Origin of the sequence: Mycetohabitans rhizoxinica HKI 454 (assembly GCF_000198775.1) — a bacterium.
Taxonomy (GTDB): Bacteria; Pseudomonadota; Gammaproteobacteria; order Burkholderiales; family Burkholderiaceae; genus Mycetohabitans; species Mycetohabitans rhizoxinica.
The window spans coordinates 1775668-1891010 of sequence record NC_014722.1; the positions used below are offsets into that span (position 1 = coordinate 1775668).

At 62.1% G+C, this 115343-nt stretch carries 76 protein-coding genes, 1 tRNA gene and 8 pseudogenes (2 of these 85 only partly in view); 47 read left to right on the forward strand and 38 right to left on the reverse strand.

Annotation, left to right across the window (positions count from 1 at the left end; translation table 11 throughout):
• On the forward strand, positions 1-1487 hold the 3' portion of the coding sequence (locus tag RBRH_RS07845) for a cryptochrome/photolyase family protein (RefSeq protein WP_041753655.1). The gene continues 52 nt to the left of window position 1, outside the view; the window shows 1487 of its 1539 coding nt (coding positions 53-1539); its start codon lies off the left edge, out of view; the stop codon is at positions 1485-1487.
• A gap of 429 nt (positions 1488-1916) precedes the next feature.
• Positions 1917-2930 carry an F-box protein gene (locus RBRH_RS07850; protein ID WP_157864396.1) on the forward strand — a complete coding sequence of 338 codons (1014 nt, stop codon included), beginning with the start codon at positions 1917-1919 and terminating at the stop codon, positions 2928-2930.
• Here the strand turns inward: RBRH_RS07850 and RBRH_RS20215 are convergent.
• Positions 2902-3193, reverse strand: a pseudogene (locus tag RBRH_RS20215) (hypothetical protein); the annotation flags it as partial. The gene RBRH_RS07850 and the pseudogene RBRH_RS20215 sit on opposite strands and share 29 nt — an antisense overlap.
• A gap of 490 nt (positions 3194-3683) precedes the next feature.
• Here RBRH_RS20215 and RBRH_RS07855 point away from each other — a divergent pair.
• Positions 3684-4328: an SOS response-associated peptidase gene (locus tag RBRH_RS07855; RefSeq protein ID WP_041753657.1), complete on the forward strand. Its 645-nt coding sequence runs from the start codon at positions 3684-3686 to the stop codon at positions 4326-4328.
• Positions 4329-4453: 125 nt separating this feature from the next.
• Here RBRH_RS07855 and acs read toward each other — a convergent pair whose 3' ends face one another.
• The gene (gene acs, locus RBRH_RS07860) at positions 4454-6436 is read right to left on the reverse strand and encodes an acetate--CoA ligase (RefSeq protein ID WP_041753658.1); all 1983 of its coding nucleotides are present in this window, start codon (positions 6434-6436) and stop codon (positions 4454-4456) included.
• 315 nt (positions 6437-6751) lie between these two features.
• Here acs and RBRH_RS18895 point away from each other — a divergent pair.
• The 9 genes and pseudogenes from RBRH_RS18895 (at position 6752) to RBRH_RS07905 (ending at position 13740) form a co-directional block, all read left to right on the forward strand.
• Positions 6752-7382: pseudogene (locus RBRH_RS18895) on the forward strand (hypothetical protein).
• Between the two features lie 82 nt (positions 7383-7464).
• Positions 7465-8037 carry a TIGR00645 family protein gene (locus tag RBRH_RS07870; protein ID WP_041753659.1) on the forward strand — a complete coding sequence of 191 codons (573 nt, stop codon included), beginning with the start codon at positions 7465-7467 and terminating at the stop codon, positions 8035-8037.
• Positions 8038-8085: 48 nt separating this feature from the next.
• Positions 8086-9609, forward strand: coding sequence for a fumarate hydratase (locus RBRH_RS07875; RefSeq protein ID WP_013435627.1), 1524 nt, complete (start codon positions 8086-8088; stop codon positions 9607-9609).
• Positions 9610-9721: 112 nt separating this feature from the next.
• Entirely contained in the window at positions 9722-10201 is a 480-nt protein-coding gene (gene bfr / locus RBRH_RS07880; RefSeq protein WP_041754326.1) for a bacterioferritin, read from the forward strand.
• Between the two features lie 27 nt (positions 10202-10228).
• Positions 10229-11093, forward strand: a pseudogene (murI, locus tag RBRH_RS07885) (glutamate racemase).
• A gap of 105 nt (positions 11094-11198) precedes the next feature.
• Positions 11199-11447 (forward strand): (2Fe-2S)-binding protein, encoded by a 249-nt coding sequence (locus RBRH_RS07890; protein WP_041753660.1) that lies wholly within the window; start codon positions 11199-11201, stop codon positions 11445-11447.
• A 332-nt stretch (positions 11448-11779) separates the two neighbouring features.
• Positions 11780-12484: an energy transducer TonB gene (locus tag RBRH_RS07895; protein ID WP_049786398.1), complete on the forward strand. Its 705-nt coding sequence runs from the start codon at positions 11780-11782 to the stop codon at positions 12482-12484.
• 91 nt (positions 12485-12575) lie between these two features.
• Entirely contained in the window at positions 12576-13310 is a 735-nt protein-coding gene (locus tag RBRH_RS07900) for a MotA/TolQ/ExbB proton channel family protein (protein WP_013435632.1), read from the forward strand.
• Positions 13311-13323: 13 nt separating this feature from the next.
• Positions 13324-13740, forward strand: coding sequence for an ExbD/TolR family protein (locus RBRH_RS07905; RefSeq protein ID WP_013435633.1), 417 nt, complete (start codon positions 13324-13326; stop codon positions 13738-13740).
• A gap of 156 nt (positions 13741-13896) precedes the next feature.
• On the opposite strand, the gene RBRH_RS07910 is transcribed toward RBRH_RS07905, so the two are convergent.
• A complete protein-coding gene (locus RBRH_RS07910) occupies positions 13897-16071 on the reverse strand; it encodes a M1 family metallopeptidase (RefSeq protein WP_083813455.1) in 2175 nt (724 codons plus the stop codon).
• Between the two features lie 1158 nt (positions 16072-17229).
• Here RBRH_RS07910 and RBRH_RS07915 point away from each other — a divergent pair.
• The 5 genes from RBRH_RS07915 (at position 17230) to RBRH_RS07935 (ending at position 22904) form a co-directional block, all read left to right on the forward strand.
• Positions 17230-18021 (forward strand): DUF3348 domain-containing protein, encoded by a 792-nt coding sequence (locus RBRH_RS07915; RefSeq protein WP_041753662.1) that lies wholly within the window; start codon positions 17230-17232, stop codon positions 18019-18021.
• A gap of 10 nt (positions 18022-18031) precedes the next feature.
• The gene (locus tag RBRH_RS07920; RefSeq protein ID WP_041753663.1) at positions 18032-20128 is read left to right on the forward strand and encodes a DUF802 domain-containing protein; all 2097 of its coding nucleotides are present in this window, start codon (positions 18032-18034) and stop codon (positions 20126-20128) included.
• Positions 20125-20775: an OmpA family protein gene (locus RBRH_RS07925; RefSeq protein ID WP_013435638.1), complete on the forward strand. Its 651-nt coding sequence runs from the start codon at positions 20125-20127 to the stop codon at positions 20773-20775. Before RBRH_RS07920 ends, RBRH_RS07925 begins: the two co-directional genes overlap by 4 nt.
• A complete protein-coding gene (locus tag RBRH_RS07930; protein WP_013435639.1) occupies positions 20756-21415 on the forward strand; it encodes a DUF2894 domain-containing protein in 660 nt (219 codons plus the stop codon). The genes RBRH_RS07925 and RBRH_RS07930 overlap by 20 nt, the downstream gene beginning before the upstream one ends.
• A gap of 286 nt (positions 21416-21701) precedes the next feature.
• The gene (locus RBRH_RS07935) at positions 21702-22904 is read left to right on the forward strand and encodes an SIR2 family protein (protein WP_013435640.1); all 1203 of its coding nucleotides are present in this window, start codon (positions 21702-21704) and stop codon (positions 22902-22904) included.
• A 169-nt stretch (positions 22905-23073) separates the two neighbouring features.
• On the opposite strand, the gene RBRH_RS07940 is transcribed toward RBRH_RS07935, so the two are convergent.
• Complete coding sequence (locus RBRH_RS07940) at positions 23074-23568, reverse strand: YciE/YciF ferroxidase family protein (RefSeq protein WP_013435641.1); 495 nt, start codon at positions 23566-23568, stop codon at positions 23074-23076.
• 236 nt (positions 23569-23804) lie between these two features.
• On the opposite strand from RBRH_RS07940, the gene RBRH_RS07945 reads away from it, so the two are divergent.
• From RBRH_RS07945 to RBRH_RS07960, 4 genes are all read left to right on the forward strand, one after another.
• On the forward strand, positions 23805-24386 hold the full coding sequence (locus tag RBRH_RS07945) for a hemerythrin domain-containing protein (RefSeq protein ID WP_013435643.1): 582 nt from the start codon (positions 23805-23807) through the stop codon (positions 24384-24386).
• An 11-nt stretch (positions 24387-24397) separates the two neighbouring features.
• Positions 24398-26749, forward strand: a complete 2352-nt coding sequence (locus RBRH_RS07950) for an FdhF/YdeP family oxidoreductase (RefSeq protein WP_049786399.1) — start codon at positions 24398-24400, stop codon at positions 26747-26749.
• A 58-nt stretch (positions 26750-26807) separates the two neighbouring features.
• Positions 26808-27074: a hypothetical protein gene (locus RBRH_RS18900; RefSeq protein ID WP_157864397.1), complete on the forward strand. Its 267-nt coding sequence runs from the start codon at positions 26808-26810 to the stop codon at positions 27072-27074.
• Between the two features lie 63 nt (positions 27075-27137).
• Entirely contained in the window at positions 27138-27359 is a 222-nt protein-coding gene (locus RBRH_RS07960; RefSeq protein ID WP_013435646.1) for a DUF3079 domain-containing protein, read from the forward strand.
• A gap of 290 nt (positions 27360-27649) precedes the next feature.
• Here RBRH_RS07960 and RBRH_RS18905 read toward each other — a convergent pair whose 3' ends face one another.
• Together RBRH_RS18905 and RBRH_RS18910 are read right to left on the reverse strand one after the other, a co-directional pair.
• The gene (locus tag RBRH_RS18905) at positions 27650-28882 is read right to left on the reverse strand and encodes an RICIN domain-containing protein (protein WP_013435648.1); all 1233 of its coding nucleotides are present in this window, start codon (positions 28880-28882) and stop codon (positions 27650-27652) included.
• 779 nt (positions 28883-29661) lie between these two features.
• A pseudogene (locus RBRH_RS18910) lies at positions 29662-29793 on the reverse strand (IS3 family transposase); the annotation flags it as partial.
• Between the two features lie 282 nt (positions 29794-30075).
• On the opposite strand from RBRH_RS18910, the gene RBRH_RS07965 reads away from it, so the two are divergent.
• On the forward strand, positions 30076-33477 hold the full coding sequence (locus RBRH_RS07965) for a DEAD/DEAH box helicase (RefSeq protein ID WP_041753664.1): 3402 nt from the start codon (positions 30076-30078) through the stop codon (positions 33475-33477).
• Positions 33478-33643: 166 nt separating this feature from the next.
• On the opposite strand, the gene RBRH_RS07970 is transcribed toward RBRH_RS07965, so the two are convergent.
• The 6 genes from RBRH_RS07970 to cysS form a co-directional block, all read right to left on the reverse strand.
• Positions 33644-33737: transfer RNA gene (locus RBRH_RS07970), tRNA-Ser, on the reverse strand.
• Positions 33738-33872: 135 nt separating this feature from the next.
• Complete coding sequence (locus RBRH_RS07975; RefSeq protein WP_013435652.1) at positions 33873-35123, reverse strand: aspartate kinase; 1251 nt, start codon at positions 35121-35123, stop codon at positions 33873-33875.
• 216 nt (positions 35124-35339) lie between these two features.
• Entirely contained in the window at positions 35340-36770 is a 1431-nt protein-coding gene (tilS, locus tag RBRH_RS07980; protein ID WP_013435653.1) for a tRNA lysidine(34) synthetase TilS, read from the reverse strand.
• Between the two features lie 46 nt (positions 36771-36816).
• Positions 36817-37788 (reverse strand): acetyl-CoA carboxylase carboxyltransferase subunit alpha, encoded by a 972-nt coding sequence (locus RBRH_RS07985; protein WP_013435654.1) that lies wholly within the window; start codon positions 37786-37788, stop codon positions 36817-36819.
• 159 nt (positions 37789-37947) lie between these two features.
• On the reverse strand, positions 37948-38928 hold the full coding sequence (locus RBRH_RS07990; protein WP_041754334.1) for a DNA-3-methyladenine glycosylase family protein: 981 nt from the start codon (positions 38926-38928) through the stop codon (positions 37948-37950).
• A 41-nt stretch (positions 38929-38969) separates the two neighbouring features.
• Positions 38970-40370, reverse strand: a complete 1401-nt coding sequence (cysS, locus tag RBRH_RS07995) for a cysteine--tRNA ligase (RefSeq protein WP_041753665.1) — start codon at positions 40368-40370, stop codon at positions 38970-38972.
• A gap of 244 nt (positions 40371-40614) precedes the next feature.
• On the opposite strand from cysS, the gene RBRH_RS08000 reads away from it, so the two are divergent.
• The 4 genes from RBRH_RS08000 to RBRH_RS08015 all read left to right on the forward strand — a co-directional run bounded on the left by RBRH_RS08000 (position 40615) and on the right by RBRH_RS08015 (position 43389).
• A complete protein-coding gene (locus RBRH_RS08000; RefSeq protein ID WP_013435658.1) occupies positions 40615-41337 on the forward strand; it encodes a tetratricopeptide repeat protein in 723 nt (240 codons plus the stop codon).
• Positions 41338-41434: 97 nt separating this feature from the next.
• The gene (locus tag RBRH_RS08005) at positions 41435-42031 is read left to right on the forward strand and encodes a peptidylprolyl isomerase (protein WP_041753666.1); all 597 of its coding nucleotides are present in this window, start codon (positions 41435-41437) and stop codon (positions 42029-42031) included.
• 61 nt (positions 42032-42092) lie between these two features.
• On the forward strand, positions 42093-42584 hold the full coding sequence (locus RBRH_RS08010) for a peptidylprolyl isomerase (RefSeq protein WP_041753667.1): 492 nt from the start codon (positions 42093-42095) through the stop codon (positions 42582-42584).
• 16 nt (positions 42585-42600) lie between these two features.
• Positions 42601-43389, forward strand: a complete 789-nt coding sequence (locus RBRH_RS08015) for a UDP-2,3-diacylglucosamine diphosphatase (protein ID WP_232509281.1) — start codon at positions 42601-42603, stop codon at positions 43387-43389.
• Here RBRH_RS08015 and cysE read toward each other — a convergent pair.
• Positions 43373-44170 (reverse strand): serine O-acetyltransferase, encoded by a 798-nt coding sequence (gene cysE / locus RBRH_RS08020; protein ID WP_013435662.1) that lies wholly within the window; start codon positions 44168-44170, stop codon positions 43373-43375. The genes RBRH_RS08015 and cysE overlap by 17 nt on opposite strands.
• 76 nt (positions 44171-44246) lie before the next feature.
• The gene (locus tag RBRH_RS08025; protein ID WP_370645082.1) at positions 44247-45086 is read right to left on the reverse strand and encodes an RNA methyltransferase; all 840 of its coding nucleotides are present in this window, start codon (positions 45084-45086) and stop codon (positions 44247-44249) included.
• A 331-nt stretch (positions 45087-45417) separates the two neighbouring features.
• Between RBRH_RS08025 and RBRH_RS08030 the strand changes: the two genes are divergently transcribed.
• The 5 genes from RBRH_RS08030 to RBRH_RS08055 all read left to right on the forward strand — a co-directional run bounded on the left by RBRH_RS08030 (position 45418) and on the right by RBRH_RS08055 (position 53893).
• Complete coding sequence (locus RBRH_RS08030) at positions 45418-46218, forward strand: inositol monophosphatase family protein (RefSeq protein WP_041753668.1); 801 nt, start codon at positions 45418-45420, stop codon at positions 46216-46218.
• A gap of 553 nt (positions 46219-46771) precedes the next feature.
• Positions 46772-48352 (forward strand): hypothetical protein, encoded by a 1581-nt coding sequence (locus RBRH_RS08035; RefSeq protein WP_157864398.1) that lies wholly within the window; start codon positions 46772-46774, stop codon positions 48350-48352.
• 94 nt (positions 48353-48446) lie between these two features.
• Positions 48447-49244 carry a hypothetical protein gene (locus tag RBRH_RS08045; protein ID WP_013435666.1) on the forward strand — a complete coding sequence of 266 codons (798 nt, stop codon included), beginning with the start codon at positions 48447-48449 and terminating at the stop codon, positions 49242-49244.
• A 448-nt stretch (positions 49245-49692) separates the two neighbouring features.
• Entirely contained in the window at positions 49693-52413 is a 2721-nt protein-coding gene (mutS, locus tag RBRH_RS08050) for a DNA mismatch repair protein MutS (RefSeq protein ID WP_083813456.1), read from the forward strand.
• Between the two features lie 13 nt (positions 52414-52426).
• On the forward strand, positions 52427-53893 hold the full coding sequence (locus RBRH_RS08055) for a hypothetical protein (protein ID WP_013435669.1): 1467 nt from the start codon (positions 52427-52429) through the stop codon (positions 53891-53893).
• Between the two features lie 55 nt (positions 53894-53948).
• On the opposite strand, the gene RBRH_RS08060 is transcribed toward RBRH_RS08055, so the two are convergent.
• The gene (locus RBRH_RS08060) at positions 53949-54512 is read right to left on the reverse strand and encodes an FKBP-type peptidyl-prolyl cis-trans isomerase (RefSeq protein WP_013435670.1); all 564 of its coding nucleotides are present in this window, start codon (positions 54510-54512) and stop codon (positions 53949-53951) included.
• 32 nt (positions 54513-54544) lie between these two features.
• On the opposite strand from RBRH_RS08060, the gene RBRH_RS08065 reads away from it, so the two are divergent.
• The 8 genes and pseudogenes from RBRH_RS08065 to RBRH_RS18915 form a co-directional block, all read left to right on the forward strand.
• A complete protein-coding gene (locus RBRH_RS08065) occupies positions 54545-55807 on the forward strand; it encodes a cupin domain-containing protein (protein WP_013435671.1) in 1263 nt (420 codons plus the stop codon).
• A gap of 231 nt (positions 55808-56038) precedes the next feature.
• The gene (locus RBRH_RS17275) at positions 56039-56299 is read left to right on the forward strand and encodes a hypothetical protein (protein ID WP_041754340.1); all 261 of its coding nucleotides are present in this window, start codon (positions 56039-56041) and stop codon (positions 56297-56299) included.
• A 400-nt stretch (positions 56300-56699) separates the two neighbouring features.
• Positions 56700-56942 (forward strand): annotated as a pseudogene (locus RBRH_RS21560) (IS481 family transposase); the annotation flags it as partial.
• Between the two features lie 62 nt (positions 56943-57004).
• Positions 57005-57391 (forward strand): transposase, encoded by a 387-nt coding sequence (locus RBRH_RS08080; RefSeq protein WP_041753673.1) that lies wholly within the window; start codon positions 57005-57007, stop codon positions 57389-57391.
• The gene (tnpB, locus tag RBRH_RS17285) at positions 57388-57555 is read left to right on the forward strand and encodes an IS66 family insertion sequence element accessory protein TnpB (protein ID WP_198409225.1); all 168 of its coding nucleotides are present in this window, start codon (positions 57388-57390) and stop codon (positions 57553-57555) included. The genes RBRH_RS08080 and tnpB overlap by 4 nt, the downstream gene beginning before the upstream one ends.
• Positions 57556-57604: 49 nt before the next feature.
• Entirely contained in the window at positions 57605-57724 is a 120-nt protein-coding gene (locus RBRH_RS21315; RefSeq protein WP_415878038.1) for a hypothetical protein, read from the forward strand.
• 138 nt (positions 57725-57862) lie between these two features.
• Positions 57863-59323 (forward strand): annotated as a pseudogene (tnpC, locus tag RBRH_RS08090) (IS66 family transposase).
• 93 nt (positions 59324-59416) lie between these two features.
• Positions 59417-59786: pseudogene (locus RBRH_RS18915) on the forward strand (transposase domain-containing protein); the annotation flags it as partial.
• 218 nt (positions 59787-60004) lie between these two features.
• Here RBRH_RS18915 and RBRH_RS21320 read toward each other — a convergent pair.
• From RBRH_RS21320 to RBRH_RS18930, 4 genes and pseudogenes are all read right to left on the reverse strand, one after another.
• Positions 60005-70621, reverse strand: a complete 10617-nt coding sequence (locus tag RBRH_RS21320) for a non-ribosomal peptide synthetase (RefSeq protein ID WP_013435680.1) — start codon at positions 70619-70621, stop codon at positions 60005-60007.
• A pseudogene (locus RBRH_RS21325) lies at positions 70579-77658 on the reverse strand (amino acid adenylation domain-containing protein); the annotation flags it as partial. The gene RBRH_RS21320 and the pseudogene RBRH_RS21325, both read right to left, overlap by 43 nt.
• On the reverse strand, positions 77582-86179 hold the full coding sequence (locus RBRH_RS21330) for a non-ribosomal peptide synthetase (protein WP_013435682.1): 8598 nt from the start codon (positions 86177-86179) through the stop codon (positions 77582-77584). The pseudogene RBRH_RS21325 and the gene RBRH_RS21330, both read right to left, overlap by 77 nt.
• A 753-nt stretch (positions 86180-86932) precedes the next feature.
• A complete protein-coding gene (locus tag RBRH_RS18930; RefSeq protein WP_157864400.1) occupies positions 86933-87337 on the reverse strand; it encodes a hypothetical protein in 405 nt (134 codons plus the stop codon).
• Positions 87338-87364: 27 nt separating this feature from the next.
• Between RBRH_RS18930 and RBRH_RS08110 the strand changes: the two genes are divergently transcribed.
• The 3 genes from RBRH_RS08110 to RBRH_RS08120 are packed head-to-tail and all read left to right on the forward strand — an operon-like array spanning position 87365 to position 90349.
• Entirely contained in the window at positions 87365-87619 is a 255-nt protein-coding gene (locus tag RBRH_RS08110; protein ID WP_157864401.1) for an acyl carrier protein, read from the forward strand.
• Entirely contained in the window at positions 87616-89220 is a 1605-nt protein-coding gene (locus tag RBRH_RS08115; protein WP_013435684.1) for an amino acid adenylation domain-containing protein, read from the forward strand. Before RBRH_RS08110 ends, RBRH_RS08115 begins: the two co-directional genes overlap by 4 nt.
• A complete protein-coding gene (locus RBRH_RS08120) occupies positions 89204-90349 on the forward strand; it encodes an acyl-CoA dehydrogenase family protein (protein WP_013435685.1) in 1146 nt (381 codons plus the stop codon). The genes RBRH_RS08115 and RBRH_RS08120 overlap by 17 nt, the downstream gene beginning before the upstream one ends.
• Positions 90350-90500: 151 nt before the next feature.
• On the opposite strand, the gene RBRH_RS08125 is transcribed toward RBRH_RS08120, so the two are convergent.
• The 10 genes from RBRH_RS08125 to RBRH_RS08170 all read right to left on the reverse strand — a co-directional run bounded on the left by RBRH_RS08125 (position 90501) and on the right by RBRH_RS08170 (position 99611).
• A complete protein-coding gene (locus RBRH_RS08125) occupies positions 90501-91277 on the reverse strand; it encodes an MBL fold metallo-hydrolase (protein ID WP_013435686.1) in 777 nt (258 codons plus the stop codon).
• A 37-nt stretch (positions 91278-91314) separates the two neighbouring features.
• Complete coding sequence (gene bamC, locus RBRH_RS08130; RefSeq protein WP_041754342.1) at positions 91315-92457, reverse strand: outer membrane protein assembly factor BamC; 1143 nt, start codon at positions 92455-92457, stop codon at positions 91315-91317.
• Between the two features lie 65 nt (positions 92458-92522).
• Positions 92523-93425, reverse strand: coding sequence for a 4-hydroxy-tetrahydrodipicolinate synthase (gene dapA / locus RBRH_RS08135; protein ID WP_013435688.1), 903 nt, complete (start codon positions 93423-93425; stop codon positions 92523-92525).
• Between the two features lie 23 nt (positions 93426-93448).
• Positions 93449-94069: a class I SAM-dependent methyltransferase gene (locus RBRH_RS08140; protein WP_013435689.1), complete on the reverse strand. Its 621-nt coding sequence runs from the start codon at positions 94067-94069 to the stop codon at positions 93449-93451.
• On the reverse strand, positions 94069-95271 hold the full coding sequence (locus tag RBRH_RS08145) for a tryptophan--tRNA ligase (protein WP_041753675.1): 1203 nt from the start codon (positions 95269-95271) through the stop codon (positions 94069-94071). Before RBRH_RS08145 ends, RBRH_RS08140 begins: the two co-directional genes overlap by 1 nt.
• 52 nt (positions 95272-95323) lie before the next feature.
• On the reverse strand, positions 95324-95992 hold the full coding sequence (locus RBRH_RS08150) for a site-2 protease family protein (protein WP_041754343.1): 669 nt from the start codon (positions 95990-95992) through the stop codon (positions 95324-95326).
• A gap of 72 nt (positions 95993-96064) precedes the next feature.
• Positions 96065-96694 carry an L-threonylcarbamoyladenylate synthase gene (locus RBRH_RS08155; RefSeq protein WP_013435692.1) on the reverse strand — a complete coding sequence of 210 codons (630 nt, stop codon included), beginning with the start codon at positions 96692-96694 and terminating at the stop codon, positions 96065-96067.
• A gap of 7 nt (positions 96695-96701) precedes the next feature.
• Entirely contained in the window at positions 96702-97532 is an 831-nt protein-coding gene (locus tag RBRH_RS08160) for a 3',5'-nucleoside bisphosphate phosphatase (protein WP_013435693.1), read from the reverse strand.
• An 88-nt stretch (positions 97533-97620) separates the two neighbouring features.
• Positions 97621-98505, reverse strand: coding sequence for an alpha/beta fold hydrolase (locus tag RBRH_RS08165; protein ID WP_013435694.1), 885 nt, complete (start codon positions 98503-98505; stop codon positions 97621-97623).
• A 278-nt stretch (positions 98506-98783) separates the two neighbouring features.
• Entirely contained in the window at positions 98784-99611 is an 828-nt protein-coding gene (locus RBRH_RS08170; protein ID WP_013435695.1) for a ferritin-like domain-containing protein, read from the reverse strand.
• Between the two features lie 206 nt (positions 99612-99817).
• Here RBRH_RS08170 and RBRH_RS08175 point away from each other — a divergent pair, with 206 nt between their 5' ends.
• The 3 genes from RBRH_RS08175 (at position 99818) to RBRH_RS08185 (ending at position 101816) form a co-directional block, all read left to right on the forward strand.
• Positions 99818-100342: a gamma carbonic anhydrase family protein gene (locus RBRH_RS08175; protein WP_013435696.1), complete on the forward strand. Its 525-nt coding sequence runs from the start codon at positions 99818-99820 to the stop codon at positions 100340-100342.
• A 65-nt stretch (positions 100343-100407) separates the two neighbouring features.
• Positions 100408-101361, forward strand: coding sequence for an Hsp33 family molecular chaperone HslO (hslO, locus tag RBRH_RS08180; RefSeq protein WP_013435697.1), 954 nt, complete (start codon positions 100408-100410; stop codon positions 101359-101361).
• Positions 101362-101444: 83 nt separating this feature from the next.
• Positions 101445-101816 carry a hypothetical protein gene (locus tag RBRH_RS08185; protein WP_041754344.1) on the forward strand — a complete coding sequence of 124 codons (372 nt, stop codon included), beginning with the start codon at positions 101445-101447 and terminating at the stop codon, positions 101814-101816.
• Positions 101817-102009: 193 nt separating this feature from the next.
• Here RBRH_RS08185 and ftsB read toward each other — a convergent pair whose 3' ends face one another.
• From ftsB to RBRH_RS08210, 5 genes are all read right to left on the reverse strand, one after another.
• On the reverse strand, positions 102010-102468 hold the full coding sequence (gene ftsB / locus RBRH_RS08190) for a cell division protein FtsB (protein WP_013435699.1): 459 nt from the start codon (positions 102466-102468) through the stop codon (positions 102010-102012).
• 129 nt (positions 102469-102597) lie between these two features.
• Complete coding sequence (gene eno / locus RBRH_RS08195) at positions 102598-103881, reverse strand: phosphopyruvate hydratase (RefSeq protein ID WP_013435700.1); 1284 nt, start codon at positions 103879-103881, stop codon at positions 102598-102600.
• A 203-nt stretch (positions 103882-104084) separates the two neighbouring features.
• Positions 104085-104939, reverse strand: coding sequence for a 3-deoxy-8-phosphooctulonate synthase (kdsA, locus tag RBRH_RS08200; RefSeq protein ID WP_013435702.1), 855 nt, complete (start codon positions 104937-104939; stop codon positions 104085-104087).
• Positions 104940-104957: 18 nt separating this feature from the next.
• Positions 104958-106643: a CTP synthase gene (locus tag RBRH_RS08205; protein WP_013435703.1), complete on the reverse strand. Its 1686-nt coding sequence runs from the start codon at positions 106641-106643 to the stop codon at positions 104958-104960.
• A 102-nt stretch (positions 106644-106745) separates the two neighbouring features.
• Positions 106746-107081, reverse strand: coding sequence for a hypothetical protein (locus tag RBRH_RS08210; protein WP_049786402.1), 336 nt, complete (start codon positions 107079-107081; stop codon positions 106746-106748).
• On the opposite strand from RBRH_RS08210, the gene RBRH_RS08215 reads away from it, so the two are divergent.
• Positions 107080-107652 (forward strand): thiamine phosphate synthase, encoded by a 573-nt coding sequence (locus RBRH_RS08215; protein WP_013435705.1) that lies wholly within the window; start codon positions 107080-107082, stop codon positions 107650-107652. The genes RBRH_RS08210 and RBRH_RS08215 overlap by 2 nt on opposite strands.
• A 94-nt stretch (positions 107653-107746) precedes the next feature.
• On the opposite strand, the gene RBRH_RS08220 is transcribed toward RBRH_RS08215, so the two are convergent.
• The 4 genes from RBRH_RS08220 to RBRH_RS08235 all read right to left on the reverse strand — a co-directional run bounded on the left by RBRH_RS08220 (position 107747) and on the right by RBRH_RS08235 (position 113467).
• The gene (locus RBRH_RS08220; protein ID WP_232509282.1) at positions 107747-110428 is read right to left on the reverse strand and encodes a DNA internalization-related competence protein ComEC/Rec2; all 2682 of its coding nucleotides are present in this window, start codon (positions 110426-110428) and stop codon (positions 107747-107749) included.
• Between the two features lie 170 nt (positions 110429-110598).
• Complete coding sequence (locus RBRH_RS08225) at positions 110599-111381, reverse strand: TatD family hydrolase (protein ID WP_041753676.1); 783 nt, start codon at positions 111379-111381, stop codon at positions 110599-110601.
• Between the two features lie 102 nt (positions 111382-111483).
• Positions 111484-112209 carry an ABC transporter ATP-binding protein gene (locus RBRH_RS08230; protein ID WP_232509283.1) on the reverse strand — a complete coding sequence of 242 codons (726 nt, stop codon included), beginning with the start codon at positions 112207-112209 and terminating at the stop codon, positions 111484-111486.
• A gap of 4 nt (positions 112210-112213) precedes the next feature.
• Positions 112214-113467: a lipoprotein-releasing ABC transporter permease subunit gene (locus tag RBRH_RS08235; RefSeq protein WP_041753678.1), complete on the reverse strand. Its 1254-nt coding sequence runs from the start codon at positions 113465-113467 to the stop codon at positions 112214-112216.
• Positions 113468-113732: 265 nt separating this feature from the next.
• Between RBRH_RS08235 and RBRH_RS08240 the strand changes: the two genes are divergently transcribed.
• Positions 113733-115343 carry the 5' portion of a YadA family autotransporter adhesin gene (locus RBRH_RS08240; protein WP_013435710.1) on the forward strand. Its footprint extends 582 nt past the window's final position, so 1611 of the gene's 2193 nt are visible here — the first part of the coding sequence; the start codon lies at positions 113733-113735; its stop codon lies beyond the right edge, outside the window.

Sequence of the window (115343 nt, forward strand, 5' to 3'; positions counted from 1 at the left end):
GCGACGATCAACGCCTAGCCGACAATCCCGCGCTCGAATACGCCACTGCCACGGGTCACCCTGTCGTGTGCGTGTATGTTCACGACCCGGCGCCACGCAATACGCGCCCGCCGGGCGCAGCTGGGCGCTGGTGGCTCCATGAATCCTTACGCGCACTCAATGCTGCGCTCGTAGCGCTGGGCGGTGAATTGACCGTCCTTCACGGCTCCGAGTCGCAGGCCATCGAAGCGTTCGCCGTGGCAATCGGCGCGATCAAGGTGTGCTGGAATCGCCGGTATTCGGCACCGCAACGCGAAACCGACACCGCGATCAAGACGGCGCTCAAAGAACGTGGCATTGCGGTTTTCACTTTTAATGGCCACTTGCTGCGAGAGCCGTGGGCCGTGGCCACGCGAGATGGCCGTCCGTTTCAGGTCTTCAGCGCGTACTGGCGCGCCGCGCGCCACCAGTATTCCCCTGAAGCACCGCAGCCCGCACCTCAGCGGATCAACTTCTTTCCCGTGCCGGACAACATCGGCGTGGCGGCGCGCGTGGAAAATCTGTCTGCACTGGCGCTCCAGCCTCGCACCCCCGACTGGGCCAGCGGGCTGCGCGAAACGTGGCAATGCGGCGAACAAGCGGGACAGACGCAACTGGACGCTTTCCTCGCGAATGCGCTGACCCGTTACGCGAGTGGACGCGACGTTCCCGCGATGCAGGCAACCAGTCGGCTCTCTCCGTATCTTCGCTTCGGCAATCTCTCGGCACGGCAAGTATGGCATGCAGCACTGTCTGCTGCGCGCGTCGGGCGCCACTGCGGCGACGCGCGCCGCACGTGCACCGCGAGCAGCGGCGTCGATAAGTTTCTCGATGAGCTGGGCTGGCGCGAGTTCTCATACTATCTGCTCTATCATTGTGCACCGCTGCATCAAGTCAACTTCAAACGGCAATTCGACACGATGCCGTGGCGTGCCGATACCGCGGATCTGCGCGCGTGGCAGCATGGCCGCACCGGCTATCCGCTCGTTGACGCCGGCATGCGCGAGCTATGGCACACAGGTTGGATGCACAATCGCGTGCGTATGGTAACGGCGTCGTTTCTCGTCAAGCATCTGCTCATCAACTGGCGCGAAGGAGAGGCTTGGTTCTGGGACACGCTCGTCGATGCCGACGAAGCCAGCAATCCTGCGAACTGGCAATGGGTGGCCGGCAGTGGCGCGGACGCGGCGCCGTACTTTCGCATTTTCAATCCAGTGCTACAGGGTCAGAAATTTGACCCGCAGGGCGCCTATGTGCGGCGCTGGGTGCCCGAACTCGCGCGCGTGCCGAGTGGATGCGTCCATGCGCCATGGCTCGCGCAACCCGCACAACTGGCGTCTGCGTCGGTTCGGCTGGGTCAGGACTATCCGCTGCCGGTGGTGCCTCACCAGCAAGCACGCGAGCGGGCGCTGAAGGCGATGGAGCACATGCGTGGGCGCGAATCGGGCAGCGCCGACCCGTTGGCATGATCAAGCGGGTTTGCGCGACGCGGCTGATCGCGATCCGCAGCCGCCGAATCGATCAAGCTGCTGCCCGGCCACCCGAAGCACCGTGGGTGCTACCGCGTCACCGCGCTCAACGAGACGCATCTGGTGCTCCAGCCATGGGAACGGTGCAAACATCGCGGATCGTGTCAGCGGCAGACCACGCACAGCTTGCCCGATGTCGACGTATCGCGCCGATTCGGTTCTTCCATTGTCGTTTCGGCACCGGCGCGACGTATCGCCGCGCTTGCTCCGACAATTGCGGATTTTAGGGCCTACCGAATGCCGCATCCGCTATCCTTGAGCATCGCACCGCGTGCCAGCCAGGGCACGCAAACATTTGATCCAATCCCCCCGGCGGCTTGCACGCCCGAGGCAGTCGGGAAGCAATCCACCGCGCAACGACGGAATGGGGTGCATCGACTCGACGGGCTGGGTGCCAAGCAATTGTCCAAGAGCCCGCAAGCCGCTATTGGCCTGAACGAGATGCCAACGGAGCTTCTCGCCAACATATTCAGCCGTGTTCCGCTCAGCGATGCGGCGCGGTTGTCCGAGGTCAACAGCAAGTTCCGGCAGATGCTGCTGCCGCGACGGCATTGCTTTCTTGTAAACAAGAAGCTGCAGGCCGTTCGCCAACTGCCCCCCGGCCCCCAGCAGCACGATCAAGCACAGAGGCTATGGACGACGTCGTTGGAACTGCTCGAGCATAGCCGCGCCGAACTGGATGGGATCATCCAGTCCTTTGAACTCGAATGGCTGGCCCCACAGGATAGAAAGGACGTGCTGGACCAGATGATCGAGCATCTGAAACGCTCGCATGACAGCGCGTCGTGCGCGACGCAATCCGATGAGCCCAGTAGCGGGTTGCCATCGCGCGATAACGCGTCAGCAAGCGCACGGCAACGTCGAGCACTGCTAAACCACCTAAAGTCGCAAATCGAAACCCTGCCGAAAGGCGAACGCGCGTCGGCGCTGACACGGATCATCGAATTGCAAGGTCAGGAAGCGGCGACGGTCGAACGCTTGTTTCCGCGAATCCATGGCGGAAATGTCTGGATATCGAACCGTGACTATGCCATTCATTTGCTGAACTACGGTTTTTTCGAGGGCGAGGCTGCCGCGCTCGCCGGCGAGCGTGACCCGCATGCATTGGAGGATCCCGACATTGAGATTTGCACTGCTGTCATCGCGTGGCGGCCCAAAAACCTGCCACTACACAAGTTTATCGACTTGCTCGAGCAAGCGATAGGCGATGCCCGCCGTCACGGGGACAAACACCGCGTGGGTGCCGACGACGAGACGGCGGACGATGAACGGGCTCGGCTTGTGCAGCGATTGAGAAACCTGACCCGCAATGCGACGCCTGACGCGCGCACCCTATCACGGTTGACACCCGACTCTATCGAACGCGTTCGCACGCGAGTCTGAGCCAGCGTTCATCGTGCGGCTTCCTATCCAGCAAGCTGACGGCAATCGCAACAACGAAGCCAGCGGGCGCGCCAAACACGCCTGAGCTGATCGGCTCAATGCCGGACCGAGCAGCCCGCTGTGAAGCCAGAGCGGCCCGCTGAAACCGATCAGCCGCATCACAAGCGGGGAGCCCGACACAATGTCGTACACGCACACGGCCAGTCCGGCCAGCATCCCGCAACCGCGCCGGCCTGGGTGGTGCGTTTCCAGAATCTGTTCAATTGTCCCCAAAAAGTTACCGTGACGTTGAGCGGCGCGATCCGGTCTTCGAAATCGGATTGCTAACGGAACTCGCGCTGCTTGAGCGCGGCCTGTTATTAGCGCCTTCATTTATCGTCGAGTAGCACATCAACGATGGCAAGCTGATACAGGCCCTAGTGGATAGTGGACGACGCGCCGACTTCCGTTTCACGCTGTGATGCCGCACCGTTCGGCAATGCCGGTGACAGTACGCAGCTTCGTTAACTTCATGGCGGAGTGGTTCGCCGCATGACTGCCCGGCGTCCATGGCCGAGGCTGCGGCACGTAGCACCGCTTCGCGATGTACTCGGCGTCGATAGACATCGGGTCATTATCGTGGACTGTACTGACGGCAACGAATAGAAAGCGTACCCTTAAGACTATTGCAACCCCTCATTCTTGCAACATCACCGTATATTTGCACAGCGCTGTTGCATCAATCAATCTAATCTGGCGCTTCAAGGGGGCGGTGTGTGCACCAACTACGAATCCGCGACGCTCGACGATTTGAGCACATTCACCGAGTTTCCTCGGCCGACATTCGATTACCCTCGCAGCGTCTATAAAGACTACGCGGCGCCAATTTTCCGTATGGGAGAAGGTACGAGAAGCACCGATCGGGCAACGTTTGGCCTCGTGCCCCGCAAGCACATCCCGCCCGGCGTCAAGGTGTTCGATACGATGAACGCTCGAGCCGAGACCGTGGGCGAAAAACGCAGTTTTTCGACATGCTGGCGCAATGGGCAGCTGTGCCTTATCCCTGCATCAAGCTTCTATGAGCCGAACTATGAAACCGGCAAGGCGGTGCGCTGGCGGATCAAGCTAGCGAGTGGTGAGCCGTTCTCGATTGCAGGGTTATGGCGTGCGTGGAACGATAGTCTGTCGTTCACGATGTTGACGCTCAATGCCGACTCTCATCCGCTCCTGCGCCGTTTTCACGAGCCTGGATCTGAGAAGCGCGGCATCGTAATCCTGCGGCGCGAATACTATGACGACTGGCTGACGTGCCGTGAGCCGGAGGTGGCCAGGACGTTTCTGAGCTTGCTGCCAGCCGATGAACTTGTCGCAGGCCCTGCCCCACTGCCTACGCGCAAAAATGTGGGCGATGCAAAATGAGTACGCCCACCCATGGCTGCGTCAGTGCGCATCGCCACCGGCCGAAGGGCATCGAGTCTCTCCAGAGCCTTCGTCGCTGATGCGAATCGACATGCGCAGCGACGAAGGCCATGCACCTCATCGCGTCAGCGCGCCTCGTTCAACTGATCGAGGATAGCCGGGTTTTCCAGTGTCGACACATCTTGCGTGATCGCCTCGCCGTTGGCCAGCGAGCGCAGCAGCCGCCGCATGATCTTGCCGGAGCGCGTCTTCGGCAAGTTGTCGCCGAATCGAATATCCTTCGGCTTAGCAATCGGACCGATTTCCTTCGCGACCCACGCCCGCAACTCATTTGCCACCTTCACGGCCTCGTCGCCCTGCACACGTGCGCGCTTGAGTACGACAAACGCGACCACCGCTTCGCCGGTTGTGTCATCGGGCCGGCCGACGACCGCCGCTTCGGCGACGATCGGATTAGCCACCAGCGCCGACTCGATCTCCATCGTGCCGAGCCGGTGACCGGACACATTCAGCACATCGTCGATGCGTCCCATGATCGTGAAATACGCGGTTTCCTCGTCCCGTACGCTGCCGTCTCCGGCAAGATACAACTTGCCACCGAGTTCCTCGGGAAAATAGCTTTTCTTGAAACGCTCCGGATCGCCCCAGATCGTGCGGATCATCGAAGGCCACGGGCGCTTGATCACGAGGATCCCGCCCTGTCCGTTCGGTACGTCCTGGCCGGTCTCGTCGACGATTGCCGCCATGATGCCCGGCAACGGCAGCGTGCATGAGCCCGGCACGAGCGGCGTGGCGCCGGGCAGCGGCGTGATCATATGGCCGCCGGTCTCGGTCTGCCACCACGTGTCGATGACCGGGCAACGCTTGGCGCCGACCTGCTCGTAATACCAGACCCACGCTTCGGGGTTGATCGGCTCGCCGACAGTGCCGATGATACGCAGCGACGACAGGTCGTACGCGCGCGGATGGCATGCCGGATCGGCATCCGATGCCTTGATCAGCGAGCGGATCGCGGTCGGCGCCGTATAGAACACGGTGACCTTGTGCCGCGCGATCATCTCCCAGAAGCGGCCCGCGTTCGGATACGTCGGCACGCCTTCGAACACAACTTGCGTTGCACCACACGCCAGCGGCCCGTACGCGATATACGTATGGCCGGTGATCCAGCCGATGTCGGCGGTACACCAGAACACATCGTCCGGCTTGATATCGAACGCCCATTTCATTGTCAACATGGCCCACAGCAGATAGCCGCCGGTGCTGTGCTGCACGCCCTTCGGTTTGCCGGTGGAACCCGACGTGTACAGAATAAACAGCGGATGTTCAGCACTGACCCATTCCGGCTCGCATTGCTCGGGCTGTTGGACCACCAGTTCATGCAGCCAATGGTCGCGCCCTTCGTGCCAGGCGACCTTGCCGCCGGTGCGCCGATAGACGATGACATCCTTCACCGCGTCGCATCCGCCCATCGCCAGGGCTTCGTCGGCAATACGCTTAAGCGGCAGCGCCTTGCCGCCGCGCATCTGCTCGTCGGCAGTGACCAGCGCCACAGCGCCGACATCGATCAGCCGCTCATTGAGCGATTTCGACGAAAACCCGCCAAACACGACCGAATGCGTTGCGCCGATCCGGGCACAGGCCTGCATCGCGACGACGCCTTCGACCGACATCGGCATGTAAATCACCACGCGATCGCCCTTGCGCACGCCGCGCGACTTCAGCGCATTGGCAAACTGGCACACGCGCCGGTGCAACTCGCCGTAGGAGACAGGCGTGAGCGTGCCATCGTCAGCCTCAAACACGATTGCGTTCTTCTGCGCGTGGCCCGCGGCGATCTGCCGGTCCAGGCAATTGTACGAAGCGTTGAGCTGGCCGTCCTCGAACCACGTATAGAACGGTGCATTGGATTCGTCCAGCACTTTCGTGAACGGCTTGTGCCACGCCAGGTGCTCGCGCGCCAGGCGAGCCCAGAATCCGTCGTAGTCGCGCTCGGCCTCGGCGACCAGCGCCCGATAGGCATCCATGCCGGCGATGGCGGCCGCGGCCGTGGTCTGCGCGGACGGAAAAAACACGCGCCGCTCTTGCAGGACCGATTCAATGGCAGACATCAAACTACCCCCTGATAATGGAATAAACAAAATCGTTGTCGTGTGCCGCCGTATCGCATCGCTGTCGCAACGCGCTGGATAACCCGCCGCGCGCCGCCGCGTTGCCACACATTGGCGTGAGTGTCTCCGCTCCCGCCGTGGCCGGGCGGCGCAACGAAGTCGATCGCCGCACCGCATCGACCCGCGTGCTTACCGGCACCTACCCAGAACTTTACAATGAACTCTACAATGCTTGCTCAATTAAGAAAAAGCTGAGCGGCCTCGGATTCGCTGTGACCCCGCAGCAAACCGCTACGCACGCTTGCCCCTTGCGCGATGCGACTCGTCAACACTTATGTGGGCATCGGCAAGAGCATCGTCGCACTCATTTCGGTATCGATCTTCGCGCTATTACGGTTCGTGACCGAGATCGGCGTGCTCTGGCCGCTGTACCGGCCCGCGAAGATACGCGCGGTGAATGGCTGAGTCTGTTCCTGCAATCGCTGTTCGGCACGTTTCTGTTCACGCTATGGATGCTCAACGGGCCGCGGCACACGAGCGCCGTCGCCGCCGGCGTAATTACCCGCACGATTGCGGCGCTCGGTGCGGTGTGCTGCGAATCGATTTGCTTGGTCCTGTCGTAAACATTGGCGGCCATCGACGTAGGCCGTACACGCACGGCATCGTACCTGCTGCCGAGGTTGCTATTCGGCGCGGGCTCGCTTGCCGCGTTCGACTATGGGGCGGTGCTGCCGGTGGCCGCCGCATACAGGATCACTTTTCTGGCGATCGTCCGAGCGCAGCGCATGGGTCCGTGCGAGTAGGCGGGATCACCGGCATCGCGTTGGCCAGCATGCGGCCGGCCGCGTCCCGCCACTCGCGTCATGGCCCGCCGCCGCGTGCCCGAGCCGAGCGTGCCGCAGCCATTCTGCTGCGACGCGGTACAATAACCGCATTGGTACAATAACTGTATTTTTGACCCCACCCTGGCGTTCGCCCCTGCCCGCGCGCGTGCACGGGCAGTGCGACACCGTTTGCTCAGTTGCACGATGCCTTCCAGTCACCCGCCATTTTCGCCGTCCGGGCCGCGCCGTATGCGCGCACTGCCGTCGCTGATCTTTTTTAGTCGCTGGCTGCAACTACCACTGTACCTGGGCTTGATCCTCGCCCAGGCTATCTACGTCTTCCTATTCCTGAAGGAACTGTGGCACCTAGTGTCGCACGCGGCGTCGCTGACCGAGACCAATGTGATGCTGGTGGTGCTCGGACTGATCGACGTCGTGATGATTTCGAACCTGCTGATCATGGTGATCATCGGCGGCTACGAGACGTTCGTGTCGCGGCTGGGCTTGGAGGGCCACCCGGACGAACCGGAGTGGCTCGATCACGTCAATGCCGGCGTGCTGAAGGTCAAACTGTCGATGGCGCTGATCAGCATTTCGTCGATCCACTTGCTCAAGACCTTCATCGACCCCGACCAGCATTCGTCGCAGGCGGTGGTGTGGCAGGTACTCATCCACCTTGCATTCCTGCTGTCGGCGCTCGTCATGGCCTGGGTGGACAAGCTTACATCGCACGCGCCGCATGTTCCTGTTTCACTAGCCGATTCGACACACGATTGAGCGTTACTCCCGCCGCCAGCCGATGCGGCGCCCCAAGAGAAAAGCACCATGACAGTCATCAAGCAGGAAGACCTGATTCAAAGCATCGCCGATGCGCTGCAATACATCAGCTACTACCATCCGCTAGACTATATCCAGGCGCTGGGCCGCGCGTACGAGCGCGAGCAAAGCCCGGCAGCGAAGGACGCGATCGCGCAGATCCTCACCAATAGCCGGATGTGCGCCGAAGGACGCCGCCCGATCTGCCAGGACACGGGCATCGTCACGGTGTTCGTCAAGGTCGGCATGGACGTGCGCTGGGATGGCGCGACGATGAGCGTGACGGAGATGATCAACGAAGGCGTGCGGCGCGGCTACACGCACCCGGACAACGTGCTGCGCGCATCGATCGTCAACCCGCCCGAAGGGGCGCGCCAGAACACTCGGGACAACACGCCGGCAGTCATCCACTATGAGATCGTTCCGGGCGACAAGCTCGACGTGCAGGTGGCGGCAAAGGGCGGCGGCTCGGAGAATAAGTCGAAGTTCGCGATGTTGAATCCGTCCGATTCGATCGTCGATTGGGTGCTCAAGACCGTGCCGACGATGGGTGCCGGCTGGTGTCCGCCGGGCATGCTTGGCATCGGCATCGGCGGCACTGCCGAGAAGGCGGTTTTGATGGCGAAGGAATCGCTGATGGATCCGATCGACATTCAAGACGTAATCGCCCGTGGACCGCGCGATTGGATTGAGGCGCTGCGCGTCGAACTGCACGAGAAGGTCAACGCGCTGGGCATCGGCGCCCAAGGGTTGGGGGGTCTGTCAACCGTGCTGGACGTGAAGATCATGGCGGCGCCCACGCACGCGGCCAGCAAGCCGATCGCAATCATCCCGAACTGCGCGGCGACCCGCCATGCACACTTCACGCTCGACGGCTCTGGCGTTGCGCGGCTGGATCCGCCGCCGCTGGAGGCCTGGCCCAATGTGCATTGGCAGCCGAACACCGAGACCAGTCAGCGCGTGAACCTCGATACGCTGACGCGCGAGCAGGTCGCCGGCTGGAAGCCGGGCCAGACGCTGTTGCTCTCGGGCAAGATGCTGACCGGACGCGATGCCGCACACAAGCGCATCGCGGACATGCTAGCCAACGGCCAGCCACTACCGGTCGACTTCACGAACCGCGTGATTTATTATGTCGGCCCGGTCGATCCGGTGCGCGACGAAGTCGTCGGCCCCGCTGGCCCGACAACCGCGACACGGATGGACAAGTTCACCGAGATGATGCTCGCGCAAACCGGCCTTATTTCGATGATTGGCAAAGCCGAGCGCGGCCCAGTCGCGATCGATGCGATCAAGAAGCACCAAGCGGCCTACCTGATGGCGGTCGGCGGCGCCGCTTACCTCGTGTCCAAGGCAATCCGCGGCTCGCGCGTGGTCGCGTTCGAAGATCTCGGGATGGAAGCCATCTACGAATTCGAGGTCAAGGACATGCCGGTCACGGTGGCGGTCGATTCCAACGGCACATCGGTCCATCAGACCGGCCCGAAGGAATGGCAAGCCAGGATCGGCAAGGTTTCGATTGCCACCGCGTAGCGGATCGGCGGACCGCGCAGCCGCGCGGCTTCACATTTAGCGAGCAACGGACGACTCGGTTCAATCCATAACTTGCACACCGTCCGTGCCTGCCCACCACAAGGAACCGATCATGCAAGGCGACAAGAGAGTCATCGAATATCTGAACGCTCAGTTGAAGAACGAACTGACGGCGATCAACCAGTACTTTCTGCATGCGCGGATGTACCAGCACTGGGGGCTGGACAAGCTGGGCAAGCACGAATACGACGAGTCAATCGGTGAAATGAAGCACGCCGACTGGTTGATCGAGCGCGTATTCATGCTCGATGGCTTGCCGAATCTGCAGGATTTGCACAAGCTACTGGTCGGTGAGACCACGCAAGAAATCCTTGAATGCGATCTGAAGCTCGAACTGGCGTCGCAAACGACCTGCAAGGAGGCGATCGCGTATTGCGAGTCCGTGCAGGACTATGTGTCGCGCGAGCTCTTCCGCCGCATCCTGGACGACACCGAAGAGCACATCGATTGGCTCGAGACACAACTCGAATTGATCAACAGGATAGGCATCCAGAATTACCAGCAGTGCGCGATGACAGCTGTCCAATCGTAAGCCGCGGCAGCCACCAGCACGGTGAGGATGACAATGCGCAACGCGGCGCCGATCGGCGTGTTCGACTCCGGGGTCGGCGGCCTGTCGGTGCTGCGCGCGATCCGTGCGACGTTACCCGATGAGGCACTGCTGTATTGCGCCGATTCCCGCTACGCGCCGTATGGCGAGCGCGACGACGCGTTCATCGCGGCGCGCACGCTGGGCATCGGCCGGTGGCTCGCGGCGCAACAGGTGAAGGCGATCGTGGTGGCCTGCAACACCGCCACCGCGGCATACCGTATCGATGTTGCGCGAGCGCCTGCCGATGCCGATCATCGGCGTCGAGCCGGGCATCAAGCCCGCCGCGTTGCAGTCGCGCACCCGCGTGGCCGGCGTACTGGCGACCGCCAGCACGCTCAAGAGCGCGCGCTTCAACGCGCTGCTCGCCCAGTACGGCGGCGATTGCCGATTCGTCTGCCAGGCAGGTCATGGCCTGGTCGATGCAATCGAGGCGGGCGACATCGGTTCGCCGGTCGTCATGCAACGTCTGGCCGCATGCCTGCAGCCGATTCTGGACGCTAGTGCCGATATACTGGTGCTGGGCTGCACCCACTATCCGTTTCTACTCGATGCGGTGCGTACAATCACTGCCGACCGGCTCCACGTCATCGACACCGGCGAGGCGATCGCGCGTCAACTGGTGCGGCGGCTGACCGACCAGCAGTTACGGGTTGACACTGGCCCGGCCGCCGCGCACGCCGAGCCGACATCCGCGCCAGCGCCGTTGCGGCTCGTCACCACGGGCGACGCCCCGCAATTGGCCCGCATCGCTCGGCAACTGCTCAGCGTCAACGTGGCCGCCGAACACGTCGAAATAGCGTCGGAACCGATTTATCGCGATGCACTGGCCTGACGCAAGGCCAGCGACCCCGATGTTACAAAAAATCATCGATCGCGCTTGCACACGTCACCACAAAGAATGATAATAATTCGCATTAACGTTAGCTGTCAGCGCATCATGATCGTCTGCGTGTGCAAGTCTGTTTCCGACCGTACTATCCGTGCATCGCTGGAGTTCGGTGCCTCGACGTTCGACGAATTGCAATTCGAGTTGGGCGTAGCAACGTGCTGCGGCAAGTGCGAGCAAACCGTGCGCGACCTGGTTGCCGCCTGCGGCGCATGCACGAGCCTGTGCGGTCCCGGCGCCCACCCGGCGCGTCATGTGACGCCGGCGCCGGTCGCGTTCTACGAGCGCAAGGCGGCCTGACGCCAGTGGATATCGGGCGGGCCGCGGCCCGATGCCGCGTCGGTTCTGCTCTGGCCCGTCTTTCTCCGTGCAAGCCAGCGCGACGCGCGAGCCAGCCACGTTACCGCACTGCGCTCTCGGAGGGCTTCATGGAACTGCTGCTTGGATTCGCGACAACGCTATGCATCTCCTTTCTGATTTTTCGACGCTGAACCCGGCACACTCCGGGTCGTGTCGAAGCAAAGCCGGCCATTGTCCGCGTCGCGGCCCCCGTGCATCTGCCATCGGCCAACGCTAATATGCAGGTTTCTCCCAGTTCGGCTGGCGCGCTACGCTCCAGTGCAGTCTCGCCGATGAAATCGCGCCCCGTCGCGCACTACACGACCACACTCGCCGCAGTGGCACTGCTGCATGCCGGCGTGATCGCGTGGCTGGTTTATGCGCGTGCCGACACCGTCCCAACCGTGACGGTCGAGTCCCGGCCGATCATGGCCGAACTACTCGCCCCGCCGGCACCGGTCGCGGTGCAGTCCGCGCCGGCGCCCACGCCTGCGCCGAAACCCAAACCCAAGTCCGTGATGATGCCGCGGCCCAATCCCAAGCCCGTCGTCAAGCATCCCGCGCCAGCGCCTACGCCACCAATGCCGGTACGTGATACCCCATCGCAATCGGTGCCCACGCCGTCAGCGCCCCCGGCCGCGCCGGCGCCCACGCCCGTACCGGTCGCCGAGCCCGCATCACCCGCGCCGGGCCCTCGCTCGGTGGTCGCGCAGGGCGCACCCAAGGGCGTCGCCAAGCTCGACTGCCAGATCGTGCGGCCCGATTATCCCGCGCTGTCCAGACGACGCGAGGAAACGGGCACGGTGGTCGTCAACCTGGTCGTCGGTTTGGAGGGCAAGGTGGAACGGGCCACGATCAAGAAAAGTAGCGGTTATGATCGATTGGACGAGGCCGCGCGCAATGCCGCGCTAGCCAGCACGTGCCGGCCTTACATCGAAAATGGGCAACCGATCCGGGTCACGGCTGACCAGCCGTATGTGTTCAATCTAGACGACTGAGCCGTGCCGGCTGATACCGTGCCGCTGGCGTCCATTGCCGAGTCCGCCTGCTCAACAGCGTCACCGATAACGAGGATACGAAGGAAACACCATGCAGAACTACGGTATGGCCCACGTATGGGCACAAGGGGATTTCGTCACGCGCGGCATCGCGATCACACTATTGATCATGTCAGTGCTATCGTGGAGCGTAATCCTAATTAAAGGATGGAACGTGCTGCGGTTGCGGCGCCTGACGCGTAACACCGAGCAGCAGTTCTGGCATTCCGACGATTTCACTGAAGGTCTCGTAAAGCTCGGCTCGACCGGCTCCGGCGCCGCCGATAACCCGTTCGTCGCACTCGCGCTATCCGGCAAGGAAGCCGCCGACCATCACCACAAGAGTCAGCCTCACCTGCATGACCGGATGGACATTTCGGACTGGATAACGCGCTGCCTGAAGGACACCATGGATGACTGCGTCGCCCAGATGCAAAGTGGGCTGGCGGTCCTCGCATCGATCGGCAGCACCGCACCGTTCGTCGGCCTGTTCGGCACCGTGTGGGGCATCTATCATGCGTTGCTGACGATCGGGGCGACCGGCGACACGTCAATCGACAAGGTTGCGGGACCGGTGGGCGAATCGCTGATCATGACGGCATTCGGCCTGTTCGTCGCGATTCCCGCGGTGCTCGGCTACAACGCGCTAACCCGCTCGAACAAGGCCGTGGTGACCAAGCTGAATCGCTTCGCGCACGGGCTGCACGCGTACTTCGTGACAGGTGAACGATTGTCCTCGACGCTCCAGCGCGGCGAAGGCCCGCGGCTAGCGACAGCCGGCAAATGAGCGAGGTACGGCAATGGCAATGACCCCCTTTGTGGACGACGACGACGGGCTGATGAACGAGATCAACATGACGCCGCTGGTCGACGTCATGCTCGTGCTGCTGATCATCTTCATCGTGACGATTCCGGCGATCCAACACGCAGTCAAGCTCGACCTGCCGCACGCGAGCAGCCAGCGGCAGGATGTGCGGCCCGCGCACGTCACAGTGTCGGTCAATGCCGATGGCACCGTGTTCTGGGATGACGTCAAGGTGTCCGACGTCGAGTTGCAGCGCAAGATCGCCGCCGCCGCGCAGGCCCACCCACAGCCGGAACTGCATTTGCGAGCCGATCGCAAGGTCGCGTACGAGCACGTAGCCGACGTGATGTCCTATGCGCAATCGAGCGGGTTGGCCAAGATCGGATTCGTGACCGAGCCCAAAGCGCACTGATTCGCGGCCATCACGTCACCTTCGAAGCCTCGTAATGGGTTACACAACACCACGTCGCGTATCGCCCCCTGCGCGAGCGCCGGCGAGCGCGGCCTTGACTGCCGTGCCCGGGCCAACCCTAGCCGCCGGCTAACGGCTAGGGGCTACTTTTTCCGCCTACCGCACACTGGGCCGCGGTTTAGTTGGACCCTGCAAGCGCGGCAGGCGACGCTCAACGCCCAACGGCGCAAGGCCCGCCGTGTCACGGCGCAGCATACGCAACTGTGCCGCCGGCGCTGGCCCAATCGAGTCGATGCTGGTCTGGCGCGAAGCATCAGCCAGTCCTGCCCCCACGAGCAACTTGGCTTCCAGCTTCAAGTTGGTCAGGCGCGCCGGATCCTGCAAGGCGGTGCGCTGCGCCAGCAGCTGGCTCCAGGCGTTGTCGCCGTAATTGACCACGTAGTAATCTTGCCCACTCGGGTCGGCCAACACCGCGCCACAGCCATCGAGCCGCACTTGCATGTCGGTGGCCTTCATCGCGAACGTCTTGCGGCTGGTCAAGCCATCGCCATACGCCAACGTCAGCGGAATAGTCCACTGTGTGCCCGGATACCGATTCTGGTTCGGAAACGGCTGCTGTTTCAGCGTCACGACCGTCTGGTTGGCGCTCAGATCACAGCGCGTGTCGAGCGAAACCAGCGGAATGCCAGTCTGCCGCACGAAGCTGTCGCCGATCGCCGCCATCGGCTCGCCGCTGGCTTTGGCCAGTTCGTCCCACAACCGCTTGGGCGTGGCGTTGCCCAGCGCATAATCAGCCAAGTAGGACTGCAACGCGCTGCGCAGCACTGGCTCGCCCAAATAGCCCTCGATCATCTTGAGCACCTGGCCGCCCTTGTTATAGACGAACGTGCCCGCACCCAGCACGAAATCATTGGACGCGTACGCGCTGAAGTTGGGTTGAACCGGAAATGCCGATGACTTCAAGTCCGCCGCAATCACACGGTATTTATTCTTGACCTCGTCGGCCCAACTGAAACGGTCCGGAAAAAAGCGGATCTTGGTCTTGTTCTCAAAGAACGTCGCAAACGACTCATTCAGCCACACGTCGTCCCACCAGTCCAGCGTAACCAGATCGCCGAACCATTGATGCGCAGCCTCATGCGTGAGCACGGTCAGGCCGTAGTCCGACATCGGCGTACCAGGAGGCGGCAGGATGTCGTCCGCGAACTCCAGGATCGCGCCCCAGTTTTCCATTCCGCCGAAGTTCAGGTCTTTTTGCTCTTTGAACGCGTCGTTTGCGGCGACCGTGTCGAACTTGGTGAGCGGCAGCGGGATACCCGTATAGCGGTAATAGAAATCCAGGGCCTGCTTGGTCTGGTTCATCGCAGGACGCGCCCACTCCTTCATGCCAGGCGGCGTGAAGATGCGCAGGTGCAGCCCCTTGCCATCCGGCAGCGGGCTCGAAAAGTCGTCCTCGAGCACATCGAACTGCCCGCCGCCGAAGAACAGCAGATAGGACGGCATCGGCGGCGTCTTCTCGAACGATACACGCTTGTAGCCACCATCGATGTCCACCGGCGGCAGCTCCGCCGCATTGGACACAACCCGCCAATGGCTCGGCACGTCGGCGCTCACCTCATAGGTTGGTCGGAACGCCGGTTCATCCCAGCCCGGAAACCACTGGCGCGCGAGGTCCGATTCGCCCTGGGTGAGAATCGCGCCGCTGGTGGTGCCATCCGTTGCCTTCAAGTCGACGCGGAACACGCCTTCGGCGGCCGAGCAGCCGGGATAGGGATCATCACCGCAACTTCCGCCGGTGTGAGTGGCCGGATCGTCATAGGTCTTGAAGTTGATGATGCCCTGCCACTCCATATGCAGCGAATAGGTGCCCGCCGCAATTTGCCCGCTCACGGGACGAAGCTGATAATAATCCCCCTTGTCCTGCGGCACCGCCGTCAGCGGAACATTGCCCGGCTGCAGCGTGATTGAGCCGTTGATGAAGTTGATCCGGTGCCCCGCGACGACAATCGCGTTGACCGGCTCGCGTACCTTGATCTGAACGTCAGCGCGGCCCTGGAACGCTGATAACGCCGGATTCGGCCGGAACCACAGCTTGTAGTTCAGCGGCACCACGGTGTCGGGCATTTCGACCGGAGACACCGTCTTGACCACTGCCGGGTTGGCGGCGATCGGCGCGGTGGGGACCGTGAGCGGCGCATCGGATGACGGCGGCAGCACAGCTACGGTACGGCTGGCCGTACTCTGGGGCCCGTCTCCACCCCCGCATCCGCTCAACGCAAGCAACGCGGCCACCGTCACGCACGGAAGCCATACTCCAAAACGAGTGAGCATAAAAAAACCTCGAGTGAGAAAGCAATGGGTTGATATGTCATTTCTGCTGCTTACTTCCTCACTCGCGCGTTGCGCCATATCGTCGGCGCACGGTCGCCCCGTATGCATGGATCGCGGACGTCATGCGTCCACCCGCATTGCCATGCAGCAATGCTATTTATATGAAATACTAAAAATTAGGTATCCAAAATCTACTACACAGACGGGCAGACCGTGCCACTGAATCAGCAACCGTGGTTTCGCCAACTGGAATGCGCCACATCCAGCTCGGGGTTTTCCCTGCTGTCGCGAACTGACTCGCCTGGAGACAGTACAAAGATTAAGAGCACGCGCATTCGCGTGTCAACTTTCTTTCAAAATTTTTCTTTCGTAATGGGCAAAGAATACTACCCATATACTATCCATCGTTATCGGAAATTATTGTCGCGTTTCGCACTACATTACGATTTTGAAAGGTAAATAGGTAACGCGGCGCGGTCGCTTCGATTAGCCGATCAAAACCGGGGGCGCAGGTCTACCATTACGCTGCACTTGCCCTCTAAGGCGATTTCGCGCACGACGGAAGTTGGGGCTCCACGCGTGTTGCAACTCAGCTCGCGCACTCCACCTGCTATCGCCGTAGTCGATGGCAAGGCTCGCTCGCAACGGCGCGATCCGTGGCAAAGGGTGATCGGTACCCCGGTTGCGGGCATGCGAGTTATCGGCAGCCAGTTCAACGTCGCCCCGAAGTGCGGCCGTGTCTAGCACGCGGCACTTGCCACCGAGTTCGATATCATAGAATTGCGCTTTACGCCGCGATACACGGCTTGCTTCAGTGCCAGGTTTTATTGCCAATCCGCCCACCGGCACCCTGGATGATGCCAGCGCAATGACGGCCCATCCAAAGCTCGACTCGCAAACAGGCGAGATCATCACCTTTATATGGACTGGCAAAACATGGGCTCTGCTACGATGTCGCCGACTCGGACAGCATACAACGCGTGGACACCATAGTGCGAGGCCCGAACAAGCTTTGCGAACACGCGTTAGCTAAACGCGGAGCATTATTTCCCGCGCGCCTGGCCTCGCACGATGCAAGCCGTTGCGACGAGCCGCTCCCGCATGCTCGGCCGCGTGTCCCACAGACGTGTAAACTGCTGTCTTTTTGACTCTGGTGGTATGGTACAAGTCCCTCGGCACGCGGCGTCCGGCGCCCCGACGCTTGTTCGTCTGCTTGCGCGGCTCGCGCATCTCGATGTAGCCGAATCCGGACAACCGTTGCCGGACCAACTGAGCCAATGGCTTGCTTGGACCGACGCCATCGCGTTATCGACGGCGCTCAACACCAACGCGCACGGCGCCGCATCGGAGGCGGTCGGGGTGGTGCACGGGGGCGAGAACGACGCGTCGGCGCATAGTGTCGCCGTGCGCACGTCGCTGATCCGCCGCATCGATGCCGCTTGCGGCTTCGCTGCCGGGGCACGGCACGCGACCACGCCCGCGGCGTTGCGCGGGACGAGCGGCGACACCGTGCTCGACTACGCTGATTTTCGCCACCGCTACGTCGGCGTGCAACATGCGATGGCAACGGATATCGGTGTGCTGCGAAGGCGGCTGCGCGTAATGCTGTCAGTGCGCTCGCCCAATATGGCGCGGCTGTGCGCCGTCGATACCGTCATGGAGCAAGCACTGGCGGCACGCGAGCATCAACTGCTGGCCAACGTGCCCGCGTTGCTCGGCGCACATTTTGCCCGCTTGCGCGACGCCGCGCCTCCGCCCGCGCCGCCGGCACAGACAAACATGCCACAGCAGACGTGCACGCAAGTTCCGCTAACCGGCGCGCCGCCCGTGGGCACGCCCCGCACATGGCTGGACGTATTCCGCAACGACATGCGCAGCGTGCTGATCGCCGAACTCGATGTCCGATTTCAACCGGTGCAGGGACTGCTCTCGGCCTACCGTACCTGCTAACCCACCTGCTATGACCCGCTTTCGCTTTAATATTGTTGTCTTCCTGGCCGGCCTGGCCGTCGTAGGCTGGATCGGCGCCGGCTACCTCGGCTCTAACCCGCTAGCCTCGGCCGTCACGCTGCTGATCGGTGGCGGTTATCTCGCGGGCGCCCTGGAATTGCGCCGCTACCAACAGGCCACTGTCACGTTGACGCGTGCCGTAGCCGGCCTGTCCGCCCCCCCGCCGGCGCTGGAGCCCTGGCTGGCACAATTGCATCCCGGTTTGCGCGGCGCGGTGCGCCTGCGGCTGGACGGTCAGCGAGTCGCGTTGCCGGGTCCGGTGTTGACGCCCTATCTGGTGGGATTGCTGGTGCTGCTCGGCATGCTGGGCACCCTGCTCGGCATGGTGACGACGCTGCGCGGCACCGGCGCCGCGCTGCAAAGCGCGACCGATCTGGACGCCGTCCGGGCCTCGCTTGCCGCGCCGGTCAGCGCACTGGGCTTCGCGTTCGGCACGTCGATTGCAGGCGTGGCAGCATCCGCCATGCTGGGGCTGCTTTCCGCGCTGTGCCGACGCGAGCGCACCGAGGCCGCGCAGCAACTCGATACGGCCATCGCGACGACATTGCGGGCCCATTCGAGCGCCCACCAGCGCGAGACGAGTTTTCAGCTCTTGCAGCGGCAAGCCGATGCGATGCCTGCACTGGTCGATCGGCTGCAAACGATGATCACGCACATCGAGCAACAAACACGGACATTGAACGAGCAACAGCTCGCCGGGCAGCAAGCCTTCCTCGAAAAGGTCGAGGACGCGCACGCGCACCTCACCTCGTGCGTGGCGCAATCGTTGAAAGAATGCGTGGCCGACAGCGCCCGCGCCGCGGGTACGGCGCTGCAGCCGGTCGTCCAGGCGACGATGGCCGGCCTGGCGCGCGATACGGCATCGCTGCACGATACCATCGCCGGCGCCGTGCAGCAGCAGTTGCATGCGCTGTCCACGAGCCTGGACGCGACCACGCGCAACGTGGCGGCGGTCTGGAATGAGGCATTGGCCGACCATCGACAATCCAATGACGCGCTGCTCGAGCACCTTCGCGTCTCGGCTGACCGATTCGCAGAGGCGGCTGAACAACGCGCCGCGACCCTGTTGCAGACGCTGTCGGCACGTTTGGAAGCCAACGTGGCGACGCTTGCCCAGACTTGTCAGCATACGCTAACGCGGCAGGAGCAGGCCGCAGAGCAACGCGCCGCGGACCATCAGCACGCGCTCGAAGCGGCCGTTGCGGCGCTCGCACAGCGCTCGATGGCATCGTTGGATGCAATGGAGCAATCGCAAGCGCAGCTGCGCACCGAACTGCAATCGCAGGACGAACACCGGTTGGCCACCTGGACCACGGCGCTGACTTCCATGGCCACCACGTTGCGCCAACAATGGGATGAAACCAGCATGCGCGCAGCCGCGCAGCAGCAACAGATCTGCGATACGCTGGCGCATACGGCGCAACAAATCTCGGCGCAGGCCACCGAGCAAGCCACCGAGACGATGGCGCAGATCGGCAAGCTCGTGCAGGTCGCGTCGCAGGCGCCGCTGGCCGCAGCACAAGTGATCGCCGAGTTGCGCCAGCAACTATCCGAGAGCCTCGAGCGCGACACAGCGGTTCTGCAGGAACGCGGCCGCGTGCTCGAAACGCTGGCGACGCTACTCGACGCGGTCAACCATGCGTCCAACGAGCAGCGCTCAGCCATCAACGCACTGGTCGCGACATCGGCAAGCTTGCTGGAGCGCGTCGGCAACCGGTTCACTGACGAGGTCCAGGCCGGCACGCGGCAACTGGAGGCCGCCGCGACGCAACTCACCAGCGGCGCGGTCGAAGTAGCCAGCTTGGGCGAGGCGTTCGGCGTGGCGGTCCAGTCCTTTGGCGCGTCCAACGATACGCTGGTCGCGCATTTGCAGCGCATCGAAGCGGCGCTGGACAAATCGCTGGCACGCAGTGACGAGCAACTCGCTTACTACGTCGCGCAAGCGCGGGAAGTCATCGATCTAAGCATGATGTCGCAGAAGCAGATTATCGAGGAGTTGCAACAGCTCGCTACGCAGCAAGGGCGTGCGGGAGCCGAAGCGCCATGAACGACGACATTGACGGCGGCGTGGAAGCGGCCGCGCCCATCTGGGCCGCGTTTGCCGACTTGATGTCAGTATTGCTGGGCGCGTTCGTGCTGATCCTGGTCGGCGTCATCGGTATGCAACTGCAACTATCGGCCAAACTCGAGAACGAAGTTCGGCAACGGCAAATGGAAACACAGCGCCGCAAGACGCTCGAACAGGTATTGGCCGGGCCGCTAGCCGCCGGACGCGTGACGCTGGTGAACGGCCGTATCGGCATCAGCGGCAGCGTGCTGTTCGCGCTGAATTCGGACCAGTTGCAGCCCGAAGGTCGTGAGCTATTGAAAAGTCTCGCCAAGCCGCTTCGCTCATACCTGAGCGCCCGTGACGAGATCCTGATGGTGAGCGGTTTTGCCGATGACCAGCAGGTCCGCGCGGGCAATCGTCGCTTCGCCGATAACTGGGAATTGTCGGCACAGCGCGCGTTGACGGTGACGCGCGCGTTCATCTCGGAAGGTGTGCCAGCCTCGTCAGTATTCGCCGCCGCGTTCGGCTCCGAGCAGCCGGTAAGCTCGAATGCCGACGACGCTGGACGGGCTCGCAACCGGCGCGTGGAGATCGCCGCGGTGCCTAGGCCATCCGCCATGAACGGTGAACGCCGTGAGCCATAGCGAAACGCATGCGCGGGCTCGGCTCGACGCATGGCGGGCATCCGGCGCCGATCGGTTGGACCCGGTGCGCTTTTGCTTCATCGACGCGCTAGAGCGACGCACGGCCGGTCACGTCGGCGCGGTGCGACGCCGCTTGGAGCGCCGGCTTGGCGAGCTGCTAAATGCATATGCCGCTGATCTCGAGCGGGCGGATCCCCGCGTCGGCAACGCAGATGCCGCAACGACATCACGCGAACCCGCAGACCCTACACTCGCGACGGTGCTCGACTACATCGCCGCGCGCAAACGCGCGCATGGCGATGCCAGCGCCCCTGCCGCCGCATCGCACCCCGGGTCCGATCCAGGGCCGGCGACGCTGGATTATTTCAGAAAGACCTGGGCCAAGGTCCGCATCGAAAAGCAGCTTCGGCAATCGCTCAACCAAGTGCCGAGGAATGCCGGTCCGCTCAATTCCAGCAGTCTCGTGCATCGCTCGCTTTCGTTGATGCGCGAATTGTCGCCCGGGTATCTACAGCAGTTCCTCGCGTACGCGGACACGTTATCGTGGATGGAGCAATTAAATAGCGGGGACCCGGCCTCGGCCAAGGACACCGTGCGTGCCGCCGTTGCCCGTAAGAGCGCCCGAGGCAAATCGCGCTGAAGCGGTGCGCCATTCGGCACCCTCCGTGCGAGGCGCCCGCCGACATTATTCTCGCGCGGAACACGACTGCGCTCTTGCGCACGTCAGCCTTGTCCCCGTTCGGCAACACTGCCGTCACGGTGGGATCATCACAGGACCGAAAGGAATGAACACTTGCACGAAAACGGCGTGCCCCGCCCAGTGGGCATGGGTATTGCATTCGGCCAAGCACGCAACGAAAACGGCGGCGGGCGCGGCCTGGTAGCGCGCCGCTCAACCTCGGACATCGTCCCCGACTCAACCGCTCATGACGAAACCCATCGACAAGCCACGCAACCCGCGCCGACGCAGCGGCCCAACCTCCCCGTCACGAGCCCGGCAGGCACCGATCAAGTTTGCGCAGAGCGTGCATGCGCTAGCGCGGCACGGCGATCCCGCGGCGGGCAACGTGACATTCGTGCTCGGCGCCGGTTTCTCCCGTGCCTGGGATAACTGCTATCCGACTGGCACCGATTTATTTGACTTTACCGATGACGATTGGGCAAGCGAATCTTCGTTCCTGGAGGATTTCCTGCGTATGACGCAGATCGATCGCACCGTTGGGTTGGACCGATCCGCATTTCTCGACATCGTCTATCAGGTGGGCATGTTGAAAAAGTATCCGCTGCTTCGCAACCGATACGTCGACGAGTTCTATCTGGAACTGGTCGAGCGTGAATTGCGCTATGTGGTGCTTCGCAAGTTCCACCAGCGCGCAAAGCCTCCTACGCTGGTTGGCGACACGTTATCGTTTGACCAGCCGCTTAGCGACGCACAGACGGCAATCAGTGCGCTGTTTGCCGCGCTGCAGGAGCATGCGAGCGCAACGTCGGCTAGCGAGCGGCCTGCCCCCCGCATCGGCGTGAATTTCCTGACGACAAACTACGACTTTGTCATTGAAGCGATGGTGGACACAGCGTTGCGACGCGCCCGTTCGCGCGAGTTGTATCGAGGCTTCACGCCGTTTGCCTGGTGTGGTGACATGGACAGGCGTGCGGTGGCGGTGCCCTTTGCGGGCGGTCATTTGCTAAAACTCAATGGGGGGTTTGAAATCTATCGGCGTGAGGGTCATTTCGAAGTCGACTACCGTCACCGCGACACGCAGACACTGCGCAGCAACCCGCCAGAGATCATGCTGCCTTCACGCGCCCAAGACTACGATCAACCTTACTTTCAGGCGCTGTTCCCGAAGGCCGTGCGGCTGCTGCGCGAGTCCCGGATCGTCGTGTTGGTTGGCTACAGTTTCCCGGACGAAGACGCGCTGGTGCGACTGCTGCTGCGTCAATTTGCCGAAGCGCCCGCCGACGGACGCCAGCGTGCGCTGTACTACATCGATCTGAATGACGTTCAGACGCAGCTGGCTCATGCAAGAAGCGTCTTTCCCCATGCCAGCGTGTCCGGAGGCCTCGCGGTATTACCGTGGCGGGGCGGTTTCAGCGAATGGTGCAGTATTGCCGTTCGCGCACTGTGATAGGTTTAAGGCGCGCTGCCCCGACGCGCGAGTCCCGCTACCATCCGACGATACCGCTCCGCCTGCAGGGCAAAGCAGGTCCTCGAACCAGCATAGGGGCCTAGTCGGCATAGTCTGAACCTTGCCGCGCGTCAACAGCCGCACGGTACCGGCCCGTGGCACGGCTCCATTAGGCTTGGCTAGCCTGCGGATTGCCAACCTTCTCGGCAAACTGCGTCAGCTTCTGATCGGTCGCCTTTTCCTCGTCGAGCGTCGCCTTGAGCAACGGCACTGCGTCGTCCTGGCCGAGCTGTTTCGCGAACGCGCACAGCGTGCCGTAAGACGCGATCTCATAGTGCTCCACTTTCTGGGCTGCACCGATCAGCCCCGCATCGAGCACGGGTCCCTTCTCGATTTCGTCCAGCAGTTCCGCGGCTTCCTCAACCAGCCCCTCCATTGCTACGCATTTGATCCGTTTTAGCTTGATGCCGCATTTCTCGACCACTTGATCGATGCGTGCAACCTGCTCATGCGTTTCCTGCAAATGCGTCTCGAAGGCCTGCGCGAGTTCGGGATTCGTGCTGGCGCGCGCTAGCTTGCCGAGCGCACGCGTCAATTGCTTCTCCGCACTGTAGATGTCAGATAGCGAATGGATAAACAGGTCTTCCAAAGTCTTGCGTGCCATATTGAGCCTCCTTCATCGAATGCTTAATCAATACGCCGCACGAGTGTGCTCGCGTCGGCCTCACTTGCCGCGCAACGCCCATGCCTGGGCACCGGCGCAGCACAGCTTCAACAAGGTCGCCGCCACGACGCCAGCGCCCGCTCACCGCGCCAAACTCACGCGCCCGTTCACCGCCAAGCTCACATGGCGGGCACGGCAAATGCGTCCTGCATGACGTTTTGTGATCAGGAGGTGTCATGGCTTTATCCTCGCTTGCGGCACTGCCCGTTACCACTGCGATCCGCGCCGACCACACCCACGTGCTGGCGGCCTTCCACCGCTACCGCTCCGACTCGCCGTGGTGGCGCAAGCGCGCGATCGTTAGCACCGCATGTACCGCGCTGGAGATCCACACACAGCTTGAAGAGGAAATTCTTTACCCGGCGCTCGCACGCGTTGATCCGGACGATGACGTGCTGAAAAAAAGCAAGTCCGAGCATGACGCGATACGGCAGACGATTGAACGACTGCGCGGCATGGAGCCGGACAATGCGGCTTACGACAATCTTTTCATGCAATTGATGCGTACCGTGATCCATCACGTCGCCGACGAAGAAGCCGTGCTGCTGCCGCGTGCCGAACGCGCGCTCAAAGCCGAGTTGGCAAGTTTGGGCGCGGCGATGACACGTCGGCGCATCCAACTGCTCGGAGCGCACCGGCCGGCACGCATCGCGCTCGATATGGCCGGCACCTTCCCGGTGGCCACGGCGCTGCTGGGCGCGCTGACCGGCATCGCCGTATTGTGCTGCTTTGCCACCCCTCGCCCCCGCAGTGCATAGCGAGGTCGATCATGCCAGACGCACCGGACACCCCGAAATCCAAGCGCGCAGCTTACCCCTATGCATCGGGCGGCTGGGGCTCGCTGAAGGCGGTCGTCGACATTCTTACGAAGGAAAAAGTCGCGCTCAAGGATAGCGGCCTGCTGATTCATCAGAACAAACCCGATGGCTACATGTGCGTAGGCTGCTCATGGGCAAAGCCTGCGCGGCCGCACCTGGCTGAGTTTTGTGAAAGCGGGGCGAAAGCCACCGCGTGGGATATCACGAAAAAGCGCGTGACGCCGGACTTTTTTGACGTTCACACGATCAGCGAATTGGCCACCTGGCATGACCACGATTTGGAGGCAGCGGGTCGCCTCACCGCGCCCCTGCGCTACGACCGCGCGCAGGACAAGTACGTCGAAGTGAGTTGGCAGCAGGCGTTCAATGAAATCGGCCGCGAATTGCGCGCGCTAGATCCCGCGCGGGTGGTGTTCTACACGTCAGGGCGCGCGTCGCTCGAAACAGCGTACATGCTGCAACTGTTTGCGCGTCTTTTCGGCACCAACAATCTGCCGGACAGCTCGAACATGTGTCATGAAAGCAGCAGCGTCGGTTTGCAGGAAGCCATCGGCGTGGGTGTTGGCACGATCACGCTCGAGGACTTTGACAAAACCGATTTGATGTTCTTCTTCGGCCAAAACGTCGGGACCAACAGCCCGCGTATGCTGCATCCGCTGCAGCACGCGCGCGAACGCGGTGTGCCGATCATCACGTTCAACCCACTGCGCGAACCGGGACTGATCCGCTTTGCCAATCCACAGTCGCCCGTGCAGATGCTCACCCCGGCCAGCACGCCGATCAGCACGCAGTACCATCAAGTCAGAAACGGCGGTGACAGCGCCGCGATCATCGGCCTCTGCAAGGCCGTGATCGACGCCGACGACCAGGCGCGGCAAAGCGGCGCACCGCGGAAGATCGATGTGTCGTTTATCGAACAACATACGACCGGCTACGACGCATTCGCCGACTACCTGCGCAACACAGCATGGACCGACATCGAGGCGGCCAGCGGGTTGACGCGTGACGCGCTGCAGGCTGCGGCGGCCGAATACATGAAGGCCAACGCGGTAATCGCCCACTACGGCATGGGCCTCACGCAGCATCGGTTGGGGGTGCAAAACGTGCGTCTGCTATGCAATTTGTTGTTCCTACGCGGCAACATCGGCAAGCCGGGCGCGGGGCCCTCGCCGGTGCGTGGGCACTCGAATGTGCAGGGACAACGCACGGTCGGCATCACCGAGAAGCCGGAGCTTGCGCCGCTGGACCGGCTCGCCGAGCAATTCGCGTTTAAGCCACCTCGAGAAAAAGGGCTGAACACCGTCGAAACATTCGAGGCCATGCTCGCCGGCAAGATCGACGCGGTGCTGAACCTTGGCGGCAACCTAGTCCGCTCCGTGCCGGACCGCTCACGCATCGAGCCGGCCTGGCGCAAGCTGCGGCTCACGGTCAACGTCGCCACCAAATTGAACCGCTCCCACCTGTTGCCGGGCGAGATGTCCTATGTGCTGCCCTGCTTGAGCCGCATCGAAATCGACCGGCAGGCAAGCGGCGAACAAGCCGTGTCGATGGAAGACAGCACCGCCTGCATTCACGGCTCCCGTGGCTACGCGCAGCCGGCCAGCGATAAGCTGCGCTCGGAGCCTTACATCGTCGCCAAGATGGCGAAGGCCACGCTGGACCCGCGTCTGGGGCCCGACTGGGACGCGTGGCACGACAATTATGCGCTGGTGCGCCGTGAGATCGTCCAAACCTATCCGGACATGTTCGAGGACTTCGAGCGGCGCATGTGGCAACCAGGTGGTTTCCCGCGCCCGCTGCCAGCACGCGAGCGGCGCTTTGCCACGGCATCGGGCAAGGCCGAATTCCTCGTGCCCGCGACGCTCGGTGAGGACCCGGACATGCCGCAGCGCGAGCCGGATGCGCTACGTCTCATGACACTGCGCAGCGACAGTCAGTTCAACACGACGATTTACGCACACGATGACCGCTTCCGCGGCATCCAAGGCTCGCGAATGGTCGTGCTAATGAACCCGGACGACATCCGCCGTCGCGGCCTACATGAGAACGACATGATCACGCTGCAGACCATCGCGAACGATGGCGTCGAGCGGCGCCTTAGCGGTCTGCGCGTGCACGCCTACGATGTGCCACCCGGTTGCATTGCCGGCTACTATCCCGAGTGCAATGTGTTGCTGCCGCTGTGGCATCATGCCGAGCAAAGCAAGGTGCCGGCCGCGAAGTCGATTCCGGTCAGGATACTGCGCGACGACGGCCGCCGCGACATCAATTTATCGGACGACGGCGCGTCGTCTCCTGGATAGACGGCAACGACAGCAGGGACACCCGCTCCCTGTTTTACACACGCGCAATGAAAGTGCCGTGCATGGTCAACAACGCCGGTTCAAGCGCCAGCGCATGTGCAATGCCGATGCGTTGGCGCTGGCTCTCGTCCCATCCAATGGCAAAAGCTTCGCCATCGACTGCGCGCCAGGACAATGCCGGCGACGGTGCTGCTTCGCGCGCTACGTCATCTCGGACACAGATGACGACATCAACGCAGCAAGTAACAACGTCAGCCTGCTGCTGGCCGTTCACGCCCGGCGGAAGGCCGGAGCCTACCTCCGCGTCATTCCGACTCAGTTTTGATCCGTGACAAAGGCGAGATAATGATGCTTTGCGTCGTCACAATCGAACGCTCGGAGAAAACGCATGGCTAAGGTATTTCCGCTGCGCCCGCTGCATCCGGAGCGGATCTGCTGGGGCTGTGACCACTACTGCCCGGCCAGCGACATGCGCTGCGGCAACGGGCAGAGCCGCACCCAGCATCCGGCCGAATTGCTCGGGGACGACTGGTACGAACACGGTGACTGGGGATTTGAGGTCAGCCCGGGCGACAGATGTGTCAGGCCCAACAGTGCCACCGTCCGCTAAGCTGCCCTCCGCTAGGCAGGGTCGCCCGCCTCAACAGCGATGTGAACCACCCCGAGGCTGGGTTGGCGCTTAACGCTGCGCGACAGATGCCAGTTTAGCAATTCACACGTATGGTAGTCGAGCACCAGCGCCAACGTCGCCCAGCCATCGCGGCCAATCTCTTGAAAGCACCCAACTTATTTGGGATTCTTATTAGGCGATTGGATAAACTCATTCGCTATTGACACTAAGATTATAAATTTATTCCGTGAGAAAGCCCGCATTCGCGAGCTTTCTCATTACGATTGACTCTAAAAACCCACTCTGAAATAAGAGTCCTCGCCTCGTACTTCATGGAAATAATTCATTTTCCCCTGGCACCGCCCATATTCATTTTGGGCATAGAACCAGCCGGCCCGCCCATCGGAGCCATAAGGTGGTGAAAAGAGTATTTCAGCCCGGGGAATGCTTGCGCAGGAGCTTAATTGTGCATAGTACTCAATGAATCCGCCCTGGCTGGGAGACAGTGAACCCCATGTCGCCGGTACTTTGTAGGCGCCGAGCGCGACTTGCTGATACGTTACAGAGTCGGTAATGCTGCCTCGCCATACGCGTGAGTCAGCTGGGTCCTGGGTAATGGTGAGAAGATACTTTCGCCCGTGAACTAACTCGTGCTCGGCCGAACAACTGACACCTTTTCCGCCATCTGCGCCGCTGCTGCAATGAGTGGTATCGACTACTTCCGTTCCGCTGCCGAACACCGAGAAAGCCGCAAGCGACTTTCCACCCGGTCGCGGGCGAACACCCATGTAACCCACGCCGCCGCCTGAAAAACCGTACTGCTGAGCAAAATAGTAGCCAGCGGCATCTGGAGCACGGACCACGGTGATGGGGAAGGTGATTTGGGTGATCGGCGGGGTGGTAGGAATGCGGTAAGAGAGCGATGCCATCCCACCCGGTGTCACAGGCGGGGGAAACATAGCGAATTGCCATTGTCTCATGGAGGTGTAATCACTGGGCCCGCCTTGCGCATCGCACGCACCAATCTGTATCTCTACATTGCTGCCGGCATAGACACGGGCACAATTATGGCTTGGCTGCACACCTTCCTTGTAAAGATTTTTTGCGAGTCGAAAGGTACCGCCTTCCAATCTCCACTGCTTTGTCGATAATGGAGCAGAGGCATTACCGTCACAACTCCCCACAATCAGGTCTGTCGACTCTGGGAGGGCTTGTAGGCAGCTGCCAGCCCCCATATCGTTACGATACTTATTCTGGATTAGATAAGTGCCGCCTTCCTGCTCCACGAGCCGCCATTGCCTCATGGAGGTGTAATCACTTGGCCCTCCCTGAGCCTTGCAGGCACCAATCCGTACGGATGTACTGCCCCCGAAGGTGCGCATGCAACTAGCCTGATTTGCCTCCTGCTTGTACTTGCTTTCTATCAGCCCATAGGCGGATCCCTTCGTCTCAAAGGCCGATACACATGTTACGCAACCTAAAGCGCCAGCAAATGTCATTGTAACGATGGTTATCCGATGCATGATATCTATCCTTTTAAATTTTAAATTTTAGAAATTGCCCTTCATTTTTGATAATTTTAATTAAAAAATTAAAATAATTTCCATCCAGAGTGGATCAAGAAATAGCCCGCTTGTTTAAACAATCGCTTGAGGCCTTCAAGCGGAGTGTCTGGTTATCACGCTGCCAGCAGGCTCGTGAATATGTATGGCCCTGCATAATCCTGCACAATTCTTTGGAACTACGATTCTTCTTCATTTTTACACTCACACTGTAAATTCTATATATCGCAAATTGAACTCTGTTGCGTCCGCTCTCACGAGACGGACACCTCATCGTTTGATTACATACTCACTGCGATAACCAGCAAGAACGGCTACTACAATGCATCCGTTCACTGTTAGAGCACCTATTGTGTGATCCACTCACACCCTGTCCAAGCATGATGCTTAGCTACCGTGCGCCGCTTCATTGAATAAGGTTGTTTTGACTATAGACGCCCGGTACGGCAAACGCAAGCTTGTCATCTTTAATTGAAACGACAAATTTTAAAAGAGCAGTACCTGTTCCCTCTACATCGGATCTCATTCGCACGTTTGATGATCGCATGAACACAGTGTTTATTTACACCTCTCACGCAAAATCATACTGACTTACCTTGGATGAAACTGGTTTCATTTGCAACAAATCACGGCGGGGGCAGCACCGCCTTACAGCTGCCCGACGTTCAAGTGTGTCGCCATTTGCAGCTTCGCTCCGCCTAAGACCATTTGTGTAGAATGAGCTTATGCACAACCAATTCGCCGTTGAACGACTTGTTCTTCGTGTTATCGGTTAGTTTGCCGGCGTGAAAAAATCSATACTTGACGCCGTTCTCATACGCCCACTTGCCGAGCACTTTGGAGATGAATTCATTGCCATTGTCTGCCTTGACAAGCCCAAGCCCCTATACTTCTACCCTCTGTTCTTCAGTGTATCGGCTCTTCTTCACGTCATGACCTTCTGCTTGTCAAGGTTGCATCATGCCAGATTTTTCTACTTTTAAATGGCCCAGTTTTTTCGGTCAGCCTCATACGCGCTCACTTGTACTGGCATAATGCCCCCTCAGCAGGAGCGCCCTGGTTGCCATGGCAGGCATCATGACATCGCTTCGTCCTCTCCGTCCTCGTGCCTGTCGTCACTACGCGCCCCACCCCGGATTTTGGCGAGGCAAGCCTTGAACAACACGAACGACGAACCTCTGCGCGTCCTGCGGTTTTGGCGCGACCTGAAATCTTCATATTCCAACCGCTCCGACGGCAAAGAGAATACGGCACACATCAAAGTCAGCACGCTGCGGCGCCGTGGCCCTCAGGCTACGCTTCCCTGGCATCGCAAGGAATTCGCGCCCACCAAACAGTACGCGTTCCTGCACGCCGTCTACGTAGGTGTTGCTGATGTGGAAGACCTAGCCCGCCTCATGTTGCGCGGCATCGTGCCAGCTGACGATCTCAGCGAACGTGAAGTGCAACGCATGAGCGGCCAGGGGTGGCTGGCCGCTTTCGTCGCCAACGAGCGCGGCGTACCGCTGCCCTACAGCTACCTGGCCGCGAGCTTCGCGCACGGTGTCGATGCGTTTCGCGAGACCGGTACGCTGGATAACATCAACGCACGGTTACAGCGCGCGCAAGAAGAGTTCGCGCAACGCTGCCATCGTCTTGCACCGACGAACGGGCGCAACGAAAGCACAGCGTCCTTATCAGGCACACCGTTGCGATGGGAAGACTTGGAGACCGAACGTGACGTGGTCTGTGCGCTGCTCGGCGAGGATGCGAAACAAGCCGCGCTGGACTGGCGCGTCGTCGTACGCACCAGCCGGATCAAGCGTAGCAAGCTCAAAGACAATCAGGAAGCGACTACCGAGTTCCTCAACTCATTCTATCTGGACGATCTCGACCGGCTGATCGATCAAGCCGAAAAGCAGCAACCGTTCGGCGCCGCGCTCACGCGCTATCTGGGCGCAGCCATCAAGCCCGAAGAACGGATGGACGTCCTCACCGAGCACGCTACGATGGCGCAACTGGTCAGCGCCGCGCGCCTGCCATCCGCACGTTGGCCAACACCTTCCAAGTACCCACTGGTGCTCGCGCAACAGGCCGCCGTCGCGCAGGTGTTGCACACCCTGAGCCCGGACAGTGGCATCCTCGGCGTGAACGGTCCGCCCGGCACCGGCAAGACCACCCTGCTGTGCGACGTGATCGCCGACATCGTCACGGCACGCGCCCGGCGGATCGCCGCACTCGACAAACCCGCGACCTTGTTCGACAAGCCGGTGCAGATGGCCGGCATGAAGTTTTCGCCACTCAAGCGCGCCGTGATCGACGGCACGTCCATCGTCGTCACGAGCAACAACAACAACGCCGTCACAAACATCACGCAGGCATTACCGGCCCGCGCCAAGATCGGCCGCGAATTCGAACCGGCCGCCTACTTCGACGAGGTGATCCGCGAAATCTTCTGCGCGCAGAAAGTTTTCGACGACGAAGGACAGCCCATTGAAGGTTGGGGTGTCATTGCCGCCGCGCTGGGCAATGCCAGCAATCGGCGATCGTTTGCCGCAGGCTTTTTCCGTGACGACCGCAAGGTCAAGCGGCCAACCTCCACTGCTGACACGGCAATCCATGCGCCGGACAACGGCGACGATGACGACGCAAAAGGAACAACGACGACGGACGCTGCGACCCCGCGTGACACTCTCTGCGACGATCGTCCGTCAACAATGAAGCAGATCTTGGAAGCGGCCGACCAAGATTACCCGTGCTATCAGGCCGAATGGGAAACCGCGAAACGCGCGTTTCTCGAGACGCACGCTGAGGTCGAAAAGCAGCGCGCCGTGCTAGTGGCTGCCGAGCAGGCCGCGCGGGAGCTGGATCGCAGCCGCGTGCAATGGGAAACGCTTGAAGCATCCCTGCAAAGCGCGACGGATACGCTTGCCGCGAGTGAACAGGCCCTAGCCGCGTTGCGCGAGCAACAGACCGACCTGCGCGCCCTCATGCACAGTCATCAGGCGGTCCTCGCGCAATGCAAGGCAACCTATCTCCCTTCGCTCTGGGACCGCCTAATGCGATGGCTCGGCCGCGAAACGCCCCGCATGATCGCGCGACGCCACGCGCTCGAAGCCCCCACGCGAGCGATGAGCGAAACTAGCACGGCACTCAGTGCGCTCAGCCGCGACATCGCGCAGCGCGAAGCCGCCGTTCAACGCGAGCGTGAACGGCATCAAGCGATATCGCGTGAACTTGCCGCTCTAATGCTGCAGCGTCAAGTCCACCAGCAGGCCTTGGACGCGGGCTATGCGATCGGTGCCAAGCACTTTCCGGATGATGCGTTCTGGTCCTTGCCTTCCGAGACGCGTCATCGCGCCAGCATCGCAGTCAGTCCCGCCCTCGATCATCTGCGCGCACGGCTATTCCTGCACGCCATCGAACTGCATCGCGCGACGATCCTCGCCAACGCCGGCAAGTTCATCGGCAACCTGCGCGTGGTGCACGGCATGCTGACCAACACGTTGCAGGACAAGCTGCTCGCCGATCAACGGCCACTGTTGTGGGATGTCCTGTTTTTCGTGGTGCCTGTGGTGTCCACGACCCTCGCCTCGTTCGATCGCCTGTTCGTCGGCATGGGCCAGGACAGTCTCGGATGGCTGCTGATCGACGAAGCGGGCCAAGCCACCCCGCAATCAGTCGCTGGTGCGATTTGGCGCAGCCGCCGTGCGGTTATCGTCGGCGATCCGCTACAAGTCGAACCGGTCTTCACCGTGCCGTTGCGCGTCACGCAAGCGTTACGTTGCCGCCATCAGGTCGATCCAGCCTGGTCGCCCGCCGACGAGTCGGCGCAAACACTCGCCGACCGCATCACGCCGTTCGGCTCCTGGGTGAGCAAGTCGGCCCAATACACCGGCAGCGAGACGCGCACCTGGACCGGCATGCCGTTGCGTACGCATCGGCGCTGTGACGATCCAATGTTCTCAGTCGCCAACCGTATCGCCTACGCCAACCAGATGGTGCAGGGGCGCGTCGATGAGGCAGGACAACCACTGCCCACGCCCTTTTCTTGTACCCTCGGCGACAGCGCCTGGTTCGACGTGGCCTCCACGCGCGTGCACCATCCAGTGTCGGACGACGAGCTGGACGTGCTGCGCCAGTGCCTGACCATGTTGCGGCGTGAGCCGGCGCATGGTGAGGACAACAAACCGGCCCGCGTCTACGTCATCTCACCCTTGCGTAAAGTGGCCAACGCCTGCGGCGATCTCGTGCGACGCGGCAAATTCGAGGGCATCGAGGTCGGCACCGTCCACACGTTTCAGGGCAAGGAAGCCGACGTCGTCTTCCTCGTATTAGGCACGGCACCCGGCCAGCAAGGCGCGAAAGCCCGCAATTGGGTAACCGGCAGGCCGAACCTGCTCAACGTCGCCATCACTCGTGCCAAGTGCCGCCTGTACGTGATCGGTGACGCGCAACAGTGGGGGGGTCTGGACTATGCCAGCGAGCTATACGCCGCGCTGGCCGTCGTGCGCCTGCCGTCCAACACGCAACCATGCGGGTCGGCGGAAGATACGCCTTTGCTCTTTGACGCATAGCGCGCGTAGACGCCGCCGCATCGCGTCGGTTGTGTTGCCATCCGAATCTACGCTAGCCTACGTGTAACACGCACGTGGTTTGTGTAGCAGTCGGAACAGGCGACAGATAAAGAAAACCCCGGTTCTCCGTGAAGAACCGGGGTTTCCACCGCCTATACCGAAGTACTGGCGGAGACGGAGGGATTCGAACCCTCGATCCAGGTTTTGGCCCAGATGCTCCCTTAGCAGGGGAGTGCCTTCGACCTCTCGGCCACGTCTCCCGAAACTTCGCTCGCGTAGGGAGACCACGCGACGAAGGCAAGATCATAACGGCTCTATGCGATCACGTCAATTCATAAGACGCTACAACGAGCGCGCCACGGTCGGCGGCCGCCGATGCGACAGCCGCCGCGCGATCACGCCTGGTCGAGTTCAAACGCTTTATGAAGCGCGCGCACGGCAAGCTCCATGTACTTTTCGTCGATCAACACCGAGATCTTGATTTCGGATGTCGAGATCATCTGGATGTTGATGCCCTCCTCCGACAACGTGCGGAACATTTTGCTGGCGACGCCCACGTGCGAACGCATGCCAACGCCGACGACCGATACCTTCGACACCTTTGGATCGCCCAGCACCGTCTGCGCGTTCACCTGTCCGTCGGCCTGATGGGTCAGGATGTCCATCGCGCGCTGGTAGTCGCCACGGCCAACGGTGAACGTGAAGTCGGTCTTGCCGTCCACGCTGGTGTTCTGGATGATCATGTCGACGTCGATGTTGGCGTCGGCGACCGGCCCGAGGATCTGGTAGGCAATGCCTGGCTTGTCAGGCACGCCCATGACCGCGATACGCGCTTCGTCGCGCTGGAAGGCGATGCCGGAGATAACGGCTTGTTCCATTTTCTCGTCTTCTTCAAAGGTAATCAGGGTGCCCGAACGCATTTCGTCGTCCAGCGGCATCAACGGATCAGTCAGGCTCGACAGCACGCGCGTCTTTACCCGGTACTTGCCGGCGAATTCGACCGAACGGATCTGCAGCACTTTGGAGCCGAGGCTGGCCATCTCCAGCATCTCCTCGAACGTGACCCGATCAAGCCGGCGTGCCTCTTCGACAACGCGCGGGTCGGTCGTGTACACGCCGTCTACGTCAGTGTAGATCAAGCATTCGTCGGCGCGCATCGCAGCCGCGATCGCGACTGCCGACGTATCGGAGCCCCCCCGGCCCAACGTGGTGATGTGGCCGTCAGGATCCACGCCCTGAAAACCCGTGATGACGACGACCTTGCCGGCATCTAGGTCGGCCAGCACGCGTTTATCGTCGATCTCATTGATGCGAGCCTTCGTGAACGCGCTGTCCGTCTTGATCGCGACCTGCCAGCCTGCATAGCTGACCGCGTTGACGCCTTCTTCCTGTAGCGCGATCGACAACAGGCCAACGCTAACCTGCTCGCCCGTCGATGCGATCATGTCGAGTTCGCGCGCACTGGGCTGCGTCGATAGTTCCTTCGCAAGCGCGAGCAACCGGTTGGTTTCACCAGACATCGCGGACGGCACGACGACCAACCGGTGACCCGCCTTGTGCCACTTCGCGACGCGCCTCGCGACATTCCTGATGCGCTCAACCGAGCCCATCGAGGTGCCGCCGTATTTATGTACGATGAGTGCCATTGCCGTTATGAACTAGAGGGGAAACCACGCCGGCGCGCACGCGGGGTCGTTCGACAAAAGGGCACAAACGAGAAGCGGCGCCGTCAGCGCATGCGCGCCTGCCCGATCAATGAAAATCGGGTAAAGTCAGACGAGCAAACCGGTAACCCTACCGTATGCCGGTGTACTTGACAAGCGAAAATGCGTGCCGCGCCGCGATGCGCCTGCAGCCAAAGGTCACGCAAGCAATATGTCCGGGTGCCATTCGATCCGCACCCGGCCGCCGCCCGCAACGTTGGGATCGACGCCCAGCCCGGGTACCCACAGCAACGCATCGCCGACAAACAACAGCGGGACATCGCGTCGCCAGGCCGGCACCGCCGCCTCTTGGAAAAGGTTCTTTAACGTGCGCAGCGGACCGCCGGCGCGCAAGCGCATGCGCTCGCCGCCGCGTCGACCGCGTACCGTGAGCGGCGCGCCTTCGAGAACGCTGCGCTGTACCCCCTGCTCATCGTTGGCACCACACGGCATGAAAACAATCGATCCCCGCCACGCCGGCAGCCGCCAAACCGACTGGCCCGACCATCGCAACTCGGTACTCGGCGGCATCGCATCATGACTGGCCGCCCCGTCATCCTGGCGTTCCCACCAAACCCGGTTGCGATACAGGCGCAGGCAATGTTCGTCGTGCTCGATCCGCAGCGCCGCATCGTCCCCGGCCTCACGCAATTGACGCAGTATTTCCTCGACGCGCGCCGCGGATACCGTCGCCAGCCCCGCCTCGCGCATCCAGAACCGCAGCAGATTGACCGCGCGCTCATGACTGAGCTCAACCAGCGCACACCGCGATAACATTGGACCCACGGGCACCGGTGCATCGGATCGCTTCATAGCGGCGGCACGCCGGCTGGCAAACGTGCATGCACGCAGATCGATCATGGCCAAATCCTCGAGCAGACGCTGCGCGGCGGCGGCATGCCGGGCCGTTCGCGCTAGCGCGTCGCGATACCCGGGAAAATGGACAGCCAGCGTCGGCATCACATGCCGCCGCACCGCATTGCGCGCATACCGAAGGTCTGCATTGGATTCATCCTCAATCCAGCGCAATGTATGCTGACGCGCATACGCGTCGAGAGAAGCCCGCAGTACCGGCAATAAAGGCCGCACGTGGATGAGCCCGTTCGGTAGCACACGATGTAACGGCATCGCGGCGAGCCCGGGCAGCCCCGCGCCACGCAGCAATTGCAACAGTACGGTCTCGGCTTGGTCGTCCGCGTGATGGCCAAGCCACAGCACGCGCACGCGATGGGCCGCGCACATTTGCTCGAGCGCTGCATAGCGGGCGTCACGCGCAAGGGCTTCGACGCTGTGCTGCGGCGTGCGCGTGATTGCGACAGCGCGGCAATCAAAAGCGACATCAAGCCGGCACGCCACGTCAGCGCAATGGCTGCGCCAGGCATCGGCATGAGGACTGAGCCCGTGATGAACGTGCAACGCGACACACCGGCGTGCGCCCAGCACGCGGGTGGCCGCGTGCAGCAGCACCGTGGAATCGATGCCCCCGCTGAAAGCGATCGCAACGGACGCATCGCGATGCAGCGCCGTGGCCTGAGCTGCCACCGCCCCGAGAATCAGACGCTCGACCGATGATTCGTCCGCACTCGTCATCTGCTTACCCGTCTAGACACCACCCGGCGCATGCCGCATCGCGCCATTAGTTGCCGAACGGGCCGGCCTTGTATTTGCCGTAGTTCATCAGCCGTTCGAAGCGGCGGGCACACAGATCGTTTGAACTCATGCCCTGGAACTGTCGCAGCGAGTCGGCCAACGCACGGCGCAGCATCGCGGCCATGCCTTTCGGATCCCGGTGTGCACCGCCCAGCGGCTCGTTGACGATCTTGTCGATTAGGCCGAGCGCCTTAAGCCGGTGCGCGGTCAAGCCCAGCGCCTCCGCTGCCTCGGGCGCCTTTGCCGCACTCTTCCATAGGATCGACGCACACCCTTCCGGCGAAATCACCGAATAGGTCGAGAACTGCAACATCAACACGCTGTCGGCCACGGCAATGGCTAACGCGCCGCCGGAGCCGCCCTCGCCAATGATCGTCGCGATCGTTGGCACTTTCAACTCGGCCATCACATAGAGATTGCGACCGATGGCCTCGGACTGACCACGCTCCTCGGCACCCACGCCCGGATATGCACCCGGCGTGTCGATGAACGTGAAAATCGGCAAGTTAAATTTCTCGGCCACCCGCATCAGCCGCTCAGCCTTGCGATAGCCTTCCGGGCGCGACATGCCGAAGTTGCGCAACGCGCGCTCCTTCGTGTCGCGTCCCTTCTGCTGACCGATTACCATGCACGGATGACCATTGAAGCGCGCCAGCCCACCAATGATCGACAGGTCATCGGCAAAGGATCGGTCACCGTGCAATTCGTGGAAATCCGTGAACAACTCGTTCACATAGTCGAGCGTATAGGGACGCTGAGGATGCCGCGCGATCTGCGACACCTGCCAAGGTGACAGGTGCGCATACAGGTCCTTCGTCAATTGCTGGCTTTTCTTGGACAGCCGCTCGATCTCTTCCGAAATATCGACGGCCGAATCGTCTTGCACGAAGCGCAATTCTTCGATTTTTGCTTCGAGCTCAGCGATCGGCTGCTCGAAATCCAGAAAGGTGGTCTTCATTTGTTCGAATCCTTGAACTATCCGGCAGCGCGTATTCTAACCGCGTGTCGCCCTACCGGAACCGGCTCTGAACTATCACATTGGCGTTTTGATAGTTTTCGATGCAATGCCAACAGCGGACATTGCGCCACCACGCCCGACCTGCGCCCGATGCGCGGGTTAAGCCTGCGCGCTCAGCGGCTCCAGACTGCGCCACATGTACCATGTCGCGACAGTCCGCCACGGCTCCCAATTCGCCGCGACCTCCCTGGCTTCGCTGCGCGTGACCGGCTCGCCGCTGAAATAATTGACACTAATGGCACGGATCAGTCCGAGATCATCCAGCGGCAGCACGTTCGGGCGCATCAGGTTAAAAATCAGGAACATCTCGGCGGTCCAGCGGCCAATCCCGCGTATCTGCGTAAGCTCGTCAATGACCGCCTCGTCATCCATCGACGCCCATGATGCGACATGCAGCGCACCGGACGTAAAATGCTGCGCAAGGTCCAGGATGTACTCCGACTTGCGCTTGGACAATCCGCACTCGATCAATCGCGGCTGCCCAAGCTTCACAATGCGCGCCGGCGCAATCGACGGGCATGCGGCCGCGAGCCGCGCCCATATCGCCTGCGCAGCGCTGACCGAGATCTGCTGGCCAACAATGGAGCGGGCAAGCGTCATAAACGGATCGCCGCGCACCATCAAGTGAACGGGCCCGAACTGTGGAATCAACTTTTTCAGGATACGATCGCGACGGACCAGGTCCGCGCACGCACGGTCCCAATATTCGGGACGCGACGCGGTGGGCACCTGCTCCTGTGATGTGGCCGGGACCGACGCCTCGGACGCTGGGGCAACCGCCTTGCGCGCCGGGCTAACATCCGACACTGGCAAACGCGCGTTGCGTACCGGCTCGGTCCCCGACGCCGACGCACGCGCGTTGTGCACCGGTTCGGCCTCCGGCACCGACGCACGCGCATTGCGCGCCGGCTCCGCGTTCGAGGCTGCACGAGGCGCGCGTCGTGGCGCAGCGTCTTCGTCAAGCCCATTGGCGCGCGCCACACGCGTACGGGTAGCGCCGCGCTTTGCCGCCGCCGCGCTCGCCGCATCCGGCGGCGCCTTCGCCTCCGTGCTGCGCGCCGCCTTCTTGGCCGTTGCCATCTCGCCTCCTGGCTGCGGACTCATGCCGACGCCGCTGCGCTTCACACGCGTCGCCATTCGGTCTTTCCGCCCGGTTTGTCTTCGAGCACGACACCGGCCTCGAGCAATGCCGCCCGGATCCGATCTGCTTCGGCATAGTTCTTCGCGCGCTTGGCCTGCGCGCGGGCTTCGATTTGTTCATCGATCTGCGCGGCATCGAGCGGCGCCAGCTCATCCGTAGCGGGCGCGCGCGCCTGTAGATACTCGCGCGGATCGCGCCCGAGCATGCCCAGTACACCGGCCAGCCCCTTGAGCTGGCGTGCCAGCGCGGGATCGCCCGTACGGTTCAAGTCCGTGACCAAGTCGAACAACGCCGCGAACGCAACCGGTGTGTTGAAATCGTCGTTCATCGCGGCGCGGAATGCCGCCGCATGACGCTCGCTCCAGTCCAGCGCGCGATCATCCGGTGCAACATTCTTGAGCGCCGTATAGAGCCGGGTGAGCGCCGCGCGCGCGTCGTCCAGGTGCGAGTCACTATAATTCAGCGGTGAGCGATAATGCGCGCGCAGGATCAGCATTCGGATCACTTCGCCGTCATAGCGCTGCAATACGTCGCGCAGCGTGAAAAAGTTGCCAAGCGATTTCGACATCTTTTCGTTGTCGACGTTGACGAACCCGTTGTGCAACCAGTAGTTAACGAAAGGCTGGCCAGTCACGCCCTCGCTCTGCGCGATCTCATTCTCGTGGTGAGGGAATTGTAGGTCCTGCCCGCCGCCGTGGATGTCAAACCGCTCGCCGAGCAACGCGCAACTCATCGCTGAGCACTCGATGTGCCAGCCCGGTCGTCCGCGCCCCCATTTCGAATCCCAGCCGGTGTCAGGCGGCTCGCCGTCCTTTGAGCGCTTCCACAACACGAAATCGAGCGGATCCTCCTTGGCGTCGTTCTGCGTGACGCGCTCGCCCGCGCGCAGGTCCTCAAGTGACTTGCCGGACAACTGGCCATATGCGGCAAACTTGCGCACTGAATAATTGACGTCGCCATCACGGCCCGAGTACGCATAGCCGTTACGCTCGAGCGCGTCAATCATGCCCAGCATCTGCGAAATGAATTGCGTGGCGCGCGGCTCATGGTCCGGGCGTTGGATGTTCAGCGCCGCCTCGTCCTCGTGCATCGCCGCGATGAAGCGTTCGGTCAGCGCGCGGATCGGCTCGCCGTTATCCACCGCGCGACGAATGATCTTGTCGTCGATGTCGGTAATGTTGCGCACATACGTGACACGATAGCCGAGCGTGCGCAGCCATCGCTGGATCATGTCGAACACGACCATCAGTCGACCGTGACCGACATGGCAATAGTCGTAGACGGTCATCCCGCACACGTACATGCGTACTTCGCCGTCGTGCAGGGGAACGAAGGTCTCTTTGTTGCGACTGAGCGTGTTGTATAGACGGAGTTGATCCATAGAAAAACGTTGCGTGCGCCGAGCGCTGTCAAACGCAGCCGGCCGCGACACTCACGCGATACGCCACCGCTTCGCGCGAGAGCGCTGCACGGCCGCACGGCCGCCGACGTGATCCGTTCGGGGAATCGACTGGGTCGGATGCGACCACGAATGCCACGAATGGCGCGAAGACCGTTGACTGTTCTCGGGAACAGCCGGACGTTTTGTTAGAATGGGCTGAAGTATAACACCGTGAAAAGAGCCTATGAACACGACTCGCAGTCGCATCGCGCTTGCGGCAATGAGCTTCTTGGTCGCCGGCGCAGCGCACGCGCAGATTTCGCCCCCCGTCGCCGACGGCACGCCCGAAATCGACGCCGCGATCGTGCAGCACGACTGGGCCGGGGCGCTCACGCGGCTCGACGAGCGCGTGCGCTCGCACCCGCGCGATGCGCAGGCGCGCTTCAAGCGCGCTAATGTGCTCGCGCAGTTGGGCCGCGACGACGACGCGATGGCCGCGTACACGGCGCTCACGCAGACCTATCCGGAACTGCCCGAACCGTACAATAACCTGGCCGCGCTGTATGTGAAGCGCGGCAAACTGGATGAAGCCCGCGTGGTGCTCGAGACGGCGCTGCGCGCCAGTCCGGGCTATGCGCTCGCGCAAGCAAACCTGGGCGACATTTACCTGCGGCTGGCGGCGGAATCGTTCAAGCGCGCCAGCGCACTCGATCCACATGACACGTATTCAGCACGGCGCAGCCGGCAGATTGTGCAACTGGTGAGCCCGCCGACGCGCACCGAGGCACGGCCTAGCGCCGCCGATGCCCCGCATGACGACAGCGATGCGCCAGCTGGCCGCGCGGTGGCTGCGCCAACCACGCCGCCACCGCAGGACGCGACACCGAACTTCCCGACGATCGTCCCGGGCACCAGCGCGGCACCTGCGCTCGCGCCCTATATGGCGCCGCAGACGGCACAACCTTGATCCGTCCGCCCCGGCCCGCGCCGTCGCGGGTGTATTGCGCTGCACGCGGCGCACGAGGCGTTTTTTCAACCGATGCCCCCAACACAGGAACCGAAACATGAAACTGCTGCTATCCGCGCTGCTTGGCACGGCGCTCATCGCGTCAGCGCCGGTGCATGCACAATCCCATGCCGGAACTCGCCAGGCGGGCGCAAGCCATCCGAACGTGCTGTTCAAGACGTCGATGGGCGAGATTCGCGTCGAACTGTATCCGGAAAAAGCACCACGCACAGTCGATAACTTCATCCAGTATGTGGCATCGGGCCAATACAACAACACGATCTTTCATCGCGTCATTCGCGGCTTCATGATTCAGGGCGGCGGCTTCACGCCGGAGATGGAGCAAAAGCCCACGCGAGCGCCGATCCCGCTGGAAAGCCGCAACGGGTTAAAGAACGCGACCGGTTCGATCGCGATGGCACGCACCAACGACCCGAACTCGGCGAGCGCCCAGTTCTTTATCAATACGGTCGATAATCCAAATCTCGATTACCCGAATCCTGATGGCCATGGCTACGCGGTATTCGGCAAAGTCATCTCCGGCTTGGATGTCGTCAAGAAGATCGAGGCGACGCCCACCGCCACACACGGCAGCTTTTCGGACGTGCCGCAAAAGCCCATCGTGATCCAATCGGCCACGGTGGTGTCCAAGTAAGAACACGTTGCAGCGCAACCGGATTCAACCCTCATTCAACCAACACGCACAAGGAGCGAACATGGTCGAACTACACACGAATCACGGCGTCATCAAGCTGGAGTTGAACGCCGAAAAAGCGCCCAAGACGGTCGATAATTTCTTGAGCTATGTGAAGAAGGGGCACTATGACAACACGGTGTTCCACCGCGTGATCAACGGCTTCATGATCCAGGGAGGCGGGTTCGAACCCGGCATGAAGCAAAAGCAGACCGATGCGCCGATCGACAACGAGGCGAACAACGGACTGAAGAACGAGGTCGGCACGATTGCGATGGCACGCACCAACGATCCGCATTCGGCAAGCGCCCAGTTCTTCATCAACGTCAACGACAACGACTTCTTGAATCACAGCGCACCGACGCCGCAAGGCTGGGGCTACACCGTGTTCGGCAAGGTGGTCGAAGGCATGGACGTGGTCGACACAATCAAGGCGGTGCGCACTGGCGCGCGTGGCTTTCACCAGGACGTGCCGCTAGAGGACGTCGTGATTGAGAAGGCCGTCATCGTCTGAGTCCGGGACGCGCGCGTTGAATCCCGCTGATAACGGCGCCGCGTCGCGCGCGCTGCTGCTGATCTCCGACCTGCATCTGAGCGAGGCGCTGCCGCGTACCGTCGATGCGTTCGAGCATTTCATCCGCATCACCGCGCGCGACGCCGATTCGGTATTCATTCTCGGCGACTTGTTCGAGTATTGGATCGGCGACGAGATGCTCGCGTCGTCGTTTGCACGACATATCGCCGAGTTGATGCATACGCTATCCGAACGCGGCATCGCGCTGTACGTGATGCATGGCAACCGCGATTTCCTGCTCGGCCGCCGCTTCATGGCGGCTGCGGGCGCAATGCCGCTGCCTGATCCATTCGTCATCACCGCCTTTGGCGAGCGTATCGTCCTCACGCATGGCGACGCGCTGTGCACGGCCGATGTCGGCTACCAACGATTTCGCCGCGTCGCGCGCACTGCACTCGCGCAAAGCCTATTTCTCGCACTGCCGTTGCGCTGGCGTGAAAGGGTCGGCGAGCGCATGCGACGCAAGAGCCTCGCCCGACCGGCGCAACCGTCGCCGCGATATGACGCGACACCTGACGCGCTCGCCCGCCTGTTCGCCGCGACCCATACCCGCACGATGATCCATGGCCACACGCATTTGCCCGCTTGCCATCACCAGCATGGCACCGCGCGCTGGGTGCTGCCAGACTGGGAGCTAGACCACGGTGCACCGCGTGGCGGTTACCTGAGGATCGACGCAGATGGCATCCGCGCACTGCCGCTCGATGTCTGCGGCGGCCCGACGCCGGCTACTTGTTTTGAATGACCTCGCCGAGCTTACGCAGGTCCGCGATGCTGGCCTGGCACCCATCGAGTTGTTCTAGACGCGCACCCAGGCGCTCGAGCGCTGCCACCAACTCGTCGATCCGACCCGACTGCTGCGCGGCATGATCGATCAGTCCGTGAATCGCTAGCGACATTGGGTCGTCGGCGTTCGGCATCAAGCCATACGCAACAAAGGGTTGTTGCAACGGCATGCCTTCATGCTTGCCGCCCACCCCGTTGACGGGCGTGGCGCCGGGCGATGGCACGTTGGGCACAATCACGCGCACCGGATTGCCGACCACCGTCGCTCCGGCGGGCACCGGCTTCACCACCACCGCATTGGACCCAATCTTCGCGCCCTCGCCGACCGTGAAACCACCGAGCACTTGCGCGTTCGCGCCGACGATCACGCCGGCTTGCAGCGTCGGGTGCCGCTTGGCGCCGCGCGACAACGACGTGCCCCCCAACGTGACGCCTTGATAAATCGTGCAATCGTCCCCCACTTCGGCCGTTTCGCCAATCACGACACCCATCCCGTGATCGATAAAAACCCGTCGGCCGATGGTCGCGCCCGGATGAATCTCGATACCGGTAAAAAACCGCCCCAGGTGCGACACGAAGCGCCCGAGCCAACGCCACCCCGCCCGCCAGCAACGGTGCGCGAGCCAGTGGAACATCAGTGCGTGCAACCCGGGGTAACAGGTCAGTACCTCCCACGTGCCGCGCGCAGCAGGATCCTTCTGGCGGATAGTGGCGATGTCTTCGCGAAGTTTGTCGAACATAGCGAGTCACAGAGCCTAGGCGGGTCATTGTATTGAGAGTGCGCGCCGGCAGCGCGCCAGATCCAACACGCGGCCACTACCGATCGTCGCCACGCAAGCCCTGCGACTTCAGCAAAATATGCTTGGCGATACCTCGCACGATATTGACTTCCTCGCGCTCCAGGCCAGCCCGCGCAAACAACCGGCGCAGCCGTGGCATCAGCTTCTTCGGACTGGCGGGATCAAGGAAATCCAGCGCGATCAGCGCATTCTCCAGATGCACGAACATGCGCTCGATTTCGTCATGCGGCGCCAGCGGTGAGGCCACGCCGGCGGGTGGCGTCTGCGGCGCGGTGTCCAATAGCGCCAGCCGCAATTCGTAAGCGAGCACTTGGACCGCTTGCGCGAGATTCAGCGAACTATAGGCGGGATTGGCCGGGATATGCGCTAACACGTTGCAGCGCTCGACGTCGGCATTGGACAGTCCCGTGCGCTCGTTGCCGAACACCAGTGCAATGTCGCCGGCCGCCGCTAAACCGCGGGCGCGCAACGCGAGCGCGCGGGGCGCTAGCGTCGGCGGCCCCCACTCGCGCTCGCGCGCAGTCAGCGCCACGGACCAGTGAACGCCGGCCAACGCATCGGCCAGCGTGGGCACGACATGCGCGGCCGCCAACACGTCGTCCGCGCCGCTGGCCATCGCCTGCGCGTCGGGGTGGGTGCGTACCGCCTCGAGCCGCGGGGCGACCAGCACAAGCCGGGAAAAACCCATTGTCTTCAACGCGCGGGCCGCCGCGCCGACATTGCCGGGATGGCTTGGCTCGACGAGCACGAAGCGCACCGACGTAAAGCCGCCCACCCAAGACGTCGAGTCATCGCACAGGGGCGAAGGCGCCTCAGCCGGGCGCGAGCCTACTGGAGGCGGGCTTACTGGAGACAGGCCTACCGGAGACGAGCCTACTGGAGACAAGTCTACCGGGGACGAGTCTGCCGAAGACAAGCCTGTCGGGAACGAGCCTGTCGGGGACAAACCGAGTGGAGTGACACTGTGATTCACGATTCAGATTCGATGACCAAGGACTTCAATGGTATCGCGAGTGCGGCGGCGCGGAACATGCGCCAACGCGCAGTGGCGCTTGCTGATAAAATAACGAATTCATCATGCCGCCGCACGACCGACGTGCTGGCGCGCGTCGTTCTTGCTCAATTCGTCAGCTCTGGCCGCGCGGGATCGCGCCGCGGCAGTTGCCTCGTGCCCAAGGAAAAAGCCCATGCATCCGATGCTCAACACCGCTGTCAAGGCCGCGCGCCGCGCCGGACAGATCATCAACCGCGCGTCGCTGGACGTCGACCTGCTGCAAGTGACCCAGAAGCAGCACAACGATTTCGTCACCGAGGTCGACAAGGCAGCCGAGGCAGCGATCATTGAGATATTGCACACCGCGTACCCCGACCATGGGTTTCTCGCGGAGGAGTCGGGGGCTAGCGCCAGCGAATCCGAATATCTGTGGATCATCGATCCGCTGGACGGCACAACGAACTTCATCCATGGCTTCCCGCAATACTGTGTGTCGATCGCGCTTGCCCATCGCGGCGTCGTCACGCAGGCGGTGGTCTACGACCCGGCACGCAATGATTTATTCACCGCATCACGTGGCCGTGGTGCGTTCCTCAACGACCGGCGCATCCGCGTGTCACGGCGCGACCGCCTGGCCGACGGGTTGATCGGCACCGGTTTTCCATTCCGCGATCAGAGCGGTCTAGACGAGTACCTAAAGCTATTCAGCGAAATGACACGTGCGTGCGCCGGCCTGCGTCGGCCGGGCGCGGCCGCGCTAGATCTTGCGTATGTAGCCGCCGGCCGCTATGACGGCTTCTTCGAGCAAGGCATTCAACCGTGGGACGTCGCGGCCGGCAGCCTGCTCGTCACCGAAGCGGGGGGGTTGATCGGCAACTACACCGGGGATTCAAACTTCCTGTACCAACATGAAATTGTCGCCGGCAATCCGAAGCAGTATGCGCAGATGGTACAGATCTTGAAGCCGTACAGCCGGGTGGGAACGGCGGCCTGAACCGTATAAAGGGAACAGTCGCGGGTGCGCGTACACCCGCGACTTCCGGCGTTCTGCCCTCGGCGCGTTGCGCTGGATCGAAAAAGTACCCGTTCGCGACCTGGCCAACCGCTTCGGATATCGACTGCGCGAAGAGCATCCATGCTACATCCTTTGATGCTTCCGTATCTCGACATCGCGCCGCACGCGCCGCAGCCCCTAAACCATGACGATTCGCCGACACTCGCTTGCCGACGCAGCGCAGTCCACTAGCCCTCCACCCTGCGTCGCTCAATCCTCAACCCAGACGCCGGGTCGCATCACAGCTAATCGCGCGCCCATGCCCAATCCGGCACTTCGCGATATCGGCTCGATACCACCCTCTTCGTCCCGCGTGGCAAACACCGCCGGCTGCCCTAAGCCAAGCATGCTGGATGATGCAACAAAAAAACTGGCGAGCGAGCTGTCGCCATGCTTAGCTGTGCTGCGAGACATAGAACTGTTACGCAAAAAGCAGCGAGATGCCGCACGCGTGTTCCTGAGCGCCCACTCGCCGACAAACGATCTTTTTGCCATGAAGGCAGAGATCAGCCGCGTTGAAGAGTCGATACACACGTTCACCAAGCTTTGCGCCGACCCGTCTACCGCGAAAGCGCTCAAAGCGCTACAACTGAAGGATATTACCAACGCCGCGCATGCATACCTGACGCTGACCCAGGCCGCGATAGCATCGCTTCAGGACGAAGTCGGGATATCGCGCCCAAGTCTGGGGAGTCATTTGTCCATGAGCGGTCTATTTCCCGCTCGGGAAATCCCGGCCGCAGACGAAAACCTAAAGGCGCAGATCAGCGCGCTGCGGGCACGAAGACAAAACCTGATTGAAGCGCAACGTCTACTGGGCGAACTGCCGCCAACATTTTGGAAAGCAATGGTTGGTCAAGCCATGGCAAGCGCCGACCCGTCTCGCCCTCCGTTCGCGGCAACATCGTTGTACATGGGCAAAGACGAGATGATCCGCCGCGCAGCGGACGAAATCGACCAGGTATCAATTCAAATTTGGACAAAATCGTTTTCTCTCAGTTCGTCCACACCCCCTCGGGCGCTCGATGGTCATTGGAAACTGCCCAATTTTTCGCTCTCCGAAACGTCGCATGCCGAACCCCAACCCGCCGCCTCTGCGGCAGGACAACCGCCCTACAGCAACATCCGGTTGCCAATGCCCTTACGGCCTAAGCTACAAACATGGCTTGCCGACAACTCAGCGTGCGTGAAGGAGCTGACACTTGCATTGGACGAAATAGCTCAATCTGCACTGCCTCAGCGTACGAGCCAACGCTCCCCGTTAAGGATGCAGCGCGGGCAAGCCAATCGTGAACTATCAATGGGACGCTATCGCAACGCCCGCCTTGGCACGATACGGCACAACGCGCTGATGGTGACCCAGTACTGGCACGCCTATCATCTCGGCGCGCGAGACGACGCACATAGGGCATCAAACGAATATGACGGACTTTCGCTCGAGACATGGAGCGCCGGCTACGCGGCGCTGCTATGTTCGATCATGAACTCGTTATGGGAAAACCCGCTGCGCCCGCCCCTGTTGGATCCTGCAGCCGAACAGCAGTTCGTCCTGCGACTGATCGAGGAAACCAAGGTGGCGTCGGCGCTATTGGCGCACGTCGCTGCCAACCGGGATAAAAAGAACGACGAGCCGGACCAGGATACCGAATTTTGCACGGCAATGCTCAATGGCATCGCCACCCACACGCATGCCGTCAGCCAAAAGCTGCAAGCATGGATCGAAGAACAACAAATCTTCTCGCGGCCCGGCCAATCGGCGCGTCGTGTCAGCACGGCCCAGAGCAGCGTCGGCAAACGCGACGAGGAAGCCGAAACCGCATTGCTCAGGCAATGGCTGCAGCCTTTCAAGAATGCGTACTTTGCCGATCGCTCCGTGCAGGATATCGAGGCCGGGATCCAGACGATACTTAAAAACATCGTGTACGCGCACGATGTCGGATCGACCGATCACGACTGGCTGGAGCAAAGCAAGCAGTCCGCGCAACCGTCCAGATCCAAAGGCAAGAAGAAAAAAGCGCGTAAAGCCAAGTCCACACGCATGGACACTGCCGCTACGGACGCCCACCCCGGCTGAGCGGCAACGCGCCGAATTCGATGCATTCAAAAAACAGCTTCCCGATGACATTCCGGCCGACGCGCGAAAACACATTGATCAACATCGCGAAGGAATGAGAGGCTTGATAGATGAAATTAGTCACGCCTTTGCGGCAATAACGGCTGCCGATACGGCCCTTGACCCACGCGATACGACCGACAAATACATTGCACAACTTCGCCTGGCCCAGCAGCAATGCACTGGCATGGCCACAGTGGCTCGCACACGCCGGCAGGACTTCGAGCAGAAAGAAGCCGAACTCGAATCGCTGGACCTGGACGACGCGTCCAAGCACATGTTGCGTCAACGGCTCAGTCATCTGCTGACGGTCACGGATACCGATATTCAACATCTGGAGCGCATCAGCCACGAGATCGACTCACTGCTTAAGCAGGCGTACGCCATCGAATGCCTACGCGCCCCTTCGTTCAGTGCATTCAAGGCTCTTTGGGACGCAAGCGGGATAACGGTGACGGGCGGGCACAATTGGACAAAAGTCGCGAAGAACACCGCGCACGAAAACTATATGTTGGAATATGAGCTCAGCCTGTCGCCGGAGTTGGCCAACGAATTGAATCAACGGCTTAGCTCACTCACAAAGACGTCGAAATGGGTGCTTCATCTGCATTCACCGACGCCAGATAAGGCTGCGGTGCGCGTCGGTCATTTTAAGACCTGGCAAGAACGCACTGCCAGCAATCCCGAACACCGCGGCATTGTCCCGCCCGACATCCTGCACGCGCTCATGGCCCAGTTGGACGCGGGCCGGAACGAACCCGGCCGGACCGCTCAACGCCATACCGCTGCGCAACCGTCCTCCGATCGTGCTCGACGGCGGCATCATCGTGCGGCGGTGAGCCGGCGCAGCTAGAAAATCACCACGCTATGCATCGCGTCGCCGGCGGCGAACGCAAGATGGCGTACCCATGTTTCCGACGGAATCTATTCGCCTTATCCGTGGGAGCGACGCGATGCACAGTATGCGCGACCACGCGTATGCTACCTATTCAGTCTCGCCTCGTTCATGGCTACCGTCGGTATCACGATCGAGAACGTGTCGATCCAAGGATTTCGGGCGGTCCCACCCGGCGCCCATTGCACTAACACGCGCCCGCTGCCCAAACGGATTAGGGCTTTGTCGTCACTAACCAGCGGAATACACGTAAACTAGCGTCTTTAAGGTCGCGTCGACACGGCAGAGGAACCGCCGCACGGTCGATATTCTAAAATTTGACAGACTGCTTGCATGACTGATGGAAAACGTGCCCGTTGGTGAACACACGCGGAACCACCCCGAATCGCCCGGGAGCCCATCCAACATGGGTTTGAGCAACGGCCAAGCGCCGAAACCGGCCGCCCCTGCGGAAATTGGCAACCACACGCCGATGATGCGCCAATACCTCAGTATCAAGGCTGACCACCCCGGCACGCTCGTGCTGTACCGAATGGGCGACTTCTACGAGTTGTTCTATGAGGACGCGGAAAAAGCGGCACGACTGCTCGATTTAACGCTCACGCAGCGCGGCGCATCGGCAGGCAATCCGATCAAGATGGCCGGGGTGCCGCACCACTCGCTCGAGCAGTACCTGGCCAAGCTCGTGAAGCTTGGCGAGTCCGTGGCCATCTGCGAGCAGATCGGCGACCCGGCCACCTCCAAGGGGCCGGTCGAGCGCAAGGTCGTACGCATTGTCACACCCGGCACGCTGACCGACGCGGCGCTGCTCGCCGATAAAAGCGACGCGTACCTGCTCGCCCTCGCGCCCGTGCACAACCGCCGCGGCACGCTAACCGGGGTCGGGCTCGCGTGGTTGAATTTGGCAAGTGGCGCACTGCGGCTGACCGAGGTCGGCGCAGACCAGGTGGCGGCCGCGATCGAGCGCATCCGGCCGGCCGAGACGCTGGTGAGCGACAGCGCCGCGCAAGCGCTCGCGCTGCCCGCAAGCGTCGGCACGTTGACACGGGTTCCTGGATGGCACTTCGATCCCAGCTCCGGCGCGCAACGTCTGTGTGAACAATTGGCGGTCGCCAGTCTCGACGGCTTCGGCGCGCAAACATTGAGCGCCGCATGCGGCGCGGCCGGCGCGTTGCTGCTGTACGCGGCACAGACACAGGGACAGCAGTTGCGGCACATCCGCTCGCTGAAGGTCGAGCACGAATCCGAGTACATCGGGCTCGATCCGGCAACGCGGCGTAACCTCGAGTTGACCGAAACGCTGCGCGGCACGGATTCCCCGACGCTGTTCTCGCTGCTTGACGCATGCTGCACGTCGATGGGCAGCCGCCTGCTGCGCCATTGGTTGCATCATGCGCCGCGCAATCCGGCTGTCGCGCGCGCCCGCCAACAGGCGATTGGCGCGTTGCTCGACGGCCCGCCAGGCAACACGCTCGACGCGCTTCGCCACGCGTTGCGGCAGATCGCCGACGTCGAGCGCATCACGGGCCGACTTGCCTTGCTCAGTGCACGGCCTCGCGATCTCGCCAGCCTGCGCGACACATTCGGCAAGCTGCCTGAATTGCGCGAGCAGATCGCGCCGCTCATCGCGCACTCGGCATCGTTGCAGCAGCTCAATGCATCGCTGCACGCACCGCCTGAATGCACCGACCTGTTGCAGCGGGCGATTGCGGCCGAGCCTGCCGCGATGGTGCGCGACGGCGGCGTCATTGCCCGCGGCTACGATGCGGAATTAGACGAGTTGCGTGACATCTCGGAGAACTGCGGACAGTTCCTCGTCGATCTAGAAAGCCGTGAACGCACCCGCACCGGCATCGCGAATCTACGTGTCGAATACAACAAGGTCCATGGCTTCTATATCGAGGTCACGCGCGGGCAGACCGACAAGGTGCCGGACGACTACCGACGGCGCCAGACCTTGAAGAACGCGGAGCGCTATATCACGCCAGAGCTCAAGGCGTTCGAGGACAAGGCACTGTCGGCGCAAGAGCGCGCGCTCGCGCGCGAACGCGCGTTGTACGACGCATTGTTGCAGGCGTTGTTACCCCACATCGGCGATTGCCAGCGCGTGGCGGGCGCGCTGGCCGAGCTTGACGTGTTTGCCTCGCTCGCCGACCGGGCACGTGCGCTGGAATGGATCGCGCCATCGTTTGACGAACAGGCCGGTATCGAGATTGAGCAAGGACGGCATCCGGTCGTTCAGGCCCAGGTCGAGCAGTTCATCGCGAACGATTGCCGGCTCGGCGCGGAACGCAAGCTGCTATTGATCACCGGGCCGAATATGGGCGGCAAGTCGACGTTCATGCGGCAAACGGCGCTGATCACGCTGATGGCGTACGTTGGCAGCTATGTGCCGGCAAAGCGGGCCTGTTTCGGCCCCGTGGACCGGATCTTCACGCGAATCGGCGCCGCCGATGACCTTGCGGGCGGCCGTTCGACGTTCATGGTCGAGATGACCGAAGCCGCCGCAATTCTGAACGATGCGACGCCACACAGCCTTGTGTTGATGGACGAAATCGGTCGCGGTACATCGACCTTCGATGGGCTCGCGCTCGCGTGGGCCATCGCGCGCCACTTAATCTCGCACAATCAAAGCTATACGCTTTTCGCCACGCACTACTTTGAGCTCACACAGTTGCCGGCGCAATGCCCGACGGCGGCAAACGTGCATCTGTCCGCGGTCGAGCATGACCATGGAATCGTGTTCCTGCACGCGGTCAACGAAGGTCCGGCGAACCAAAGTTACGGATTACAGGTCGCGCAACTGGCCGGCGTCCCGCAACCGGTGATTCGCGCAGCCCGCCGTCACCTGGCGTTACTCGAACAGCAAACGGCCGGCCAGCCGGCGCCGCAGCTCGATTTGTTTACCTCAGCGTCGCTCGCGGTCGATGGAGCGACCGAGCCGTACTGCGAGCAACCGGCAGGCGAGGCAGACCTCAGCACGCCGCAGGCGCGACCCACCGCGCCCCACGCTGCAGTCGAGCGATTGCGCAGCATCGACCCCGATGCGCTGCGCCCGCGTGATGCACTTGAATTGCTGTATGAGTTGTACGAGCTTGTCGAGCGCGCGGATCGTGAGTCCCGCTGAGCGGTCACCGCGCATGCCACCCCATCACGCGCAAAAGCGCTGCACGGCGGTGACGAGGCGCACGCTTGCATTCGCGCTAGTCGTGCTGCTTGCTGGGCGTGGGCCGGGCGCCCAGGCAGCGCCGGGTACGCCTGTGATCGACAGCGTGCGCTTCGCCGTCATCGTGGGTTTGCCACCATCGCTGTCGAGCGATACGGCCACACGGGCACTACTCGACAGGCTGCGGCGCACCCCGAAGCTGCAATTCGCGGTATGGGACGGCGCGCTGCGCCGGCCGGGCGAGCCGTGCGTCGACGCGCTGTTCGCCGCGCGTCGCACGTTGCTCGACACGTCCGCGGTGCCCCTCGTCGTTATACCGGGCCGCCACGACTGGGAGGACTGCGACAGCAAGCTTGCCGGGGGCTTTGATCCGGTTGAGCGACTCGACTTCGTGCGTCAAACGTTCTTCGACCAGCCGTACTCGCTCGGCAGCAAGGCGATGCACGTGGTACGGCAAAGCGACCTGCCGCGCTTCCGACAGTATCGCGAGAACCTGCGCTGGGAAACCGGTGGTATCGCCTTCGTGACACTGAACGTGCCGGACGGCAACAATCATTATTCGAGTGCCGGCGGACGCAACGGCGAATTCGAGGATCGGGCGGTCGCCAATGCGTTCTGGCTGCGGCACGCTGGGGAATATGCCAAGCGCCGCAAGCTCAAGGCGATCAGCGTATTAATCGACGCCGATCCCGACTTTGAGCGCTATGAGCAACGCGGGCGCTTGACTTGGCTGAGATGGGGTCGCGGCCTGCCGCGCGATGGGTACGTTGAGTTCAAACGGACGCTGGTCGAGCTGTCGCGCAGCTTCAGCGGCACGGTCGTACTGATTCACGGCGCAAGCCATCACACATTGCCGCGCGTGCGAATTGACCAGCCATTACACGATGACCGCGGCGAGCGTATCCAGAACTTCACCCGAGTCGCGATCGCGCGAGCGGGCCGTGATCCACAGTGGCTCGATATCCGCGCCGAACCGACACATTGGCCGGTGTTCCACGTCAGCGAACGTGCATGGCCCGATGCAGCTCGGTTCGCGACAATACCACCCGTGTCCGGCCCGCCGGGCACGGCATCATCACCCGGCGACGTTGGCGCCACCGCGGCGGCGCAGCCGCCGGGCGCTGCGACCGCCGCACCCGAGCGAGGACCGGACGCGACGCCGGTCAACGGACTGTGGCTGCCGGGCGGAACCACAACACCGGCTAACGGGCTATGGATGCCGGGCGCAGCCGCGACACCGCCCACCGGGCTCTGGCCGCCCCCTGCGCAGCGCGCACCGGCTCCGCGTGATCCGGCCGTGCCAACCTCCGGTGCGGCGCCAGCCGGCCCATCGAATGACGACATGCCGAACGAGACGCCCGCTGCCCGGCTCCACACCGACCCGTCAAGACACGCGTCAGCCGGCGCGCCGCGATTCGACCGCGACCCCCTCCGCCCTTAGGCGTGTCAGGACGCTGGCTGACGACCCGCCTTGCACCGGGGCAAACGCTCGACGGTCAATGCAGCGTTGGCGACTTGCCGGCCGCCGGAGACGAGCCGTCATCGTCCTGGCCGTCATCCTCGTCCAGGTCGATGACTTCAAGTCCATCGGCGCCATGCGCGTGCTCGTGCTCGACTTCATCGGCAGTGGCCTCGCGCACGTCCCTGACCGTCAGCAAAAAGCGCAAAGCCATGCCGGCCAACGGATGATTGCCATCGAGCACCACCTTGTCCTCGGCGAGATCCGTCACCGTGTAGATCAGTGTATCGACCTCGTCGTCCCCGCCTTCGGGCGTCCCCTCGAACTGCATGCCGACTTCGAGCGGCTCAGGAAAGCGGTCTCGAGGCTCGATCTTGACCAGTTCAGGATCGTAGTCGCCAAATGCATCAACGGGCTCGAGCTGGATCTGCGTCGAAAATCCCGCTTCTTGGCCTTCTAGCACTTCCTCGATCTTCGGGAACGTGCCATCATAGCCGCCGTGCAGATAAACCATCGGCTCGTCGCTTTCCTCGATCAGGTTGCCCTGTGCATCCGACAACTTGTAGGCGACAGAAACGACGGTGTTCTTCGCGATTTTCATTCGACTCTCCAGAATACAAGCTCCATTATACGATGCCTGTGCGGCCTTCCCCACCGGCGCCGCGGATGTTGTCGCGCGCCGTTTCGACGCGTCTGCCGGCCACCCCGCCCGCGTTTGTCACCCCACCCCGCCCCGACGTGCCGACTCCACTGCTGGGTGGCCTGACGCCGGCGCAGTTCATGCGCCGCTACTGGCAAAAAAAGCCATTGCTGGTTCGACAGGCGCTGCTCGACTTCCATTCCCCGGTCACCCGGCAATGCCTATTTGACCTCGCGCAACGTGACGATGTCGAGTCGCGCGTGATCCGGCAACGTGCAGTGCGCGGCGAGGTGCGCTGGCAACTCGAGCACGGGCCATTCGAACGCTTGCCGGCCACGCGTCAGCGTCAATGGACGCTGCTCGTGCAGGGCGTGAACCTGCACGTGCCAGCCGCGCACGCGCTGATGAACCGGTTCCGCTTCCTGCCGGATGCACGGCTGGACGATGTAATGATTTCGTATGCGACCGATGGCGGCGGCGTAGGACCGCATTTCGACTCGTACGACGTGTTCCTGCTTCAGTTGCATGGCCGGCGCCGCTGGCGTGTCGGCGCGCAGCGGGACCTTTCGCTGCGTCCGGGTTTGCCGCTGAAAGTGCTGCAGCATTTTGAGCCAAGCGAGGACTGGATCCTTGAGCCGGGTGACATGCTTTACCTGCCGCCGCACATCGCACATGATGGCATCGCGCTGGGCGAGTGCATGACCGGCTCAATCGGCTTTCGCGCGCCACTTGACGGCGAGCTGTCCGAGCAATTCCTGTATCATGCTGCTGAGCGCGCGGCGCAGGCCCGTGGCGCGTCGCGCCGCTACGCGGACCCGGATCAGCCGCCCGTAAGCGACCATCCGGCCGCACTGCCCCCGACGCTGGTCGACCACGTCGTGGAATTGGTCGAGCGGATGCGTTGGTCACGTGCGGACATCGCGGAATTTGTCGGCAGCTACTTAAGCGAACCGAAGACGAGTGTTTTTTTTGACCCACCTGCGCGCGCACTGTCGCGTCATGCGTTTGTTTCGCGCATCGTCGAAAACGGCGTCGAACTCGATCCGAAAACGATTTTGCTGTACGACGACACGCGCTATTACTTGAACGGGGAATCAGCGAAGTTGGTACGCAGCTTGCGTAAAGCCATCACCACGTTAGCCGATCAGCGGATGCTTCCAGGGAAAAAATTTGTAACACTCTCTCACCATTCGTCCATGACACAGCTGTTGTACGAATGGTATCGTGCGGGCTGGATACGGATTGGCGAGCCATAAGCGGCTGGCGTTCGGTATCCCGTGATATGAAATTTTGTCTGGAAAAGACAACGAACCGGCCCCAGATTTATCGACGGTCGGTAGGAAAGTGCCTATAATTCCTGCCCAAGCCGTAGGTGAGAGGAATGCGACGAGCATGCGACCCACCAGCGGCCATAGGTGAGTGTTGAAGCACACAATACCGGTATTATTCGCGCTGTTGCTTACCTGTAACCATAAAAGGACGTGATCATGAAGAAATCCCTCCTCGTAGCATCTCTGTTGGCAGTGATGGCTCTGGCGGCTTGCGGCAAGAAGGACGAAAGCACAGCTCCGACTGCTGCGAGCGACGCGGCTGCCGCATCGGCTCCGGCTGCTGCTTCGGCTGCTTTGGACGCGGCCATTGCCGCTTCGGGCGCCGCAGCTGCAGCTAGCGACGCGGCTTCGAGCGCTGCCGCTGCTGCGAGCGATGCGGCTTCGGCTGCCGCCACGGCTTCGGGCGTAAGCCAGTAATCGCTGTCGGCGAAAAAAATCCGCAATTACGCGGGCTCAAACTGCTGACAAACCCCTGGTTTTGACCGGGGGTTTGTCGTTTAATATGTGCGATTCACGGACATCGTTTTAATTAAGATGAGGCGATGGACCGAGAGATCGCCACGCGATTACGTTGGTTGCGCATGCGAGGCCGACAATGGCGGCCTCGCATGCGCGCGCTGTGGCATCTGCCGACCGACACTTCGCGATGGCTACGTCGCTATCAAGAAGCCAGCGAAGCAGGTCTCCAATCCCAAAGCCGCCGTCCACACCGAAGTCCAAGCCAGAAGGTTTCTGAGGTCGATCGAGCAACGCTTCTCCGACTGCGTGCCAAGCACAAAGGCGCGCGGCGGAACCAGCGCAGCCAAAACATTATCGCCGTCGCCCGCACAGATCACTCGGTGGCAAGACGCCCGTCGATCGCATCGCAGAACTAGGCGAATTGACACCGCTGGCACAAGAGGTAGCCGGCGCCTACGACGAACTGAAAGAGCGTGTCCAACACCGCGAATGGCGACTCGACAAGACCCTCGCCGAACATCACCGGCGCGTGTTGGAACTTGCGTCTTCTATCGGAACCCCGAGCTCCAACGCGCGTAAGCCCCCGGCAATGTCACCTTGAACCAGCCGTGTCATGAAGCGAGGATCGTGTCTACCTATTTTTCTAATGGACACGTGTACGCTATGAACGAGAGTGAAGCGGGTTTGGAAGCAGTGCAGCCGACACGGCGACGCCGCCACAGCAAGCAGTTCAAGGAGACGGTGATCCGTGCGGCGATGCAGCCAAACGTGTCGATCGCTGCGGTGGCGCTGCATTACCAGTTGAATGCGAACCTGTTGCGTCGGTGGGTGGCCGCGCAGCAGGAGCAGGACGTGGCGCGCGAAGCGCGCCAGTCGATGAGCGTGCCCGCGGCGAAGTTTGTGCCGCTGCAATGGGAGACGCCGGACGTGTCGCCTGCCTCGACGGTGATTCAGATCGAAGTGCGCCGAGGGGCGGCGAGCGTGACGGTACGCTGGCCGCTTTGTGCTGCAGCCGATTGCGCGGCGTGGTTGCAAGGGTGGCTACGATGATGCGCATCGACGAGATCTGGCTAGCGACCGAGCCGATCGATATGCGCGCGGGCATCGATACGATCCTAGCGCACGTGGTGAGGGTGTTTGGCGCGGCGCGGCCGCACCACGCCTATCTGTTTGCTAACCGTGACTCGACGCGCATGAAGGTGCTCGTCGTATGATGGGCTCGGTATCTGGCTGGCGGCACGGCGCCTGAACAAGGGGCGGTTCATCTGGACGAATGGCAACCAGGCGATTGCCGCCGCGCTGAACCTCGCCCAGTTGCGAGCGCTGATAACCGGGCTGCCCTGGCACACACTCGCACACGATCACGCGATCACCGTCGTGTAATATCCCCAAAGCCGTAAACTGGCTTGCTTGCCGCAGCGCGGTGGATTCTGGCAGACTGGCCGCATGAACCTATCGGCTAACCTCGACGCTCTGAGCCCCGACGAACTGCGCACGCTAGCTGCGCAACTGATGGTTTAGGTGGGCGAGAAGGACCGGCAGTTGCGCTATCGTCAGAGGCGCATTGACCAACTTACCCATGAGATTGCCGTGCTCAAGCGCTTGCAATTTGGCAAGCGCAGCGAGCAATTCAACGTTGAGCAGATGAGTCTGCTCGATGAGGCCATCGACGCCGATCTGGCTGTGCTCAAAATCGAGCTCGAGCAATTGCAGTCAGATACGCCTGCGCACAAGCAGCGTCAGAAGCCCAAGCGTGCGCCGTTGCCGCCACACTTGCCGCGCACCGAGATCCATCACGAACCCGACGAACTTATTTGCTCTTGTGGCTGCCAGCGCGTGCGTATCGGCCAGGACATCAGCGAGAAGCTGGACTATAAGCCGGGGGTGTTCACGGTTGAACGGCATATCCGCGGCAAATGGGTTTGCAAGGCGTGCGAGACGCTGATTCAGGCACCTGTGCCGCCCCATGTGATCGACAAGGGCATGCCGAGCGCAGGCTTGCTCACGCAAGTGCTCGCTGCCAAGTACGGTGATCACTTGCCGTTGTACCGTCAAGAACGCATCTTCGGGCGCGCCGGTCTTGCCATCGCCCAATCAACGCTGGGTCAGTGGGTTGGCGTGTGTGGTGTGAGGTTGCAGCCGCTGGTCGAGGCGCTTCGCGAAGAGCTTGTGCAACACGGTGTGCTGCACGCCGATGAAACGCCGGTGCAAATGCTCGTTCCCGGTAAAGGAAAAACGCAGCGAGCGTACGTATGGGCATACGCCACGACGCAGTTCGCCCACGTGCGCGCCGTGGTCTATGAGTTCGCCGATAGTCGCGCGGGCGAACATGCCCGCCAGTTTCTCGGTGACTGGCGCGGCAAGTTAGTATGCGACGATCACAGCGGCTACAAAGCCGGATTCGAGCTGGGCATCACTGAGATCGGATGCATGGCTCATGCAAGACGCAAGTTCTTTGAGTTGCACGCCAACCACAAGAGTCAGATCGCTGAACAGGCGCTGGAATACTTCGGCGCACTTTACGCTGTCGAGCGCGATGTTGCACAGCTCAAGCCTGATCGCAGAGGTGAAGTGCGTCAGCAGCGCGCTGGGCCAATCGCCGATGCGCTACATGAGTGGATGTTCACTCAGCGCAAACGGGGTTCCAGTGAAGGATCGGCGATCGCCAAAGCGCTTGACTACAGTCTTAAGCGCTGGGAGGCGCTCACGCGTTATCTAGTCGATGGGCATATGCCCATCGACAATAACTGGCTGGAAAATCAGATTCGTCCCTGGGCCATCAGTCGCTCGAACTGGTTGTTTGCCGGTTCGTTGCGCGCTGGGCAACGCGCCGCGACAATCATGAGCCTGATTTGATCCGCGCAGCTCAATGGTCATGACCCGTACGTCTACCTTAAAGACGTGCTCAATCGATTGCCCACCCATCGAGCCGACGACATCGCCGCCCTGCTGCCGCATCGCTGGGCGCCAGCCCCAGCTTGATTGACGGCATTTACCTCCAGGGATGTCTTTGCCGGGGGCTTACCAACGCGCCACGAAAACGGCCATCTAAAAGTGAAACGATGTCCGTGAATCACACAGTCGAAGAAATTTGAGCTGGCCAAGGCGATCCGTTATTCGCTCAACCAGTGGGACGCGCTTGCGCTGAACTGCCAAGGGGGCGCGCGCTGAAATCAGCAACGCCCTAGCCGAAAACACGCTGCGCTGCGTGAGACTGGGACGCAAGAACTTCCAGTTCACCGGTTCTGATAGCGGGGGCGAGCGAGCTGCCGCGATGTACGGTCTGATCGGCACGTGCAAGCTCGACGGGATCAACCCGCACACCTACCTTGAATATGTTTTGCCCCATATTGATGACCATTCCATTAACCGCATTGACGAACTGTTGCCCTGGAACGTCATCGGCAAGTTGCCCCGCCAGTCTGACCCGCCGCCCACTGCCTGATTGCTAATCCGAGCGAGCGATCCACCATCATGCTTCACCCGCCTCTCGCATTGCAAACGGCCCTCGTGAGCTGCTTACCTTATGCACAGCCAAGTCGCAGGCGCTCCTGTGCAAGCGACACAACACGCGCCTTGACCAGCTTCACCGCCTCGACTTTACGTGCCTTGCTAAACTGCCTTATCGTCTTCATTCACTTCTTGGGCCTGCTGGCTCTCCCATTAATCTAGCTGACAGGCTAGAATGGAAGCAATAGCGGCCGTGGGTTCTGGCTTAAGCATTTCTCCGTGGCTACAATGCATGTCATGAACTTTTATTTCCCCAAGCACATATGGTTTCCACGCATCAGGCGTCACTACCGTTTCACATCCAGCCTCTGCTACCGTGGCTCGAAACAATAGCGCATCACCGCTATACTGCGATGGAAAATAATCTTTTACGATACGCACATTATTCTTTGCAATTTTCTCAATGTTTTCCAATAAATGCTTATCCATCGCCGAGATTAACTCATTGCCATAGTGATAGGCGAACACATCTCTAACTATCGCCTGGTCAAGTTGATTTGCTTCCTCTTCAAAAGCTTTGCCCGCAAAAGGAGGACTATCTAGTAACCCCAGCAACGCCACTTTTTCGCCTTCGTGTTCGAGTCGGACAGCCATGCTATGCGCCACTATGCCACCGAAGCTCCATCCTAATAAGCAGTAAGGTCCTTTGGGCTGAACATGGCGCATTTGCTCAAGATAGTCTGACACCATCTCGTCAAGGGTAGACGCAAGCGGGCTTGTTCCATCGAACCCACGAGCCTGCAAGCCATAGAGGGGCTGATCCGGGTGAAGGTAATTGGACAGACCCATATAGCTCCAGCTCAAACCAAATCCGGGATGGATGCAGAAAAGAGCAGGACGACTGCCTGTGGGTTTAAGAGGAAGTAGAACAGAAAACGAGTTTTCTTGGATCCCGTCATGTTTAACGAAATGGCGTGCTAAGCCTGCGAGAGTGGGTGCCTCAAACAACGTGCGAATAGCAAGGTCAATCCCTAACGCTGTACGTACACGACTGATCAAGCGCATGGCGAGCAGCGAGTGGCCGCCGAGCGCAAAGAAGCTGTCGTGCCGACCCACACGCTTCACACCCAAGAGCTCAGCCCAGATCTCGGCTAACGTCGTCTCCAGCTCGCCTTGCGGCGCTTCATACGCTTGATGCGCCAGTGCCGCCTCATCCGGTGCGGGCAGTGCACGCCGATCGAGCTTGCCGTTGGGCGTTAGCGGCCACGCGTCCACCCGCACAAACGCACTGGGGACCATATACTCAGGCAGCTTCGCCGCCACCTGCGCGCACAGTGTGCTCGCCAGTGGCTCATCCGCTTCGGCCTGTACATACGCGACAAGCCGCTTGTCCAAGCCCTCACCGGTTGCCAGCACCACCGCCTCGCGCACCTGCGGATGCGCCGTTAAGCACGCTGCGATCTCGCCCAGCTCAATGCGAAAGCCGCGAAGCTTGACCTGATCGTCATTGCGACCCAAGAACTCCAGATTGCCGTCGGCCCGATAACGGGCCACATCCCCGGTCTTATACAGCCGTGCATCCGCATCCTCTGAGAACGGATCCGGCACAAAGCGCTCGGCAGTCAGCTCCGGGCGGTTCAGATAGCCCCGTGCCACCCCCGCACCACCAATAGATAACTCACCCACCGCACCCAGCGGCACCGGCTGGCTGTGCGCATCGAGCAGATACACGCGCGTGTTCCCGATTGGCCGGCCAATCGGGACCTCACCACTGAAGTCACGTGCACCACGCCATACCGTGGCACAAACGGTCGCCTCCGTGGGACCGTAGGCATTAAAGACCGTGCCTTGGTCGGCCAAGTCTCGAACCAGCGTTGCACTGGGCGCTTCGCCTGCTAGAATCAGCGTTAAGGACGGACCAAAGCTAAGCAAATCTGTGCCATGTTGAAGTAGTGCAGGCGGTAACGTCGCGTGCGTAATCGCATGGCTTGCCAAATAGTCACGCAGAGCATGCCGATCATGCCGGGCCGCCTCGGGTGGCAGATACAACGCTACACCGCTGCCAAAAGCCATAAAGATTTCGGATGCACTCGCATCAAAGCTGAACGACGCAAATTGCAAAATACGGCTGGTTGGCTGCACGCCAAAACAGGCGATCTGCGCCAGAGCAAGGTTTACCATACCCCGATGCTCGACCATCACCCCCTTGGGCGTGCCGGTCGAGCCCGACGTGTAGATCACATACGCCAGATGCCGGGCCGTCAGGCCCGCCACCGACGGATTGGTGCCCGGCAACGCCGGCAAGGTGGCCGGATCGAGCACCGTGCACTCGGCCAGCGCCGCCTCGCCCAACGCAGCGCGCCCCACCGCATCGGCCAGCACCATGCTCGGCGCCGCATCGGCGAGGATGTGCGCCAAGCGCTCACTCGGATAGCTCGGATCCAGCGGCACATACGCGCCCCCGGCCTTTAAAATCGCCAACAACCCCACGACCAGCGCAGCACTGCGCTGCACGCAGATCGCCACCCGCGTGTCCGGCCTGACGCCCCACTCGATCAACTGGTGCGCGAGGCGATTGGCTCGTGCATTGAGCTGTGCATAGCTCAACGTTTGATCCTCATAGACCAGCGCCGGCGCCTCGGGCGTGCGCTCGACCTGCGCCTCAAATAACTGGTGCACGCACATATGCGACGGATACGCCCGCTGCGTCGCGTTCCATGTCTGCAGCAGCAACTGACGCTCGGCCGGTGACAGCAGCTCAAGCGTTGCAACCGGCTGCTGGGGATGAGCCACCATCGCCTGCAACATGGCCTGCAGATAGCCGACGTACCGCTCGATCGTCGCGGGATCGAACAGCGCCGTCGCATACCCTAAGCGGCCGACAATCTCATCGCCTGTATCAGACAAGTTCAGCTCGAGATCGCACTTCACGGCGTCATACTCCAGCTCAGCCGGCGTGGCCGTGAGCCCGGGTAAGCGCCACTGCCCTGTCTCATTGCTCTGCCATGCCAACATCACTTGAAACAGCGGCGTATGATTCAATCGACGCGGCGGCTGCACGATCTCCACCACTTGCTCAAACGGCAGATCTTGATGCGCTTGCGCGTCCAGCGTCGTGCGCCGCACGCGCGTGAGCAGCTCTACGGTATCGGGCTCGTCCGACAAATCCACGCGCAACGCCAGCGTATTGACAAAAAAACCAATCAACGGCTCAATCTGTGGATGGTGACGATTAGCGCTGGGCGTGCCGATGACCACATCACACTGGCCGGACAGGCGCGCGAGCACCGCGCTCCACGCCGCGAGCACCGTCATAAATAGCGTCGTGCCGTACTCCCCACTTAAGCGCTTGAGCGCTTGCGTCGTGGCCGCATCCATGCGCACCGGCACCTGTGCACCGACAAACGACTGTTGTGCCGGGCGCGGCCGATCGGTCGGTAGCTCAAGCAGCACCGGCGCGTCGGCGAGCGTCGCGCGCCAGTAGTTGCTTTGCGCCTGCAGCCGCTCACCCGTGAGCCACTGTCGTTGCCACGCCGCATAGTCCGGATACTGAACCGACAGCGGCGGTAGCGCATCGGCTTGCACCCCCATGCTCGCCGCGTACAGTGCACTTAACTCGCGCGTGAGTACCCCAAGCGACCAGCCGTCCGACACAATATGGTGCTGTGTGAGCACGCACTGATAGTTGTCATCGGCGAGCTGAACGACGCATGCGCGCATCAGCGGCCCGCACGCCAGATCGAATGGCGCGTGCGCGGCTTCGTGACGCAAGCGTGCCAGTTGTGCCTGCGCATCCGGCGCCCCACGCAGATCATGCCAGCGCAGCGGCACGCCCCTGTCCGCCGGCAGCAGCCGCACCTGCGGCTGCCCCTCGACGCTTACAAACGTCGAGCGCAGCGCTTCGTGACGCGCCCACAGCACATCGAGCGCCTGTTGCCAGGCCGCTCGATCCAGTGGCCCGCGCACATGCAGCGCCAGCGGCATATGATACGTCTCACTGACCCCATCGAGCTGCGTGAGGAACCACAGTCGCTGCTGCGCGAACGACAGCGGCAAATGGCCTTCGCGTGAGACCGGCGTGATCTCGGGGAGCGTATCGGTGCCTTGTTGCAGATGGGCTTCGAGCGCCGCGGCAAACGCGGCCAATGTGGGCGTGGCGAACAAGGCGGCCAGCGGCACGTCAGCACCCAGCCCGCTGATCCGGTTCATCAACCGCACCGCCAGCAGCGAGTGGCCCCCGAGCGCAAAGAAGCTGTCGTGCCGACCCACACGCTTCACACCCAAGAGCTCGGCCCAGATTGCCGCGAGCGTCGTCTCCAGCTCGCCTTGCGGCGCTTCATACGCTTGATGTGCCCGCGCCTCGTCATCCGGTGCGGGCAGTGCACGCCGATCGAGCTTGCCGTTGGGCGTTAGCGGCCACGCGTCCAGCCGCACAAACGCACTGGGCACCATATACTCGGGCAGGCGGGCCGAAACATGCGCGCGCAGCGTGCTCGCCAGTGGCTCGTCCGCTTCGGCCCGCACATACGCCACCAGCCGCTTGTCCGACCCCTCACCGCACGCGAGCACCACTGCATCCTGCACCTGCGGGTGCGCCGTTAAGCACGCTTCGATCTCACCCAGTTCAATCCGAAAACCGCGGATCTTGACTTGCTCATCGTTGCGCCCCACGAACTCCAGATTGCCGTCCGGTAAATACCGTGCCAAATCCCCAGTCTTATACAGCCGCGCATCGGCGTCCTCTGAGAACGGATCCGGCACAAAGCGCTCGGCGGTCAGCGCCGGGCGGTTCCAATAGCCGCGCGCGACGCCTGCGCCACCGATGTATAGTTCACCGACTGCACCCAGGGGCACCGGCTGGCTGTGTGCGTCCAGCAAATAAATGCGCGTGTTGGCAATAGGTCGGCCAATCGGGACCGCACCGCTGAAGTCACGTGCACCACGCCATGCTGTGGCACACACGGTTGTCTCCGTGGGGCCGTAGGCATTAAAAACCGTGCTTTGGTCGACCAAGTTTCGAACCAACGTCGCACTGGGCGCTTCGCCTGCCAGAATCAGTGTTAAGGACAGACCAAAACTGGACAAATCTGCGCCATGTTGAAGCAGTGCTGGCGGTAAAGTCGCGTGCGTAATCGCATGGCTTGCCAAATAGTCCCACAAAGCATGCCGATCCTGCCGGGCCGCCTCGAGGGGCAAATACAACACTGCACCGCTGCCAAAGGCCATCCAGATTTCGGATGCACTCGCATCAAAGCTGAACGACGCAAACTGCAAAATGCGGCTGGTTGGCTGCACCCCAAAACAGGCAATCTGCGCCAGAGCAAGGTTCACCACGCCTCGATGCTCGACCATCACGCCCTTCGGGGTACCGGTGGAGCCCGACGTATAAATCACATACGCCAGATGCCGGGCCGTCAGGCCCGCCACCGACGGATTCGTGTCCGGCAACGCCGGCAAGGTAACCGGATCGAGCACCGTGCAGGATGCGAGCGCCGCGTCGCCTAACGCAGCGCGCCCGGCCGCATCCGCGAGCACAATGTTCGGGGATGCATCAACAAGAATGTGCGCCAAGCGCTCGCCCGGATACGCTGGATCCAGCGGCACATACGCACCCCCAGCCTTTAAAATCGCCAGCACCCCCACGACCAACGCGGCACTGCGCTGCACGCAGATCGCCACCCGTGCATCGGGCCTGACGCCCAACTCGATCAACTGGTGTGCGAGGCGATTAGCTTGTGCGTTCAGCTGCGCATAGCTCAGCGTCTGCGCTTCATACACCAGCGCCGGCGCCTCGGGCGTGCGCTCGACCTGCGCTTCGAACAACTGGTGCACGCACAAGTGCGACGGATAGTCCCGCTGCGTCGCATTCCACGTGTCAAGCAGCAACTGACGCTCCGCCTCGGGCAGCACCTGCAACCGCTGCACTGCGGTGTCGGGCACCGCCTCGAGCACGTCGGCCAAGCTGTGCAGCGCCCGCTGCATATACGCGCACACCCGCTCGGGCTCCAGCGGCGGCACGCTCTGGGCCGTTAGCCCCAACGACTGCCCATCATCTTCCACTGACAGCCCAATTGGATAATTGGTGCGCTCCTGCCCGCTCAACAGTTCCACACCCGATAGCCCGCTGCGCTCATTCGAGCCCATCGCATTGTGCCGGTAATTGAGCAGCGCACTGAAGAGCGGCGTGCCCGACGGCACGCCGTTGCAGCGCTGCGCGAGCGCCAGCGACGCATGCTCATGCTCGAGCAACGCCGCCAGCCGCGCATGCGTGCTCCGCACACACGCCTCCACACTGCCGTCCAAATCCACACGCAGTGGCAACGTATTGATAAAGAGCCCCATCGCACGATCGGCACCCTCACCCGCTTGCATCCGACCGAACAGTACGGTGCCAAACACCACGCGTGATTGGCCGCTCGCGCGCGCCAGCACCTGCGCCCATGCCAAATGACATAGGCTCGCCAGACTGACGCCCAACCGTTTGGCGTGCCCGCGCAGCCGGTCGTTCAACGCCGGCGGCAGCATCCGGTGGGCTTCGCTCACGTCACTGCCGTCGCGCTGTACCTGTGCGAGCCCAAACGGCAAGGTCGGCTCCACGTCCGCGAGCAGCTCGGTAAAAAAGCGCGCATGCTCGGCTTCACTGACACCCAACCTGGCTTGCGCGACCAGATGACGGAACGGCTGCGCCGGCGGTAGGGTGTCGCCTCGACCCTCGATGAACGCCCGCACCTGCGCGTGCATCACCTCCAGCGTCGAGTGATCGCCAATCAAATGGTGCAGCCGCTGCGTGAGTAGCCAGCGCCCCCTACTCTCCTGCGCAATCGCACAGTGCAGCAGCGGCGCTTGCGTCAGATCCAGCCGCGTGTGACGCGGATCAAAGCGCCGCGCCAATTGCGCCGCAATCGGCCCGTCAGCGGCATCCAGCGTCAGCTCGGTCACCGGCAACCGCACGTGGCGCCACACCACTTGCGCAGGCGTGGACACGCCTTCCCAGACGAACGCGGTGCGCAAAATATCGTGGCGATCAATCACCTGCTGCAGCGCGTGCAGATACTGGTCAAGCCGCGCGCGACTGTCGAAAGCCAGCTGCACCATCAGCAGATATGGATCGCCTGTGCTGGCCAGCAGATGGTGAAACAGTAGCCCGTCTTGCAGCGGCGACAGGGCATAAATGTCCTGGATATTGGCCCCCCCTCCCGGCACCTGCTCGACAATCTTATCAATGTCCGCTTGCGTCAGCTCAATGAGCGGCAGCATCGACGGCGTAATCGCCGTTGTGTCAGGCGTGATCGCGTTCGCAGGCACCACCACGTCACGGCGCTGGCCCAACGTCTGCGCCAATGCAGTGAGCGTCGGTGCCTCAAATAGCGCCCGCACTGACACACTCAAGCCCCGACGCCGCAGACGTTCAATGAGCTGCACCGCCAGCAGCGAGTGGCCCCCGAGCGCAAAGAAGCTGTCGTGCCGACCCACACGCTTCACACCCAAGAGCTCAGCCCAAATCTCGGCTAACGTCGTCTCCAGCTCGCCTTGCGGCGCTTCATACGCTTGATGCGCCAGTGCCTCGTCATCCGGTGCGGGCAGTGCACGCCGATCGAGCTTGCCGTTGGGCGTCAGCGGCCACGCGTCCACTTGCACAAACGCACTGGGCACCATATACTCAGGCAGCTTCGCCGCCACCTGCGCGCGCAGTGTGCTCGCCAGTGGCTCGTCCGCTTCGGCCCGCACATACGCCACCAGCCGCTTAGCCGAGCCCTCGCCTGTTGCTAGCACCACCGCATCACGCACTTGCGGATGCGCCGTTAAGCACGCCTCAATCTCACCCAGTTCAATCCGAAAACCGCGGATCTTGACTTGCTCATCGTTGCGCCCCACGAACTCCAGATTGCCGTCCGGTAAATACCGTGCCAAATCCCCAGTCTTATACAGCCGCGCATCGGCGTCCTCTGAGAACGGATCCGGCACAAAGCGCTCGGCGGTCAGCGCCGGGCGGTTCCAATAGCCGCGTGCCACGCCTGCGCCACCGATGTACAGTTCACCAACCGCACCCAGTGGCACTGGCTGCCCGGGCGCATCGAGCAGATAGATCCTTGTGTTCGCAATCGGCCGGCCGATTGGCACGGTGTCCTCTGTGTAGTTTGCCGGGCAGCTCCAGGCCGTCACATCAATTGCCGCTTCCGTCGGACCATACAAGTTATACAGCTGCGCGCTCGGTAACAGTGTTTGGCAAAGCCGCACACTCGCCCCCGGCAGCGCTTCGCCACTGCAAACCAGCCGTTTTACAGACGTACAGTGCTGAACCCCTTCATTGTGCAAAAACAGGCTCAGCATGGACGGCACAAAATGAGCCGTAGTGATGCGCTGCCGAGTGATCAACTCTATCAAGGCAGCCGGATCTTTATGCACATCGGGTGCCGCCACAACCAGGGTAGCGCCATTGAGTAAGGTCCAGAAAAACTCCCAGACAGACACGTCAAAACTCACGGGTGTTTTCTGAAGCACACGATCGGCCGTCGTCAAACCATAAGCTTGCTGCATCCACACCAGACGATTGACGAGCGCCTGGTGCTCATTCTGTACACCCTTCGGGGTGCCAGTGGAGCCGGACGTATAGATCACATACGCCAGATGCCGGGCCGTCAGGCCCGCCACCGACGGATTGGTGCCCGGCAACGCCGGCAAGGTGGCCGGATCGAGCACCGTGCACTCGGCCAACGCCGCCTCGCCCAACGCAGCGCGCCCCACCGCATCCGCGAGCACCATGCTCGGCGCCGCATCGGCGAGGATGTGCGCCAAGCGCTCACTCGGATAGCTCGGATCCAGCGGCACATACGCGCCCCCGGCCTTTAAAATCGCCAACAACCCCACGACCAGCGCAGCACTGCGCTGCACGCAGATCGCCACCCGCGTGTCCGGCCTGACGCCCCACTCGATCAACTGGTGCGCGAGGCGATTGGCTCGTGCATTGAGCTGTGCATAGCTCAACGTTTGATCCTCATAGACCAGCGCCGGCGCCTCGGGCGTACGCTCGACCTGCGCCTCAAACAACTGGTGCACGCACATATGCGACGGATACGCCCGCTGCGTCGCGTTCCATGTCTGCAGCAGCAACTGACGCTCGGCCGGTGACAGCAGCTCAAGCGTTGCAACCGGCTGCTGGGGATGAGCCACCATCGCCTGCAACATGGCCTGCAGATAGCCGACGTACCGCTCGATCGTCGCGGGATCGAACAGCGCCGTCGCATACCCTAAGCGGCCGACAATCTCATCGCCTGTATCAGACAAGTTCAGCTCGAGATCGCACTTCACGGCGTCATACTCCAGCTCAGCCGGCGTGGCCGTGAGCCCGGGTAAGCGCCACTGCCCTGTCTCATTGCTCTGCCATGCCAACATCACTTGAAACAGCGGCGTATGATTCAATCGACGCGGCGGCTGCACGATCTCCACCACTTGCTCAAACGGCAGATCTTGATGCGCTTGCGCGTCCAGCGTCGTGCGCCGCACGCGCGTGAGCAGCTCTACGGTATCGGGCTCGTCCGACAAATCCACGCGCAACGCCAGCGTATTGACAAAAAAACCAATCAACGGCTCAATCTGTGGATGGTGACGATTAGCGCTGGGCGTGCCGATGACCACATCACACTGGCCGGACAGGCGCGCGAGCACCGCGCTCCACGCCGCGAGCACCGTCATAAATAGCGTCGTGCCGTACTCCCCACTTAAGCGCTTGAGCGCTTGCGTCGTGGCCGCATCCATGCGCACCGGCACCTGTGCACCGACAAACGACTGTTGTGCCGGGCGCGGCCGATCGGTCGGTAGTTCAAGCAGCACCGGCGCGTCGGCGAGCGTCGCGCGCCAGTAGTTGCTTTGCGCCTGCAGCCGCTCACCCGTGAGCCACTGTCGTTGCCACGCCGCATAGTCCGGATACTGAACCGACAGCGGCGGTAGCGCATCGGCTTGCACCCCCATGCTCGCCGCGTACAGTGCACTTAACTCGCGCGTGAGTACCCCAAGCGACCAGCCGTCCGACACAATATGGTGCTGTGTGAGCACGCACTGATAGTTGTCATCGGCGAGCTGAACGACGCATGCGCGCATCAGCGGCCCGCACGCCAGATCGAATGGCGCGTGCGCGGCTTCGTGACGCAAGCGTGCCAGTTGTGCCTGCGCATCCGGCGCCCCACGCAGATCATGCCAGCGCAGCGGCACGCCCCTGTCCGCCGGCAGCAGCCGCACCTGCGGCTGCCCCTCGACGCTTACAAACGTCGAGCGCAGCGCTTCGTGACGCGCCCACAGCACATCGAGCGCCTGTTGCCAGGCCGCTCGATCCAGTGGCCCGCGCACATGCAGCGCCAGCGGCATATGATACGTCTCACTGACCCCATCGAGCTGCGTGAGGAACCACAGTCGCTGCTGCGCGAACGACAGCGGCAAATGGCCTTCGCGTGAGACCGGCGTGATCTCGGGGAGCGTATCGGTGCCTTGTTGCAGATGGGCTTCGAGCGCCGCGGCAAACGCGGCCAATGTGGGCGTGGCGAACAAGGCGGCCAGCGGCACGTCAGCACCCAGCCCGCTGATCCGGTTCATCAACCGCACCGCCAGCAGCGAGTGGCCCCCGAGCGCAAAGAAGCTGTCGTGCCGACCCACACGCTTCACACCCAAGAGCTCGGCCCAGATTGCCGCGAGCGTCGTCTCCAGCTCGCCTTGCGGCGCTTCATACGCTTGATGTGCCCGCGCCTCGTCATCCGGTGCGGGCAGTGCACGCCGATCGAGCTTGCCGTTGGGCGTTAGCGGCCACGCGTCCAGCCGCACAAACGCACTGGGCACCATATACTCGGGCAGGCGGGCCGAAACATGCCGCGCAGCGTGCTCGCCAGTGGCTCGTCCGCTTCGGCCTGCACATACGCCACCAGTCGCTTGTCCGACCCCTCACCGGTTGCCAGCACCACCGCATCACGCACCTGCGGGTGCGCCGTTAAGCACGCTTCGATCTCACCCAGCTCAATCCGAAAGCCGCGGATCTTCACTTGCTCATCGTTGCGCCCCACAAACTCCAGATGGCCGTCCAGTAAATACCGTGCCAAATCCCCGGTCTTATACAGCCGCGCATCGGCGTCCTCTGAGAACGGATCCGGCACAAAGCGCTCGGCGGTCAGCGCCGGGCGGTTCCAATAGCCGCGTGCCACCCCCGCGCCACCAATATACAATTCACCGACCGCACCCAGGGGCACCGGCTGCCCATGCGCGTCCAACAGATAAATTGTCAGATCCGGAATCCGTGTGCCAATCAGACTGCCCGCTTGCTCGCTATCTTGCTGCCGAAGCGGCCGATACGTCACATGCACAGTCACTTCGGTAATCCCATACATGTTGATCAATTGCGGATAACGCTCGTCGTGCGTGGCATACCACGCCTGTAAGCTCGTCGGCTCCAGCGCTTCCCCGCCAAAGATCACATAGCGTAATTGATCTGTTAAGGCGCTGTGTGCTTGGCTGACCATCAACGCCTTAAAGGCACTGGGGGTCTGATTTAATACGGTGACACCCTGCTCACAGATCAACTGGTAAAAAGCGTCGGCAGAGCGAGCAATGGGATGAGGCACGATGACAAGCTTGCCACCATAACGCAGTGCGCCCCACAGCTCCCAGACCGAGAAATCAAAGGCAAACGAGTGAAATAGGCACCAAGTATCATGCTCGTTAAAGCCATACCATGGTTGCGTTGCCTCGAACAGCCGCGCCACTTGGACATGTTCGACCATCACGCCCTTCGGGGTGCCGGTCGAGCCAGACGTATAGATCACATAGGCCAGATGCCGGGCCGTCAGACCTGCCACCGACGGATTCGTGTCTGGCAACGCCGGCAGGGTAGCCGGATCGAGCACCGTGCACTCGGCCAGCGCTGCTTCGCCTAACGCAGCGCGCCCAGCCGCATCGGCCAGCACCATGCTCGGCGCCGCATCAGCGAGAATGTACGCCAAGCGCTCGCCCGGATACGCCGGATCGAGCGGCACATAAGCGCCGCCGGCCTTCAAGATCGCCAATAGCCCCACGACCAGCGCGGCACTGCGCTGCACGCAGATCGCCACCCGCGTGTCCGGCTTGACGCCCAACTCGATCAACTGGTGTGCGAGGCGATTGGCCTGTGCATTCAGCTCGGCGTAACTGAACGTTTGGTCTTCAAACACCAGCGCTGGCGCCTCGGGCGTGCGCTCGACCTGCGCCTCAAATAACTGGTGCACGCACACGTGCGACGGATACGCCCGCTGCGTCGCGTTCCATGTCTGCAGCAGCAACTGGCGCTCGGCCTCAGGCAGCACCTGCAACTGCTGCACTGCGGTGTCGGGCGCCGCCTCGAGCGCGTCGGCCAAGCTGTGCAGCGCCTGCTGCATATACCCACACACCCGCTCGGGCGCCAGCGGCGGCACGCTCTGGGCCGTCAGCTCCAGCGCTTGACCGAAGTCCTCGACCGATAGTGTCAGCGGGTAATTGGTGCGCTCCTGCGCGCTGAGCAGCTCCACACCCGGTAGCCCGCTGCGCTCATCCGAGCCCATCGCATTGTGCCGGTAATTGAGCAGCGCACTAAAGAGCGGTGTATCGGCCGGCACGCCGCTGCAGCGCTGCGCCAGCGCCAATGACGCATGCTCGTGTTCCAACAGCGCGGCCAGCCGCGCATGCGTCGCATGCACGGCGGCTTGCACATTGCCGCTCAGGTCCACACGCAGCGGCAGCGTATTGATAAACAGCCCCATCGCACTGTCGGCCCCCTCACCCGCTTGCATCCGACCGAACAGCACGGTGCCAAACACCACGCGTGGTTGGCCGCTCGCGCGGGCCAGCACCTGCGCCCACGCCAAGTGACACAGGCTCGCTAAGCTCACGCCCAGGCGCCGCGCGTGCGTGCGCAGCCGATCGTTCAACGCCGACGGCAGCATCCGGTGTGACTCGCTCACTTCACTGCCGTCGTGCTGTATCTGCGCGAGCCCAAACGGCAGGGTCGGCTCCACGTCAGCGAGCAGCTCAGTAAAGAAGTGTTCGTGTTCGGCTTGACTGACACCCAGCCGCGCTTGCGCGACCAGATGACGAAACGGCTGCGCCGGCGACAGGGTGTCGCCTCGCCCCTCGATGAACGCCCGCACCTCCGCGTGCATCACCTCTAGCGTCGAGTGATCGCCAATCAAATGGTGCAGCCGCTGCGTAAGCAGCCAGCGACCCGCCCTGTCTTGCGCAATCGCACAGTGCAGCAGCGGCGCCTGTGTCAGATCCAAGCGCGTGTGACGCGGATCAAAGCGTCGCGCCAATTGCGCCACGATCGGCTCGTCAGCGGGGTCCAACGTCAGCTCGGTGACCGGCAACTGTGCGTGGCGCCACACCACTTGCGCAGGCGTGGACACGCCTTCCCACACGAACGCGGTGCGCAAAATATCGTGGCGATCGATCACCTGCTGCAGCGCGTGCAAATACTGGTCAAGCCGCTCATGACTATCGAAAGCCAGCTGCACCATCAGCAGATACGGATCGCCGTCGCGCGCGAGCAGATGGTGAAACAGCAGCCCGTCTTGCAGCGGCGAGAGCGCATAAATGTCCTGGATATTGGCCACGCCCTGCGGCACCTGCTTAACAATCTTGTCAATGTCCGCTTGCGTTAGCTCAATGAGCGGCAGCATCGACGGCGTAATCACAGTCGTGTCGGGCGTGATCGCGTTCGCAGGCACCGCCACGTCACGGCGCTGGCCCAACGACTGCGCCAGCGCACTGAGCGTCGGTGCCTCAAATAGCGCCCGCACCGACACACTCAAGCCCCGGCGCCGCAGACGCTCAATGAGCCGCACCGCCAGCAGCGAGTGGCCGCCGAGGGCAAAGAAGCTATCGTGCCGGCCCACTTGCTTTACACCCAAGAGCTCGGCCCAGATTGCCGCCAGCGTCGTCTCCAGCTCGCCTTGCGGCACTTCATACGCTTGATGCGCTAGCGCCGCCTCATCCGGTGCGGGCAACGCACGCCGATCGAGCTTGCCGTTGGGCGTTAGCGGCCACGCGTCCACCCGCACGAACGCGCTGGGCACCATATACTCGGGCAGGCTCGCCGCCACCTGCGCGCGCAGGGTGCTCGCGAGCTGCTCATCCGCTTCGGCCTGCACATACGCCACCAGCCGCTTGTCCGAGCCCTCGCCGCACGCCAGCACCACCGCATCACGCACCTGCGGGTGCGCCGTTAAGCACGCTGCAATCTCGCCCAGCTCAATCCGAAAGCCGCGGATCTTGACTTGATCATCGTTGCGCCCCACAAACTCCAGATTGCCGTCCGGTAAATACCGTGCCACATCCCCGGTCTTATACAGCCGCGCATCGGCGTCCTCTGAGAACGGATCGCGCACAAAGCGCTCGGCCGTCAGTTCAGGGCGGTTCCAATAGCCGCGCGCGACGCCTGCGCCACCGATGTATAGTTCACCGACTGCACCCAGGGGCACCGGCTGGCCGTGTGCGTCCAGCAAATAAACACGCGTGTTCGCAATGGGTCGGCCAATCGGGATGCTGGCGTTTCTTTCCGGAACGCACGTGACCTTGTAAATCGTCGCAAACGTGGTGCTCTCGGTTGGACCGTAACCGTTGATCAGCTGCTCAGGAGGGGACTCGCCCATCACTTGCGCAACCAACCTAGCATCCAACACGTCTCCTCCGACAATTAATGCCTTGAGTTGAGAGAAGGCCGTGTCCACCTGGGCGGCCATCTGGTTGAACAAGCCAACGGTGAGCCACAAGATGCTGATGCGCTGTTCGCGCAACGTGTGCGCAAACGCACGGGGCATCAGCACAGTGTCATGATCAATCACCACAACGGTGGCGCCATTTAACAGCGGTGCCCACACTTCAAACGTGCTCGCGTCGAAAGCCGGGTTTGCCGCGAACGCCACACGATCATCGGTGCGAATGTCAACATAGCCATTGTTGATGACCAGCCGCGCAATCGCATAATGCGGCACCATCACGCCTTTCGGCGTGCCGGTTGAACCCGATGTATAGATCACATACGCCAGATGGCGAGCCGTCAGCTCGGCTATCGACGGATTGGTGTCCGGCCACGTCGACGGGGTAGCTGGATCGAGCACCGTGCACTCGGCCAGCGCCGCCTCGCCCAACGCAGCGCGCCCGGCCGCATCGGCCAGCACCATGCTCGGCGCCGCATCGGCGAGGATGTGCGCCAAGCGCTCACTCGGATAGCTCGGATCCAGCGGCACATACGCGCCCCCAGCCTTCAAAATCGCCAGCACCCCCACGACCAGCGCAGCACTGCGCTGCACGCAGATCGCCACCCGCGTGTCCGGCTTGACGCCCAACTCGATCAACTGGTGCGCCAAGCGATTGGCTCGTGCATTGAGCTGCGCATAGCTCAACGTTTGATCCTCATAGACCAGCGCCGGCGCCTCGGGCGTACGCTCGACCTGCGCCTCAAATAACTGGTGCACGCACACGTGCGACGGATACGCCCGCTGCGTCGCGTTCCATGTCTGCAGCAGCAACTGACGCTCGGCCGGTGACAGCAACTCAAGCGTTGCGACCGGCTGCTGGGGATGAGCCACCATCGCCTGCAACATGGCCTGCAGATAGCCGACGTGCCGCTCGATCGTGGATTGGTCGAACAGCGCCGTCGCATACCCTAAGCTACCAGCAATCTCATCGCCTGTCTCAGACAAGTTCAGCTCGAGATCGCACTTTACGGCGTCATACTCCAGCTCAGCCGGCGTGGCCGTGAGCCCAGGTAGGCGCCACTGCCCTGTCTCATTACTCTGCCACGCCAACATCACTTGAAACAGCGGCGTATAATCCAATCGACGCGGCGGCTGCACGATCTCCACCACTTGCTCAAACGGCAGATCTTGATGCGCTTGCGCGTCCAGCATCGTGCGCCGCACGCGCGCGAGCAGCTCTACGGTATCGGGTCCACCCGACAGATCCACGCGCAACGCCAGCGTATTGACAAAAAAGCCGATCAACGGCTCGATCTGCGGGTGGTGACGATTGGCGCTGGGCGTGCCAATGACCACATCACACTGGCCGGACAGGCGCGCGAGCACCGCACTCCATGCCGCGAGCACTGTCATAAATAGCGTCGTGCCATGCTTAGCGCTTAAACGCTTGAGCGCTTGCGTCGTGGCCGCATCAATGCGCACCGGCACCTGTGCGCCGGCAAACGACTGTTGCGCCGAGCGTGGCCGGTCGGTCGGCAGCGCCAGCAGCACCGGCGCGTCGGCGAGCGTCGCGCGCCAGTAGTCGCTTTGCACCTGCAGCCGCTCACCCGTGAGCCACTGTCGTTGCCACGCCGCATAGTCCGGATACTGAACCGACAGCGGCGGCAGCGCAGCGGCTTGCGCCCCAACGCTCGCCGCGTACAGTGCACTCAACTCGCGCGCGAGCACGCCAAGCGACCAGCCGTCCGACACAATATGGTGCTGCACGAGTAACATCACGTGCTCGTCATCGGCCAATTGCATGCCGCATGCGTGGATCAACGGGCCCTGCGCCAGATCGAACGGCGCGTGCGCGGCTTCGTGACGCAAGCGTGCCAGTTGCGCCTGCGCATTTGGCACACCACGCAGATCATGCCAGCGCAGCGGCACGCCCGTGTCCGCCGGCAGCAACTGCACCTGCGGCTGACCGGCGACGCTCACAAACGTCGAGCGCAGCGCTTCGTGACGCGCCCACAGCACATCGAGCGCCTGTTGCCAGGCCGCTCGATCCAGTGGCCCGCGCACGTGCAGCGCCAGCGGCGTATGATACGACTCACTGGCCCCATCGAGCTGCGCGAGAAACCACAACCGCTGCTGCGCGAACGATAGCGGCAGACTGCCTTCGCGTGACACCGGTGTGATCTCGGGCAGCGCATCGGTGCCTTGTTGCAAGTGGGCTTCGAGCGCCGCGGCAAACGCGGCCAACGTCGGCGCCGCGAACAAGGTCGCCAGCGGCACATCAGCGCCCAGCCCGCTGACCCGGTTCATCAACCGCACCGCCAGCAGCGAGTGGCCCCCGAGCGCAAAGAAGTTGTCGTGCCGACCCACCCGCTTCACACCCAAGAGCTCGGCCCAGATTGCCGCGAGCGTCGTCTCCAGCTCGCCTTGCGGCGCTTCATACGCTTGATGTGCCCGCGCCTCGTCATCCGGTGCGGGCAGTGCACGCCGATCGAGCTTGCCGTTCGGTGTCAGTGGCCAAGCGTCCACCCGCACAAACGCACTGGGCACCATATACTCGGGCAGGCTCGCCGCCACCTGCGCGCGCAAGGTGCTCGCCAGTGGCTCGTCCGCTTCGGCCCGCACATACGCCACCAGCCGCTTGTCCGACCCCTCACCGCACGCGAGCACCACTGCATCCTGCACCTGCGGGTGCGCCGTTAAGCACGCTGCGATCTCGCCCAGTTCAATCCGAAAACCGCGGATCTTGACTTGCTCATCGTTGCGCCCCACGAACTCCAGATGGCCGTCCGGTAAATACCGTGCCAAATCCCCAGTCTTGTACAGCCGTGCATCGGCATCCTCTGAGAACGGATCCGGCACAAAGCGCTCGGCGGTCAGCGCCGGGCGGTTCCAATAGCCGCGTGCCACCCCCGCGCCACCAATATACAATTCACCGACCGCACCCAGGGGCACCGGCTGGCTGTGTGCGTCCAGCAAATAAACACGCGTGTTCGCAATGGGTCGGCCAATCGGGATGCTGGCGTTTCTTTCCGGAACGCACGTGACCTTGTAAATCGTCGCAAACGTGGTGCTCTCGGTCGGACCGTAACCGTTGATCAGTTGCTCAGGAGGGGACTCGCGCATCACTTGCGCAACCCACCTCGCATCCAACACGTCTCCTCCGACAATCAATGCCTTGAGTTGAGAGAAGGCCATGTCCACCTGTGCGGCCATCTGATTGAACAAGCCAACGGTGAGCCACAAAATGCTGATGCGCTGTTCGCGCAACGTGTGCGCAAACCGCAGCGGGCATCAGCACCGTGTCATGATCAATCACCACAACGGTGGCGCCATTTAACAGCGGTGCCCACACTTCAAACGTGCTCGCGTCGAAAGCCGGGTTTGCCGCGAACGCCACACGATCACCGGTGCGAATGTCAACATAGCCATTGTTGATGACCAGCCGCGCAATCGCATAATGCGGCACCATCACGCCTTTCGGCGTGCCGGTTGAACCCGATGTATAGATCACATACGCCAGATGGCGAGCCGTCAGCTCGGCTATCGACGGATTGGTGTCCGGCCACGTCGACGGGGTAGCTGGATCGAGCACCGTGCACTCGGCCAGCGCCGCCTCGCCCAACGCAGCGCGCCCCACCGCATCCGCGAGCACCATGCTCGGTGCCGCATCGGTGAGGATGTGCGCCAAGCGCTCACCCGGATAGGCGGGATCGAGCGGCACATAGGCGCCACCCGCTTTGAGGATCGCCAGCAGCCCCACAACTAGCGCCGGCGAGCGCTCAACGCAGATCGCCACCCGGATGTCTGGCTTGACACCCAGCTCGATCAACTGGTGCGCCAAGCGATTAGCTTGTGCGTTCAGCTGCGCATAGCTCAGTGTCTGCGCTTCATATACCAGCGCTGGCGCCTCGGGCGTGCGCTCGACCTGCGCCTCAAACAACTGGTGCACACACCGATGTTTCGGATAGTCCCGCTGCGTCGCATTCCACGTGTCAAGCAGCAACTGACGCTCGGCCGGTGACAGCAACTCAAGCGTTGCAACCGGCTGCTGGGGGCGAGCCACCATGGCGCGCAACATCGTCTGTAGATACCCGACGTGCCGCTCGATCGTCGCGTGATCGAACAGCGCCGTCGCATACCCTAAGCGGCCAACGACCTCCTCACCTGCCTCAGATAAGTTCAGCTCGAGATCGAACTTCACGACCTCATACTCCAGCTCAGCCGGCGTGGTCGTGAGCCCGGGTAGGCGCCACTCGCCTGGCGCATTACTCTGCCACGCCAACATCACTTGAAACAGCGGCGTATGATTTAATCGACGCGGCGGCTGCACGATCTCCACCACTTGCTCGAACGGTAAATCCTGATGCGCTTGCGCATCGAGTGTCGTGCGCCGCACGCGCGCGAGCAGCTCTGCGGTATCCGGCTCGCCCGACAAATCCATGCGCAACGCCAACGTATTGACAAAAAAGCCAATCAACGGCTCGATTTGCGGGTGGTTACGATGGGCGCTGGGCGTGCCGATGACCACGTCGTGCTGGCCTGACAGGCGCGCGAGCACCGCGCTCCATGCGGCGAGCACCGTCATAAATAGCGTCGTGCCATGCTCAGCGCTTAAGCGCTTGAGCGCTTGCGTGGTCGATGCATCGATCTGCACCGGCACCTGCGCGCCGGCAAATGACTGTTGTGCCGGGCGCGGCCGATCGGTCGGTAGTTCAAGCAGCACCGGCGCGTCGGCGAGCGTCGCGCGCCAGTAGTTGCTTTGCGCCTGCAGCCGCTCACCCGTGAGCCACTGTCGTTGCCACGCCGCATAGTCCGGATACTGAACCGACAGCGGCGGTAGCGCATCGGCTTGCACCCCCATGCTCGCCGCGTACAGTGCACTTAACTCGCGCGTGAGTACCCCAAGCGACCAGCCGTCCGACACAATATGGTGCTGTGTGAGCACGCACTGATAGTTGTCATCGGCGAGCTGAACGACGCATGCGCGCATCAGCGGCCCGCACGCCAGATCGAATGGCGCGTGCGCGGCTTCGTGACGCAAGCGTGCCAGTTGTGCCTGCGCATCCGGCGCCCCACGCAGATCATGCCAGCGCAGCGGCACGCCCCTGTCCGCCGGCAGCAGCCGCACCTGCGGCTGCCCCTCGACGCTTACAAACGTCGAGCGCAGCGCTTCGTGACGCGCCCACAGCACATCGAGCGCCTGTTGCCAGGCCGCTCGATCCAGTGGCCCGCGCACATGCAGCGCCAGCGGCATATGATACGTCTCACTGACCCCATCGAGCTGCGTGAGGAACCACAGTCGCTGCTGCGCGAACGACAGCGGCAAATGGCCTTCGCGTGAGACCGGCGTGATCTCGGGGAGCGTATCGGTGCCTTGTTGCAGATGGGCTTCGAGCGCCGCGGCAAACGCGGCCAATGTGGGCGTGGCGAACAAGGCGGCCAGCGGCACGTCAGCACCCAGCCCGCTGATCCGGTTCATCAACCGCACCGCCAGCAGCGAGTGGCCCCCGAGCGCAAAGAAGCTGTCGTGCCGACCCACACGCTTCACACCCAAGAGCTCGGCCCAGATTGCCGCGAGCGTCGTCTCCAGCTCGCCTTGCGGCGCTTCATACGCTTGATGTGCCCGCGCCTCGTCATCCGGTGCGGGCAGTGCACGCCGATCGAGCTTGCCGTTGGGCGTTAGCGGCCACGCGTCCAGCCGCACAAACGCACTGGGCACCATATACTCGGGCAGGCGGGCCGAAACATGCGCGCGCAGCGTGCTCGCCAGTGGCTCGTCCGCTTCGGCCTGCACATACGCCACCAGTCGCTTGTCCGACCCCTCACCGGTTGCCAGCACCACCGCATCACGCACCTGCGGGTGCGCCGTTAAGCACGCTTCGATCTCACCCAGCTCAATCCGAAAGCCGCGGATCTTCACTTGCTCATCGTTGCGCCCCACAAACTCCAGATGGCCGTCCAGTAAATACCGCGCCAAATCCCCGGTCTTATACATTCGCGCATCGGGCTCGTCCACGAACGGATCGCGCACAAAACGCTCGGCGGTCAACTCCGGTCGGTTCCAATATCCGCGTGCCACCCCCGCGCCACCAATATATAACTCACCGACCGCGCCTAATGGCACTGGCTGGCCATGCGTATCAAGCAGATAAACGCGCGTGTTTACAATGGGTCGCCCAATTGGAATAGTGTTTTCTGCGCACGCTGCGGGGCACGTCCAAAACGTTGTACCAAGGGCATTTTCAGTGGGGCCATACAAATTGTGAACTTGCGCGTCAGGCAGCAGCGTTTGACACCGCTGGGCAGTCGCACCGGGCAGCGCTTCACCACTGCAAATCAAATGCTTCACCGATGTGCAGCGCTGAACACCTTCCGTATCCAAAAAAATGCTGAGCATGGATGGTACAAAGTAAACCGTCGTGATGCGCTGCCGGGCAATGAGATCCATCAAGGCAACCGGCTCTTTATGAACGTCGGCGTCTGCTACCACAAGGGTCGCGCCATTGAGCAACGTCCCAAAGAGTTCCCAGATTGAGATATCAAAGTTAAAGGGTGTTTTTTGGAGAACGCGATCGGCAGGCGTCAGACTATAACCGCGTTGCCGCTCAATCAGCGCCTGATCTTCATTTAGCGTACCGTTAGACTGTGTCACCTCGAATAAGCGTGTAATTTGCACATGTTCGATCATCACGCCCTTCGGCTTGCCGGTGGAGCCAGACGTGTAGATGACATAGGCAAGATGGCGAGGAGTCAGCTCGGCTACCCGTGGATTGGGTACAGCTTGATCGAGCAGTACCTCAGGCTCAAGTACGGTTCGGCACGCAAGCGCCGCTTCCCCCAACGTGGCCCTGCCCGTTGCATCAGCTAGGACGATCGTTGGTGCTGCATCATTCAGAATATGTGCAAGGCGCTCGGACGGATACGCAGGATCAAGTGGCACACAAGCGCCGCCAGCCTTCACGATCGCCAATAGCCCCACGACCATTGCCGGCGAGCGCTCGACGCAGATTGCCACTCGTGCATCCGGCTCAACACCCAATTCAATGAGCCGATGTGCAAGGCGATTGGCCCGTGCATTGAGCTGCGCATAGCTTAGTGTCTGCTCTTCATACACCAGCGCAGTAGCATCGGGACTGCGCTCGACCTGCGCCTCGAACAGCTGATGAAGGCACGGGTGCGCTGGATAGGGGGCTGTTGTCGTGTTCCATGTCTGCAGCAACAACTGACGCTCGGCCGGTGACAGCAACTCAAGCGTTGCGACCGGCTGCTGGGGATGAGCCGCCATCGCCTGCAACATCGTCGTCAGATACCCAACGTGCCGCTCAATCGTCGCGGGGTCAAACAACGCGCTCGCATAGCACAATGCCCCAATAATCTCCTCGCCTGCTTCATACAGGTGCATTTCCAAGTCAAACCGGACCCTGTCGTAATCGAGCTCGGCAGGCGTGACATCCAGTCCGGGTAAGCGCCACTGCCCTGTCTCATTACTCTGCCACGCCAACATCACTTGAAACAGCGGCGTATGATTCAATCGACGCGGCGGCTGCACGATCTCCACGACTTGCTCAAACGGCAGATCCTGATGCGCTTGTGCGTCGAGTGTCGTGCGCCGCACGCGCGCGAGCAGCTCTACGGTATCGGGCTCGTCCGACAAATCCACGCGCAACGCCAGCGTATTGACAAAAAAACCAATCAACGGCTCAATCTGTGGATGGTGACGATTAGCGCTGGGCGTGCCGATGACCACATCACACTGGCCGGACAGGCGCGCGAGCACCGCGCTCCACGCCGCGAGCACCGTCATAAATAGCGTCGTGCCGTACTCCCCACTTAAGCGCTTGAGCGCTTGCGTCGTGGCCGCATCCATGCGCATCGGCACCTGTGCGCCGGCAAACGACTGTTGCCCCGAGCGTGGCCGGTCGGTCGGCAGCGCCAGCAGCACCGGCGCGTCGGCGAGCGTCGCGCGCCAGTAGTTGCTTTGCGCCTGCAGCCGCTCGCCCGTGAGCCACTGTCGTTGCCACGCCGCATAGTCCGGATACTGAACCGACAGCGGCGGTAGCGCATCGGCTTGCGCCCCAACGCTCGCCGCGTACAGTGCACTCAACTCGCGCGCGAGCACGCCAAGCGACCAGCCGTCCGACACAATATGGTGCTGCACGAGTAACATCACGTGCTCGTCATCGGCCAATTGCATGCCGCATGCGTGGATCAACGGGCCCTGCGCCAGATCGAACGGCGCGTGCGCGGCTTCGTGACGCAAGCGTGCCAGTTGCGCCTGCGCATTTGGCACACCACGCAGATCATGCCAGCGCAGCGGCACGCCCGTGTCCGCCGGCAGCAACTGCACCTGCGGCTGACCGGCGACGCTCACAAACGTCGAGCGCAACGCTTCGTGACGCGCCCACAGCACATCGAGCGCCTGTTGCCAGGCCGCTCGATCCAGTGGCCCGCGCACGTGCAGCGCCAGCGGCGTATGATACGACTCACTGGCCCCATCGAGCTGCGCGAGAAACCACAACCGCTGCTGCGCGAACGATAGCGGCAGACTGCCTTCGCGTGACACCGGTGTGATCTCGGGCAGCGCATCGGTGCCTTGTTGCAAGTGGGCTTCGAGCGCCGCGGCAAACGCGGCCAACGTCGGCGCCGCGAACAAGGTCGCCAGCGGCACATCAGCGCCCAGCCCGCTGACCCGGTTCATCAACCGCACCGCCAGCAGCGAGTGGCCCCCGAGCGCAAAGAAGTTGTCGTGCCGACCCACCCGCTTCACACCCAAGAGCTCGGCCCAGATTGCCGCGAGCGTCGTCTCCAGCTCGCCTTGCGGCGCTTCATACGCTTGATGTGCCCGCGCCTCGTCATCCGGTGCGGGCAGTGCACGCCGATCGAGCTTGCCGTTCGGTGTCAGTGGCCAAGCGTCCACCCGCACAAACGCACTGGGCACCATATACTCGGGCAGGCTCGCCGCCACCTGCGCGCGCAAGGTGCTCGCCAGTGGCTCGTCCGCTTCGGCCCGCACATACGCCACCAGCCGCTTGTCCGACCCCTCACCGCACGCGAGCACCACTGCATCCTGCACCTGCGGGTGCGCCGTTAAGCACGCTGCGATCTCGCCCAGTTCAATCCGAAAACCGCGGATCTTGACTTGCTCATCGTTGCGCCCCACGAACTCCAGATGGCCGTCCGGTAAATACCGTGCCAAATCCCCAGTCTTGTACAGCCGTGCATCGGCATCCTCTGAGAACGGATCCGGCACAAAGCGCTCGGCGGTCAGCGCCGGGCGGTTCCAATAGCCGCGTGCCACCCCCGCGCCACCAATATACAATTCACCGACCGCACCCAGGGGCACCGGCTGGCTGTGTGCGTCCAGCAAATAAACACGCGTGTTCGCAATGGGTCGGCCAATCGGGATGCTGGCGTTTCTTTCCGGAACGCACGTGACCTTGTAAATCGTCGCAAACGTGGTGCTCTCGGTCGGACCGTAACCGTTGATCAGTTGCTCAGGAGGGGACTCGCGCATCACTTGCGCAACCCACCTCGCATCCAACACGTCTCCTCCGACAATCAATGCCTTGAGTTGAGAGAAGGCCATGTCCACCTGTGCGGCCATCTGATTGAACAAGCCAACGGTGAGCCACAAAATGCTGATGCGCTGTTCGCGCAACGTGTGCGCAAACGCAGCGGGCATCAGCACCGTGTCATGATCGATCACCACAACAGTGGCACCATTTAACAGCGGCGCCCACACTTCAAACGTGCTCGCGTCGAAAGCCGGGTTCGCTGCGAACGCCACACGATCACCGGTGCAAATGTCAACAAAGTCATTGTTGATGACCAGCCGCGCAATCGCATGATGTGGCACCATCACGCCCTTCGGGGTGCCAGTGGAGCCGGACGTATAGATCACATACGCCAGATGCCGGGCCGTCAGGCCCGCCACCGACGGATTCGTGTCCGGCAACGCCGGCAGGGTGGCCGGATCGAGCACCGTGCACTCGGCCAACGCCGCCTCGCCCAACGCAGCGCGCCCCACCGCATCCGCGAGCACCATGCTCGGTGCCGCATCGGTGAGGATGTGCGCCAAGCGCTCACCCGGATAGGCGGGATCGAGCGGCACATAGGCGCCACCCGCTTTGAGGATCGCCAGCAGCCCCACAACTAGCGCCGGCGAGCGCTGCACGCAGATCGCCACCCGCGTGTCCGGCCTGACGCCCCACTCGATCAACTGGTGCGCGAGGCGATTGGCTCGTGCATTGAGCTGTGCATAGCTCAACGTTTGATCCTCATAGACCAGCGCCGGCGCCTCAGGTGTTTGCTCGACCTGCGCTTCAAATAACTGGTGGATGCATAAGTGCGATGGATAGTCCCGTTGCGTCGCATTCCCTTCGACCAGCAGCCGATACCGTTCATCAGCGTCGAGCAGATCGATGCTGTCAATCGGTTGCGTGGCATCGGCAGCGAGCACTTGCATGAACCGGATAAACCGACGCTGATGCACGCCGAGCGCCTCCGCGCTGTAACACGCAGGATTGGCGTCAAAGTCAATTCGTAATTGATGGCTATTGAGTGTCCAATAGACACCGAGCATCAAATCGTCAACCGGACCAGCGAGCAGATTATGGTTCGTCGATGAATGCCCGCCAAATAACAGCTCGTAGTCAAACGGCATCACGTTAACCTTGATGCCGAATAGTGACTGTCCGGGCGCCAGCCCAAGTTGACGCTGCAGCGCTTCGCTCGGGTAGCGTTGATATTGAAGTCCGCTTTGAATTTCCTTCGCCGCCTGCCGCAACAACGACAATAAGTCCATGTTCGGTTCGAATCTGAACCGCAGCGGAACGGTATTGGACACCATGCCAGGAATGTGCCAGTCTGCCCCCAAGCGGGCCGTCACTGGACAACCGAACACCACGTCCTGCGCGCCAGTCATCCGATACAGATACGCGGCCCATGCAGCGCTCAAGAACTGCGCCAGCCGGCCCGCATCCAGCACATAGTCGTCCACCCATTGGGTGGCCAGGTAAGTCGTCTGACGCAGCCGCTGCTGTAAGGCCGGGGCGGCGCGGCTTGCCAGCGTCGCGGGCCCAGGCCAATGGGCGCAGTGCTTAAGCCAATACGCTTCATCCTTTTTACGCTGGGCAGAGGTCTGATATTGCGCATCGCTTTCTAATAGCTGTCGAATCGAGCCAAAATCACATGCTGCGAGTGCCGTTCCCGCGCATCGCGCGCTATACACGTGTGCAACGCGTTGGGCGATCAGGTACTGGCCATATCCATCCATCATGATATGGTGATAGCGCTGATACCAGATCCATTGCGCGGGCGCCACTTTCAGCAACGCATAGCAAAAAAGCGGTCCCTGCATCAAATTTACCGGCTGTTGATAATCGGTGCGCATCCACGCCTGAGCCGCTGCCTGAGGATCGGCTTCTGACGTGAGGTCCAGCACCGGCATTGACCATGCGGGTGAACCAATCCTCTGCCGCAGCCCGTCATCGCTGTCGATAAAGTGCAAGCGCAGGGTGTCGGCCTCATCAATCACTTGGCGCAATGCCGCTTCAAAGACGGCCTGCTTAATCGCGCCTTCAATGACCGTGTACTGTGCAATGTTGTAGACGGGGCTGTCTGGATGCAGTTGCTGCGCGAGCCAGATCTCAGTTTGGGCAGTGGATAATGCATACGTAACGGGCGTGATGCTAGCATCCATAACAAAGCTCCGATTCAGGCGACCAAGCGACCTGATAATTAATAGGTGTACAAATCAATACAACGACGCGCTCAGAATCTATCTTTGCTTTTCAGGAACCACTACGGCTTTGATGACACGTCGCGTGCCATTCTTAGCTATCCACTGCGGCGATCAGGGCCGCCAGCACGCGTCAGTGCGTCGCTCGTGCACTTGACCGATCAATTATTACGCCACGATCAATTGCTTTAGCGAAAACGCTGAGCATAACGCGCTTAGCTGCACGTGGATTATTTAGCAACACGGCTACGCACCCGTTCGCTGACCCATGCGCTCGACGTTAACTGCTTCAAATCGCGCAAGCACTGTGCCCAGCTGTCATGAGCCGCTGCAAAGATTCAGGTAACCGCAGCGCTTAGCACCTGGTTGAAAGACTGTAAAGCGCCCGCCATGATGCACTCAAGTTCATTACCTTGGCTTAAAACGACAGGTCTTTAACAAAAGAAACGATAACTTGCAACTAGAGGTCACACGATCGTCCACGAGATGGATGGGGTACGGCTCAAGGACGTGTCTCAGGCACCCGTTCGTGATCAGAGCGGCAAGGTTGAACGGGCAACTCTAGAACTTTGATATCGCCGCATAACCGTACTACCGCCAATAGGCAAGCAGCGTCGTTATCCCGCGCTGGAGTTTACAGTGATTCACGCCCTTGAACGAGCAGCGTCTGCAGGCAGGAAGCGCATTGAATGGAAACTGGTCACCAATTCCCCGTCACTTCCCGCAAGCAGGCTGGTGGAAACTCGACTGGTATGCATTGCGATACACCAGGCCGTGCCAGCGACCAGGCCGTGCCAGTGGATGTAGGCGGGCAACAGCCACCATTCGGCGAGCGGCCACCATTTGCGGTGTCCATGCCGAGAAATAGGCCAAATTTAGAAATATGGTCCCAGTGGGCACCACGCTTGCTAATGTCGTATCAAGGCGCACCAATTGGTGCATGAGCGTACTGGCTATGTGATTGTCCGATATGAACTGCGCACCATGCCCCTTTACGGCGCTTAACGCGGTCACTGCCAGATCATCAGGTGGGTAGAGCGTTACATGACTTGCCAGAGGCTTAGGCAAAACGAGCGCAGGAGCAAAGAGGCAAAATTTTTTGAGTTTGTGAGCATCCATCGGCCATTATCATTAAAGGAGAAGCCCATGTCTGACACTTTGGTGAAACTCCGTGCTTTTGTGATCGACACTATCCTGAAAGGAAACGACTCAGATATTTCCGACGATCTAAATCTAAAAGAGTCGGGGCTCCTTTCATCTTTGGCCACCATGCGCCTGGTTTCGTTTGTGGAGGACGAATTCGGCCTCATCGTCGGGGTCAGCGACCCGAGGACGCGTTTCACCACGATTCGTGAGATTGCGTGCTATGTGGATGAAAAATCATCGGAAATCGAAAAATGACGGCCGACATTGTGACGCGGGAACGACAGTCCGAGCCATCGGCAGACTTGGCCAAATACTTAGACGACACGACGGCGCGACAGCCGAGCGCTCGTGCGCTCGTCGACTCCGACGGATCCGCGTTGAGCTATGCAGAACTTTCCGCTGCGGCCGATAGGATCGCCGTTTTTCTTCATCGCAAGGGGGTCGTTGCAGGGGATCGTGTCGGGCTTTTCATGCACAAAAGCGCGCACACGCTCGCGGCCATCTTCGGCATACTCCGGCTAGGCGCGGCCTATGTGCCCACAGACGCGGGCAGCTCAAGCACGCGTGCCGCCACCCTATTCGACGATTGCGATGTTCGGGTCATCTTCACCGATCCCGAGTCAGCACGACATTTAACACAACACGCCCCCCAGCTTAAACCACGCATAGTGGTGATGCAGCCACATCACGAGGAGGTGAACGACCCACGTGAGGACTGGCAGACGCTGGACATGCTGCACGGAGAGAAGCACGACTACCCACGCAACCCGCCGGATGCGAACCGGCTCGCCTACATCCTTTACACCTCCGGCTCCTCCGGGGTACCGAAAGGAGTCGCAATCAGCCAGCGCAACGCGGTGAGCTTCGTCGAATGGGCCTCGGCTGCCTTTAATGTAGCAGCACAAGACCAGGTATCCAGCCACGCCCCCTTGCACTTCGACCTGTCGATCTTCGACATCTATGTCTCCATTAAGAACGGCGCATGCATTCACCTGATCGACGCCGACCTTGCTGCAAGCCCACGTCATCTCGCCACCTTCCTCTCCACCCGGGCGATTACGGTTTGGTATTCGGCACCGGCCATTCTAGGTATGCTGGCCGAACAGCACAAGGCGCGCAACCCTGCCCCGAACCGGCTACGGCTCGTGCTCTTCGCCGGAGAAGTTTTCCCCATCGCGAAGTTGCGCAGGTTGCTGCAGCTGTGGCCCCAACCAGCCTACTACAATCTGTACGGCCCCACCGAGACCAACGTGTGCACCGCTTACCGTGTACCCACACCCATACCGGCAGAGCGCGTTGAACCGTTGCCGATCGGTCATCCCTGCGACCACTGCGACACGATCGTCGTGGATGAGCATCAACAACCGGTACCCGACGGTGAAGCCGGCCTGTTATGCGTCGCAGGACCGTCTGTCGCGACCGGCTATTGGAATGCTCCCGAGAAAACGGCTCAGCGATTTTTTCAACGCAACGGCCAACGCTGGTACAACACCGGGGACATCGTTCGCGCCTCGCCCGAAGGCTACCTCTTCCTGGGACGGCTTGATCGTATGATTAAGCGTCATGGATACCGAATTGAGTTGGATGAAATTGAATCATGCTTGGCCGCCCACCCTGAACTGACCGCCTGTGCGGTGGTCAGCTCCGGTTCCGACGGGAACACCACCATCACGGCATTTGTCGTGGCCCGCGATGCCCCACTCTGCCCAACAGATTTGAGTCGATTCTGCTACCACCGACTCGCACGGTACATGGTGCCCGACCAATTCCGCTACCTGCCTGATCTGCCCCGCACTTCGACGGGCAAGACCCACTATCAACTTTTGGAGCGTCAGTGCGATGCCAAACAAGTTTGATGAACGACGAATCGCGCTGCGCGAGCAGGCCGCACGTTTTGCCCGCGATCAGCTCAGCACAGACATCGCAGCCTCCGACCGTGCCAGCATTTTCCATCGAGACGGTTGGCGCCGATGCGCAGAATTTGGCCTGTTCAGTATGGCCCTACCCGAGGATCGTGGGGGCGCGGGCGCGCCCCTGTCCGACCTGCTCGCGGTCATGGAGGGCCTGGGGTACGGCAGCGAAGACTTGGGACTGCTGTTCTCGCTCAATGCTCACCTGTGGACCGTTGCCCTGCCACTAGCTATCCACGGCACACCGACCCAGCGTTCGCGCTTTCTGCCAGGCTTGATGGATGGCTCGTTGATCGGTGCCAATGCCTCGACGGAAGACGAAGCAGGCTCGGACGTGTTCTCCATGCGCACCCAAGCTATACGAGACGGCGACAGCTATGTCCTTAACGGTTCGAAAACCTATATCACCAATGCCCCCATCGCGGATCTGTGCGTCGTCTACGCCACCATCGACCCCACACTCGGTCCACTTGGCGTCACCGCGTTCCTGGTCGAGACGACCAACCCGGGCCTGGAGCTGAGCCCACCGTTGGAAAAGATGGGACTGCGCACCGCACAGATGGGCCGAATCACGCTTAAGGACTGCCGTGTCCCGGCCGATGCAATACTGGGAAGGGAAGGACGAGGCGTCAAGGTCTTTGAAAGTGCCATGGAATACGAACGGGGATGCATTCTTGCCACCACGTTGGGCGCCATGCGCCGCCACCTTGAAGCATGCATTACCCATGCGCGTACCCGCCGCCAGTTCGGCCAACCCATTGGAAAGCATCAGGCCGTCTCCCATCGCCTTGCCGACATGAAAGTCAACCTCGATGCCGCGTGCGAACTCGTCTACCGGGTAGGGCGGCTCAAGGACGCGGGCAAGGATGCCACACTGGAAGCGGCCTGTGCGAAGCTGTTCGTCTCCGAGGCGTACACGAAGTTTTCGATAGATGCACTGCGCATTTACGGCGCACAAGGCTACCTAGCTGAAACCTCCACTGAAAGAGGACTGCGCGACGCCATCGCATCCCTCCTCTATTCGGGAACATCCGATATTCAGCGCAACATCATTGCCACCGAGCTGGGATTATGAACGGACACAGACAGCGATGCGCCAGCGCAGCGTAGCGATCGAATCAAGCCCGTGTCGCTGTGCGCACTGCGCGGCACAACCCTGAATCGACGAGGAAAACATCGAGATAACAAGCAGAACATAACGACAAACAGAAGCACACGCGCCGCACTCAAAGCCCTTGCCAGCCGAATCCATCCTCTTGTGTCGCAACAATCACATCGGCCGAGGACGCACCGAGGACCGTCGCCAATGCATCTCGCGCAAGTTCGGGTAGATTATTCTGCTGCGACAGGTGGGCCGCGACAATGCAGCGTAGCTTCGAGCGGTCGATCGCCGCCAGGATCGCCGCCGCCTCGTCATTGTTCAAGTGTCCGTGCGTGCCGCCGACCCGGGCCTTCAGCGAGGGTGGATAGCGGCTTTGCGCGAGCATGCGCACGTCGTGGTTACATTCCAATACCAAACCGTCGCAGCCATCCAGCATCTGGATAATGTGCGGCGTCGACGTGCCTACGTCAGTCAGCACGCCAACGCGGTGCTGACCATCGCCGAACACGAACTGCAGCGGCTCGCGCGCGTCATGCGGCACGGTATACGGCAGCCATTCCAAGTCGCCGATGCCAACCGGCTCCCCACCCCACAACACCCGCCATTCGACACCCCGCGCATCGTCTGCGCCGACCGCCTGTGCCGTGCCCCAGCTCATGTAGAGCGGAATCGACGCCCGCCGGGCAACGGCCAGCGCACTGCCGATGTGGTCGGCGTGCTCATGCGTGATCACGATCGCGTGCAACGCATCAAGCGTGACGTCTAAGCGGGCGAGCCGCCGCTCAAGTTCGCGCGCGGAAAACCCGCAATCGAGCAGCACGCGGGTCGTCGTGGTGCCGTCTTGCGCCTCGACAAGCAGCGAGTTGCCGTCGCTGCCGCTGCCTAAGCTCGCAAAACGCACGGTATCACCCGATCAGCAGGTTGCAATCCGGATAAGCTCAATTTAGCTGCTGATGCAAGGCCGCCACCAGCCGCTGCGCATCGCTGGACGTATCGAGTTGGCCACTCGAGTCGATCACCGCAACCTGCGTGGCGCCGTCGCCCTTTGGGCGGATGTTGACCAGGTACTCCTTGCCGATGACATTCGGCTTGCCACCATAGATCAACCTGCCAAGCAGTCCCTCTCGCTTAATCTCCTGCACAGGATCATTGAAACGGACGTAATAGATGCCGCGCTCACGATCGCGGTTATCGACGGCAAAGTTCGTGCGATCGAGCGCCAGGCCGACGCGCAACCACGCGCGGTCAAACGACTCGGCCAAGTCGATCGTCGATGCGCCTGCGCTGCCGATCGCCACCTCCACCTTCGGGCCGGTGTGCCGCGCGCCGTCGAGCAACTGCTGGGCTTGCTTGTCGGTCAGCCCGAACTGCTGCATCAGTTGCGCATAGATCGCCGCCTCCAGCTTCGGATCACGCGGCCGCTCGACCCAGCGCGACGACGTCTTGTCCCGTCCGGTCAGCACTTCCTCCCTCGCGGTGTGCGATATGGTGATCACGGTGGCGTTGCTGTTCGCATTGCGCTCGACCAGCATGCGAAAGCGATCGCGCGTGCCCGACGAGTACACGAAGTCCAACAGCTTGCCCATCGAATTGCGGAACCAGTCGCCCGGGATCTTTGCGCGGTTCTCGGCCCAGTCCGTCTCGATGATTCCCGTTGCCGGCGAATCCGTCTTCAGCACGAAGCCGCTCTGCGCCCAGAACGCCTTGAGCTGCGGCCACAACTCGTCCGGCGTGCGCCCGTTGACCACCAGCCAGCGGCGCGTGCCATCCTGCTCCATGTGCATCCCATAGGGATCCTGCGCGGTAGGCACGCCCTCGGTCGTATTGCCGGCCGGCGTCGCGGCCCGCGTCGGCTGCCCGCCCAGGCCCGCGGTCGTGGACGGAGCGACATAACGCTGATCCAGCGGCGCAGTCTTCAGATCCGCCGGCACCTCGAGCCGCGGCGCGGAAGTCGCGCCCTTGTAGTCGACGCGATCCGGCGCGAGCACGTCATTGAGCGTGTCACAACCTGCCAGCGACAACGCAGCAACCGCCCATACTGTCACGCGCAACCCGCGCGCGGAGAAATCGAAACGTTTCATGAAATCCTTCGTGATGCGAATGGTGCCTGCTGGCCCGGCCATGCAGTCGTCTCGGCAGGGCGCGGTCAATCGGTCAACTCCGCGTCGCGCAGCGCGGCGCGTACCGTTTCATGATGGTGATCGGCCAGCGGTGTCAGCGGCAGGCGGATGCCGCCGCGGATTTTGCCCATCTGCTGCAATGCCCATTTGACCGGGATCGGGTTCGACTCGGCGAACAGGTGCTTGTGCAACGACAACAGCTTCAGGTGGATGGCCCGCGCGCTCTTCGCATCACCGGCGATCGCGGCGCGGCACAGCGCACTCATCGCGCGCGGCGCCACGTTGGCCGTGACCGAGATATTGCCGTGTCCACCCAGCAGCATCAACGCGATCGCGGTCGGATCGTCGCCGCTGAAAATCGAGAAATCGGCCGGTGCTGCCTTGATCAGATGCGCCGCGCGATCGATATTGCCAGTCGCATCCTTCACGCCCGCAATGCCTGGCACCTGAGCGAGCCGCAGGATCGTCTCGTTGCTGATGTCGGCGACGGTACGGCCCGGCACATTGTACAGAAACACCGGCAGGTCAACTGCCTCAGCGATCGCTCTGAAATGCCGGTACATCCCTTCCTGTGTCGGCTTGTTGTAGTACGGCACGACCTGCAGCGACGCGTCAGCGCCGACCTCCTTGGCCGCCCGGGTCAACTCGATCGCTTCGGCAGTCGAGTTGCCGCCCGCGCCGGCGATAATCGGGATGCGACGCGCCGCTTGCTCGACCGCCGTCTTGACCAGCAACACATGCTCCTCGACCGATACTGTCGCCGACTCGCCGCTCGTGCCGACCACGACCAGCGCATCGCTGCCTTCTTCGATATGCCAGTCGATCAGCGCGCGCAGCGCCGGAAGGTCCAACGCCCCGTCATCCAACATCGGCGTGACAATCGCCGGGATGCTGCCGCCAATCGGTGTGGCTTGCATTGCTTGGCTCATGAAACTGTCTGAAAAATCAATCGTTAAACTGAGATTGTAGCGGATTGGTCCGGCAAATCGTATCTCGCTGGCCCATCATGTGCCCCCGTTTTACGGCTGCGCACGTCACCGCGGCTTTCTCGAACGGCACACAGCCGCTGCACGAACGCGGGCTTAGGCCCGGCAATAAAGCCGTCCTCGAACGCAACGACGCGCAACGCGGCGTGCCGCGCTACCTCCAGCAGCTCGCCCGCGCGTAACAGGAAGCGCGGGTTCGAGGGCCGCCCCAGCGTTTCGTGGCCCTGCGCGAACGTCTCGTACAGCAGCACGCCGCCCGACGCCAGCGCGTCGGTCAGGTCATCGAACAGCGGCCGGTGCAGATACTGCGTGACGACGACAGCCGCGAAGCGCTGGTGCGCCTCGAAGGGCCATGCCGCGCTATCCTCATCCGGCTCCAAGTCGGCATGCACGATGCGCACCGTCGGCCATTCGGCCAGCGCGGCCAACGCCTGCGCATCGCGATCCAACGCGACGACCGGATGGCCGCGCTGGGCAAACCAGCGCACATGCCGGCCGCGGCCGCACGCCACGTCGAGCACGGTGCCATCGCGCGGCACCAGATGGGTCCATCGGCGGACCCACTCGGAGGCAACAGCGATCGCCATCAGCTGTACGACAGCCCCATGGCCTCGCGCACATCGCGCATCGTCTCATGAGCGAGTTTGCGCGCCTTGTCGCAGCCGTGCGCGACGATCGCGCGCAGCAGTGACGGATCATCCATGTACTTCTGTGCCCGCTCGAGCATCGGCTGCTGCTCGCGCAGGATGCCGTCGATCACTGGCTGCTTGCACTCCAAGCAGCCGATCCCGGCGCTGCGGCAACCGCGCTGCACCCATTCGTGCGTCGGTTGATCTGTATAGACCTGGTGCAGCTGCCATACCGGGCATTTGTCCGGATCGCCCGGATCGCTGCGGCGCACGCGCGCCGGGTCGGTCGGCATCGTGCGGACCTTTTTCTCGATCGACACCTTGTCTTCTCTCAGCCCAATCGTATTGCCGTACGATTTGGACATCTTCTGCCCATCGAGCCCCGGCATCCGCGATGCCTCGGTCAGCAGCACCTGCGGCTCTACCAAAATGATCTTGCGCGAGCCTTCGAGATAGCCGAACAGCCGTTCGCGGTCACTCAGCGACAGGCTTTGCGACTCCTGCAGCAGCGCGCGCGCCTGCTCCAGCGCCTCTTCGTCGCCCTCCTGCTGATAAGCATTGCGCAACTCATGGTACAGCTTGGAGCGCTTGCCGCCGAGTTTTCGCGCTGCCTCGTTGGCCTTGTCCTCGAAGCCCGGCTCGCGACCATACAAGTAGTTGAAGCGGCGTGCGATCTCGCGCGTCATTTCCACGTGCGGCACCTGGTCCTCGCCCACTGGCACCAGCGACGCGCGGTACAGCAGGATGTCCGCGGCCATCAGCACCGGATAGCCGAGAAAACCGTACGTGCCTAGATCCTTATCGCGCAGTTTCTCGATCTGCTCCCTGTAGGTCGGCACCCGCTCGAGCCAGCCAAGCGGCGTGCTCATGCCCAGCAGCAGCGACAACTCCGCGTGCTCCTGCACGCGGCTCTGTATGAACAGCGTGGCCTGCGCCGGATCAATGCCGGACGCGAGCCAGTCGATCAGCACTTCCCACACGTTGTTCTCAATCACATCCGGTGTTTCATAGTGCGTCGTTAGCGCATGCAGATCGACCACACTGAAAAAGCACGGATACTCGGATTGCAGCTTGATCCAGTTCTTCAGCACGCCATGGTAATGGCCAAGGTGCAGCGAGCCGGTCGGGCGCATGCCGGAGAAGATACGGTCGGGGAACATGGTATCGAAAGGTCGAATGTGAGGAAATCGTCGGAGCCTAGCCAATGCCCGCTCAGACGTGGCTGAACAAAGAAACGATAGGACGCAATATGCCGAACACGACTTCGTAGCCCACGGTCACCAGCGGACGCAGCCACAATGTATCGAGCACGCGTGTCATCACTAGCGCCATCACGATGAAAAAGCCGTAGGGCTCGATCTTCGCGAAGCGGTACGCGGCGCGCACCGGCAATAGCGCGGTGAGTACACGGCCCCCATCGAGCGGCAGCAGCGGAAACAGGTTCAGCGCGCCTAGCACGAGGTTCACCGCGACACCCGCTGACGCCATACGCACAAAAAACGGCTCTTCGACGTCAAGGCCGCGCAGTCCGATCGCAATACAGGCCCACACGAACGCTTGCAATAGGTTGCACGCGGGACCCGCGAGTGCGACCCAGAGGCTGTCCCAGCGAGGATTACGCAAGCGGCCGAAGTCGACCGGCACCGGTTTCGCATAGCCGAAGATAAACGCACCGCTGGTTGCAAATAACATAATCAGCGGGATCACAATCGTGCCCATCGGATCGATGTGACGCATCGGATTAAGCGAGATACGCCCCATTAGATACGCCGTATTGTCGCCAAAGCGGCGGGCGACGATGCCATGCGCCGCTTCATGCAACGTGATCGCGAAGAGCAGCGGCAACGCGCTGACCAAGATTGTCTGTACGAGAGAGTCCATCGCGCTATTGTAACAAGGCGCCGATGGCCAGCCGCGCGCACGCGACATGCCGCACGCTGCGCCGGCCAGAACTCACGGCGCGAGCCCGAAGGGCTCCAACGGGCCACGGCCGACCCGCACGAGCACTGGCGCATCTCCGCTCAAGTCGATTACGGTTGACGGCTCGGCCGCGCACGCGCCCCCGTCAATCACGAGATCGAGTTGTTTTTCCAGCTGCGCGCGGATCGCTTCGGGCTCGTTCAGCGGCTCATCGTCGCCAGGCAAGATCAACGTTGACGCGATCACCGGCTGCCCAAGCGCTTCGAGCAGCGCAAGTGTGATCGCGTGATCCGGCACGCGCAGCCCGATGGTCTTACGCGACGGATGCGACAGGCGCCGCGGCACTTCCTTGGTCGCCTGCAGGATGAACACATAGGGGCCCGGCGTGACGGCCTTGATCAACCGATACTGCCGGTTGTCTACCATCGCGAACGTTGCCAATTCGGACAGGTCACGTACCATCAGCGACAAATGCCGGCGCTCGTTAAGGCCGCGGATGCGTCGCAACTGCTCGACGGCGGCCTTGTCGTCGAGATGGCAGGCAAGCGCATAGCTCGAATCGGTCGGCAACGCGACGACGCCGCCACCGTCGATGATCTGCGCGGCCTGTTTAATCAGCCTCGGTTGCGGGTTGTCCGGGTGGATGCGGAAGTATTGGGACATGGATCGGTCAGAGCCAGCGAGTCCACACCGGCGTCAGATCCGACGGCAACGGCGGCAAGCTACCCAGCTCAGTTGCGCCGTCGCCGGGCGCATGGAAATCGGAGCCGCGCGAGGCCTGCAAGCCGAAGCGCCGCGCCACTTGCGCATATTCGCGGTACTGGTCCGGCGTATGGCTGCCGGTCACCACCTCGATTGCCTCGCCGCCGAGTTGCTTGAATGTCGAGAGCAACGTGTCCAACTCCAACGACGTGTACTTGTAGCGTCCCGGATGCGCAAGCACTGCCACGCCGCCCGCGCCGAGAATCCATCCCATTGCATCCTCGAGCGTAGCCCAGCGGTGTGGCACATACCCTGGCTTGTTCTGCACAAGGTAGCGAGCGAACACGTCGGCGGTGGACACCGCATAACCTGCGTCGACGAGAAAACGCGCAAAGTGCGTGCGCGAGATCAAGTCCGGATTCGATACATAGCGCAGCGCGCCTTCATACGCATGATCGATGCCGACCTCGGCGAGCCGCCGGCCGATCTCGACCGCCCTTGCCTGCCGGCCACTGCGCGTCGCCGCCAGCCCATCGACCAGCGCGCGGTGGCCTTCATCGATGCCCAGCCCCACCACGTGGATGGTACGCGAGGCCCACGTCACCGAAATTTCGACGCCGGTCACATAGCGCATCTGCAACGCCGCGGCAGCTGCGCGCGCCTGCGCGAGGCCGCGCACCTCGTCGTGGTCGGTCAGCGCCCACAACTGCACGCCGCCGTCGGCCGCGCGGCGCGCAACGTCGGCGGGCGACAGGCGTCCGTCTGAAAGGGTCGAGTGGCAATGGAGATCAGCATTCATGGTCGTTCACGGCAGGTCCGACCATTCTACTGCAAGCGCGGCGCAGCGGTCCGCGCCGCCGCGCGCCATGGTGCAGCGCCGTGACGGATCAAGCACAAAACGCGTCGATCAACGCCGCCACCTGCTCCGGCTGGTCATGATGCAGCATATGGCCCGCGTCCGCGATGGTCTTCTGCTGCCAGTGCTTGAACGCCCGGAACCGCGCCTTGAACGCCGGGATCGGCACATCGCCGGCCAGCGCGTGTAATGTCGGCGAATCGACAGCCTCGACATGCAACACCTTCGCGCTCACGCGCGCCCACACCGCCATCACCTCGTCGAGGTGATACAGCAACGGCCCGCGCAGCTTGTGCGCGGGATCCGCCAGCAACTCGAAGCGCCCGTGCGCACGCTGGCGCGACCAGTGTGTCGCCAGGAACGCGGCACGCGACGGCGCCAGGCGCGGGTTAGTCTGGGTCAGCCGTGCCGCCACCTCGTCTAATGACGCATAGGTTTTCAACGTGGGCGGCTGGCGCAAGTCATCGAGCCAGTGCTCGATACGCGCGCCGGCATGGGCGGGATTGGACGCCGGCAGGCCGAACCCTTCCAGGTCCACGACGCGACGCACCCGGTGCGGTCGCACGCCGGCGTACAGGCAAGCCAGGTTCGCTCCCATGCTATGGCCGACCAAGTTCACCGGCCGCTCAGGCGCGTACCGATCCAGCAACGCATCGAGATCCGCCAGGTAATCGTGGAATCCATAATGTCCCCCGCCGTGTTGCTGCACGGGCCAATCCGATAATCCGAATCCTCGTGCGTCGGGCGCGATCACGCGCCAGTTCCCGCCTAGCGCGTCGACGACAAACTGGAACGAGGCCGATACGTCCATCCAGCCGTGCAGCATGAACAACATCGGCGCATCATCCGGGCCCCAGCAACGCACATGCAGCTTCACGCCGCGCACCGTGAAGAACTCGGAGGTTGAAGCATCCATCTGACCGCCTAAAAAGCGAATGATCGTTCGATTATAGCGGCGTCCACGCTGTGGCGCATCAGCGATGCTGACTTACGTGGCGTCATACTGTCCCGTTCCGTCCCCGGTCGGCTCGTCGGCTCGGGCTCGGGTCGGGCCCGGCTCATCTCGGCTCATCTCGGCTCATCTCGGCTCATCTCGGCTCATCTCGGCTCATCTCGGCTCAGCCCGACTCAGCTCCGCTCATCTCGGCTTGACTCGGCTCGCCGGATCGGGTCATCGCGCCGGCTCTGCTCATGTCACAAAAGCGCGTCCGGATGGTTCAGCGCGGCAAGCTCCGCGTCGTCAAAGCCCGCCGCGCGACGCGCATCGACGTTGAACGGGCCCTTCAGCCGCGGCGCGCGATACTCGCTCGCAAGCCGGGCGTAAGTGGACAGCGGCGCGATGCCGGCGCGCTCGCACAACCAACGGAACCAATGGTTGCCGATTCGCACATGCCCAATCTCGTCGCGCAGAATCACATCAAGGATGCGCGCGGCGGCCAGATCGCCGGCCTGCTCAAGCTTGCGGCGAATCGGCGGCGACGCATCGAGTCCGCGTGCCTCCAGCGTGCGCGGCACCAATGCGATACGCGCGAGCACATCCGCACGCGTGCGCTCGGCCATCTCCCACAACCCGTCGTGCGCCGGAAAGTCCCCGTACACATACCCGAGCGTGCCCAGATGATCGGACAACAGTGTGAAGTGATACGCTTCCTCTTCGGCCACGCTCAGCCAGTCGCGATAGAACGCATCGGGCAACCCCGGAAATCGCCAGATCGCATCGAGTGCGAGATTGATCGCGTTGAACTCGATATGCGCCAGCGCGTGCAGCAGCGCCGCTCGTCCCTGCTCCGTATGCATGCTGCGCCGCTCCAGGCGCTCGGGCGCGACGCGCCGTGGACGCGCCGGGCGCCCCGGCACGCCCGGCGGCTCGCCGAGCACCCGACTCGCATCGATGACGCCGCTGCCCGAGCGCCAGTGCGCGCCAAGCGCGGTCACCGCATCGACCTTGTCTCGCGGATCGGTGAGCAGGAGCGCCTCCAGCGCGCGCTGCCGCAAGCACGACTGAACGAGTGACTCGACCATGTTGATGCTTCCTCATGCTGGCGGCGCTAGGACGGCAACTGCGGTAACGGGCTGCGCGCAGCCCGGACGCAGCCGCTGACGCGCCGGTACAATATCGTTTTGGGCAATGTCCCGTGGCATGCATTTTACCGGCGCGCTCGCGCGTCACGGACTATCTGGTCACGGGCTATCTGGCCGGCGGGGCCGGACTTCGATAAGGAGACAATGTGGCGATCTACAAGCTCGGCGAGGATGCGCCAACGATCCATGAATCCGCATTCGTCGCCGACAGCGCAACGGTGATCGGCCAGGTCGTGCTCGCCGAAAACACCAGTGTGTGGTTCTCGGCGGTGCTGCGCGGCGACAACGAACCGTTGACGGTCGGCGCCGGCAGTAACGTGCAGGACGGCGTGGTGATGCATACGGATCCGGGCTTTGCATTGACCATCGGCAAGAACGTATCGATCGGACACCAGGCGATGTTGCACGGATGCACAATCCATGACAACACGTTGATCGGCATCCAGGCCGTGGTGATGAACGGCGCTGTAATCGGCTGCAATTGCCTAGTGGGCGCCGGCGCGGTGGTCACCGAGGGCAAGACATTTCCGGACAATTCGCTGATTCTCGGCGCGCCAGCGCGCGTGGTGCGCCCGCTCAGCGATGACGAGATTCAGAGTCTGCAAAGGAACGCACGCAGTTACATCGAGCGGCGCCAGCTGTTCAAGGAAAACCTGGTGCGCATCGGCTGATCCGGACCACCGGGCAAGCCCAGCGCCGCGCCGCAATCCATTTGTCGTAGTCAAGGAAGTCAGTCGTGACAGACCAGTTGCAAAAATTCATGTTCGAGGCCGCGCCAGTGCGTGGCAAAGTCGTCACGCTGGAGAAGACGTGGCAGGAAATCCTCCTGCGTCGTGCCTATCCGGCGCCGGTGCGTACGTTACTTGGCGAAATGATGGCCGCCGCTGCGCTGCTGTCGGCCAACATCAAGTTCGACGGCACGCTAGTCATGCAGATCCTGGGCGACGGGCCGGTCAAGATGCTAGTCGTGCAGTGCCGCTCCGATTTGTCGATGCGGGCGACGGCCAAGCTTGGCAGCGAGTGTGACACATTGAGCGACACTGCGTCGCTGACCGAGTTGGTCAACGCAACCGGTCGTGGGCGCTGCGTCATCACGCTGGATCCGCACGAAAAGCTTCCCGGCCAGCAGCCGTATCAGGGTATCGTGCCCTTGAGCAACGCGCACGATGGCCCGCTGGACAGCGTCGCGCAGGTGCTCGAGCACTATATGCGCCACTCGGAGCAGCTCGACACGCGGTTGTGGCTGGCGGCCGACGAACGGCGCGCGGTTGGGATGCTGTTACAGAAATTGCCCGGCGACGGCGGGATCGTGCCGCGTGCGGTGCAGACTGACGCCGACACGTGGGACCGGGTCTGCCACCTCGGCTCGACGCTGAAGGCCGACGAGATGCTCACGGCCGACCCGGATACGCTGATGCGGCGATTATTCTGGCAAGAGAACGTCAGCCGCTTCGACCCCGCGCCGACGCGTTTCGCCTGCACCTGCTCGCGCGAAAAGGTCGGCGGGATGCTGCAAATGCTCGGACGTGACGAGATCGACAGCATTCTGATCGAGCAAGGCCATGTGGAAGTACATTGCGAGTTCTGCAACCAGCGCTATGAATTCGACGCGGTTGACGCCACGCAACTTTTCCACGGCAATGAACGCTCATTGAACGTCGCGGCCGCGCCGAGCCAACAGCGGCATTAAACGGCGGGCCGATGCAGGAAAAGCGACCGGCGCAAGCCATCGCGCATGGCGAGCACAGCATGACGCAGCCGACGGAGATCGATATGAACAGGTATTCCCCTCGCGCCGCCGTGGCGGCGTTTGGTGCGCTCGCCGCCGCGTCGGCGCTGCTGCTCGGCGGCTGCGCCGTCAGTTACCCGCCCACCCCACACACCGTGCTGAGCCAGTTGCCGGAGTCGCCCCGCACCCCACCGACGCCGTTGACTCCAGCAGAAAAACGGCGCTATGACGAAATCGGTCGCCAAGTGTTGCGCGAGCAGGACGCGGCCATGCAGGCCGACGCGCTCGCGCGCGCGTGGTCCCGGTATCCATACGCGGTCACGCCGGTGTATGGCGGATACTACCGCGGACGTTGGGGACCCGGCTGGGGTGTCGGCAGCGGATGGGGCTATCCGGGGTACTATCTGGGCTGGTGATACTGCTGATCGGGCTCGCCGCGACCCATGCCGGCGCACACCAGTGCTGGCACACAAGCGATGCCCGGCGTTACCGCCGGATTACGAGCAACGCTGGATCTCCACATTACCACTGGAGCCCCACATCACCGCCGGATCCTCACATCACCGTTGGATCCTGACATCACCGCCGGACCTTGACATCACCGCTGGATCAATGGCCGGGATCATGCCGTCCCCCTGCGCTGTCGGCACGTCGCGCAGCCGTGTCCTTCGCGGCCCGGCTGGCCTTCGTCTTTATGCGCGGCTCGGGATTCGGTACCACGCGCATTGGTTGGGCCGACACCTGGCCACGCGTGGACAGGATCGACGGCGCAGCCGTCGCGGACACCGTCGAGGCATTCGGCGACACGAACTGCACAAACACCTCGCTGTCCTTGATCATCCCCATCTCGTAGCGCGCCCGCTCCTCGACCGCAGCGGTCCCGGCTTGCAAGTCCTGCACTTCTCCGGCGATCCGCTCATTGCGCAGCTTCAAGTCATTGTTTTTCTTCTGCTGCGCCGCAAGTTGCTGCTGCAGCTCGTGCACGTGCAGCCAGCCGCCGTGGCCCCACCACAACGGAAACTGGATCAGCACGATCAATCCGATCAAGACAACGGTAACGAGCCGCATAACAAGCTGCCGCCGGGCAAGCGTGGGTTGAACAAAGCCGCCGCCCCGGATCCGGGAGCGGCGGCCACGCGTGTCACAAGGCCCTTATTGGGCCGCCGGCCGCGTCGCCACGCGGCCCAGCCTGTTGCATCAGCGCAGGTTGTAGAACGCGGAGCGTCCAGGGTAGCTCGCGATGTCGCCCAGATCCTCTTCGATGCGCAGCAGCTGATTGTACTTAGCGATCCGGTCGCTGCGCGACAGCGAGCCGGTCTTGATCTGGCCGGCGTTTAGACCGACAGCGATGTCGGCAATCGTCGAGTCCTCGGTTTCGCCGGAGCGGTGCGACACGACGGCGGTATAGCTGGCCCGCTTGGCCATCTCGATCGCCGCGAACGTCTCGGTCAGCGTGCCAATCTGGTTGATCTTGATCAGGATCGAGTTCGCGATGCCCTTCTCGATGCCTTCCTTCAGGATCCGTGTGTTGGTCACGAACAGGTCGTCGCCGACCAGTTGGACCTTTTTGCCGAGCCGATCAGTCAGCAGCTTCCAGCCGTCCCAGTCGCTCTCATGCATGCCGTCCTCGATCGACACGATCGGGAATTTGTCGGCCAACGTCGCAAGATAGTCCGTGAACTCGGACGACGACAACTGCAGGCCCTCACCGGCCAGTTGATACTTACCGTCGTGGTAAAACTCGCTGGCCGCGCAGTCCAGCGCGAGCAGCACGTCTTCGCCAGCGCGATAACCGGCCTTCTCGATCGCCTGAAGGATTGTTGACAGGCATTCGTCGTTGCTGCCGAAGTTCGGCGCAAAGCCGCCTTCGTCGCCAACCGCGGTGCTCATGCCACGGTCCGACAAAATCTTTTTCAACGCATGGAACACCTCGGCGCCGCAGCGCAGCGCCTCGCGAAAGGTCGGCTGGCTCGCCGGCACGATCATGAATTCCTGAATATCCAGGCTGTTATTCGCGTGCGCCCCGCCATTCACGATATTCATCATCGGCACCGGCAATTGCATCGCACCGGAACCGCCGAAGTAGCGGTACAGCGGCAAGCCGGCCTCCTCGGCAGCGGCCTTCGCGACCGCCATCGATACAGCGAGCATTGCGTTCGCGCCGATGCGCGACTTATTGTCGGTGCCATCCAGCTCCAGCAGCGTCTTGTCCAGGAACGCCTGCTCGGACGCGTCCAGGCCCATGATCGCCTCGGAGATCTCGGTGTTCACGTGCTCGACCGCCTTGAGCACCCCCTTGCCGCTGTAGCGGCCCGCTTCGCCGTCGCGCAGCTCGATCGCCTCGCGCGATCCCGTCGATGCACCGGACGGCACCGCTGCGCGACCCATCGTGCCCGATTCGAGCAATACGTCGCATTCGACGGTCGGATTGCCGCGCGAATCGAGAATCTCGCGCCCGATGATGTCTACGATAGCACTCATGATGTCCTCAAAGGAGAGATGAATCGGTTTCGACTACGCTGAAGTCCACGGGGCTGTGGTCCGCGCCGGTCGGCGTCGCCGCCCGATGCCGCCCACCGGCGTGCCACGCGCCGCGCTCCGGCAGGACGGACTTGCCGATCAGACGCGCCGAGCCATGACAAGGTTCATTTGCAACGCCTCCGACCTGTCCCAATACGCGTGGCTCAGTTGAAATCGTTCTCGAGCAGCGGCGTGGATTTCACCGCGCGATCAAGCGTCACCAGCGTTTCCAGCAATGCGCGCATCCGCTGCAACGGGACCGCGTTCGGGCCATCGGATTTCGCCTGCGCGGGATTCGGATGCGTCTCCATGAACAGTCCCGCCACGCCGACCGCGACCGCGGCACGCGCCAGCACCGGCACGAACTCGCGCTGGCCGCCGGACTGGGTGCCTTGGCCGCCAGGCAACTGCACCGAATGGGTCGCGTCGAACACGACCGGGGCACCGGTCTCGCGCATGATCGCAAGCGAACGCATGTCAGAGACCAGATTGTTGTAGCCGAACGACGCGCCGCGCTCACAAGCGAGGAAGCGGTCCGCCGACAGTCCGGCTTCGCTGGCTGCCGAACGCGCCTTGTCGATCACGTTCTTCATGTCGTGCGGCGCCAGAAATTGCCCTTTCTTGATATTGACGGGCTTGCCCGAACGGGCACACGCGTGAATGAAATCGGTCTGCCGGCACAGGAATGCCGGCGTCTGTAGCACGTCAACGACCGATGCGACCGCGTCGATCTCCTCCTTGGCGTGCACGTCGGTCAACACCGGCACGCCGATCTGGCGACGCACCTCGCTAAGGATACGCAGGCCCGCATCCATGCCAAGTCCGCGAAACGACTTATCCGAACTGCGATTAGCCTTATCGTACGACGACTTGTAAATGAACGGGATGCGCAGCGCGCCGCAGATCTCGCCGAGCTGGCCGGCGGTGTCGAGCGCCATCTGCTCGGACTCGACCACGCAGGTGCCGGCAATCAGGAAGAACGGCTTATCCAGGCCGACCTCGAAATCGCATAGTTTCATGTTTGCTCCCGGCCCGCGTTAATGGGCACGCAGCGCGGCTGCTACCTTCTCGCCATGCTCGCGTTGTTGGCGATGCACGAGCGCAGCCTGCACGTAGGCTTTGAACAGCGGATGGCCATCGCGCGGCGTCGAGGTGAACTCGGGATGGAACTGGCAGCCGACGAACCATGGATGCAGGTCCTCGCGCAACTCCATCATCTCTGGCAGGTCCTCTGTCGGCGTGCGCGCGCTGATGATCATCCCGCCGGCTTCGAGCGCCGGCACGAAATGATTGTTGACCTCGTAGCGATGCCGATGCCGCTCGTTAACATCGCTGCCGTAAATTTGCTCGGCGCGCGTACCCGGCTTGACGGGACAGCGTTGTGCGCCCAGCCGCATCGTGCCACCCAGGTCCGACGATTCACTGCGCTTTTCGACGGTGCCATCGCGGTCGTACCATTCAGTGATCAGCGCGACGACCGGATTCGGCGTTGACGGATCGAACTCGGTGCTATCGGCCTGCTGCAGGTTTGCGACATGACGCGCGAACTCAATCACCGCCAGTTGCATGCCCAGGCAGATTCCCAGGTACGGCACCTTTGCCTCACGCGCGTAGCGGATCGCCTTGATCTTGCCTTCCGTGCCACGCCGGCCGAAACCGCCCGGCACCAAGATCGCGTCCAGATGAGCGAGGCTACTGGCGCCCTCCGTCTCGATCTGCTCCGAGTCGATGTACTCGATGTTCACACGCGTGAGCGTATGCAAAGACGCATGGCGCAGCGCCTCGATCAACGATTTGTACGATTCGGTGAGTTCGACATACTTGCCGACCATGCCGATCGTGACCTCGTGCTCTGGGTGCTCGAGCCGGTGCACCAGATCCGACCACAGCGTCAGATCGGCCGGATTGGGCGCAAGCTTCAACTCGTCGCAGATGATCTCGTCCAGGCCCTGGTCGTGCAACATCTGCGGGATCTTGTAAATGCTGTCCACATCCCACACAGAGATCACCGCATCCTGCGGCACGTTCGAGAACATCGAGATCTTAGCGCGCTCGTCATCCGGAATCCGGCGATCGGCACGACACAGCAGCACGTGCGGCGAGATACCAATTTCCCGCAACTTCTGCACGCTGTGCTGCGTCGGCTTGGTTTTCAGTTCGCCGGCCGTCGCGATGAACGGCACCAGCGTCAGGTGCACGAAGCACGCGCTGTGGCGCCCGAGCCGCAAGCTCATCTGCCGGGCTGCCTCTAGGAACGGCAGCGATTCGATGTCGCCGACCGTGCCGCCGATCTCGACGATCGCCACGTCCGGCTCGCCGCATGTCGCCGACGCGGCGCCACGCTCGATGAACGCCTGGATCTCGTTCGTGATATGAGGAATGACCTGGACCGTCTTGCCAAGGTACTCGCCGCGGCGCTCCTTGCGAATCACCGACTCGTAGATCTGGCCCGTCGTGAAGTTGTTAGCACGGCGCATCTTCGTGCTGATGAAGCGCTCGTAGTGGCCCAAATCCAGATCCGTCTCAGCGCCGTCCTCAGTCACGAACACTTCGCCGTGCTGGAACGGGCTCATCGTGCCGGGATCAACGTTGATGTAGGGATCGAGCTTCAGTAGAGTGACTTTGAGACCGCGCGACTCGAGGATCGCGGCGAGGGAGGCGGCGGCAATGCCCTTGCCCAAGGAGGACACTACACCGCCGGTGACAAATACATATTGGGTCATCGCTGGATGCTCGCGGGAAAGCCGGATTATACTCGAAAGCCCGGCTTTTTCTAAGCGCCCCGCGCCAGGTTGTGCAGCAGGCGCCGGATCGCGCGAGCGGTATCAGGCGGCCGCTCCAGGGGGAAACCAAGGCGAGCCGTCGATCCAGTCAAAAGGGGGAACCACGATGCGCCGTGTCGCATCGAGCCTGACCTGCTGCTCCTGGCCGGAATGCGTGCCGACCAAGAAAACGAGCGGCACCGGCGCGCCATGCGCGAGGCGTGCACTAAGAGTACAGCGCAGCCTACGATAGATCCGATATTCCATTTCCCGGTTGAGCGCCGGTGCGCGGGCGCCACCGGGACCGAGCGGCGGAATCCCGAGTCGGGTGCCCCCCAGTTCTGCTAATCTGAGAAAAAACCGTAAATAGCCCGCAGCCTTCGATGCTTTTGCCCCCATGCGCTTACCCAAACGATATCTCATCACGCCGGATCCCTCTGACGCCGACCCTCCCGCGCTATTTCTCGAACAGTTGAAGCGAACGCTGGACTCGGGCATTGAACTGGTCCAGCTTCGCTCAAAGAAATTGAATGCCATTCATTACATGCGTTTGGCCGAGAAAGCGATGGACCTGTGCCAGCAACATCATGCCCTTCTGCTATTGAACGCCCACGCCCCGCGCAGTGCACGGCACAACGTCGATGGGCTGCACCTGGACAGCCAAAGTCTGATGGCGTGCGACGAACGTCCACTGCCGACAACCAAACTGGTGGCTGCGTCGTGCCACACGATGGCGGAACTCGAAAAGGCGCAGTCCATTGGGGCGGATTTCGTCACACTCTCGCCCGTGCTGCGAACCGCCAGCCATCCCGACGTCGAGCCGCTGGGATGGGATGGCTTTCTCGCGCTGGCCTCGCGGGCCACGTTACCCGTCTACGCATTGGGCGGCCTCCCAGCTGATGCACTGCCTCATGCCGAACGACACGGAGCGTACGGCATCGCAGGCATTCGCTGCTTTTGGAAGTCTTGATTGCCCGCCATGGGTAGCCTTGGGCAGCCTTGGTGAGCGACGCACCCCGTGCCACGCAGATCGGCGGGCCTTGCCCAGCGGAAAATGACGCGAGTCAGCGCCCGGTCCAATAGCGCCTGCGTGAGCGGCGATACGCATCGACCATCCAGCCTGATACCCCGCTGTCGATACGCACCGCGCCATCATCATCGCTGCGCAGCATATCGACGCCGCGCACACGATAACGCGCGGTGACCAGCGGATGCGGATGGCCGAAGCGATTGCGGTAGCCCACCTGAAATACCGCCATGCGCGGCCGTACCGAATCGATAAAAACATCCGTCGACGACGTCTTGCTGCCATGGTGCGGCACGATCAGCACGTCACTGCTCAATGCCGGCCCATGCCGCTCGACCAGCGCCCGCTCGGCGGCCCGTTCGATATCCGATGCGATCAGCACGGCGCCCAGCGCATTCGAGACACGCAGCACGCATGCCGTTGCATTCGGCTTGCGCGGATCCGCCGCGCCCGCCGGCCACAGGAATTCAAACGTCACGCCGTCCCATCGCCATCGCTCCCCGGCACGGCACGCCCGCGTTATTGCGCCGCGCGCGGTGGCGCGCGCCCACAACGGATGAGCAGGCGGCAGCGACGCCTGCATTTGCGCGATTGGCATATCGGCCAACACCGCAGGCACGCCGCCCGCGTGGTCGACATCGCGATGACTAACGACCAGCATGTCCAATGCGTTCACGTCATGCGCGCGCAAAAACGGCACCACGATACGCTGCCCCGCATTGCCGGCTTCCGGGCCCGGGCCGGCATCGAACAGCAGCCGTCGCTGCGCGGTCTCGACCAGCACGGCGGTGCCCTGCCCGATATCGAGCGCCGTGACGCGAAAACCGTCTGCGAGCGGCGCCCGCGATGCCGGCCACAGCAATGGCAGCCACAGAATGGGCGCAGCCGCGCGCAATGGCCAGCCCCGTGGTCCCAGCATCCAAGCCGCACCGACGAGCGCGAGCAGCAGCGCGGCCGGCTCGGGCGCCGGCAAGTACCACACGCCCCACGCGGGCTCGGCCAACGCATCGAGTATGGCAAACAGCCACTGCACCAGGCGGTGCGCCCATTGCAGCAGCAGCGCATCGAATGGCGCCGGGATCGCAATGGCGAGCAGCACCGCGGGCACGACCAGGGTGCTGACCCACGGAATCGCGATGGCATTGGCCACCGGACCCAGTGCCGGAATCTGCGAGAACCAAACAACCGTCAACGGCGCGAGACCGAGCGTCACCGCCCATTGCACGCGCATGGCCGACGCCAGCCGTGTCGGCATGCCACGCACCGCGGCGCGCATGCGGGCCACGAGCGCGCCAAAAGCCTTGGCAGAACGCGGCACGCACGTACTAGCAGGCTGCGGGCCAGGCATACCGGCAGGCCGCTCGCCCGGCCTGCCCGCGCCAGCCTGCGGCAACGCATCGGCCGGATCAAGTGACGGCCAGTCCGGTTCGTCGTCTCGCTGCGACTGGTTGCGGCCCACGCAGCGCAACGCCACCACGATCGCCGCGACCGCACCGAACGAGAGCGCCGTGCTCGCCGACAACGTCGCCCACGGATCGACGAGCACCACGATCACGAGCGCCCACGCGAGGGCCAGTAACGGGTCCACGCGCCGCCCGCTCGCATAAGCAAGCGTCGCGATCGACAGCATGGCAACCGTGCGCTGGGCGGGAATGCCCAACCCGGCGAGTGCAGCATAGCCGGCACCGGCGAGCATTGCACCAACACAACATGCGATGGGAACCGGCACGTGCAGCGGCAACGCCGGCGCAACGCCGAAACCGCGGCGCCAGGCCAGCGCGATGATCGCGGCGGCCAACGCCGCGACCGAGCCGATATGCAAGCCTGATATTGCCATTAGGTGGTTAGTGCCGGTACGGCGCAGCCGCTCCCAGTCCGGCTCCGTAATCGCATCCTGTACACCGATCGCCAGGGCGATCACGATCCCAGCATGCGACCGCGCGGCCTCGTCGCTGCCGCTGCCCGTCCCGGTTCGGGCGGATTCGGACAAGACCTGCTCGATCCGCGTGCGAATGGCCGCACGCCGACGGTCCACGGCGTTGAGCATCGCCCGGATACTAGGACCGCGCTCAATATCGGGCGCGCGTGGCGAGCTGAGGGACGTCCCCGGTTGCCCGCGCGGATCGGCCTGCAGGTGGCGCACGTAGCCCTGCGCACGCACGCCGCGCGCCAGCTGCCGCACATCGGTGTCCGGCAATCTGAAATTGCCGTTGCCATGCACCCGCTTAAGCCTTGCCACGAGCGTATGGCGCCCGCCCGGCACGAGCGTCGCCGAGGGTTGCCGGCCGAACGCGGCAAGCCAGCTCAATTGGACGGTGCGGGGAAACCGCTCGATCCGGGGCGAAGTCGCCTCGACGTCGAACAGAAAGCGAAGCCCGCGCGCATCGCGCGACGGCAAGCCGCGCACCGTGCCGGTCAGCGTCACATCGCGCCCCTCCCACTGCGGCGGCAAAGCATCCGACAGCGCGCTATGCGCGCGCCACGCCGCGTAGCCAAAGCCGAGCAGCGCCGCACACCCGATGCTAGCCGCCCGTGCCAGCCACGACGTGGGCCAGTTGACGCGCCCCGCTGCCCGCGCACGATACGCGATGCATGCCACCCCAGCAGCGGCGAACGCTGCCGCACCCCAGACAAGCCAACCGGCAGTGTCCGGCAAACTGGGTTGCCACTGCAACACGCCCGTGCCCACGACGAACGCGCATAATCGTGCGAGCATCATTCCTCCCTCGGCCGTGCGTTCGTGCGCGACGGATTGCGTAGCGACGACCTGCGCCGGCACAGCGACAAGCGCGCCACCGTAAAGCCCGCGACCGACGCAAGCAGCGCAAGCAGCACAACCCGGCGCCGCGACAAACATCCGGAGCGCCTGAATGCAAAATCCGATTATCGCTACGTGAGGGCGAGCCGCGGCAACGCGGCGTGCGCGTTGGCCGTTGTACCGAGGGCCAGTTGTGGCAACGTCAGCGAACGCATGGCCGCAATCACTGCCGCAATGCGTGGCACTTGGTCGGGCGTGTTGCGCTCCTTGTAGATCCACTGCGGCGCGATATCCGGTGCGTCGGTCTCCACGACCAGTGCATCGAGCGGCAATTGCGCGGCGAGTTGGCGGATGCGCCGAGCACGCTCGAACGTCACATTGCCGCCAAAACCGAGCTTGAAGCCTTGTGCGATATACGCATCGGCCTGTTGAAAGCTGCCATTGAATGCATGCGCGATGCCCCGCACGACGTTGAAGCGTCGCAACTCGGCGATTACCGAGTCTTGCGACTTGCGCACGTGGCAGATCACCGGCAAGTCGAAGTCGCGCGCCATCTTCAACTGTGCCGTATAGATCTCGCGCTGACGCACCGCATCCAACCCCGGCACGAAAAAATCCAAACCAATTTCGCCGACGCCGACAAAACGTGGATCATCCAGGCTGGTGAGGATCTCGCTGCGCAGCACCGCGAGGTCTTCATCCTGCGCGGCCGGCGCATACAGAGGGTGGATACCCAGTGCATAGGCACCCCCATCCACACGATGGGCCAACTCGCGCACCACCGAGAAGTTGAAGCGGGCGACCGCTGGAATCACAATGCGCGACACTTGCGCGTTGCGCGCTGCCGACGCCACGGCAGCCCGATCCGCATCGAATTCGGATGCATCCAGATGACAATGGGTATCGATCCACATCGAGGCTCCCTCGCTGCCAGTTCGATGCAACGCTGCGCGGCCCGATCCGATTCGATCCGATCCGATCCAAACCAAGCCAAGCCAAGCCAGGCCTGGCCGTCGTTAGGCTATCGTCTTTGCGAGCGCAGCGCGCGCCACCGTTGTTTCATCATGCAGCACGCCGTCCCGCAAACGTAATACCCGGTCGCAGCGCGCGGCCAACTCGATATCGTGCGTGACGATCACGAAGCTCGTCTCGAACGTGCGCGACAACTCCAACATCAACTGGAACACCGTTTCCGCAGTATGGCCATCAAGGTTGCCAGTCGGCTCGTCCGCCAGCACGCACGCGGGCCGCGTCACCAGCGCGCGCGCGATCGCCACGCGCTGCCGTTCGCCCCCGGACAGCTCTCCGGGCCGGTGTTTCGCGCGATGCGCGATGCCGACGCGCTCCAGCGTGGCCATCGCCTCGCGACGCGCGCCTTCGACCGGCATCCGGCGGATCCGCAGCGGCATCGCGACGTTGTCCAGCGCGGTAAATTCGGGCAGCAGATGATGAAACTGATAGACGAAACCCAGGGCGCGATTGCGCAAATCGTTGCGCTCACGCTCCGCTAGGTGCGAAAACGGCCGGCCCAATAGCGCGACACGCCCCGCACTGGGCTCGTCGAGCCCGCCCAGCAGATGCAGCAGCGTACTCTTGCCGGAGCCCGACGCGCCGACGATGGCCAGCTTCTCGCCGCGATACACATGCAGTTGCGCGTCGGCCAGCACCGGCACCGGCTGGCCACCCTGCACAAAGGTCTTCGATATGCTGGTCGCGGCCAGCACGATTTGCTGCTCGTTCATTGCTTTACTCATAGCGCAATGCCTCGGCCGGACGCACGCGCGCACCCCGCCAGCTCGGATACAGTGTCGCGAGCGCAGACAGCACGAACGCAATCGCGCCGATCTTCACCACGTCAGCCGCGACCAAGTCGCTGGGCAGTTCGCTGATGAAGTAGATCGACGGCGGCAGGAATCGGAAGCCCAACACATGCTCGATCAACGGTACTAGCCACGGGATACTGACGGCAAGGGCGCAGCCGAGCACAATGCCAAGGCCGGTGCCCACGAAGCCGATGGTCACGCCCTGAATCACAAAAATCTTCATGATCGAGCGCGGCTGCGCGCCAAGCGTGCGCAGGATCGCGATATCGGCCTGCTTGTCAGTGACCGTCATCACCAGCGAGGAGACGAGGTTGAAGGCGGCGACCGCAATGATCAGCGTCAGGATGATGAACATCATCCGTTTCTCGATCTGTACCGCCGAAAACCATGTCTTGTTCTGCTGCGTCCAGTCGCGGATATAGAGGTCACCGGACAACGATCGCGCGAGTTGTCGCGCGACTTCCGGCGCACGCTGCATGTCCTTGATCCGGAGCCGCACGCCGCTAGGCGCGCTCAACCGGAATAGCGCCTGCGCATCGGCGATCGATACCATCGCCAGCGTGCTGTCGAATTCGTAGTGACCGGACTCGAACACGCCGACGACCGTGAACTGCTTGAGCCGCGGCAACATGCCGGCCGGCGTCATGGTGCCCTCCGGAGCCACCACGGTAACCTTGTCGCCGACGCTCACGCCCATCGCACTTGCCAGGTCAACGCCGAGCACGATGCCGAACGATCCCGGCCGCAGGTCGGTCAGCCGACCAGCCTTCATCTCACCCCCCATGTCGGATACCTGCGGCTCCAGCGCCGGGTCGATGCCGCGCAGCGCGACGCCGTTGACCGCGCTTTGTCGCGTGAGCAGCGCCTGCGCGTCGACGTACGGGGCCGCGCCAATCACCTCCGGATTCTGGCGCGCCTCGTTGGCGGTCAGTTGCCAGCTTGGCATCGAGCCGGTCGGCGAGAAGATCTCGATGTGCGCAAGCACCGACAGCATCCGATCGCGCACTTCCTTCTGGAAGCCGTTCATCACCGACAGCACGACAATCAGCGCCGCGACGCCGAGCGCGATGCCCGACATCGAAATCAGCGAAATAAACGAAATGAACCCGTTGCCAGAAGAACGTTTGCCAGTACGCGTATAGCGCAAGCCAATTTGCCATTCGTAGGGGAGCTTCAAACCAATCCTTTGTATCCACGCTGACCGATCCCGCTGCTGGACACCGCCGCGGGTAACAGCGAAGTTTGCCACATAACAGTGCCCTTCCGCCGCTGCGTGCCGCAATAGGATAAATTTGACCGCCACCTTCTGGCTGCCACGCCTAGGACACGCACGAGCGCCTCGACTCGCGTGTGCTGGATACCGCAATCGCAGGGGGCTCAAGTCACGGAACACGGAACTCAAGCCCATCGTACGCTGCTCCTAATAGAGGCATGGCACCGACTTGCTGGCCACCCCGAGCCGTTATCTTGACAGGCCGCAAGATTTTCAGTTTTTTGATCCTGGTTACCTGCGGTTTTGTACAATGGGATCGTCACAGGACAATTATTCACCCGCCTCCTCAATCTTGAACGAATACCGGTTTCAAACTACCTGGAGCCGCCATATCCCTTTTTTATTCCGCATGAATAGTTCGGCTCGATTGCATTCCGAAGTACTCGAGCGTACATTTTTCTCGCATTCCATTTCGCGACTCAATATCAACAAAGGGTTTCAGATGAGCGGATTTTATTATCCACGACGAGCTACAACTTATATCACCCCAAGCGCTCGCCGCTCGAACTCCATTACCTTAAAACTACCGAATAAAATATATGCACTTAGCATAGCCAGTACATTGATATTTTCTGATGACGCCATCGCATCCTTCCCCAGTTACGAAGAATCACACTTGGAAAGCGTGATGTCGAAACTGCTGGCACCACTTAACTCGTCAATCAAAGCAGTAGAAAAAAATCTACTGCATGCTATGGACGTCGATAATTGCAATATGAACGAAAAGCTGAAGTCCCTGTCTACGCGGCACGACGACGCGGTTTCGAAGCTCAAAAAGCAGCTACTCACACAAAATGAAGCATTGATAGAAAAGATGGATTATATTGGCTCGGCAACGGAAAATCGCATTAAGTCTCAAACAAGAATTTTGGAAAACAAAAATCCAGAATTTTACCAAAAAATAATTCAACACTCGAATGATCAGACAAAATCCATAAAATCCTTATCGCAGGAGATACGGAATACCAAAGCCATTTTAGAGCGGCTATCATTTAATAGCGAATCACTTAACAACAAAGTAGACAATATACCGCTCAAAATCCAGAATCAATTAAATAAGCATTACGAAACAATCAACGATGCTATAGACGACTCCATTGAGATAACAAAAAACCAACTCAAAGATCAAGAGGAAACGCTGGGAAATGGATTGGATAAGTTAGAAAAACGACTAAGAACGACAATAAAAAAAGAAGTGCAAAGGATAAACCAAGGCAATTGGTACGAAGAGGTGAAAGACAAGGTGGCTGCAGAGTCACCCGCCACGGTATCGCTGCAAACAGAGGTAGCCAAGGCGAACGAAAGTGGATACCCGAAACTCATGCTGTCGAGCGACAAAATGCGTCCGGAGCCTGAGCTGACGAACGCGGGCAGCCCACTGGCGCTTACGCTGCTAGACGAGGGTGGGCATCGCGCAGCGGCACAGGGAAGCAAAGGCGTCTATTCCGACCCTACGCTGGCGAACCAAAGCGGGCCCTCCAGACCTACACTGCCGAACCGAGCCAAACTCTCCGAACTTGCGCTGGTGGAGCCAGGCGGGCCCTCCCAACCTGCGCTGCCGAACCGAGCTAAGCGCTCCGAACCTGCGCTGGTGGACCCAGGCGGGCCCTCCCAACCTGCGCTGCTGGACCGAGCCAAACTCTCTGAACCTGTGCCGGTGAACCAAGGCGAGCCTTCCGAACCTGCGCTGCCGAACCGAGCCAAGCGCTCCGAACTTGCGCTGGTGGACCAAGGTGGCCCCCCTGAACCTGCGCCGATGGACAAAAGCGAGCTTATCGAA

Excerpts from the sequence above, each read along its gene's own strand:
- RBRH_RS08030 (WP_041753668.1), top strand. The coding sequence starts at position 45,418 with ATGCATCCGATGCTCAACACCGCTGTCAAGGCCGCGCGCCGCGCCGGA.
- RBRH_RS08140 (WP_013435689.1), bottom strand. The coding sequence starts at position 94,069 with ATGGCGATCGCTGTTGCCTCCGAGTGGGTCCGCCGATGGACCCATCTG.
- RBRH_RS07940 (WP_013435641.1), bottom strand. The coding sequence starts at position 23,568 with ATGGCACGCAAGACTTTGGAAGACCTGTTTATCCATTCGCTATCTGAC.
- RBRH_RS07975 (WP_013435652.1), bottom strand. The coding sequence starts at position 35,123 with ATGGCACTCATCGTACATAAATACGGCGGCACCTCGATGGGCTCGGTT.
- RBRH_RS08035 (WP_157864398.1), top strand. The coding sequence starts at position 46,772 with ATGAAGGCAGAGATCAGCCGCGTTGAAGAGTCGATACACACGTTCACC.
- ftsB (WP_013435699.1), bottom strand. The coding sequence starts at position 102,468 with ATGCGGCTCGTTACCGTTGTCTTGATCGGATTGATCGTGCTGATCCAG.
- eno (WP_013435700.1), bottom strand. The coding sequence starts at position 103,881 with ATGAGTGCTATCGTAGACATCATCGGGCGCGAGATTCTCGATTCGCGC.
- RBRH_RS08185 (WP_041754344.1), top strand. The coding sequence starts at position 101,445 with ATGAACAGGTATTCCCCTCGCGCCGCCGTGGCGGCGTTTGGTGCGCTC.
- tilS (WP_013435653.1), bottom strand. The coding sequence starts at position 36,770 with ATGACGAGTGCGGACGAATCATCGGTCGAGCGTCTGATTCTCGGGGCG.
- RBRH_RS07900 (WP_013435632.1), top strand. The coding sequence starts at position 12,576 with ATGCAGAACTACGGTATGGCCCACGTATGGGCACAAGGGGATTTCGTC.
- RBRH_RS08005 (WP_041753666.1), top strand. The coding sequence starts at position 41,435 with ATGAAACTGCTGCTATCCGCGCTGCTTGGCACGGCGCTCATCGCGTCA.
- acs (WP_041753658.1), bottom strand. The coding sequence starts at position 6,436 with ATGTCTGCCATTGAATCGGTCCTGCAAGAGCGGCGCGTGTTTTTTCCG.
- RBRH_RS08170 (WP_013435695.1), bottom strand. The coding sequence starts at position 99,611 with ATGGTCGAGTCACTCGTTCAGTCGTGCTTGCGGCAGCGCGCGCTGGAG.
- RBRH_RS08225 (WP_041753676.1), bottom strand. The coding sequence starts at position 111,381 with ATGTGGATCGATACCCATTGTCATCTGGATGCATCCGAATTCGATGCG.
- cysS (WP_041753665.1), bottom strand. The coding sequence starts at position 40,370 with ATGGATCAACTCCGTCTATACAACACGCTCAGTCGCAACAAAGAGACC.
- RBRH_RS08080 (WP_041753673.1), top strand. The coding sequence starts at position 57,005 with ATGAACGAGAGTGAAGCGGGTTTGGAAGCAGTGCAGCCGACACGGCGA.
- RBRH_RS08215 (WP_013435705.1), top strand. The coding sequence starts at position 107,080 with ATGCGCTTACCCAAACGATATCTCATCACGCCGGATCCCTCTGACGCC.
- RBRH_RS08155 (WP_013435692.1), bottom strand. The coding sequence starts at position 96,694 with ATGTCCCAATACTTCCGCATCCACCCGGACAACCCGCAACCGAGGCTG.
- RBRH_RS18905 (WP_013435648.1), bottom strand. The coding sequence starts at position 28,882 with ATGCATCGGATAACCATCGTTACAATGACATTTGCTGGCGCTTTAGGT.
- RBRH_RS07960 (WP_013435646.1), top strand. The coding sequence starts at position 27,138 with ATGGCTAAGGTATTTCCGCTGCGCCCGCTGCATCCGGAGCGGATCTGC.
- RBRH_RS08010 (WP_041753667.1), top strand. The coding sequence starts at position 42,093 with ATGGTCGAACTACACACGAATCACGGCGTCATCAAGCTGGAGTTGAAC.
- RBRH_RS08110 (WP_157864401.1), top strand. The coding sequence starts at position 87,365 with ATGTCTGACACTTTGGTGAAACTCCGTGCTTTTGTGATCGACACTATC.
- RBRH_RS08210 (WP_049786402.1), bottom strand. The coding sequence starts at position 107,081 with ATGGGGGCAAAAGCATCGAAGGCTGCGGGCTATTTACGGTTTTTTCTC.
- dapA (WP_013435688.1), bottom strand. The coding sequence starts at position 93,425 with ATGAGCCAAGCAATGCAAGCCACACCGATTGGCGGCAGCATCCCGGCG.
- RBRH_RS18930 (WP_157864400.1), bottom strand. The coding sequence starts at position 87,337 with ATGGATGCTCACAAACTCAAAAAATTTTGCCTCTTTGCTCCTGCGCTC.
- RBRH_RS17275 (WP_041754340.1), top strand. The coding sequence starts at position 56,039 with ATGAAGAAATCCCTCCTCGTAGCATCTCTGTTGGCAGTGATGGCTCTG.
- bfr (WP_041754326.1), top strand. The coding sequence starts at position 9,722 with ATGCAAGGCGACAAGAGAGTCATCGAATATCTGAACGCTCAGTTGAAG.
- RBRH_RS08115 (WP_013435684.1), top strand. The coding sequence starts at position 87,616 with ATGACGGCCGACATTGTGACGCGGGAACGACAGTCCGAGCCATCGGCA.
- RBRH_RS08150 (WP_041754343.1), bottom strand. The coding sequence starts at position 95,992 with ATGGACTCTCTCGTACAGACAATCTTGGTCAGCGCGTTGCCGCTGCTC.
- RBRH_RS07950 (WP_049786399.1), top strand. The coding sequence starts at position 24,398 with ATGCCAGACGCACCGGACACCCCGAAATCCAAGCGCGCAGCTTACCCC.
- RBRH_RS07945 (WP_013435643.1), top strand. The coding sequence starts at position 23,805 with ATGGCTTTATCCTCGCTTGCGGCACTGCCCGTTACCACTGCGATCCGC.
- RBRH_RS07875 (WP_013435627.1), top strand. The coding sequence starts at position 8,086 with ATGACAGTCATCAAGCAGGAAGACCTGATTCAAAGCATCGCCGATGCG.
- RBRH_RS07890 (WP_041753660.1), top strand. The coding sequence starts at position 11,199 with ATGATCGTCTGCGTGTGCAAGTCTGTTTCCGACCGTACTATCCGTGCA.
- kdsA (WP_013435702.1), bottom strand. The coding sequence starts at position 104,939 with ATGAAACTATGCGATTTCGAGGTCGGCCTGGATAAGCCGTTCTTCCTG.
- RBRH_RS08160 (WP_013435693.1), bottom strand. The coding sequence starts at position 97,532 with ATGAATGCTGATCTCCATTGCCACTCGACCCTTTCAGACGGACGCCTG.
- RBRH_RS21330 (WP_013435682.1), bottom strand. The coding sequence starts at position 86,179 with ATGGATGCTAGCATCACGCCCGTTACGTATGCATTATCCACTGCCCAA.
- RBRH_RS08045 (WP_013435666.1), top strand. The coding sequence starts at position 48,447 with ATGAGAGGCTTGATAGATGAAATTAGTCACGCCTTTGCGGCAATAACG.
- RBRH_RS07935 (WP_013435640.1), top strand. The coding sequence starts at position 21,702 with ATGACGAAACCCATCGACAAGCCACGCAACCCGCGCCGACGCAGCGGC.
- RBRH_RS08220 (WP_232509282.1), bottom strand. The coding sequence starts at position 110,428 with ATGATGCTCGCACGATTATGCGCGTTCGTCGTGGGCACGGGCGTGTTG.
- RBRH_RS08055 (WP_013435669.1), top strand. The coding sequence starts at position 52,427 with ATGCCACCCCATCACGCGCAAAAGCGCTGCACGGCGGTGACGAGGCGC.
- RBRH_RS21320 (WP_013435680.1), bottom strand. The coding sequence starts at position 70,621 with ATGGTGCCCAGTGCGTTTGTGCGGCTGGACGCGTGGCCGCTAACGCCC.
- bamC (WP_041754342.1), bottom strand. The coding sequence starts at position 92,457 with ATGAAACGTTTCGATTTCTCCGCGCGCGGGTTGCGCGTGACAGTATGG.
- RBRH_RS07925 (WP_013435638.1), top strand. The coding sequence starts at position 20,125 with ATGAACGACGACATTGACGGCGGCGTGGAAGCGGCCGCGCCCATCTGG.
- RBRH_RS07895 (WP_049786398.1), top strand. The coding sequence starts at position 11,780 with ATGAAATCGCGCCCCGTCGCGCACTACACGACCACACTCGCCGCAGTG.
- RBRH_RS08165 (WP_013435694.1), bottom strand. The coding sequence starts at position 98,505 with ATGGATGCTTCAACCTCCGAGTTCTTCACGGTGCGCGGCGTGAAGCTG.
- RBRH_RS08060 (WP_013435670.1), bottom strand. The coding sequence starts at position 54,512 with ATGAAAATCGCGAAGAACACCGTCGTTTCTGTCGCCTACAAGTTGTCG.
- RBRH_RS07920 (WP_041753663.1), top strand. The coding sequence starts at position 18,032 with ATGACCCGCTTTCGCTTTAATATTGTTGTCTTCCTGGCCGGCCTGGCC.
- RBRH_RS07905 (WP_013435633.1), top strand. The coding sequence starts at position 13,324 with ATGGCAATGACCCCCTTTGTGGACGACGACGACGGGCTGATGAACGAG.
- RBRH_RS07990 (WP_041754334.1), bottom strand. The coding sequence starts at position 38,928 with ATGGCAACGGCCAAGAAGGCGGCGCGCAGCACGGAGGCGAAGGCGCCG.
- RBRH_RS08000 (WP_013435658.1), top strand. The coding sequence starts at position 40,615 with ATGAACACGACTCGCAGTCGCATCGCGCTTGCGGCAATGAGCTTCTTG.
- RBRH_RS08205 (WP_013435703.1), bottom strand. The coding sequence starts at position 106,643 with ATGACCCAATATGTATTTGTCACCGGCGGTGTAGTGTCCTCCTTGGGC.
- RBRH_RS07915 (WP_041753662.1), top strand. The coding sequence starts at position 17,230 with ATGGTACAAGTCCCTCGGCACGCGGCGTCCGGCGCCCCGACGCTTGTT.
- RBRH_RS08230 (WP_232509283.1), bottom strand. The coding sequence starts at position 112,209 with ATGAACGAGCAGCAAATCGTGCTGGCCGCGACCAGCATATCGAAGACC.
- RBRH_RS08065 (WP_013435671.1), top strand. The coding sequence starts at position 54,545 with ATGCCTGTGCGGCCTTCCCCACCGGCGCCGCGGATGTTGTCGCGCGCC.
- RBRH_RS07870 (WP_041753659.1), top strand. The coding sequence starts at position 7,465 with ATGCCTTCCAGTCACCCGCCATTTTCGCCGTCCGGGCCGCGCCGTATG.
- RBRH_RS08120 (WP_013435685.1), top strand. The coding sequence starts at position 89,204 with ATGCCAAACAAGTTTGATGAACGACGAATCGCGCTGCGCGAGCAGGCC.
- RBRH_RS07985 (WP_013435654.1), bottom strand. The coding sequence starts at position 37,788 with ATGAAGACCACCTTTCTGGATTTCGAGCAGCCGATCGCTGAGCTCGAA.
- tnpB (WP_198409225.1), top strand. The coding sequence starts at position 57,388 with ATGATGCGCATCGACGAGATCTGGCTAGCGACCGAGCCGATCGATATG.
- mutS (WP_083813456.1), top strand. The coding sequence starts at position 49,693 with ATGGGTTTGAGCAACGGCCAAGCGCCGAAACCGGCCGCCCCTGCGGAA.
- RBRH_RS08145 (WP_041753675.1), bottom strand. The coding sequence starts at position 95,271 with ATGTTCCCCGACCGTATCTTCTCCGGCATGCGCCCGACCGGCTCGCTG.
- RBRH_RS07910 (WP_083813455.1), bottom strand. The coding sequence starts at position 16,071 with ATGCTCACTCGTTTTGGAGTATGGCTTCCGTGCGTGACGGTGGCCGCG.
- cysE (WP_013435662.1), bottom strand. The coding sequence starts at position 44,170 with ATGTTCGACAAACTTCGCGAAGACATCGCCACTATCCGCCAGAAGGAT.